Genomic DNA, 115343 nt, shown 5'->3' with positions numbered 1-115343 from the left:
ATGTCCAATTCCTCCACTCGTACGAGTTCTGGTCGTAGCCACGACGCGAGCACCGTCCAGATCGGGCGGTGATATGACCACCACGACACCGCCTGCCAGGCACGATCAGGGGTGTGCGGGTCGGTTTCGGACCAGATCCTGTGCCCCCATCCCTGCGTGACCGACAGGTTCCGGGTCACGACTTGCGTCGGTCGCAGCCCCAGCCGCACCAACTGGGCTGGGTCGTCGAGGTCGAGGACACGCAGGTCATCGGGCAGCTCGAACACCCCGAGTGCACGGCGTGCACCGGGGAGTTGCGGGAATTCGAGCATCGAGGTTTCCCAGCGGACGAGGTTGCCGAATGTCTCTCCACATGCCGCCTCGGCCAGCCGGGAGACGTACCAGACATGGTAGTCCGGGTGGTCGATGCGGCCGCCGCGCTGCGGACGGTGCTCGTATAGGGGGTGTCCGGGTTGGCCGGGGGTAGCGGCAGGTAGGTACGGAAAAACGCGGTAGACCAGCAACTCAGGCTGCCCCACCCCATGTCTCGGCGTCCAAGGCTTCAAGAATCGGTGCCGGCCCGGAGATTTGCAGCACGTCAATCGGGCGGGCCCCGTCGAGGTACACGTTCGGGCTCTCCAACCATGTCCGGGCTGCGGTCTCACCCCAAACCAGACGTGCGCGGGCCAGTACATGTTCGAGGTCGATCAGCAGCGGCGCCGCGCCCGGCCCGGGCCGCTCCTCCCCCGCCGCCCAACGCGACGGTTGTGAACGGTTCACACCCACGATCGACGCCAACTGCGCGCCGCCGAACTCGTCCGTCAAATATCGCACCCGCTGCGCCGACAACGGATCATCCGCGGCCACACGCGCAGACCCCGACCGTCGAGCTGTGGATCGAACAAGCCCGGACGGCACCGACGTGTGAACCCGCTTCGCGGGGGGCTTCTTCTTCGTACTGGCCATGTCCCCACTCTACCCAACATTTGTGTTGGGTAGAAGTAGTGCGGGCTACCCGTCGGCGTATAAGACCGGAAATCACCAGTAATGCCTGCGCTCAGCTAGACGGCGGACTGCAGACCCCAGGATTTAAAACTGAATGTGCGGCGACCTCGCACCAGATCGCTGTTTGGTTTCGACAGCACGATGCGGTCGGTTCGCGGGTCACCGTCCGACCGCCGGATCACGGTCCGGTGATACCGCGCGGGGCGGTGTCGTGGGTGAGGACTACGCCGACACCGTCATCGACAACTCTGATCTGGGGCGGGATAGGGCGCCGGTGCTGCGATAGGCGATCGCCCTCGACGACGGCTGTTTCGTTTTCGCCACCGAGGGTGATCTCGAGCTCGCCTGAACCTTTTCGTCTCACCGAAGAGAATCACGGAATGGTAGTGCGGTACGCGCTGGGCGTCAGGGAAAAACAATTCTGTACAGCTGTGTCAATGTGCGGCGTCGAAAGCATCGATGACGTCGGCTTTGATCCGTCCACGCGGGGAGACGTCGAATCCGTTCTTACCGGCCCACTCCCGAATTGCTTTCAGTTGCTCAGCGGATCGACCAGACGCCGACGCTTTGGCTGCAGTCGACGTTTTCGTGCGGACCTTGCCTGCAGAGGAGATCCTCTCTGCCGCCGCTATATACGGGGCGAAGGCCGCCTCGATCTTGTCGGCATTAGTAGGTCGAGATCAATCCGATAATCGACCTTCTGGTAGGAGAAGAGGACTTCGTGCCCCAATCCCGCGTCGATGGGTTTTCCGTCGAGATCATCGATAAGTTGGCGAATAAATATCTCGGCCACAGTGAATCCTCTTCGTTGTATTGCTGAATGAGTATCGCGTTCATGCTATCTGCAGTATCAGACAGTCATGGCGCCCTTACGGTCCTCGATCATGTCGATACATATTGCTTGCGTCACTCATGTTTCCTATTCGGGTCAGGTTGCCGTCGACGCGCAGGGACATAACGGGTGCGATGCGCATCCGTTCGGGACCGCTCTCGTCGGCTGGCGCATCAGTGGCCGCAGTGATGGGCTCAGCGAGTGCCGGCGAAACGGTGCCGAGGGCGGAGTCATTGAACCCGACTCCTCTGCGACCTGCGCCGGCTCCGGCTCCGATTCACTCCTCACACGCAACGCCGCGTACTTCTCTCCGCGGCGAGAGGTACGCACCACGAACGACTGGCGGGAATGGACTCAGAGGATGACGACACCGAAGGACATGTCGCCGCCGGCCCGACGCAGAAATCCTGTGTTGAAGTGACGGATTTCAGGGCCTGTACTCGTAACAGGTTGCGATCGATCTCCCCGCTGCTCAACGCATTCGGCCGGTGCCCGACATGAAACAAACCCTCGGTGTGCGGGCAGGCGAACACGGCCATCCCTTTAGCACCGTGGTGTCGTTTGCGAACCACCTTCGCATCACCACGTGAGTGATAACCGCGGTGACCGCACTTCCCGCATGAGGTCCAGCGGGCGGCAGGGTTATGGGCCCGGGGCCTCATACGGCACGTCCGATCTGAAGATTGAGCCAATCCGCCAGCCACACGATGGCACTACGTCCGGCATTGTCGACGGCGAGAGCGTTGTAGTTCGTGTGGGCACCGGAGGCGAAAAAATCTGCAGCGCGCAAACCTTCGCCAACCAGAGAGGCGAGGTCCTCGGCCCCTTGAGACTGCGACAGCTTGACCAACGAGTCCGACAGCTGCGGCAAATCCAGGTTCTCCGCCGCCGTGGTGATGCTCGTGGAGATCGTGTTCGTCGGTTTACCCAGTAGTGCGGGCGGGGTTTTGGTGGCCTTACCGGAGAGCATGTTCATCGCCACCGACGCCAGATCCAGGCCGACCGGAACGAGGCCCGTCATGGCTGCGGCTGCGCCGAGCGGGTCGGGCAGCTGCCCGGGCGGAGGTAGAAGCTTTTCGACAGCAGCCCAGGCGATCTCCTGGATCTGCCCGACGATGTTCGCCAACTTGATCACGTCGACATTTGCCAGGATCGAACCGACGAGCGCCGCGATCTGGGTAGCACCGGACGGGTCCGGGATGATCGAGAGCACCTGTGAAACCCATGTCAGATCAACAGCTGCAGCCATCGTGACCAACGGCGAGAACTGATTGTTCAGCTGGCCCGCGATGTCATGGGCACCTCGAGCATCGAGCGCGGCGACCTTCTGCGGCAGCACAGTTAGATTCTCGAGGATGCCGGGTACGTCGAGCGAGATGATACCGGTGGCGACATTGAGAACCTGATTGACCACCACCGTCGGTTTGAGTACCGACAGCACGCTTGTGGCCGAGGTGAGTGCATCGGTGGGGGTCGACGCGAGTGGAGCGACCTGCACGCCGAGGGAATCTGCGGCTTTCGTCAGGGTCTGCACCTCCGGCGAGGTCGACGGAAGGTTCAGCGAGTCACCGCCGGTGAGCGTGAGCGTGGTCGCGGTGTCGACGAGTTTCGTGGCCGTGTCGAGGGCTGCGGTGAGATCGGATTGCCCCGCGTTGGTGAGGACTTCGGACGCCTTGTACTCGGCGGTACCAACGGGCGCGGCCGCGAGTTGACCGTTCGCTTGCGGGTTCGCAGCTCCCGAGTCGAGCAGGTCCGCCAGTGGGGCGAGAGTCTTCGCGATAGATGTTGCGGCTATCGCCACCTGTTTGACGTCGACGACCGGCTCCGAGAGCTGCTGGCCGAGGGCGGCCACATTCGCCGCCAGCGCAGGCAGATCGGAGCCGGAGAAGTCCGACGTCAACGCGGTAGCGAGTTGACTGTTCCCGCCGGCCAACGTGTCGGTGGCGGCGCCGCTGGGGCTTTTGGTCAGGATCGAGCCGAGCGAACCGAGTAAGGGGCTCGAGCCCTTCTCTATCGAGCAGTACAGGTCTCCCGGATCGCAGATCGAGGCGACGCGGCCAGAGAGCGTACCCATCCCCTGTGGGCGCGGGTCGGCGATGCCGTGGCCCGAAGTGCGTGGGCCGACCGTCGCAGAACCTTTAGTGCCGGCGCCAGGGTCGGCAAGCAGGCCGACTGCGAGGACTCGACTAGCGTCGACGGGGCCCTTGCCGTTCCCGATTTCGGACGCGAGGTCGCCGGCAGCGTCCGCACCCTGCGAGTAACCGATAATAGTGAATTTCGTTTTCGGGCAAGCATTCTCGACCTTCGACAAGATCTGCTTCGATTTGGCGAGGGCGTCGGCTTTGCTGTCTGCGTAGGTGTGGCCGTTGTCGAATGCGCGCGCCATGTACGGCAGCGTGTAAATCTCGGCCTCGCTGCCATGCGCGCTCTTGAGAGCATCGGCAACGGGCTTGAGCATGCCCACCGGCTCGTCTGGGTCGGCGCTCTCGCTGGTCTCCCAGGTGCCGGGGATGAACAGGTTGAATGTTGCCCCGCATCCGGATTGAGCGGAGGCGATAGCCGGTGCGGTGAGTGCGACCGAACTTGTGGCGACGGTGGCGGTCACCAACAGGGTGACCGCGCGGCGAGCTTTCGGACGTGGGAGCGCCATGTGCACCTCATCTACCAGGGGACTATGCAAATGCACCTTCCGGTGTGCACCGCTAATGTCCCGCCAGCCGCGCCCACCTTTCAGGTGAGCGCACACAGTGACGTATCTGGGCACGCCGCATCAACCCGCCTGTGGATAACTCTCCATTGAATTGGGCCGTGACGTTAGCTGCGATCCTCGGTCGGCAACTTACACAGAGCCGGCAGAACTTGCTCGACAACTAGACCGGTCTATACATGGAGCCCTCTTTACGCATAGAGTGCGCGCCGGCTGATTACTGCTTCGCATTCGACGTGCAGGTCAAACGAGCGTCGAAGGCACTACCTACAGCAGGGCATCAACCTCCACCTGCAGTGAATCCACCACCGAACGGATCACCACACATGACTGAGCCGAGCGCCCCAACTGATCTGTACCAACAACTCTAAGCAGCCGAGACGGCCGTAAACGCATTCCGCACCAGACCCGGCGAATGATCACGCCAGGCAGTCGGGAGCGATGACCGCATTAGGTACCGTTTGGTATGGGATTCACGACGGACAATGTTCCGGCACGCCGTTTGGCTCAGCTTGCCGGCGTCGGAGGCATCGCCGTCGGTGTCATTGCGCTGACCGCGTTGTACTCCACCAAGCCGATCAACCCGTTGATCGCCGTGGCCTCCTTCGTCCCGATTCTGCTTACAATCACCTTCGCCGCGTCGTTGATATGCCTGGCCTTTCGGCGCTGGATTCTGCTGGCGGTCTCGGTGGCACTCATAGCGATCGGTGCTTCGGTGATCAGTCCCCTGTATGTGGCAAACAGTTCCCAAATCGACGGGCCCACGCTGCGTGTAATGCAGGCGAACCTTCTCTTCGGGCAGGCAGATCCCGAAAGTTTGACTGCGACGGTGCGCGAGAAGGCAGTCGATGTCCTGACGGTTCAGGAACTGACCACGTCGCTCGAAGGCTCTCTCCGAGATCAAGGGCTCGAGCAACTACTGCCGCATCACTACTTGGTACCGGACGAGGCCGGCGGGGGTGGCGCGGGTATTTACAGCCGTTTTCCGCTGACGGATACACGGAAATTGAACGGATTCGGACCTACCAATCTTGTTGCCCAAGTGGGCTTCTCGACCCCGTTCACCCTTATGGCGGTACACCCCGGACCAGCGTACGTGACCCCGCCCGACGTATGGACTACCGAACTGAACACACTACGAAATGCGCTCGACGCCGCTGCCGCGCAGGAAACAGTCATCGTCAGTGGCGATTTCAACACAACCTTCATGCACCAGCAATTCCGTGACCTCCTCGACGTCGGCTACTCCGATGCCGCAGATCAGCTGGGAGTCGGCATCGTTCGCACTTATCCGGCGGACAAGAAGTTTCCCGCGATCGTCGGCATCGACCATGTACTTGTGCGGGGCGCACAGGCGAAGTCGCTCGAGCGGGTCGAGATCGAAGGTTCCGATCACTTCGGTGTGATCGTCGACGTAACGGTCCCTGAGTAGTCGGAGCACCCGACCTGCGCGAACGCGTCTTCACCTTCCTGTGGCGTCGCGGAAAGTACTGGGATCAAACCGATTACGACGACATCGACGACTACGAGGCGTGGCGACGCCGGTCGGTGGGCAACCCGCGACCAGTCGGTGGAGCCAAGTGGGCTCGGGAGCTTGCCGCGTTCAGGTTGCTGTTTGACTGGGCGGTGGTCTCCGGCGCGCCTCGGCCAACGAGCAACGCACCTAAACAAACTCGTCGAGCAGCATGAGCGGACCCGCCCTACCGACCGCGAGGAGTCCGACGATGCCCGATGAGAACGACCGGCGTGCCATCACCGCTGCCATGCAACGATTGTTCGCGGGAACACCGCTGCGTTCGTCGAGCAAGCTCGACATCGTCAGCCTCGCGCAAGAAGCCGGGATCAAGCGAAACAAGCTGACGCACAGACACACCGACCTCCAGGACCTGTTCTACGCGCAGCGAGAGAACCGCAACCGCATCCCCGATAACGAAGTCAAGCTCCGCGAACAGATCGCCGCCCTGGAAAAGTACAACCAGACAACCGGAAGAACCAGAAACCCCGACCTGCACCGGGTCGGTATGCCTGCCCACCGGATCATTCGGCTTCTGACACAACACAACCCATGGATGCCCCGCCGTTATTTGTGGTGCGCTGACCGTCACGGACGACGATCCGACCGTCTGCGTACTGGACTGCACTGATCGCTTCGAGCACTCCGTGCTCACGGATCGACTCTACGAATTCCGGTGTGGCAGTCAGATCGACCTGGTCTCGGACGTTGTCACCGATTTCGAGGTCACCCGGATCGAGTCGGACGAAGATTTCGCCGTCGAGCTCTATTGCTCGGAGGCCGTTGAGAATTGCGGTCATGAATGTCTCTCTCCTAAGATTCGGTTTCAAGACACCGGGCAGATAGTCGCTGCCCGGTGTCTTGCTGTTCCGGGGCGTTTCGGTGGTCAGGCTCGGCCGTGCGGGTTACCCGAGCCACTGGGAGTAGAGCCAGTTCACCCACTCAGCGGTGAAGGTGCCGGGGAAGTTCGCCTCGTATTCCCAGCCGTAGCTCGGTTGTCCGTGCGCGGGGGCCTAGTGAGCTGTGCTGATCCACCCACCGGGACGTTTGTCCGTTGATGCGGCCTCGTCCGATGCGGATGGTCGCGACGTGCGGGTCCGGTGCGTATACCAGGTATCCGTCCTCAAGCTCCCAGAAGCTGCGGGCCTCGTCGGGGTCCATGCCGCACAGGATCGTCTCGTCGTCGGCGTATTCCTGCGCGATGCGGGTCAAGTCCTGTTCGGTGAACGGATCCTGTTCGGTGGTGTTCCAGAAGGGCGAGTTCATGGTGATTTCGAGGGTGCGGTCCGGGCGCCGGATTCCGGGGGTGTGTATGTGGGCCCTGTTCTGTGTCAGGTTCGGATTCACAGCACCGGGCAGATAGTCGCTGCCCGGTGCCATGCGATGCCGGGGTGTCGGGTGATCTAGGGGATCTAGGGGATCTAGTCGCTGTGAGGAGCGTGGAGAGCGTGCCGAACCTTCTCTAGCTCGGACCGATCGTCTCCGAGCCACCCGCTCCAGTCATTGTGTTGGTCGCGCAGTCCTTCGGCTTCTTCCGATTTACCCAGCGCCTCAACCAATTCGGTGGTGGCGTCGATCTCGTTGCAATTCAGCACTCCACCGAGGTGGTAGCGGGAAAGTGTGGAGTCGAACGATTCTGCCCACTTGTCCGCCTTGCACAGGACGGTTTGAAGATCGTGCACTTTGAGAGCCTTTCGTTCAGTAGAGGTTTCGGCTGCCAGCTCGGCTCGTGCCGTGTCGGGACTGCTGGTGATGACTCCGTTGACCATGAAATCGTTTGTGCTGTGCATGTTTTCCTCTTTCTCGGCTAGTACGACGCTGTTCACGGTCGTGACCTTTCGCTCATGTCCGGACCTCTCGGTGGCCCCTGACAATTTTTTTCCGTTCTGACATGGAGCTCCGGATCAGCGACATAAGGGCTCGGCGCAATGCTTGGGCCGCAAATTTTTCAGCGAAGCGTCTTTGAAAAAGTTTTCGGAGCCGTAGGCCGGCGAAGCCGCCAGGGGTTGCACCGGGACCGCCGTCGATCAGGATCGGAAGGACAGAAAGGAATCTCAATAGGTTTTGTCAAGCACGGCCGCAGGCCGTTCCCGTCGGGGCGGAGCCGAAGGCTACGCAGGTCCGAGGGTTGAGCCGGGAAGCTTAGAGCTAAAATCCGTGGCCATGAGCGATCAGTGTGTGTTCTGCGGCATCGTGGCCGGCACCGTCCCAAGCGTGAAAGTGGCCGAGGACGATACGACCTTTGCTTTCATGGATATCAATCCGGGCTCGGATGGTCACATACTGGTCATTCCCAAGCGGCACAGTAAAGATCTGTTCGAGATCCCGGCCGATGACCTGACCGATGTCACTCTGGCAGCGCAGCGGATCGCCAAGGCAGCGGTCAGCGAGTTCGGTGCGGACGGGGTGAACCTGCTCAACTGCTGATGAGACCCTCGCGATAGGGCGCCAATAGGGAGGGGTCGACCGAGAGCAGTCCTTCACCCAGTCGCCCGGCACGTGCTGCGCCTCGGGGGCCGCTGAACCCGAGCCACAGCGGGACTGGATCCTGGTGTGGATCCGGGGTGACCTGCGAGTCGCGCCACATCCTCCGGAGCTCCGATGCCGCGCGAGTTGTCGAGTCAAGCCGCGACGAACGATCTACGCCAAACATCTCGAACTCGGCATGCCGATATCCCGCCCCGATACCGAGTTCAAGTCGGCCTTCGCTGACAAGGTCGACGACGGCCGCTTCCTCGGCGATATGCAGGGGATCCCGGAATGGGGCAATCAGTATCGCCGTTCCAAGCCTGAGCTTGGACGTCCTGGCAGCGACCGCTGCGGCAAACACGAGCGGCTGAGGAAGGTAACCGTCATCGAACCCGTGATGCTCAGTGAACCAGACCGAACTAATGCCCAGCCGCTCGGCCTCCTGACACATTTCGAGCACGAAGCCATATGTGCGTGCCCAGCCACCTGATTTCCCCTGCGGATTACGCAGATCGAAGTACAGTCCAACGTCCATGACGACTCCTGTATACGTGCACGCATCTAGATCAGGTGTCCCATGCTCGTTGTGGTAGCGCCCACGAGGTTGGCCCGAATTCGCCGGTCGCCGAGGTGCTCGATCAGAGCGATGCAAGGCTTCGGCGCGGAGAAGGCCCCGGCTTAGAGTCGGGTCAATGGGTTGCTGAATCAGCCGCGGCCTCTCGGCACTACCGAATGCGTGGCCGCAACTAGCGGCAGGTCTGAGGCGATGACAGTGCCCGGTCGCGCCTCACAGACTGCCGGGATGGAATGAACTGCATTCATCGCGGTGGCAAGGCCGCCGCCGCTCGGATCTCCCTCGGTGTGAAACGACAGACGGACGTTCGGCTCGCCGTCGATCTCCACGGAGTAGCCTTCCACCAGCCAGTCAGGGGACATCGCATATCCCAATCGCCACATCAGTTGCAGATTGATGACGCTTTCGCCTTCGTAGACACCCGAATACGTCATCTGCACGCCACACACCGCGCCCCGGGGTATGTCCATCCAGCCGAGATCCAAATCTTCCGTAGCGGTCGCGAACTCCGCTTCGAAACGGATGTCCTCCAGTTCGACGTGCAGACCCGCGGCGACCATCTCGACCGTGTCGGTGAAGACCAGGCTGCGCTCGTTGACCATTTCAGCCAAGCCGGGCGCGTCCGCGGGGCCCCCGAAGCCAAGAGAGACCCAGGTGTCCTTTGATGCATAACTGGTCGAATCAACCGATTCGCGGATATTAATCTGGTGTATGCGCCCGCAGGCCGCGCTGGCGACCAGACCCAGAATGTCTGCCTGTCCCGGATTGATCCCGGTGCCGTAGAGCGACACGCCGCCCGCCCGCGCCGCGGCATCCAAGCGCGCTTGTTCGTCCTTGCCGTAGGAGCGCCCGGTGATGAAGTTGGCTGTGGAGATCAGGTTAATCCCGGCTTCGAGGACGCGGACCATGTCATCCACACTCCAGATGATCGGCATATACAGGACGATGTCCGGCTTCGCGGCGATAACGTCGTCGATCCGATCCGTGGCGAGCACCCCGATGGGCTCGACCCCGATGATGGCGCCGACGTCCTGTCCAACCTTGGTCTCAGCGTGCGCGAAGCAAGCAACCAGCTCATATTCCGGATGCTCGATAACCTTGCGAGCCGCTTCTGCACCTACCAGTCCTGTCCCCCACTGGGCCACCTTGATCGTCATCTGCATCCGCCCATCCGTCGAGCAGTGTGATCCACACCACTATATAAATGATGAGTATCTTAACATAGATAGCGGACTGAATGTCTTCGTAGGCGACCTGAAGCGGCAGCGCGATCCCGCCCGTCGACCGCCGGTCCCCGCAAGTTTCAGTCATGGATCCAGGAGCACGTGGTGTCTCAGAACATGGTGGACGCCAAGCCCACCGGTATTGGGCTTGGCCGTCGTTCTGTAACCCGAACCTGCTGCCTAATAGCGAATTCGGGTCGATCATGCAGTCACGGACGTCGCCGACAGAATGCTCCAGGGTTGATGTTGCATCCACTGCAACATTGATTCGTCTACTGCGGCGACACTTGAATCCGCCGTTCCTGGGCGGTCGACGTCGTTCTCAAATGCGCGAGTTTGCTGGGCAAATGGCAGCCACAATTTTGGCGCTATGTTGTATCCGCTTCGAATAATGGCACCTTGACTTCATCGGCTGATTTGTCGTTGCGCAGCCCTTTGTAGCTTGGGTGCCTGAGTCCGCCACCGACGTATTCGCGGTACTCGACGTCACAGACATAGATCGCGGCTGACCAGCGGGCCACTCTCCCTATTGCTAGGGCGGCGCGATCGCGAATGGACTGGTGGGCCGCTCGATTTCGATGAGTTTGTCGCGCAGTTCGCGGCGCTGCCTGGAAGAAAGTCCGGTGCCTACATTTCCTATGTAGACGAGTGAGCCTGAATCGTCATGGGCACCGAGGATCAGCGACCCTATACCGCCGGCCGCGCCACCCGAGCCCTCGACGAACCCGCAGATTATGGCCTCCGTGTTGGCTCTGAGCGGGGTTTTGATCCAGCTCGGCGACCGTTTCCCCGGCTGGTACGTCGAGTTGATACTTTTCGCGATGATCCCTTCGAGGTGATGCTTTTTCGCGACCTCGAGCATGGCGGCGCCATCGACATTGAGCCAAAACGGAGGGACTTTGATGCGCGGGTTCTCGATGCTCAGACTGGCGAGTGCCTCACGGCGCTCGAGATACGGCAGTTCGGTCGTCGAGATGCCGTCGATGTCGAGGACGTCGAAAACGTAGTAGGTGGTCAGTGCACTGTTTTGTAGTTGGGTGGTGGGTGCGCGGACGTGCATTCTGCGTTGCAGTTTGGCGAAGGACGGAACGCCCCTGTCGAGGGCGACGATCTCGCCGTCGAGAACGGTTTCGCGGTAACCAAGCACAGAGGCGAGGGCGTCGACGATCTCCGGGAACGACTCGCTGACCCGGTTGCCGTTACGCGACCACAAGGCGGGCACTTTCGCGCCGGTAGTGGCGATCGCGCGCATTCCATCCCACTTGCTCTCCCAGGCCCAGCGCTCGCCTGTGGGGGGATGTCCGAGCGTGGCGAGCATCGGTGGCACCGGCTTTCCCGTCGCAAGGCTCATATATCGAGTGTGGGCAGGTTCTAGCTGGTTTCGCCAGGCTTTCGGCGGTTGAGACAATAGTGAGATGAGCGAGATTGCACCATCGCAGGGATTCGTGTCGCTCCCAACGACCAACTAGGCATTTTCGGCGACAGTGGCGCCGGATTCACCAAGTCGACACTCGAAACCGAGACCATCGACCAGAATCCAGACGGCACCGGTACCTGCACGTACACCGCGCACTTCGACGCTATCCCTGCGAACCAGAGAAGCTACGACCTTTACCTCTACGAAGGCTTTTCTCAGCAGTCCTTCACTTCCGACGAACTCAAGAACGGTGCTACCTACGTCCTGCAAACCTCTACTCCCGATAGGGGTACCGGCAACTGACGTGCAGGACAGTGGGGAACTCGCTGAAGGCTGTCGAAGCAGACAGCCGGGATCGTCGGCGATCTTTTTAAATCGGAACCGAGCTGACTGTGGTCTGCGGGTGTCGCGAGCGGTGCCCCAACCCTCGGGTGAGTTACCTTCCGGGATTCAGTCGAGATCGATGGACTCCCCGGCTCAATGGACTCACTACTCGAAAAATCCAAATTCAGAGAAGAATCCTGAACCCGGCCGCCAGTCGCAACTCATCTGCATAATTATGCGCTTCTTCGGGTCGTCTCTCATTCGACCGATTCTGGGGCATTGATCGGTGAGACAGTCCAAGATTCGGCTGGATCTGGGGCACCGAAAAGTGAGACCACTAATGGACTAGAGATCTCACCGTCCGCCGCCAACACTCGGTATCTGGGCTGTGATCGAACGAGGTGTCAACCGTTTCTGGTCGGAGCCGTCAGGGTTCATGGACGCAATCTCGGTACGATTAGCCGTGGAAATATCGACAACCAAATCCCCCGACAGTGTCGTTGCTCTGTTGTAGAGAATGCGTGAACCGTCCGGAATGAACTTCGGATGCACAGCGTACGTGTCGGTCAGCGGCGTGATCGCTCCACCACCGGTAGGCATCGAGTAGATCTCCGAGCCATTGTTCCCACCGCGATTGCTCGAGAAAACCAGAGTGGAACCGTCGGGCGAGTAGGCGGGGTCCGCGTTCCAAAATTGGTCCCGCAGAACCACCTTCGTTTCTCCACCTGCCACCGGCGTCTCGACTATGTACCCGCCCACTCTGAAGACCACCCGCGAACCGTCCGGCGAGAACGTCGCATCGGAGCCGCCCTCCTCCTCGGCGACGACGCGCACGTCGGAACCGTCGGCGTTCATGATGCTGATACCGCTGCCAGTGCTGAACGCGATGCGGGACCCGTCCGGGGAGAAGACAGGCTGATGGCCACCTTCGCGAACAGTGCGCGATTCACCGGAATCGAGATCCACGAGCTCTATGAACCTCCCTCCTCGGGTGTACGCCAGCTGTGTTCCGTCGGGCGATAGCGCGGCGTAATTGCCGTACCGGCTATCTGTACTGTCGTCACCGACCGTTGGGGAGACCTGTCGCAAACCGCTGCCGTCGACGTTCGCCACGAAGACCTGACCCCACCCGTCGTCGAAAGATATGATCACCGGCGCCGGAGTTGGCGGCGGTTCGTCCGCACACCCTGCAAGAACGATGGATGATGCGACGAAAACGGGCAACAACCGGGAGAAACGCATCGAATGATCATGCACGAATCATGGACAAGTCGTCCAAGGAAGTGTCGATTTATCGATTCGGCCTATCGAAACTTGGTGTCCGTCAATCGACCGGTTCTGAGGCATTGATCGGTGAGACAGTCCCCGAATAAAGTTGCCTCTGCCCCATAGGGGTGGAGGTGACTTTCAGCGGTAAATGACGCGGTTTTGGTGGTTGAAAATGGCATGTCAGCCGAGGTCTGCGCACCGGCGGTGCTTCTTGTGTCTGGTTCGCAGACCCGAACACCGTCCGGGCATTGGGATAGCCGCTACTGCTGGGAACTTGCAGCCAGCCTGCTGCGTCGATTGGTCAGCCAAGCACCCCGAGCGAGCATCAGCACTCCCAGCGCGAGACCCCACCCGATCTCCGAGAGCACCACGCCCACCCCTGCCTGGCCGGTGACATCGGCGCTGGCGTTCACGCTGAACGCGGTTGTGAACCCTGCCGCCGTGCCCGCTGCGGCTGCGAGCCCGCCGGCCATCGCCCAGCGAGAGAGGTGAGCCGCGGCGAGACACACCAGCACCGTCGTTATTCCACAGGCGATCACTTGCCAGGTGGGGAACTGGTTCGGTGCCGGTAGCCCGGGGCCGCGGAACTCTCCGTTGTAGTCGGCGGACCAGCTCAGCCAACCCATACAGGACAGGAATCCGAGGGGAAACGCGATCAGACCGGTTGCCCACAGCCCCAACCTGCCACTGCCGGTATGTGTCTCGGCTGAACTCTCACGGCCCGGGTTGTGTTGCAGTCCGGCCTGCTCGGACCGCAAGGCAGACCAGATGATGCCGGCACCGATCATGGTGGGTACACCCACGAAGATGAATACGCTCCAGAGGAACTGTGCCCAGGAAAAGTCGAAATCAACATCCATGGCTGGAGTATGCGCCTATACGACACCCGTAGATGGCAGGGCCGTGTCCGCGAACAGCGCGTGGCGGCCGGTCATGGAACGGGATCGATCGTCGCGAGCCTCGGGGGATTCACTCACACCTGAGGCAAGAGCGCCGCGAAGTTACAGCCAGGGGAGAACGAAGTGCAGAGCACGAAGCAACCACTTCGGACGTGCCGGACATACATCTTGTTACGGGCGATTCGGTGGAGAGTGCTCGCCGTACAGCCGGTCTCGGAATCGACCGTTACTGACACACCCGACGATGAGACACTCGGAACCTGCGCCGGCCTTGCCGACACGAGACGGCCGAAACGGCTCGGAGAGCGGTCACGTTGGTGCCGGAGCAAAATCGCCACATCTCGTTATCAAATCGTGACCTGTCCCAGAAACCTGTCTCACCTTCTGTGGTGCCCGCTGGAGCATGTCGGGGGATTCTGAGACAGTCATCCCGTGAGCGCGACTTTTGGGTACATATGTGATTTTCGGAATTATTTGGCGGGTTTTTCACGGAGTTATTTGGCAGGGAGGGGTCGACAAATTCGTGCCGTATAGGGGCGACACTGTACTGACACTGAAGATCAATATCGCGCGGCCGAACCGCACCCGGGGACTGGCAGCCATTGACGCGATTGCGCGGTCGGCGGCACACCAGGTCAGACAGCGGCTAGCTTGAATGGATGAGTACCGGTGAACCGCTCGTTAGGCCGACCAGCAGCCACGACAAGCCGAACAAGCCTCCCTGACCGATCCAACTGACCTTCACCGTTCTTCCAGTTCTGATCTTGCTATGCATCTATTACGACTGGTGGCCCTCTCGCTACGGCAACTCGAGTTGGGCCGATCCCTTGCTGTTCGGTGCAGCGGCGTTGCTGATCCTCGCCGTCACAGGGCTGGTGTGGGCAATCCGCACCTTGTATGTCCTCGGCCAGGATCGGCGGTGGTCGTGGTGGATTGCGCCCGCACCGGCGGTCGTACTTCTCGCCGTCGCCACGATGTTGCTGGTTCCACGACCGTCGTTCGACGACACACGTCCAGAGTTCGAGCAGGTTGCGCACGAATTGTTGGCCGACCCAGAGCCAGTCCACAGCGACCTCGAGATCGGCCGCTTCGACATCACAACCGCCCTAGTGGGTGAGGATGGCATCGTCTACTTCATCGAAGACGGTGGACTCGGACTGACCGACAGTAGCGGGTGGGCGTACTCCCCGAACGGTATACCTTCTGGTTTCGACGATTTCACCGCTACTCACATCGGCGGGCCGTGGTACGAGTTCGTATCGGTATGGCGAACGTGACCGCCCACTCTTTCCATAGAGGGATAGCTCCCAAGCGCCATCGGTGATTGCGCGGACCAGTCAATCGTAGACGTGACAGAAGGACTGACCTGTCTAGTTCAGAGTGCCGGGAGTCTTTCAGCGTCCCGCTCGGTGCGGGCCAACTCGATGTTTGCGTACAGTGCCGATCGTTTCAAACCTGTGTTCCTGCAGAGTGTTTCGATCTTGAATTGCCCGGTCTCGTACGTTTGCAACAGGTATGCACGCTCTTCCGGGGTGAGCTTGTGCTGACGGCCCTTCATCTTGCCCGCCGCCGCGGCCGCCGCCACAGCGTCCCTGGTTCGACTCCGGATCAGGTCTGATTCGAATTCGGCCATCAGCCCGAGGACGCCGATGAACATCTTGCCCATCGGATCGGTCGGGTCGTAAATCTTCCCGTCGATCGACAAGGCCACTCCTTTGGCGGCGAGTCGCTTCACCGTTTCGTGAAGATCGCCCGCTGACCGAGAGAGTCGATCGAGTTTCGTCACGCAGAAGACGTCGCCTTCGCGGGCGGCGTTGATCGCATTGTCGAGTCCGGGCCGCCGAGTCTGCCGGCCACTGATCCCGTGATCGACATACACCCGGTCGCGATCGACACCCTCCTTGGCAAGAAGCCCGACCTGAATCGACGAATCCTGAGCCGCCGTACTCACACGTGCGTAGCCGATCTTCATTCCACTCCCGATTTTCGCCGTTCACGACGTCCCGGACAGAAACTGTCCGCTAGAAACTATGCCATACCGGACGAATCCAACGGACACATAAACCGGACGAAATCGCGAGAATTTCCCCACGTCAATTTCACACAGAAGCCCGTTTGCGATCGTCCGGTATGACGATGGTCAAAACGCACACCCAAACCCGCAGGAACGATCTGAGAGCGATTCGGTTACCAGGCTCTCGCGAGCAAACAGAAACCAGTCGGTGGGGTGCGTGTCGTCGTGCTTGCAGCTGAACGAATGACGCGTTGCAGCCGAGAATGAGGGAATGAGCCTGAGCGTGTGTACCGACATATCGGCGGCCGATTGGTTGGTCGGGCAGGATCTGCCGTGGTACCAACTCACCGCGAGTGGCCCGATCGGGTTCCCGGCATATGCGCGGCTGCGTTTCATCCCGGATCCGACATACGAGGGTCAAAGAGAAAACGACGCGGAAAGTCCGGCCGACGCTCTTACCCCTACGGACGACGGCTATCTCACCGAGAATGACCAGTTCAAGATCGTCGCAGAAATATTGGCCCCCTACACGTCCACTCCCGACGACTGCTACTTCTGCTTGTGGGACGGTTGGGGCTGGGACGTCAACGGTGACGACCTTCCGATGGTGAAGATCCCCAACCGTGACTACTGGTTGTTCCGTGGTGCACTCACAGACCTGGGTAACTGGGGGAGCGCCGTCAAGACGGAACGGTATGAGACGGTGCAGAATCCTGCCTTCATGTGGCCAGCGGATCATGCTTGGTGTGTCACGGGCGATGTCGATCCGCACTTCGCGGTGATCGCGGGGCCTGCCGAAGCGATCGACCTCATCATTGCGGATCCTCGACTCGACGCGGTAGCCGATGACCCGAATGATCCCCCACCCCGCTACTACTGAACGTTGGCGAGTGACGTGGAGGGGAAATCATCCGGCTTGTCGATGGTCAAAACGCACACCCAAACCCGCAGAATTGCTCTCACTTCGTTTCGGTTGCTGGGTTAGGCGACGCCTGTCGATTTGATTGCATCTCCCAATGAACGACGTCTTGATTGCATCTCCCAATGAACGACGTCGGATCGGTGAGACTGACACGATGACGCTCGAAGAAAAACGAGACAACCGATCGCCCACGACGTGGCTCACTGCGGCTCTCTGGGCCCTGACGTTCTCGTTCGTGTACCTGATGATTGGGCTTCTCCTCTGGTGGACCGCGCTGGTGTTCGTAGTTGCTGGAGTTACGCTCACCTACTTCTGGTGGAAGAATCGTCAGCGCAGTCCGGCGTCGGTGCTTTTCGGTTTCACCTGCGCGTGCTTTGCCGCCCTGGCTCTGGTCACGAGCGGAGCATCAATGTTCGTACCCATATCGGCCGCGGTAGACAGCGTCGGTCCGCGCAGGGTGGTCTGCGGTTCCGTGATCAATCCGGTGCAGGCAGACGAGCTGACAGTGACAACTGTAGGATCGAGCGAACCGATGATGCAGTCCTGGCCGGAGATACCGCAGGCTTCAATGGAGAGGGTGTGCTCGAATCGGCTCAGTGCCCGAGGTGGTCGAGCAGTGGGCCTGACCTTGGTCGGCCTTCTACTCGCAGCGCGTGCGACCGGTCACCTCATTACTCCGGCTAGCTCCGGAGCGGTCGGTGCGCGGACTCGCCAAGTTTGATGTTCAGAACACAGCATCAAGTACGGCCATGCCGTGGCGTGATCGAATCGTTCTGCCGTGAATACCCGCCGAAAGCGTGCGTTTTGTCGATGGTCAAAACGCACACCCAAACCCGCAGGAACGATCTGAGAACGTTTCGGAGCCGAGGCGCTGCTATTTATTTTCCGGATGCGGCGCGGTTTTGTCAGCGCGTATACGCTTGAGGTCGGCAAGTATGACTCACGGCAACGTTGTGTCATCGTGAGACCTAAGGTCGCTTGGCGCACTAATTGAATAAAATGAGACGCATCAACGAAAAGACATAGCAACGGAGGAAATGGAAAATGGGTTCTGCAGATTATAAGTCAAATGACGAGACAAATTTTATAGAACGAGAATATTCGACTTTCTTTAACCCATGGAACCTTAGATGTGCAAATAACTTACTTTCAGGGTTGATCAATGCTCAACTCCGTGGGGGAATTCGAGTTGTCACGTTTGAGATTCGAGATATCGAGAACTTGCTCGTAATTATTGTTGATCACTATGCAAATTCCATCCAGCCGCTCGCCAGGATTGGACACAAAATTTCTCTTCTTCGACTTTTTGATATGGTAGGCGAGGATAGTCCTGAATCAGCAGGATCTTTATACCTAGATGAGATAATTCTTCGTCCGGCAGAATTAGACAATACAATTGAAGGCATACATTGGTTTTCGAGACCGTAGGTGCAGGATGGAGAATAACATTCCAGAATGCGAAGTTTTTCGAGAAAGTTAATTAGCAGAGCGCCTTAGTGGGTCATTTGACATGGGAGTCAAATGACCCACTAAGGTTGGTTAGTTACCTGGCTTCGGATTCAGGAGTGCAATATCAACCCATGAATCGCATATCGGCGTTCCAGCAAGTGGGCTGGTGCCGCCACCGCAGTAGGCGGTAACAACCCCGATAGGTGATCCTCCAGGCGAAACTTTGTATGTTGTCCAGGGGGTTGGGTCGTAGATTGCGTGCACTACTCTGCGCTGAACTTCTTCGCAGTCGTAACCGGTAAATTCGAGATGACAAAATTCATCGATCGCAGTTGAATAGAAGTCTGAACCTGGATCTGTGGAATCAGTTCTGTTTTTACGGTCTCCGTACTTGAGAGCAAACTCGATTGAATCAATAAGCTTCAGTTGATGTTTGTGTTCGGCCTTGTCTGACCCCCATCCGTCCTGCCAGACTTTGCTGTAGTAGCCCTGCCGGATGACCATATTCCCATGTCGGTTTGGATCTTTTATGTTGATAGCGTCACCAACGATTTCAGATGTATCGTATTCAGGGGCAATTCCGGGGGCTGGCCAGACTGCGCCGGGTGGGATTGCTCGACTCTGAAGATTTTCTGAATCACCTATCAATTCTGGACCCGTTAACGCAGGCTCGGGAAAGAGGTCGTCCTCGCCGTCGCCAATTCCAACTAGCGAACGTGTTGGGCCAATTTTGTTGATGATGCCCCCGGAGAACTCTTGGTGGAGAGTCACCTGCTCCGTCGTAGGCGTGCCTGGTGCGGGGATCGGTGTTATCGGATTTGATACCGGATATCCCAGTACTCCAGCTCCCGCTGCATAATTGTTCCACGAAGCTAGAACCTCTATGGGTACTTCATGTGCCCCGGTTAAAAGTGTCCACCATATTGGTGAGCCATTCTCGAATTCTGCATGGTGGGCGATTCCATCGGGAGTTACCTGTTCATCGGCGAGGGGATACCCGAGAGGTCCGTCTTCCCTGCCGAGCTGTGTCCACCGATCGCGTATCGGACCGTATAGAAGTCGCGCACCAGTCGGTACGGACCATGTGATTGTGCCGTTGACGAAGTTGTTATATCGGCCGTTGTTCTTGGTGACTGAAAATTCATCGGAGCTTGGGTAGCCCAAGGGGCCGGCATGCGCTCCGAGTGCGTTGTATTTGTCGCGGATTGGCCCGTTCTTGATCGCGGAGCCGATTGCGTTGGTGAAGGCGACGTAGATTGCGCCGTTCTGGAATTCCTGACGGCGACCTACGCCGTCCGCATGGACGATCTCGTCGGTGGTGGGGTAACCGAGCCAACCCATCTCGTAACCGTGGACGCCCCAGCGGTTGAGGATGCTGTTGACCACCGGGTGTGCACCGCCGGCTGCGGACCAGTAGATCGGCCCGTTCATGAATGTCGTGAACTTGCCCTGGCCATCGGGGCTGGTGAGTTCACCGGAAGTGGGAAAGAGCAGAAAGCTGAATTGTGCTCCGAGTGAGTTGTACTTGTCCCTGATCGCTCCACAGACATCATGTGGTGCCGGCCAGTATCTTTGGCAGGAAGTAACCTGCCGAGACATCAGGGCGCGAGCTTCCAGCATCTCAGTTTCGTCGGCTTGTTCCTTGGTGAATCCTTCCGGAATTTCTTCGCGATCGGATCGCATCTTGCCGGGCACGATCGTTGCGTTCGGGTTCTCAGTGGGCAGGCCCGTGTACGGGATCGTCGCTCCGGCTGGCGCCGCCACCTGAGACGACGGTGCCGTCGATGCCGGTGAAGAAGAAGGTGCCACAGAATTGGTAGTCGGCGCCGTCTGCTCGGTGGTGGTTGTCGCGGACGGTGTCGTTGCTCGAGTGGGCTCCGACTCCTCCGGGGCACATGGCACCGATGTAGCGGTAGTCGTCGTACTCGATGGGGTCTTTGTCGACGTCGTCGTGGTGGTTGTGGTGGCGGATGCGACCGGATCACACACTTCAGCGGACTGGGCGTCGTTGTTCGTTGACTCCGTCGGCTGCGCCATAGCCGCAGTGACCGGTGTTGTCACCAGAAACAGTGCTGTCGCCGATACCGCGAGCGCCCGAGTGATGTTTCGTCTTCGCATGAAATGTGGAGCAGATATCAAGGTCATTCTTCCCCTCGCCTACCTAGCAGCCGGCGCAGCACTGACTGCCGCGCCCGGACTGTCGAAACCGAATTGTCAGGCGCGGCACAGGACTCGAACGGATCCTGTGAAGATGCTGTGAGAGGCAATTCCTTGCTCACAGTAAAGGGTTGTCCACGGGTTTCCTAGAAACCTCATGTCTCACTTCTGTAACAAAACAGTTGGGTCGGTTTAAATCCCAGGTCAGTGCGCTGCGGCCACCGAGAACTAGTACTTCAGTTGGAGCCCAACCGTTTAGGGAATTTGGTCCCGTAACGGATTCTGGTTGATTTCCGATTGAAAGTCCTCTGGACGCATCGTTTGCTGTGAATTGCTGTCACTGACATACGGGTGGGCGATGAAGCGAGGAGCACCGAAACTGTCCGGTATATCGAAGGTCAAAACGCGCACCTAAACCCGTAGAAAGTCCTGACGCGCCTTAGATCGAAATGCCCTGCTACCAATCGCTGGCATGGCTGAAGATTCTGACACCGAACCCGAAGGTATCCCCGCAGGCTTGTTGGGTAGCGTGCGTATATATGAGTCTGGAAGAGAACTGTTGAGTGCGCCTCGCCGATTGGCGACTGTGACGGTACTGGTCTTCGCTGGACTCGGCCTACTGTGCGGACTCCTAGGTGCCGCTGTGTTGTGGTGGTACGCCTCGCGGCCGTTCACGATCTACACCGCCAGCTACGAGCCGTCCGGCCCGAGCTCAATCCGGATCGACGGTGTCTCCGTCTACCGGTATATAGCTGGGTTGATTGTCGGCGGCCCCATCCTGGGAACCGTATTCGGCGCACTCGTTTACGGGGTGGGCTGGAATCTCATGCGGAGGGAACGCACCAAAAATCGCGCCTAAATCCTGTTCTGCTCTGCACACCACCGCCTCGACTAGCTTCGATCGTCGAAGCGCTCAATCTCAGTCGATCGACGTCTTACGTGCACCCCACCTCGTCTGGCGACTCCCTCCATGCCAAATAATTCCGGGAAAAACGTGCCAAATAATTCCGAGAGTTACACGCCCGAACTCGCCGATGTGAGTCCGGCAGTGTCCGAGCACGGTTCATTGACACCACCAACCTTAGGGAATACCCGATCTCAGGACTCGACTGACTCAGCTACCGAGTGTGTGGAAGTCAATTGCGTAACGACCCGCACAGTTCGTGTGGCCGTAGCGGGTGTGAGTGTGCTGGAGTTCGGGGATGGGAAAGTCGAGGAGTGAGAAAAACAAGGCACGAAAAGCACGACTGGCGGATGCCGAGCGTAGACGCGAGGCCCACGCCCGCCTGATCGTCGAGCGGTCCGGCGATCCGCAGTTCGTGCACCAGCAGATCGATCCGCTGACCGGCGACCGCACGTTGTCGATGTCGGCGGGACACCCTGCCGCTCAGGACATGCGCGAGAGTATGCAGGAGTTACGCCGCGACTTCACCGTGCGGTTCGGACGAGAACCCGGGCCCGAAGATCCACTGTTCTTCGACCCCGCCAACGATGTCCCCACGGCGATGTCGCCCGAGGCCGCTGTGACGGAGTTCGACACGATGCTCGAAAACATGGCATCACAGATCGACGATCCGATGCTCCGGGCACAACTACGAGCCGCCAAGGATGTCGGCTTCATCCTCACCGAATCGAACATGCACCTGTTCTCCGCCCACGACATCGATGCGTGGGAGGACGCCCTCGACCGACACCTCAACTAATGATCGACGCGGCATTGTGCCCGCGAGCGAAGAGTCGGGGCTGGGAACATGTCACGTCCTCGGCCCGCATGTAGCGAGACGGGGCGAGTGGTCATTGACCGGCGATACACAAGCTCGGGGGGTGATGCCTCTACCGAGAGTGCAGTCGTCTTCTGAAACTGACAGTGACACCCGAACTCGACGGCACAATCGGTTGGACGCCGTCATCGAATCTCTTGTGGCGGTAAGTCGTTCGTGGTGCGTTGTCGCCGAGGTTGACTTCGATTCCACGCTCGCGAGCTGTAGCCGCGGCGCCGTCGCCGTCAGGGGTGCGCTGTTTGGCGCCTATTCTGTTCGTGAGATCGGCCGCGGGCATCGGTGGAACTGTGCGATAGTGCGGGGATGATCAGCAGGGGGTCGGCGTGACGAATTTCGAGCAGGATCGGGATCTCCTGATCCGACTGTGGCGGATGTGGGCCAAGCGCGCCGCGGAACTGTCGGACGAGCAGTGGACTGCCGATACCCGCTTGCCGGGCTGGACTGTTCGAGACGTGTACGTGCATGTGACCCCTGACGTCATGATCGCGATGCTCGCCGAGCCTGCTGCAGACGGCGACGCGAAGATCACCAGTGCGGCGGAGATGCTCCGCGTCTTCAATGTCGACCCGACAGCGACAGAGCCGATGCACGAACAGCTCGCTGAAATAGTCCGACAGATGGCGGCCGACGTCGATCGAGAATCGATAGTTAAACGCTTTGATATCGACCTGCCCGAGTCGTTCGAACGACTCACCGGGCTCAGTCGCGCCACCGTGATTGCGCACCCGATGTTGGAGTCGGTCTCACTCGGTGCCTTTCTGGATATGGCGATCCTCGAATCGACGGTCCATTGGCTCGATGTCGTCGCTGCGGTGGGTGGGCCCGAGCCCGAGCCGATGGCTCTCGAGCGTGCCCGGGAGGTCCTGGCTGCGGTGCCCGACCCACTGGCGTTCGTCGAGGCGGCCACGGGACGTTCGCATGTGGCCGTTCTGCCGGTGATGCGGTAACTTTGCTCCGCCCGGCCAGGATGACAGTGGTGTCCACGGTTCGCAACTGACGCCATCACCCTGTGGCGCAACCACTTTGCCCGAGGAACCAAGCCTGATCACACGTTCGTTGCGCCCGCGGATGTTCAGGCCTTGAATGTGGAGTCCGCGATCGCATCGACAACGGACCGGATTTCGGCAATCAAGGCGTTGCGTGAACAGCATCGAGATCACGGATTGAAGGCCGCTGCTGATCTCGTCGACGCAGCCCTCAACAAACGAAGCGAATGAGCGCGGCAGATTCCCGACCGACGTTGCGAATGTGAAAAATAGGGACCTGGTCAGAGTCCGGTCGACATGCCACTTTCAACCATCAGAACCGCGCCACTCACTGCCGAAAGTCACAAACGAAAGGTCACCAGAACTCCCTGATATGAGTCCGGCAGTGTCCGAGAAACGAACTTGGCCTCAACGGGTCAGTGCCGAGATGATGTGACACCCCGTTGTAGTGCCGAGGCGATTTCTGCTTTCATTCGCGGCATGAATTGGTTTGCGGTTCTTGTAGTTGTTGCCGGTGTCGCAATTGCGGCGGTGAGTGTTGTCGTAGAGAGGAGCGAAGGCGCGGGGGAACCGGGGAATGTTCTGTTGGCGGGCGGTTCGATCGCTGCGGTCGGACTCGTCTGGGCGTTCTGGTGACTGCGTAGCCCTCAGTCGAGGCCGTAGTCACGTTCGGTCGAGCGTTCAGTGCTGGCATCCTGGGCAGGTTCTGGCTTGTCTTGGGCACCTGAGGTATTGGTGTTGAGGTGTTCGCGAATTGTGCGCGGGTGTGCGCGGGACACCGTCGACAACGCTCGGGCGATGTTGCTGTAGTCGTCGGCGGCTGGTGGGGGTTGGGACTGGAGCCAGCTCCGCGCCCGGGCGACGGCAAGATCGCGGTTGTCGGGATAGCCGCTCGACCAGTCGATACCGGCTTTGTCGATCCGATCGAGAACCTCGGCTGGGTCGATGATGTTGTCGCGGATCAACGCTCCGACGAACTCGTGGTCTTTCTCTCGGCCGGCAATCAGTTTGGAGACGCACAGGTCGATCGGGTGCAGGCACAGTCCGGTGCGCCCGTAGTTTTGGTCGTCGCCGGTTCCGGTGGCAGTGAAGGTGACGAGCCGGTTTTCCCAGCCGCGGGGAAGTACAACGGTTTCGCGGTGGATCCCCTCGACGTAAATGCCGTGGAGAGCGTGAAACGGCGAGTCCTCCCCTACCCAGAAGGTGAGCGCGCTCACCTTCTCCGTGACATCGGCGCCGGTCGTGAATGCACTGGCCGGAGTCATGTCGACTTCCATCGAACGCGTAGCTTCTTCCGGCAGCGAGTCTTCGTCGTAGCTTCCGAGTACCGATTGAGACCCGAAGATCACTACCTGCGATTCCTTCACCCACCCGCACGCAGCGATAACGGCTTTCTCGAGGTCGCTTCGGTTCACTCGCGAGTTCTCTTGAGAAGGTCGAGTACGCGCAGTCGTTCGCTCTCGCTCAACAAGACCGACAGGGGCGACATGTTTCGCATCTCGCGGTCGGTCTCGGTATCGGAGACGCTGATCTTGCGAACGGTGTCGATGTCGTTGTCCGCGATGATGCGTTCCCACCGCTCCAGGCACTTGCGGAGTGCGTTGCCGTGCACGTGCTCACGGTTGGTCTGCAATCTGGCGCGCACCTTGTCGGTGTTGATCGAGAGGTGTTCGCGGTCGATCTTGTCCAGGACCGCTTCGTGTACGAGTTTCTTTCGGACGACTTTCGACAGGACTGCGGACATCTGCGGCTCCCTTCATCTTCGGTGCACCAGTGTTGACCAGGCCGTTGGTCGATCAGTGTATCTGTTTCGTCGCATCGATCACGGTCATCGGGATATCGCCAGGCTTTGGTCCAGCTCCTCTGTATTCCTCGAGACTGCTGATACTGCGCGATGGGTCGATGCTGGCTGCCTGGATTTGGTGAGAGGATGGCGCCAGGGCAATATTTTCGATCACCGCACATGAAAAGCGATTGCGGGGCGAACTGTGACCACAATCGACGCTGGCCATATATGTCCATACATGGCTATTAAATACGAGTGGCCCCTAATGGCCATCGAAAACTGTCGCGTACGTGTAAAAATGACCGTATTGTCCAAGTGGGCAATATCTTCTCGCACCCGAAAATCGCCCCGATCGAGAGACGCCGATCGTAGTTTTTGTTTTTGATGGACAAAACAATCACGTGCGATCACTTCGTACGCGATCGCCCCTAGCCCACTATTCAAAACTTTTTATCGAAGTAGAACCCACACGCTCACCTTAGCGCCCTTTTAGCAGTGATCTCCATTCCGCTAAGAGTCGAACTTCAACCGGAGGCCGGATAATGAGTATTGATACGGGCAGTGAATCAGACGCGACCAGTGCGACCACCTTGTCTGACGTGGCGTCAACATCAATCCAAATACATGTCCCTGGTGAAGATATTCCTGGAGACCCCCCGACACGAACGCTTTTCCCGCGTTCCTGTCCGGCGTATCAGGGGGTGCCGCCGACCTGTCAACTCTCCATAACGGGCTCTCCAGGAGGGTCAACGCTGGAAACGTGGAACCTGTCGCTAGCACCCGACGGAACCGGGTTCGTCATTTTCTCAACTGCTGGCCAATACATTACGGCTCAGACGATTTTCCCGCCCAATAGAGGCGGCCCTACCCTCGTCACCTCCTCGGACGTCGCCCAAGCTGCGCACTTCGTGCCATCGTACCCAGACGCAGATCACGTGTGCTTGTCGTTGGAAGACAATCCATCCTTCTTCTTGACTTTCCGAACTGACGGCATGCGCATTGAGTTGAACCCACTTGGAAATAGCAATACCCCACCCACCTACCAGTATTTTGAAACTGCGGCGTTCATGCCGGCCGCGGCGACGACGTTCGAGAACATGGTCAAGTTGCCTGCCGAATTCTTCGCAGGCGATCAGGCACACTTCGGCGATTTCGAGTCCTACTTCGCGCTGCGCCCGGATGGGTCGATCGCGGCAGACCAGTCAAGCCCAGATTCCGCGACAGACTTTCTGATCGAGGCGGCCGGCGCGGGTGACGATTTGCTGCTCCTGCATGTCGGGACGACGTATCTCGTCGCTGACGCCGTAACCGGGCTAGTGACCGTCTCGGGCACAAGAGACCAGGCCACGCAGTTCGTCATCTACGCGACAGACGCGGAGGGAATTGTCCTCGCAACGTCGGAGCAAACGCCACGCTACTGGGTCATCAACCCCACTGGACTTCTCACGGTCGCAGCTCGAGAGAGTTGGAGTGCCGATCTCGAACACTGGATGGAGATGGAACCGGCCAGCTCCGAGGTGGAACTCCTAGCTCGGATGGGAGTGACTGTGTCTGATGATTGGCCAACCCCTTGCCAGCAGTCGACAGCACTTTTCGTCTGGCAGTGCACCGGCGGATTGTTCCTCGCAGCCGGACTTGGACCCGGCATCATTTCGGGTCAACCGACCCCAGGCTTTACCGCATTCGTCAGCTCGCTCAGTCCACGAGTAATGGCCGCTATCAACGCGGCCTCCAACGCATTGAGCTCAACGGATATCAGAATCGTCGCTGGTGCCGGCGTAGTCTGCAATTTATTTGGCGTGCTGGTCGATGAGGGCGTCTGGTGGAAGCTGGTGAAGATGCTGTTCTCAGCGGGCGTCAGCTGGTGGGTTATCCCTAAGGTGATGAGTCTCGCCGTGACTTACTTCTTCGCGCCGGCAGTGGAGGGGATCCTGCTCCTTACCTCCCTATTGACCTGGTTCGTCGGCGTAATGCAGGGCGCGGTGAGCGTCGGCCAGAACTGTGGGCCCGGACCGTCCAGCAACATCCAGCCCACGCATCAGAACAAAGCGATTACACCTGTAGCCACGGCGTGAGGATGGCTCCGACAGGCACGGAGCGCTACCCTTCTACTCTTTCTGCACTCCTCGAGACTTCTGATACTGCTCAGCAGGTCGATGCTGGATGCCTGGGCTTCTCCTGAATGTAGAGTTTCTTGGGTTAGTCGAACGAAGGGTTACAGAGAATATGGCGCAGCGCAGTGCGGCTGAGCGGATTGAAGGCCCTACGTTCATACCTCCAGCCGAACGATCCGGAAACCATTACGCTGATCTGCATCGAAACCATGATCGAAACGTGGCCGCGAAGCGGCATCTCCGAAGAATTGAACGAAGGCCTCGCCCTGATTGTTCGGGTTCCTCCCCGTAATCCTTGACGCACGCATCCGCCGAGAGATCCCCCCACTGCGTATCGCCGGTAAACCTGGGGCCCTACAAATCATCCGGTATAGCGATGGTCAAATCGCACACCGAAACCCGCAGAAGCGACCTGAGAGCCTTTGGGTGGCTAGGTGCCAGTTTCAGAAAACAACTGCATTCTCGAGCCGTTCCGGATTGACCGCGGAGGAAAAGAAGCCGCCACAGAAGTCACACACGAAACTTCTCCGGACAATGTCATGCGAAGCTGGGGGCATGTTCATGCCTGAGGAAAGCTACCTGAAAGTCTGGGAGTTTCCGATCACCGGACCGGATACATCAGGTGAGGCGCCCGAGCACGTTGTCGCCGCCTGCCATGCCATGGGGCGCGATCTGCAATGCCGCTGGCACGGACCCGATACTTACACGCAGAACTGCATATGGACCATCTCGATAGTCAGCACCGGCCTCGGGCACATCGCGCTCAAAGCCGGTCCCCGGCCACCGCACAAGACTGAAGGAACCTCAACACTGCGGGGTTTCGGGTTCGGAGAGACAGACCTCGACCAATCGGTAAGCTAACAGTGCTGATCGCCGGTGAAGTGCACGATCAGCTGGCCGGTGGCATGCCCTATGTGCAGTGGCCCATCGAGAAGCAACAACTGTTGATGCCGTCGTTGCAAGACGGACACGCTGTATGGGTAGCTCGGACCTCTGATCGCGTGGTCGCTGAGATCGGCACGCTTTGCTCGCCCTTAGCGAACCGGGTCGAGCCCCGTGCCAAATAATTCCGTGAAAAACCTGCCAAATAATCCCGAGAGTCACAACCTAATCCGTGAATGGACTCAGGTCGGTCGCGCCGCTGCCCGAGCCCACGGCCGGACAGGCGGCCGTCCCCCGAAGATGACGTCGACGAAACTCGCACAGGCACAAAGGATGCGGGAAAACGGCATGCACTTGACCGACGTCGCCGAAATCATCGGCGTCGGCAGAACAACGCTTTACCGACACCTGAAATAGCACCAGGATTCACTTCGCGGGTCCAATTGAGTCGAGGTCTCCGACGACCGAAATCGTGTATTCGCCTATTTTCGGTCAGTACGGCTTCGGTCAGGAGTTTCGGTCGACGGTTCACTGTGGTCGGACGTTGGTCGCGAAATCGGTCGATTCGTCGACCGGATACGACCGTTTCGTTTCCGGCCCGGTCTCTTGGACACTGAGTGAAAGCGCCATCGCTGAAGCTGTTCCGAACCTGCCACGAACCGTGTACTCCTTCAATCGGATGACCCAAACGACGGTTTTTATGTTCGATTGCGCGATGAATTGCTGCAGCTCTGCAAAGAGATCAACTTCGTGCTGCTGTCGTCGACGATGTAATGGGGTAGCTCGACATACGCGAGGACGGCGACGTTCATCCCTGAGCCGCCACGGCCGTCAGTGCCGCTAGGGCGAGCGAAGCAACCAGTAAGCCCGATGGCTGCGGCCGCGACAGCGATTGATCGTCGGGTTCGCTTGGCTGAGTGGTTTATTGGGTTCTTCGTCTCTCTCGAAAAAATGTCGTCACAGTTGTGGATCAGCTGATGCTGTCGACGAACCAGCGGCCGTCGATGTCTTTGGTGGTGATCGTCTGTGGGTACTGAGCCGGGGCAATGCCGGGACGCATTTCCGCAAGAACGACGGAGTAGACACCGGCCGTGATCGGAGTGATGCGCACGCAATGCGTGGTTCCTACAGCGACAGAGTCGATTCCGGCTTGAATCTTGTCTGCCAGAGGTAGCGAGGTGTCGGGGGTGGCCAGTGCTCGGACGCCGGCTCCGGAGCGGGTGACGTAGTAGGCGTGTTCGAAGGCTGCGATGACGCCCGCGCCGGTTTCCTGATCGCCCTGGTCGGTGCGGCATGCGCTGGGGTCGGCGACTGGTTCGGTGGTGATCGCCGGCGGAGTGATCGCCAGCGCCGGCATCGATGTGGGCTCGGCCTCGGTGCCCTGGGTGGCCACCGGGGCGGCGGTGCCGGATCTGGAGTAAACGCGCAGCAGGAACCAGCCGAGTAGTGCCGCGACCAGCAGTAATGCTGCCGCATATCGCAGTAGGTAGGGGCGGCGGGGTTGCTCGCCCTTCGGCGAGCGTGATGCTTTCGGCGCTCTCGGGGGCTTCGGCGCTGTGCTGGCTTTCGGTGCCTTGGATGTCTTGGGTGAGGTGGTTGCGGTTCGGGCGGCTTGCGGCGCCCAGGTGGGTGCGCCGCCGAGCGTATCGATCACTGCTGGATGCCTCGTCGTCTTGGTGCTCAGTAGCGACTTCATGTCGGCGCACCACCTTTCGTCGTTGTCATTGCCATTGGCAGGTCGGGGCGGACGGCAGGTGCGCCGCCCGCCCCGACCGAGCTATCTGATGCTGTGGGTTATGCCTGTGCGCCGCCGCCGATTGCTTGGCTGATCAACGTGGATGCCAGACCAGGTGAGGCGTTCTGGAAATAGTCTGTCAGGGCTGCGTCGACCTGCTCGATGACCGCCTCGCCGCCGGGCTGCGCACCGACGAAGTCGCGGACCTGCGCATCGACCGCGGGTGCGGAAGTGACTGTGTCGCGGACCGTGTTGGCTGCGAACTGCCCGACCGGTCCGGCGTTCTCCCACTCGGTGAGGGCGTTCTGGGTCTGCGCTGTCACTGCGGGCTGGTCGACGTCCGGGATCTCGATGTCGACGGGTTCTCCGAGTTCGCCGGCACCGTATGCGGTTGCCGCGACGAAGCCGGCTACTCCGCCGCCTACTGCTCCCGTGATGAAAGCCGGAACACCTAGTACCAGTGCGCCGATCCCCGCGCCTGCGCCTGTACCGGTCAATCCGCCTGCCACCCAGCCGATACCGGGGACGAAGACGTTACCCAATCCCATTCCGATATTGCCGCCGATGGTGCCGCCGATCAACGCGCCGCCTGTGGCGAACGGTGTTGCGAGTGCTAGTCCACCGCTCAATGCTCCGCCGGCAGCGCCGGCGACCTGTGCTGCGGACTCGCGGCTTGCCTTGTCCACGGGAACACCGGTCGAATGCCAGAACGAGGAAGAACGGCAGCTGATTCGAATCACGGAACGACTGCATGCGAAGTTCCCTCACACCACCGGCGAAACAAACAACAAGTCTGTGGCACAAGCATACGCAGGTTTCGACGACGCACCGATCAGTGACTACGTACCCGTGCTTGTCGAACGTCGTCACACTCACCGGCACCGTGCGCTTATGGGCGGAAAACACCAGGCCGAATTGGTGGCTTGGTGATCACCGCACGTGAGCGAGGTCGACAACCAGATCACCATCCGCCTCTGACACCTCCACTCGCCACCCGCCTCTGATGCTCAGGGCGAGGAGCGGAAACCGCTCGACTGGTTCATCAAAATGATCCGAATATGCTGGCACATAAGTCTTTCGACCCTACCTTCGGTCAAGACCATCGAGCACCCTTGCAAGGGAAGACCACTCGCCCGACACGACAACGTCGGCGGCGGCGCAACGCACGGTGAAGAATCCAGACAAGGACGCACCCCGATGAGTATCACTCACACACCACGTGATCGTGCGAACGCCCACGACATGGACCCCGATCCGTATACCCAGACAGTAGCCCGGTTGGCACGGGAGTTCGCCGGGTCGTTTTCCGAACCCGGCATCGAGATGGTCCTCGACGGATGTATCGAGGACTTGTCCGGAGTCCCGTCCGCAGCGATGCCGGAGATGAGCGAACGCCTCGCACAGGAACGGATCACCAGCTACTGCCGCAGCAGGGACCGCGATTTCACCGGATCGTGGCGAAGCTGACACACTTTGGCCCCCTTCACTTCTAACTTCCCCGACACACCAACCGCGAGACCCGTTCAGTGGGCGATCCGGAGACTACGCAACCGCGCGTCGACGGCGGGATCGCCGCCGTCAGGGCACCGTCGACGCATCAGCGACACACCAGGAACAGAGAGAAACGAGGACGACATGGACCCGACCCCAAGTACCCCCATTCCCCGCCGGATCGGAGTCAACGAGCCCATCATCTGGAACGAAGACCTCCAGCGGCAGAGATGGTGGAACCGCATTCTGTTCGGCCCGACCGGCCAGAAAGCGGACACAGACCCACGCACCGATCCCTCTCACGGGATTGACTACTACCAACCCTGACGACCTCAAATCACGATGCGCACAGCGAACACCGCTCACCGCCATCGTCTTTCACGTCGGTGCAGCCACATATCTGCCGCCGGTTCCTCGTCGAGAGTTCCTGCACTTCGGCGAACACGTCCACATAGCCGACCGCACGACTGCACTCGCGCCGGGGCAACCCCCTCGCAGTTCGCGGTATCGGAGCAAGACCTGCTTTGGGTAATCCTGGTGAGCGTCGTTTTCGCTCTGCGGTTTGCTACGGCAGAGGAACCATCCATACCCACGAGGTCCCACCGGTGGAAATCTTGTCGACAGTCAGGAAACCACCCAATCGAGGGCGCGGCTGCGTAGGTCGTCGAGTCCGCTCGATGCGTGCTGTGCCATCAATGCGACTTCGCCGACTGCACCAACCCCAACCACATGCTGCTGGGAACCAATCGCACCAAACCGCAGCGAATACGACCTACGGCGCCGCAACATTCCCAGCCCCCTCGCCGACGTCCGCGGACCGGCTGGGCGCACCCGCGCCATCGCCGACGCCATCCGAACCGGCATCGACCAGTTTGAAGACCTCGACACCATCGAGGAGAGAATTCGCGACGCCGAACATACCGGGCTGCCGTTCACACTATGGTGATGGCGGTATTGTGCCGGCGGAATTTGTGGCACGAACTCCAACGCATCACCATCGGGCAGCCAGATAATCCCCCACACCAGGATCTGCTCCTGACTACCCCGATCATCACGATCGGGTTGTCGGTCGTCGCCCAAGGAGTCAGTACCGAACCGCTCGTCCCGACGACGCAGGGATCGGCACCGCTGAACCACCCGCATCTTCCCCTGAGTTCCGCAGCGGTCGCAGGAACAGCGACCGCCGCTTCGAACCGAGTGCCCCGAGGTCACAGCCGGCGAGGGACGGCTCAGGAACAAGACTCGGATAGCAGAAACGACCAGAAGCACCCGATCCGGTTGTGCACCGCCAGCCGAGCCGGTCTTGATCGAACGCTACGATCAAATCAGGTCCGGCTTCTCGCCACAGTCGCAGTCGTGATCGCTTCAGTCGTTCATGAACCAACCACGCACCTGCGCCTCGTGATCGACGTATCGCTCGCCCGATACATCGACGACGACCTTGTCGATCGTGCCGCCGGTAAACGTGAACGGCGACGTGTAGTCCGGCGTCACCGGAGACGCACTGTCACGCCCGACGCAGATGCCGTCGCCGACGAGGCAGAACACTCCGGGCTGAGTAACGATCTCCCCGGCGGCCACCTCCTGATCGTCGAGGAAGAGAGTCAAGGTCCCGGCGAAGCCCGGCATGGACGGATCCGAGTTCTTACCGTGCACGGCGAACTCCGCAGTACAGACGTGGGATCCGGGGATGATGTCGCAGTCTGCGACCAAATGCTGCAGGTGGGTGCCCAACCAGTTGAAGGCGTAGTGGAGTCGGCGGTCCTTGACATAGAGGCTATGCCCGCCGGCGACGCCGCCGTGGGCATAGATGACACCCTCGGCGTCGACTGTGTCCACGCGGACTCCGGCCGCGATCGTGTACGAGCGTCCGATGATCGAGACACCAGCAGACTCGGGAACATCCGCGGAATTCGGGTAATACTCGTAGTGGTCTCGAGTCTTGCCTGGATGCGGGCGATCCGCAAGGACCTGCTCTAGGGCACTGCGATCATCGAGCGGCAACCCCTGATAGAGGCCAGCGTAGTAGAACCACAGTTCCTTCAGCTTCTGCAGACGTTCGGGTTCGGCGGCCGCGAGATCGTGAACTTGCGCGCGATCATCGGCGAGGTCGAACAGCTCCCACGCGTCCTGGTCGAAGTGGCCCCACCCAGACAGCGGAGGATGCACGGAGCAAGCCAGCCACCCCTCGTGATAGATCGACCGTTGCCCCAGCATGGTGTAGAACTGCGTGTCCTTACCAGGAACCTCGGGGTCGGTCAGCGATGCCGCAAAGCTCTGCCCCTCGATCGGGCTCTGCGTATATCCCTTCAGCACCTCGGGCGGTTCGATTCCGATGAGCTCGTAGAGCGTCGGGACGACGTCGACAGCGTGGATGTACTGGGCCAGTGGCTCGCTGCGGGGTTCGAACTTTCGCGGCCACGCAAGCAGACACATGTCGGCGATGCCGCCCTCGTAGCCTGCCCACCGCTTCCAGTACGGGAATGGGGTGTCGAGTGCCCACGCCCACCCCGTGTTGTAGTGGTTGTACGAGGCCGGACCGCCCAACTCGTCGATGTGCGCCAGTGTGCCTTCGGTGGTGTCAGGGACCCCGTTGAAAAAGCGCCATTCGTTGAAAGATCCGTTCGGGCCGCCTTCCCCGCTGGCGCCGTTGTCGGAAATCACGATGACGATCGTGTTGTCGAGCTCCCCGGAGCCCTCCAGGAAGTCGATCACCCGACCGAGCTGATCGTCAGTGTAGGAAATGTAGCCGGCGAACACCTCCGCCATCCGTACGAACAGTCGCTGCTCCTCGGCGGTCAGGGAGTCCCACGGCCTGACCGTGTCGAGTAGCGGCCACGGCTGCCCGTCGGGCCCGGTGGTGGCGGGCTCCCCGTGCGGGTTGATCGGCGACAGCTCGGTATTCTCAGGGAGGAGCCCCAGGTCCTTCTGCCGCTGCAGGATCTCGGCACGAATGGCCTCATAGCCCTGATCGAAGGTGCCCTTGTACCGGTCCGCCCACTCGGTGAAGACGTGGTGCGGCGCGTGCCCCGCCTGCGGAGCGAGATACATGAAGAACGGTTTGTCGGGATCGATCGATTTGGCATCGCGAATGAACTCGATCGACTTGTCCGCCAAGTCCTTCGACAAGTGGTAGCCGTCCTCCGGCGTCCCCGGAGCGTCGATCGGATGGTTGTCGTACACCAGATCAGGAAACCAGCTGCTCGACTCCCCGCCGAGGAAACCGTAGAAACGTTCGAACCCCCGGCCGAGCGGCCACCGGGTCTTGACCGCCGACAGGTTCATTTCCTCACCCGGGGTCAGATGCCATTTCCCGACGCAGTAGGTGTTCCACCCGCGTTCGGCCAGCACTTCGGAGATAAACCCGTTCTCGAAGGGAATGTGAGTGGAGATTCCCGGGAACCCTGAACTCAGTTCCGCAACTGTGGCCATGCCGTTGGTGGTGGCATTGCGACCGGTCAAGAGGGAGGCTCGCGTGGGAGAACATAACGCTGTGGTGTGGAAGTTCGAGTAGCGCGCACCCATCTCCCCGATCCGGCGCATGGTCGGCGTTTCAACCGGACCGCCGAAAACATCCATGGTGCCGTACCCCACGTCGTCCCACGCGATAAGCAGAATGTTCGGCGCACCTTCGGGCGCTCGATCCGGCAGATACGGATCCCAATCCGGAACGGAGTCACGAATATCGACCGAAATCTTCCCCTTGTGCGCTCTCACCATGGCTTCGCTCCTGATCTCGGGCCGCTCCCCGCACCCACCCGCGAGGAGTCCTCACGTCTCCTCAGCGTGCCGTACCCACTCTCGGCGTGCGGTACCCATCGAGACCTCGCCTTGTGGTCGGCCGAGTCGGCAACTGCGTCGATCTGGAACGCCAGTCCGGCCCCTGCCCGGCCCCAGACGATAGATCGCTGAGGGCGACAGCGGACCGGAGCCCCCACCCGGTGTCTGCATTCACGCGCACTCTGCCACGTTCGATGAACTCGCCTGTCCCCTCCTGCATCGTCTTCCGGACGCGCTGGCCAGCAATTTCTCCCCTCGAGCGGGTCACTCAGGGGCGGGAAGTACTGCGTGATCAATCTTGGCCAAGCGTTGAGAATGGTCCATGAGATTTCGAAGACGGGAGCGTTTTCGCGGGTCATCCACGAATCGAGCCGAAAATTCGTCGTCGTCGACACCGCCCCGACCGGGCACACGCTGTTGCTGCTCGACGCCACCGGCTCCTATCACCGGGAAATCGCCCGTCAAATGGGCGAGAACACGAACTTCACCACCCCGTTGATGCGACTGCAGGACCCGGGCGCCACGAAGGTCCTGCTCGTGACTCTCGCCGAAACCACGCCCGTCCTCGAAGCCGCTGGCTTGCAAGCTGATCTGCAACGCGCCGGAATTCAGCCATGGGGGTGGGTGGTCAACAACTCCCTAGCAGCAGCCGAACCGACGTCGCCGCTCCTGCAGGGGCGCGCAGCCGGAGAAATTACCGAGATCGACACCATCACACGCCAATATAGTCAGCGAACGGCGATCGTCCCGATGCTCGCCGAGGAACCCATCGGCACAAGCGCATTGGCGGCATTGAGCAAGACCTAGCGCAGCTGCCGGAAACATCAAGTTTCGTATGAGGACATCGTCGGGTTTGTGCACCTTCGCGATCTGCTTCTCGCTGACGAGCACACAGTGGGCAGGGTTGCCGATGTGTGTCGGCCCGTTCTGCACTTGCCGGGCTGTAAACCTGCGTTGGCGGCCCTGACGGAGATGCGCCGAGAGAATCTTCAGATCGCTATTGTCGTCGACGAGCCGTGCCTTTCGGTGGGTGGGGGTGGTGCATTCTCGATGTCCGGCTGCGAAACCGGTCTCGGGAACCTGGATTTGGTCATGTGAGGCGCCCCCGGTCATGTGTCGTCGGGGTTGAGCACAAGGAAGGCGGCAGCGGCGACGGCACCGGCGACGAACTGGGCCACGAAATACACCCACAACGTCGACCAGGCGAACATCCCCATCACCGCCGCACCGAAGGCAACCGCCGGGTTGAACGCACCACCGGAGATGTCGCCGACCGCGAAAGCCCCTGCCATCACTGTGAATCCGATTGCCAGGCCGTAAAACGAATTGTCCGGGTGACTCTTGCTGGTGGCGACGTTGAGCATCACGAAGCACAGGGCGAACGTGAACAACAGCTCGACCACGAACGCTGCCACCAGGGTGCGACCGGCCAGCGTGAGGGTCGCCACGGTCTCGGACCGCGCCGGATCCACTATCGCGCGTACCAACGCCGCGGCAAGCAACCCGGCAACGAGCTGAGCGATCGCGTATCCGGCCGCGTCACGCCACCCGATCCGGCGGCGCACCAGCACGGCGAGGGTCACCGCCGGGTTGAAGTGTCCACCGGAGACGTGGCCGCCGGCGTAGATCATCACCATCAGGCTCGCCCCGATCGCCAGCGGCGCGAACGGACTGCCGCTGCCTGCGGCACCCCCAACGGTGAACACCAGAAAGAATGTCCCGATCGCCTCGACGGCATACTTCACGCTCGGCCGTGGCGCGGTGACCACTTCGGCGGCTTCTTCGCCGGCTACCACATGACTGGGGTCTTCGGATTTGACCATGTCAAGACTCCTCGAATTGCCCTTGTACTTCCAGGATCGTCTTTCCCTGCGAGCTGCGTCGTCGACGCTGCCCTCCATGAGCGCTTCCCGCCGGCCTCACTCCGCGGAGGTACCCAGTAGCTGCAATTCGCCCCCCTATGCGACCGGCGGGGTTCGATGACGTAAACGCCCCGTGCGAGCACGGATTCACTCTGCAAGTCCCCTCAGAAGGACTAGGCTTTTACCGAGAACTCTCCAAGAATGTGTCGATACGTTCACTCGGGGCCGTGTGCCACGCGGCTGACTTCTGCATCGTTGCACGAGATCGGGAGATCGAATATGGGATTGACCACGATCGGCGGTCTACCCGCGCACCCACTTCTTGTTCACCTCGTCGTTGTCCTCGTACCTATCTCGGCATTACTGCTCGTTCTCGCGGTGTGTTTACCCGCTGCGAGAATTCGATTGGGATTGGTTCCAGCAGCGATCGCGTTGATCACGCTCATCGCGGTGCCGATCACCACCGATGCCGGTGAATGGCTCGAGAAACAAATACCCGAAAATCCTTTGGTCCAGGTACATGCCGATTTGGGTGATCAGATGCTGTTTTGGTCTATCGGGGTGTTCGTCCTCGCCGCTGTATGGTGGGTCCTTCATTCGACACGATTAACCCGGTGGCGAGCAGATCGCCCCGATGCATCGACCTCGCCGAAACTCTGGCGGATTGTCGTCATCACAATCGCCGTTGTGTCCGTTCTCGTCGCTGCCGGCTCGATTGTGCAGGTATACCGGATAGGCGAGAGCGGAGCGAAAGCCGTGTGGAACGACCAACTCGGATAAGACCAGCCGAGAACAAACAACGAAAGAGCTCTGCCCGTGACAACCTCGGCATCACACACGTCAACGAACCGCGGAGGGTCGCAGTCCGATCCGCTCGCACCACGCCCTTCCGAAGGTGCAGTCTTCAGTAACTCGTGGCCCGTCCGTACCGGAGACATCCACCCGGACCGAAGCCTGCGACTCGACGCAGTAGCCCGCTACCTGCAAGATTTGGGTTTCGACAACCTCGAAGCCAATGGCGCAGCACAGACCCACCCACTGTGGGTAGTACGTCGAACGCTCATCGACGTCATCAGACCGATCACCTGGCCCGCCACCGTGCAATTGCACAGATGGTGTTCCGCCCTCTCGAGTCGCTGGTGCACCATGCGAGTGCGCATCGAATCAGACGGCGGCGGTTTGATCGAAACGGAAGGATTCTGGATCAACATCAACCCCCGGAACGGAATGCCCTCTCGAATCAGCGAGGACTTCATGGCACCGCTCGCCACGACAACCGACGAGCATCGCCTCACGTGGCGACGATGGATCACCGACATAACTCCGAACACTGCGGGCACCGAATTCTGTTTGCGGCCCAGTGATATCGATCCATTCGATCACGTCAACAACGCCGCGTACTGGCAGCCCGCCGAAGCGTCGCTGAGAACGCATCCGACCCTACCGGCGGCGCCGTACCGAGCTGTTCTCGAATACACGAAACCGATCACCATCGACGAGACCGTCGAGATCCGGACCACCCACTGCTCAGAAACGAGCACCGTGTGGTTCGTGTGCGGCAACGAAACCCGTGCCACAGCACAGTTCACGAAACCCGCCCGATCATGACAGATTCGCCTCGATCACCGAGCCCGTCAGGAGGGGCCGACAACGACGGCCAAAACCGTCGACCGACTCACGACGAACCACACACCGGCCGTATGTCCTCACGGCTGAACTGGCTACGTGCAGGCGTGCTCGGAGCCAACGACGGCATCGTCTCCGTCGCCGGCCTCGTCGTCGGTGTCGCTGCCCTCTCACCCGACCGCGGACCGATCCTGACCGCGGGCGTTGCAGGTCTCGTCGCCGGAGCTGTCTCGATGGCACTCGGCGAATACGTATCCGTGAGCACGCAACGCGACACCGAACGCGCCCTGTTGAACAAGGAACGCCTCGAACTCGAGCAGACACCCGGTGCAGAACTCGACGAATTGACCTCCATGTACCAGGCCAGAGGATTGAGCGAAGGAACCGCCCACAAAGTCGCAGAGGAGTTGACCGCACACGACGCATTCTCCGCACACGCCGACATCGAACTCGGTATCGACCCAGACGCGTTGACCAACCCGATCTCGGCAGCACTCTCATCAGCAATATCGTTCACCGTCGGAGCGATGCTTCCCCTCATCGCGATCCTCGCCCCACCGACTGGGGCTCGAATCCCTGTCACATTTGTCGCGGTCCTGCTCGCGTTGGCACTGACCGGCGCGGTGAGCGCCAACCTGGGCGGCGCTGACCGTCGACGTGCGGTAGTTCGAGTGGTCCTGGGCGGCGCCATCGCAATGATCATCACCTATGCCGTGGGACAACTCCTCGGAGTCGCGGGGATCTGACAGGGAGGGTGCGACTGGTCCGGGATGGCGCATCTGCGCAGTCCATGGCGAAGATGCATTTCGTCCCGGCGAGCGAGCTGGTGTTCGAGCGGACGCGCCGGGCCGATCAATGTGCTTCTTTCTGTGTCACATCGGCATGTTCATCGGTGGCATCATGCCCATGTGATGAAGACACATCATCATCATGTGCAACATTCCCATCGGGTTCATTCCCATTGATCTCACCTCCTCGTGCGATCGAGATCCGACCCGAAGTTCAGGACGGGTTGCAGTTGGTGCGAGTTGCCGACTGGGCGGCGTCACGGCACATTCAGTTGGTGTAGTCCAGACGTGTCATCATCCCAGATTCTTGGTGATATCCGTTGTGGCAGTGCAACATCCAGCTTCCCGGATTGTCCGCAACAAGATCGACGGAAACGGAGTCCATCGGCTTGACGATGGCAGTGTCTTTTCGCGGCCCCGGGGTGCCGTCGGCTTTGACGATTTGGAAAGTGTGTCCGTGAAGGTGCATGGGATGCCACATCATGGTCATGTTCGTAAAGGTAAGGCGGGCGCGTTGTCCCTGCTCGATCATCAGGGGCCGAGTGTCGTCGTAGCTTCGTCCGTTGATGGTCCAGTTGTAGCTCATCATGTCTCCGCCGAGATCAGCCGAGAGTGCCACCGCCGAACCAGCGAACGGTAGTTGGACGCTGTCAGCGGCGGTGAAAGCGCCCGCGACCCCTATCCGCCCATCCAACTCGCGAGGCCGAAACGCCGAATCCGGCGCAGACCCCGCGCCAGTGCGCAGCAGCGCCTGCGCCTGCCCGCTCTTGCCTTCCGCCAGAGCGGTCAGTGCGAAGACCCCGTCTTTGGCGTTGACGATCACGTCGTAGCGTTCGCCCATGCCGAGCAGAAGCCCTTCGACCTCGGCCGGGACGATCGGGTATCCGTCGGTGTCGGTGACAGTCATGGTGTGATCGGTCAACGCGATCCGGAAGGCAGTATCCGCGCCGGCGTTGATGATCCTGATCCGTATCCGTTGACCGGCAGCGGCGGTGAATGTTGTCGGCGCGGCCGGAATTCGGCCGTTGATCAGGTAGTACGGATAGCTGATATCGCCGGAGTCGCCGCCCAGAAGTGCGCTGGAACCAGGGGACGCCGGTGCCGTACTGCTGCCGGTGGGCCCACCGCCCATCCCGCCCATGCCCGGCATGTTTCCCATTCCGGATCCTCCCATCGATCCCATCCCACCGCTGTGCAGGTCGGAGAAGATCTGTTGCGGTCTGGTTCCGATACCATCGGTCCAGTCGTCGAGGACGACGATCCATTCGGTGTCGTAGTCCCCTTTCTCGGTCGGATCGTCGACGATAACCGGGAGATACAGCCCGTAGTCGGTGTCGAGTCCGACATGCGGATGCGCCCAATACGTTCCCGAATGAGGCGCCGAGAATCGGTAGGTGAAGCTCTGATCCGAGCTGATATTCGGGCTGGCCGGCGCGGCGCCGTCCATGTCGTTGCGCAGCGCAATGCCGTGCCAGTGCACCGAGGTGTCGTGGTCGAGCCCGTTGGTCACGGTGACCGCGAGATCATCGCCGACATCGGCGCGGATCACCTCGCCGGGAAGGGTGTCTCCGTAGGCGAGGGTGCGCACTCGAATCCCACCGAGATCGATGTCGGCGGGCTGTGGGTTCAGCGCGTACTCCACCGTGCGTCCGGTGTGCGGCCTGTCCGCTTCCGCGGCGGCTATCGCATCGTTGTCGACGGACGGTGCGCGTGGGGTATCCGAGGTGGCGCATCCGGTCAGCGCGACGGCACCCACTCCTGCCGCTGCGGCCAGGAAGCTGCGTCTGCTGATATGAAATCCGTTGCCGTAGAAGCTAGTCACGAAGATCGTACTCCCCTCTCACCGCGAGCGAAACGCTCCTCTAACATCTACCGCGCGCCGTCTTCAGTCGGTTACCGGCCGGTAGGTGAGACTGCCGAAACAAGCCAAGCCCATCCCGTACCCAATTCCGTCGTTCCACCACATCATCACCATTTACTCACCTCCGTCACCTACTCTCCTCCGTCACCGAGCATGAGCGGTGAACCCGGCGGGATCGGTATGAGTTCTGTGAAGTTTCAGGTACTGAGCCTCCAGCTTTGCTCGTCCGGGAGATATTTGATGAGGCAGTTCGAGCAGGTCTTGCTCGATGAAAGCGAACCTCGATCAACGGACAGCCGAGAAGTCCTACGACATGCCAGATACCAAGCTGAACGACGAGATGACCGAACCCCTCGGCCATAAGGTCGCCTTCGCCGAGTCCGCCTTCGATGCTCCAGAGCGGGAATTCGTCGACCAGATACTCGTACCGACTGATCATGTCCGCACTGGTGATGCGTTGCCCTGCCACTTCGTAGGCGCCATGGGTGTGGAACTCGCTGGCGGCAGGATCTAGGGCAATGGCGACACTACCCATACCGGAGGTGTAGCCGGCAAGGTGATCGCATGTACGAGCGGGGTCAGCGCTTCTTCCGGCCATGCCTCCCCCGGCGCGAATCCTCCTTCGTCGCCGAGGCCGGTGGCAGATTGCGTTGCTCGAGTGAGCTTCTCAGTGCCGCATAGATTTCCGTTCCCGCCCGCGCTGCTTCGGCCAGAGACGGCACCCCGACCGGGGCGATCATGAAACCCCTGAAAGTCAGCAGTGACCGGTACTCGACGTCAACTGATTCGCCGCCGACTCGCACGCCGGACAGGCGATCGGCGGTACCGCGGACCTGAACGCTCGGAACCTGGCCGCCTTCCCAACTCGTACACCCGGGTCTAACGGCCCTAGCTCGGGTCACGACTTCGAGAGCAGCCTGGACACAGCGGGGGTACGAGCGCCTTGCCGGAGGAAGGAGTGAGCGCATGACGGCAGTGACCGGAAGCACCGATACCTCAGCAGAATCAGCCCCCACCTCACCACTGCTCGAACGGGTCCGGCAGGGAGTCATCGGTGAGGGCGAAATCTTGGACGGACCCTACGGTCGGCGACGGATCACCTATGCCGACTACACCGCCTCGGGACGGTCACTGGATTTCCTCGAAGACTTCATCCGCCAACAAGTGCTCCCACGCTACGCCAACACTCACACCGAAAGCTCCGGCACCGGACTGCAGACCTCACTGCTGCGGCAGGACGCACGCCAACTCATCCACGACGCCGTCGGCGGCACAGAGAACGACCTGGTGATCTTCTGCGGGTCCGGCGCGACAGCGGCGGTGAACAAGCTGGTCGGAATCCTCGAACTCCGTGTCCCGTCCGGGCTCGCCGCACGCTACGGCTGGGACGAACAGATCGCAGACTCACAACGACCCGTGGTGCTCGTCGGCCCCTACGAGCACCATTCCAACGAGTTACCGTGGCGCGAGTCGATCGCCGACCTGGTAGTGATCGACGAAGACGCTGACGGTCACATCGATGTGGAGCAACTCGAGCAACGACTGATCGAGTACTCGGACCGGCCACTGCGCATCGGTAGCTTCTCGGCCGCCTCCAACGTGACCGGCGTCTTGTCGGACACCGACCGCATCGCCACCCTGCTCCACGAGCACGGCGCATTGTCCTTCTGGGACTATGCCGCTGCCGGACCCTACGTCCCGATCCGGATGCGGGCGAGCGCTCCCGGACGCGGTGACTACAAGGATGCGATCTTCCTCTCGCCGCACAAGTTCATCGGCGGACCCCAAACCCCCGGGGTCCTGGCGATCCGCCGCGAGCTGGTCCGCAACACCGTACCCACCGTGCCGGGTGGGGGCACGGTGGCGTTCGTGGATCCGACCGGCCACCGCTACCTCGATGATCCCGTGGCCCGGGAAGAGGGAGGCACCCCCGCGATCATCGAGTCGATCCGCGCCGGCCTGGTCTTCGCACTCAAAGATGCCGTGGGGACCGACCTCATAGAACAACGAGAACGACATCTGTGGTGCCATGCCTTGGACCGCTGGCACCACCACCCGAATATCGAGATTCTCGGCCACCCGGATGCTCAACGGCTGTCCATCGTGTCCTTCCGTCTCAGATCAGGCGCAGATCGCTACCTGCACCACAACTACGTCGTGGCCCTGCTCAACGATTTGTTCGGGGTCCAGGCCCGCGGTGGCTGTTCCTGTGCCGGTCCCTACGGGCATCGGCTCCTGGGTATCGACCCGCAACATTCGCGTGCCTTCCGAGACGAGATCGCGTTGGGTTGCGAAGGAATCAAGCCCGGCTGGACCCGCATCAACTTCAACTACTTCATTTCCGACGCTGTGCGGGACTACCTGATCGAGGCCGTGGAATTGCTGGCCCGATACGGCCACCGTCTCCTCACTGACTACACCTTCAGTCCGGATACCGGCCTGTGGCACCACCGTGGAGAAACCCGCCAGCCCCCCTTACGCCTGACCGACCTCTACTACGACACCGCGGGCACCCTGCACTACCCGACCGAACGCGAGACCCTCGACGAGGCCGCGCTGGCCGGCCACCTGTTCGAGGCCCGCGCGCTACTCGAGGCCCGTCCCGAGAACGTCCCCGACGGCCCTACCCGCCTCCCCACACACTTCGAAGCGCTGCGCTGGTTCCCCCTTCCCCCGCAATGCGTGACCTCCAGTCACGAGAACCCCGGCGCCGCCGGAACCCCGCGTTGACCAACACCAGGCCACTACAACAAACAGCTGGAGGCACAGCATGGGCTACGGCAAGGACGTTCAACAGGAACTTCGCGCACCCGCCCGCGCGTTGCGCCACGCGATCCCGCAGGTCTACGAGAGCTTCGGACAGCTCTACGCGGCGTCCCTCGCTCCCGGAGCGCTCGATGCCAAGACCAAAGAACTGATCGGATTGGCGATCGCGGTGAGCACGCAATGTGATGGCTGCATTGCCACGCATGCGCGCGGCGCTGCTGAGCAGGGCAGCACACCACAGGAAGCGGCCGAGGCAATCGGTGTCGCGATCATGATGGCCGGTGGGCCGGCCACCGTGTACGGGCCCCGCGCTTTCGCCGCGTTCAACGAATTCCACGCCGAACGGGCCTCCAACGACGAAAACGACCCAGCCGCACCGTAGCGGTCGATGCCGTGGAACGCGTTCCTGCGATCTCCTACCCCACGAGAGGACCAGATGGCCGAATACCGTAAGTCGACTGCCGAACATCTGGGCGCCGACGTCACCGCCGAGGCGGGCGCTGTGCCTAGCGGGGATGCATCGGTACTCGATACTGTCGCCGGCCGCGGGCCGGCGTTGGCGGTGCTAGCCCATCCCGATGACGAAAGCTTCGGGTTGGGCGCCGTACTCGCCGCGCTAACCACAGCGGGGGCCGACGTGCGGGTGGTGTGCCTGACCTACGGTGAGGCGAGCACCCTCGGTGCCGTCGCAGACCTTGCGACCGTGCGCCGTGCCGAGCTGACCGCCGCCGCCGAACGCCTGGGCATCAGCGCCATCGTGCTCCACGCCTTTCCCGACGGCCATCTGGGCGAGATCGCCCCTGCCGCCGTCGACGAAGTCGTGCAAAACGACCTTGGTGATGCGGCAACGCTCGTCGTGTTCGAACCGGGCGGTGTCACCGGCCACCCCGATCACCAGGCCGCAACCGCCGCAGCACATCGCGTCGCCGACCGTTATCAGTTAGCGGTGCTCGAATGGGGCGTCGCCCCCACCGTCGCCGCGCAACTCAACGCCGAGTACGGCACAACCTTCGTTGCGCTCGACGGCGACGGGACCGCCGACATTGCCGTCGACCGCGCCGTACAGCGGGCCGCAATCAACTGTCACGAAAGCCAAGCCCGCGACAACCCGGTCCTCGCCCGTCGACTTGAACTCCAAGGCACCGTAGAACGGATCCGCCTACACCCTCCCCCGCGTTCGACACACACGATGCCGTGAGGGACAACCGCGCGCAGACACCCGCCCGGTGACGCGCACAGACGGGCGAGCGTCCTGCGGTGAAGAGCGCAGTTCGGTGTTTCTACGATGCTCTCGATAACGAGTTGATCGCCTGTTCTGCCTGAATATAGCGTCTGGGCGGTATCGGTGACCTTTGCTCCGATCCATGGTTTCGTACCTACGACGTGCCGGAATTCGGCGAACAGTCATCACCCTGATGTAGGCAGCCAAATCCGGGCCCCGGTGCAGGAGAGCGGGTCGCGAAATACAACCGGTGGGTGGAAATCGCCGCAAGTTCCACTGCACCCCTGTATACGGGCTTGTTCGGCAATCACTCAAGCGGTAATAGCAGGGGCCGCCGCAGCGCTACCCATCTCGGCCGCAGTGTGCTCTGCACGTGAACTCCACCGATGATGTCCGAGATCGGGGAGGTTGACGACCACCAGATTGTTGTCGATGGGATCGTTGTTCTTCCCGAGACCATCGACCACCGTCCGATACCCGGCACCTTCGAGCAGCGCTTGGTGGCGCTGATGGAAATGCCCGTGCCACAACCGCGCCGGGCGCACCTGATCGACGACGCAGCGGAGTCGATCCCGATTTGCCTGCGAGGCAGCCACTTCCGAAGGCGGGAACCCGTAACGCTCACGCGGCCTGCCCGGCACGACGACCCCAGCAGGACAGTCATGACAGAACATCACATCCGCTATGCCCCCGGCGACCGCCGTTTCCGCTTCCTCGACGGTGATCACCTCCTGCGGCCACCACGACGTTCCCTCGACCCGCAGGATCCGATCGATCGAATATGCGCCGCCTAGCGCCAAACACTGCGTCGACCCCCACGACCACCTCCATCCACGGGGAAGGTGGACGATCCGCTCGCGCAGGTACCGCAAACCGCTATCAGCGAGCGGGTACGCCAGGAGACGGTCGAAATCTTCGTGATTACCATCGACGAACCCGAGAACGAGACCACACCGGCGCGGGGCATCTTCGAGGGCATCGAGATACATGTCGGTGAAGCGGTAACCGAAGTCCCCGAGATGAATGAGCACAGTCGCGTTACGTCTGGCCGCGTGCTCGATCGCGGCGACACCATATCGAGTGTCAGCGTGCCAGTCTCCGGCAAGAGCGATCCGAGGATGAACCCGGTTTGGCTGAAGGTCACTTCCCCGCACGAGTTCGAAGTCTTGCCAAACACTTCAGACGGTTAGTTTACCGCGGTAAACGTTCCGATCAAGAAGTTGAACTGGAATCGGCAGGCCAATCCTGCAGCGCCGAGCATCGAGTCGTCGTCGAAAGTTTCTGGGTGACAACGAAATCCGATACTGGGTGGGTGCAGGCGCCAGCGAGAGCACGAGTGCGCGCGAGTGCAACGGAGGCACCTCGGGTGCTGATGACACCAGACATGAGGTCCAATACCAGTCCGACATCCACCGGATAGGTGCGTCCACAGGGTGTCAGTTTCAGAAGACGACTGCATTTTTCAGAAGACGACTGCGCGCTCGGTAGAGTCACCACCCCTCGAGCGTGTGTATCGCCGGTCAATGACCACTCGCCCCATCTCGCTTCATGAGGGCCGAGGACGTGACATGTTCTCCGCCCCGACTCTTCGCTCGCGGGCACAATGCCGCATCGATCATTAGTTGAGGTGTCGGTCGAGGGCGTCCTCCCACGCATCGATGTCGTGGGCGGAGAACAGTGGATCTTCGGTCCCGGGTTCTCGCCCGAACCGCTCGGTGAAATCGCGGCGTAACTTCTGCATGCTCTCGTGCATGTCGCGGGCGGCAGGGTGTCCCGCCGACAGCGACAATGTGCGGTCCGCGGATCGATCTGCTGGTGCACGAACTGCGGATCGCCGACACCGCTGACCTGGTCAAACGGATCGCCCGCAAACTCCTCGTCCTCGACCGGGAGATCAAGGACACCGACCAGGTCATCACCGCCCGGTTCCGGAACCACCCCTGGTCGAAGATCATCGAATCGCTGCCCGGCATGGGGCCATCGCTCGGCGCCGAATTCGTCGTCGCGACCGGCGGCGATCTGACATCCTTCGCTTCCGCCGGCCGATTGGCGTCCTACGCCGGTCTGGTGCCGGTACCTCACGATTCCGGAAGAATCAGCAGCAACCTGCACCGGCCCAAACGCTACAACCGCCGCCTGCGCAGAGTCTTCTTCATGAGCGCGATGTGCAGTCTGCGTGTCAAAGAAGGGCCCTCACGAAGGTTCTACGACCGCAAACGCGGTGAACGGCTCGTTCACACCCAAGCTCTCCTCGCACTCGCCCGACGCCTCGTCGATGTCCTCTGGGCACTGCTGCGAGACGGCCGCGAATTCACCCTCCACGCACCCTCACCCACCCTCACCGCAGCTTGACACCATCATTGAGAGTCCTAGCGAAGCCACCGTGTCCATCAATCGTTCGGTTCTAAGGCATTGATCGGTGAGACAAGTCCACGAATCGAGGTTGCCTCTCGTGGGAGTTGGTCGCGGTGGATACTTGGAACCGGTCGATGCTGAGGCACCGAAAGCTGAGACAGTCCTGGAATCGGCGTTGTCCTCCACGCCTAGGAGACGGAGGACACCGTTGGTCAGGGCCCGTTGTGGGCAGCGGCTTCAGGTGATCGCCATCAGAAATTGTGGGTCAGTGTTTCGGGAGTCGTGTCCGCCAGAGAATCAGACCAATCACGAGCGCGATGGCTCCGCCAACACCGGTAATCACCCACCACAGCGACTTGCCGGCGTCGTCGATACCGACGCTCATCTGCGGATCGGGTGTTCGTGGCATTCCATAGACGGATACGGCGGGTTCGCTCGTTGGACGATTGGGTTGTTCCCGAGCAACTGTTCACCGACCACGGTGCACCCTGAGTTTCGCTTGTGGAGGTGAAAACGATGTATTCGGTGCCGATCTCGAAGCTGCGCCCGCAGGAAGCACTCAGCAAGTGCGACGATACGACCGCCTTCGCACCGACGTCGCCTTCGAACACCTCACGGACGTCGAACTCGTAGAACCCGACTTAGCCCTCAATGCGTTTCGCCGTCACGGTTCCGGTGAAGGCCGAAGCTGCATACGAAATCTGCTCGGCGATCTGAGGTCCGTCAGCCTCGTAGACGCAAGAGCATGCGTGGGCGGGGGCGGAGGTAGACAGCGGCATCGCTCCCGCGAGTCCCACGACCACGAGCACCGATAGCAGCCACCGCATAACTCCCCTATTTCATCGATCGATTCTTGTGAGACAGTCCACGAATCGCCGTTGCCCGCCGCCCCTTGAGGGCTGCGGGCAACGGCGTCAATTTGGCCAAAATGTCGGTACGGCCGTAACCCTTCGCTACCGAGTCCGAAGAGCTGGTCAAGGGATTCGGTTATGGGTGGGTCACAGTCTTCGATTGGTGCAGTTGACAGAGGTCTAACCGGTTCAGCTCTTCCAAACACCGTCGAAGAGCATGATCCCGTCGATGCTTTGCTTGAGTCCGTGGACGTTCGTGTTCCAGACGTCGAACGTGGGGACGTTGCCCCAGACGAGCCACGGCACAGTTTCGGTGGCGCGTTCCTGGATCTTGGCGAGAGCGGTCTTTTTGTCGTCGTCGTTGGTGGCGACACCGAGCTGATCGAGCAGGGTATCCATTCCGGCATCTGCGTAGCCGGTGGCGTTGTTGCGGCCGCCGGTCTTGAGGCCAGTGTAGAGACGCTCGAATGGATCGGCTTCGGAAAGGCTGAATGCACCGGTGCTGATATCGAAGTTGTGGTCGATGTATACCCGCTTGGTGATGTCGCCTGCGCCGGTGACGTATTCGATCTCCGTGTCGAATCCGACTGCGTTGAGCATTGCCTGCACGCCGAGAGCGGTTGCCTGTGCGGTCGGCTCCTGAACGGCCAGGTAGGTGATCTTGCCGTCGTAGCCGTCTGCCTTGGCCTGATCGAGCAGTTCCTTGGCCTTGGCCGCATCGACACCGGTCGGAGCGACGTCGTTGTGCCAGCGGGAGGTGTCCTGGAAGATCACCTGTCCGGGTAGGCCCTTGCCGTTGTTGACGCGGGTGTTGAGGGTTTCGGGGTCGATCGCTAATGCCATTGCCTGGCGCACACGAAGATCCGAGCCGGGGCGACCTTCGGCCATGTTGACGTTCGCGATGTAGCCGAGCGACGGGATGTCGATGAAGCCAGGGTTGCCGTTCTCGATCAGATCGAGGATCGGGGTGAGCGTGCGCATGTACGCCGCGTCGATGCCACCGGTCTTGAGAGCCTCGGCAGTGGGCTGAGCGCCGACGATGCTGATCAGCTTGAGCTTGTCGACGTTCGGTGCGCCGCCGAAGTAATCGGGACGGGCAGCCAGAACCAGTTCCTCGTTGGGAGCGAACTTCTCAAGCGTGAAGGCGCCGGCGCCGATCGGGGTGAACTGGTCACCCTTCTGCGCGGTCGGGGCGACGATCATGCCCGGACCCGTCGCGAGCATCGACTGAATGCCGGTCCACGGATCAACGAGGTTGAAGACAACCGTCGACGCGTCCGGTGTATCGATCGAGGCAACCTTGGCTGCCCAGAGGCTGGACTGCGGGCCCTTGTTGGTGACGTAACGGGTGATGCTGTCGACAACTGCCTTGGAATCGAGAACTGTTCCGTCGCTGAATGTCACACCGTCACGAAGCTTCAACGTCCAGGTCTTGCTGTCGCTGCTCGGCTCGAGCGACTTCGCCAACTGCGGCACGAACTTCTGCTCGATGGGGTCGTAGCGCATCAGTACGTCGTAGATCGCGCCGAGTTCACTGCCGCCCGCAGCTCCGGCGACTTGGGACTTGGCGGGGTCGAGCGTCGTGACAGAGGAGTAGCCGCTGAAAGTCAGCGTGCCGCCCTTGGCGGGTGCGCCAGGCTCGGCCTGTTCGTTGACCATACCGATCTCAAGGGTCGAACCCGACTCGGCGGATTCGCCGCTGGCGTTCGACCCGTTGTCGGCGCATGACGCCAGGAACATGCTTGCCGTGATCGCCAAGGTAACCGCAGCTAGCCTGCGGCTACTCCGTTGTGGATTGTTAATCATTGAAAACCTCCATGTGGAAAGAGAAAAGAGAAAGGTGCGATCTCCAGGGACGTCGGCGCGGTCACCACAAGCCCGAGGTCAACAAGTTGTGCTGGTCAGTCACGCGAGGTTGGACCTGCATGGCGATGAATGACCTCAGCTCCCGTCCCACTTCGGCATCCGCGGTCGTGTTGCCTCCGAACCTTCGGGGCGGTATGCCGTCCCAAACATGTAGCTCCGCTCCGATGTACGAGAACGAAGGGTCCGGTGTACTAGGACCGCATTGGCGTTCCCGGGTACCGGACTGAACCCAGGTGGGACTGGATTTGGGAGAGGTCCGCGAACAGCCGCGAGAGTAGCGCTGCGCCATCGACTTTCCTCGCCGTCCGCCTGGCGCGGTAGCGAAGCTGGCTATGTGCGCGATGTACGACAACGGTCGTACGCGCTGAATTATGCTGTGCTGCAACACCTTCACTGGAGCAGGCAGGGAAGGATCGTGCAGCGATCTCAGATCAAGTTTCGGGTCAGGTAGGCAAGACGTGTCTGGTTCGCAGTCTGCGAAACAGCGGCGTGGGGTACGAGGCTGTTGAAACCGTGGAATCCGCCCGGCCATACGTGCAGCTCGACTGGCACGCCTGCGTGGGACAGTCGGGACGCGTAGTCGACCGCCTCGTCCAGAAAGATCTCGCTGCCGCCGACGTCGATATAGGCAGGCGGCAGACCGGAAAGATCGTCCGCCCGCGCCGGGGCGGCGTATAAGGAGACCTCCGGGCCGCCTGCGGCGTCTCCCAACAACGCAGTCCAGCCTGTCTCGATCCCCATCCTGAAGTTGGTGCTCTCGACATCGGGCATGCAACTCGAAGGCGTCAGCATCCGGTCGTCGAGCATGGGGCAACCAAGCATCTGGTACCTCAGTGCCGGACCTTTTCGATCGCGTGCGAGTAGTGCCACCCCGGCGGCGAGGCCGCCCCCGGCACTGCTCCCGAACACCACGATCCGGTCAGGATCGACTCGGAGCTCGTCGGCATTCTGTGCTATCCATTCCAGACCTGCGTAGCAGTCCTCGATCGGGGCAGGATGGGGGTGCTCAGGGGCCAGTCGGTATTCCACGGACACGGCAACGATGCCGAGGGTTTCGACCCACTCCGCCAGAGCGATCGCCCCCAGGTATCGATCTCCTGCAACCATTGCGCCACCATGTGTGTGGTAAACGGCGGGCCACGGTCCTGCGCCGCGAGCGGGTGACATGATCAACACAGTGATGTCGGGAGCGCCTGCAGGGCCGGGAATCAGCCTCTCCTCGACGATGACTGCTCCGTCGCGTGTGAGTTGGTTCGGGCTCGGTCGATGGTTGGTAAATCTGCGCATCTCTGCGATGTCCATCGGTTCGATTCCGGCTCCGGGGAGACTGGCTCGCCCAACTTCGAGTTCGGGGTCGTAGGGCGGTCGGATCGATGTCACTGCGGTACTTCTCACGCTTGTTGCTCGTTCCTCGGGAAGCGTCGATGTGGTCGTCACAATCGTCTGTGTTCGGCATCTGGAAGTCGACATCCAACTGTCGGCAATCTCTGCCGTCTGGCCGACATTTGGCGAATATTTATCCCGCCGTAGCGATTTCATCCCACATCAGTGCGATCCAAGGCTGTGATCCGGCTCCTCCATCGGGCTGTGAACAAAATGGAGTGCTTGCAGCGCGATACTTGCGCGGAGTACTCCGCCCGAGGATCCCAAGTCCCATCCGACCTTCTGCTCAGTTCGCGCGATACGGGTGGCGATCGTGCTGTGATGCATGTGCAACAACACCGCAGCCTGTCGCAGAGAACCGGTTTTACACAGGGCAGCCAGAGCGGCAAGATCTTGTCTGCCGTGTTCTGTGGTGGCGAATTCGGCGAGCGCTGCGACGTCTGCGTTTGCTAGCAGTCGCTGCGACGGGATGTCTGCCAAAAGCGCGAGGGCACCGAGATCGTCGTGGTCGATGACAGCGGACTCGGTGCGAGCAACGCTGAACTTGAGCGCGAGCCTTCCTTGCATCCAGGACTGCGGTGCCTGGTGCGGCAGAACGGCGCTCCCCACTCCGGCAACTATGCCTGACACCGCTCCCATACCTGCTTTCCAGCCAAGAGGTGACACATGCAGATTGCCGCGAAGATTCGAGGGGATGGCAGAAATGTTCGACCGGGGCTGCAAAACGACTGCCGCGACTGTTCCGATCGTGGCAACCCGCACCAATTTGGCTGCCGGCAGCCCGCAGCCGACCAGTGTTTTTGCTGCTTCCCCGGGATTTTGCTGATCCACCGTGGATACTGCAACCATCCGCAGCGGTCGTGACGGGTCGAGTCCGAGCAGACTGATCGCGCGAGCTCGGTCTTCCGGGGAAGGTGACTTGGAGATCAAGAGTTCGATCAATGCCGGATCCGCCAAGTCTGTCGGTGCTAACCGGTTGGGGGGTGTGAGGAGGATTCGAGCGGCCATTGCACACCGTTCGAGAACGAGCCCGTCCAAAGGATGGGGCGGTCCCGAGCGCTCAAGCCACACTGAATGTCCGTCGAACCAGCTGGCAGTGAGTGAGGACGTTGCGTGAACTCCTTCGAGCTGTCGACCTTCGGAAGTGAAACGAATTACGGAATGATCGGGACGGTGGATTCCTGCAGTGCACTGAGCCAGCGCAGCAGTGGCCCGTGTCAGTGCTCCTGCCGGCACTCGCGCTTCGATGAGGGTATCGAATGCAGCGATGATGCGTACAGCTGCTTCCGCGCTCGTATCCAACCCTGACAGCTGCGTGATCAGTTCAAGCATGCCTCCCACACTAGAGGGCGTCCCAAGTTACATGCCAGGCCAAAACAAGAATGTATTTCAGTGGCACGCGGACTATGTCGCTCATCTCGGCCGCTCACCACATGACGTGCAGGTGCTGCGCGAATGGCACCATCACTACCTCAAATGTGTTCGATCACTACGCCAGATTCGCGGTGAGTAACCGCATTCTCCGCAGTGACGCAGCGACCAGCAAAATCACGAAGCATTCGGTATCAGCCGATCACCGTTTGCCGGCACCCACCTCGTAACCCCGTGCCAAATAAGTCCTTGAAAAACCTGCCAAATAATTCCGGGAATCACATTGCAAAATCGGCCGATTCGTTGACCGGATACGACCGTTTCCGGCCCGGTCTCTTCGGCACTGGGTGAAAGCGTCATCACTGAAGCTGTTCCGAACCTGCCGCGAATTTGGGCTTCCATCGTTCATGCGCGGTTCGGCGGGTCAGCCCACGGCCTCACCGATATCAGCCCACGCAGATCCGGGCCGTCCCACTGACCTTCGCCGGAGAATGGATGCGATATTTCTTCGCCGGGAAATGCCCGTCCACGACCTCGAATCGACGGAAAACTACTCCTTGCTATTTCACTACAATTGTCGCTCGCGCGCTCCGAGGGCTGCTGAATGAGGAACAGGTCGCCACTGCTGCCGATCTGAGGGGTTTCCTACAGATCAGGACCGTCGAGTGATCTTCGGTCTGGCAGGTGTGGCGACCTGGTGCTCGTCGCGCTGTCGAGGTTAGTTGGGGGTCTGACAGACTCAGTCCGAGCGACAGCCCCACGATGACCGGCAGGCTCGGGTGGGTCTTGCGGGCAGCCCCCGGCCGGGCCGACGCTCATCCGGATTGGTGCTCGATTCCATGGCCCGGGTCGGGAGGCTCGTCGTGAGACCTGACGAGGGTGGTGATGTATTGCATGATCGGACCGATCTGCAAGTGTGTCTGCGGCTGCAGCTCACCCGGTTCGGGCGGCACGTACGGGTCCGGAGTACCCGGCCGGATAGGTGGTTCGAGCATGAGCGACCTGAGGAATGCACCGGCCCCGGCCGCGACCGGGTGCAGGACCCAGCCATGGGGGAAGTCGACCTGATGCTCCTCACGCGGATCCCACTCCAGGTTGTAGAGGATCGGCACGTTCGTCGGGGCCCAAGTGGAGTAGAAGTCGTCCTGCTGGAACAGGTGAACCTTCCACTGATGCCACTTCGCCGCCTGCAGGCGGTTGCCCTGCAGGCACAGGACCATGTCGCGGCCCGAGTCCTCGTTAGCGCCCAGCAGGAACCCAGACATGTCCACACCGTCGATCTGCCGGTCCCCCGGGACCGTGCCACCCCCGGCCGTCACCAAGGTGGTGAAGAAGTCGACCTCGTGGACCAGTTCGTTGCTGACCCGGCCAGCCGGCACCTTCCCGGGCCAACGCACCAGGCACGGTGTCCGATTGGAGCCCTCCAGGGAGGTAAACAATCCACCCCGCCAAGGTCCGGAGAATCCGTTCCACTGGCCGCCGACCGGATCCGGATCGCTCGCCGGAAGATGGTAAGTGGTGTCGGCGCCGTTGTCCGACGCCCAGACGACGATGGTGTTCTCGGCGACGCCGAGCTCCTCGAGTTTGTCGAGGATCGTGCCGGTGAAAGCATCTATCTGGGTGAGAATATCTGCCCAGTTCCCTCGCTTCGTCGTGCCTGCGAACTGCCGATCCGGGGTCGGCGGTACGTGAACTTGCGTGTAGGGCAGATAGACATAGAAGGGCTGGTCCGCCTCCGCGGAGCAGGCCATGAAGTCGCAGGCCCAGGCGGTGATCTTCCGATCGAATCCGGCCCGGAACTCCACGTCGTAAGTCGCGATCGTCTCGGGCTTCTCGCCCTTGCTTCGTGCATAGATCGGCTGTGGTTCCAGCGGGATCTGTGTCGCCCCCGAATAGGGGGCAGCGGTCACCGCGCCGTCCGGAAAGTACGACTGCATGGTCCACAGAACCTCATCAGCGGTGCGCGGACACCACACTGCCTCGTCGAACCCGAAGTCGACCGGACTGCGCTGATCGGGATCACTGCCCAGATGCCACTTGCCCCACATCCCGGTGGCGTACCCAACATCCGAGAGTGCCTGCGCGATCGTAGTCTCCCAACGAGTCATCCCATCCGGTCCGCCGGTGAGAGGAACCGTCTGGGTGCCCGACCGGATCGCATGCCGCCCAGTCAGCAACGCCGAACGGCTCGGCGTGCACTGCGCCTCGACGTTGAAGTTCAACAGCTTGAGGCCTTCCCCGGCCAGGGCATCGATCCGCGGAGTAGGCGCACCACGCAGCACCCCGCCGCCGTAGCACCCCAGCTCTCCCCACCCGAAGTTGTCCCAGAAAAAGAACACGATGTTCGGCTGCTCGCTCATGCCTCACCCCGCCTGCGGTTGTAACACTTCTAGGTCCGGTCCGAGCACCCGCCCTGCACCGGGAACGACCACACCCGAGCAATCGGGACCTGCCGGGCGGTCAGAAGGCTGACACCTAAACGGTAATCCGTCGGACAGAGCCGTGTCAGCGATTCGTAGATCGATTGCGAATCGTTTTCACTTTGTCTGAGGTGTTTACAGCCAGAGCTTTTCGAGCGCTCTGATCCGATCGGCGGGTGGTACGAAACGGCGGTGTCGTTTCAGAAGGTACTTCTGCGGCACGAGTTGGACCGCGTCTTTGCCGGCTGGGTGGATCAGCCTTGTTTTCGGTGACTGCGTTGTCATGCGCGTGGCAGAACGCCTCGATTGCCGTGCGTTGTTCGCCAGTGTGCGCACTGACGCTGACCCCGATCCACAGTTGTTTCGCTGGCGGAATCAGAGCGTAAGCCGCTTCCCCTGTCGCGTCGTCGATGTACTAAATAGTTCTCGATTCCTTCGAGGAAGGATTCAAGACGTTCAACAATTTCCGGGCCGAAGGGCACTGGCTTGTCCGGCGAGAATGACGGGGATTGTGCTGAGTTCCGCGGTTAGGCCAATCATCGTCTCGATCGCTTCGGCGTTCAGGTAGATCGGGAGTCCGGAGGTTGGTTCGGTGAGGTGTACGCGCGTACCGGTCAAGGAGTGCCTTTCGGTGAGGTTGGGGTGGGTCAGTCTTTGAAGTAGAGACGGGCGGCGTCGTCGAGAACGCGTCGGTGGGCGGTGTCGGTTGCTTTGAGTGCGGCGTCGACGTGGTTGAGTTCGCGGAGTATGGCTTCGTAGATTTCTGGTCCGGTGGTGGCGTTGCCGAGTGAGTCTGCTTCGAGGGTTTCGGGGTCGTATTGCTTGTATTCGGCGGCGGTTGCGGTGACTTGTTGGAGTAGATCGTTGACCATTCCGAGTTGGTCGTGCAGTCGGAGATAGAGGTCACTGGGCGCGGTGGGATCTGACATAGGTGTCCTGTCGTTGGCAGCGTTCGGTGTCAGTGGGCGGTGGTCAGGTCCCTTGCAGCGATCACACGAGCAATTCTCACGAACACGTCCATAAGCATTCAAGAACCGCGCCGCCCACTGCTAGCGATCGAATCGAAGATGACGGTCCGAGGTCCTATCTGCCCGCTTGCCCCAGCTCATCACGGGGCGCCCCTCCAACGAGGCTGGACACTGCCCTGAGGTTCGATCTGCTCCTCAGGTGGTCAGGTACGTCAACGGCCACATCTGGCACCTCACGGTGCTGCTCGCGCACCAACCGCATCGTCGATCGCATTCTCGGTGTTCGGCACAGCGCCCTGTGCTGTGGACCCGTCCCGTACGTCGGTGACGACGACTCGTTGGGGATCGAGAACCGCACCAGCAGTCCGGGCCTGCATCCCATCGCGAGAGCGACGCAAGTCGGCCACATCCTGCGAGCGGTCGCGTGTGCCGCCCGAGTAGCCGAGCCCGATGCCAGCTGCAATGAAGCCGCCGCAGCACAGTCCATAAAGTCGACGCGCTACCCCGTGCTGCGCGATGTCCTCGCGCGCTACCCGGGTACCCCGGCGGGGAAGAACAGGCTTAACCCAGGGAGCTCATTAAGCACTCTCGACACTTCCTACACCGCGAAACCCAGGTTTACTTCACCGATCAACCCACACAAGATCGAGCAGACGCATCGCCTCGGCAAGAGCAGGATCACGGGCGTCGACGGGTGCGTTGTCGAGCGGTGTGATGGACGGGGAAATCACCGGGTCACCCGGATGTTCGTACAGCGCCCACAACCTCAACCCGTCACCGTGGCGGGAGTCGAAACTCGATACCGGCAATCGGATTACCGTCTGGCCCGTTGAGAGTGTTGATCCATTGCGAAATCACCTGTGTCAATTCGCGCGGCTTGCCGTCGCGGATAGCCGCACCGTCGAGATCGGCGAGGCCGAGCCGAAACGCTGTGCCGCGAAACCCCTTCCGTAAGGCCGCCAAACTCTCGACATCACCCGGCACGACAAACCACCCGGTCAGCGCCGCATCCGCCGTCATCCGCGGCGCACACCAGGAGAGTGGGAGTTCGCCGGGAGCAATCGTCGGAAACTCGAACTGGTCCTCATCGTCGACTTCGATGTCGTCGAGGTCCGCGACCATGTCCGGGCTCGGACGAGCGTAGGCCAACACTTCGAGGTAGCAAGCAAGTCTCGTCGAACCGACATACAACGTCCGCCACACCCCTCCTGGGTCGTCCCAACGGCCGGTGAAGCGACCGCCGGTGGCGTACTCCCAAGGAGTCCACTCCCACGGCGCAGGACGGAAACCGACGCGATGAGCTCTCACACCGTCGACAGACGAGCATGACAGCGCACCGAGCGACGTGAAAGTTTGACCAGCCGAGGTCATCCGACCGCAGCGAACTGACGTGCAGCAGCAAGTACCTGAGGCCCGACATCGGCCAGATCGCCATCACGCAGAAGAAGCGCGGGTGCACGATCATCCAAAATCGGGTTCAGACCTTGGAACCACGCCTGCGCGACCGCAGCCGTGTCACGGGCAGTGATTAGTTTCGCGGCGCGGTACGCGATGCGGAGACGTTCGACATCGGTGTCGTTGCCGATGGTTCGTGTGCCCTCCGCCCACTGCCGAACCGCCCGTGTTTCCTTCACCTTCCCGAGATATGCGACAAGACGAGCGCCGAGCATCTCGCGCAGTGCGGTCACCAGTTCCGCCTGCGTCATGCGGGCAGCAAGATTGTAGGCAGCGAGATCAGGCCTCGGATGCGCCGTAGTCATGTAAATACACCTCCTAATCACATGGTAGATCACACCCGAGAAACCCGCCATCAACACAAGCTCGTCTGGTACCGATCATCACTGGAACGGGGCGACAACCTGCTGCGTCCACACCATCTCAACCCACATAAGGCTCACACAACGGGCCGGAGATGTAGCCTTGCTCGCAGCCGTACTGAGTTTGGATGTCGCCGCTAGTGGGCGCTTTGCCACACTGAACACCACAGCGCTCGTATCCGTTTACGACGCCGTCACCATTGCGATCTTCCTCCGGGTCATATGGATAGCCACCGCCAGGATTCGGGTTCTGGCCGACGCTCGACTCGGCGCGCATCTCCGCACACGCGGGGTCCGTCGCGGAGTACGTACCGTCGGTGTAGACGGCGGTTCCTGGGTAGTCGCAGTACTGCAGGACCCTTGTCGGCGCTTGCGTGACCACAGGGGGCACGTAGGTATCGCAGGACGCCTCGTATCCGGTGGTTCCGTCGGAGTACAACGCCGTGCCGGACTGGTAAAGCGACAGATCTCCGCACTCGAAGGTTATCGGCACGACCGCGGGTGCACTGCTCGGCGGCAGCACCGGCGCCGTGGGCGTAATTGACGAGACTGCGATCGGTGATGCGCTCGGCGTCGTCGTCGACGAGGGGTCGGGCGAGTCGCCGCCGCACGCAGTCAGGCCGAACGAAACCACTAGCGCCGCAGCAGCAATGACGAGCGTGTTTCTCACGTCGGTCTCCTAGGGCACCTGCGCGCGTCGGTCACGTGACCATCCGCATGAGGCGCATTACCGGATGGTTGAATCAGCTCGTGAAGATGGCGTCTCGATAATCGAAGCCAGGACTGACCTGCAGGACAAGGTCCTCTGGGTCGGTCACTGCGAAAGCCAACCGAAACTCGGACTCCCGGCCAGGAAGAACCACGGTGGTGGGGGCACCGATACCGTTAGCAGAATCGTAAACTTTGTCCGCTTCTCGATTCCCGCTCTGCAGATCCGCAGTGAACATTGCCGGGTCATAATTTTCTGTCGAGCCGTTGACAACCGTGACCGTGAAAACCACGAACTGGTCAGCAGATTCGCCGCCCGCAGCGGAGCTACTAGGCGTGTACGGTTCCGGCAGGCTCACCGAAACTGCCAGGTTGTTCCTGAAGGTAAACGCTTCACCGAACTTCGAGTTTGCCGACGCTTCTGCAGAGGCGGGTTCGCCGTTTCCCGGGCGATTACTACCGGTACCCGCATCACTAGTAGGTTGACCCTCGGTTTGACCGCAACTGGTCAGCGCGATCAGTGCAATCCCGGCGACCATAGCCATGAGCATTTTCCGCATCGCACTACCCCATTTTACGAAGTGACTTATATCACTTTGCTAATCGTCGCGCAGGCGGACTCGTTACATCCCGTACCGAAGGTGCCGGTCCATCACGACAACAACTCAACACTAGATACATGTCGAGCCTCAAGGTCTTCACTATCAGAGGCGTGCCACTCTCGACGAAGTGCGATCCCACAACTTTCTCGCAAGCACAGTCGAAAATCGATGTCACGCACACAGTTGGGTCCCGCGGCGATCGAGATATCGAGGGGAGGATTGCTGCCCACCGGAGTGTGTATCGTCAGCATCAGCGGAACCACAACGCCAGTCCCAGGCTCGAGGACGGCGTCGCCCCGCCGGAATTGAATGGACTCAGTGCGCGTGGCACAGACGATGCATCTCGCACCCACCCTCGGTCAAGCAAAACGTTCACCCACGCCTGATCGACCAGAATGACTCAATCACCACATAGATAGAGCTTTCGAACTGATACCCCCGAAGGAACGGTTCGGGGGCCAGTCGCTAAACGTCACGCTTACCCATGAATTTTCGTAACCACTTGTCGCCTAGAAAGATTGGCACTCCACTCACGACAGAAACCTTGAAACCATGATCGAATCGATCGGAGACCGAATCGTCGCCGGCCCCTAATCCGTGCCGTCACCCACCAGGGGCGCAACTACCCACCCAAGAGCCTCACCAAGGAATCAGACTTCGGCGACAAATCACACGATTCTTCCCCGCCCAATGAACTCTGGCAGGTCCGGTCGGACTCTCATCCCTTCGCACACCGTTGGAGGCGGTACCGTTCGGCAATGCGGAAGCTCGTACTCACAACGGTATCGATTGTCTTACTTGGTGGGCTTTTTGGGTGCGCCAACGACCGTGACCAGCCAACGTCATCAAAGCCAGCAGACCCCACTGATATCGCCGACACCGTCCGTCTGCATTTCGATGCATACAACGCCGGCGACGTCGCCGGCCTCAACACGACGTCATGTTCCGCCGCGCAGCGTGAGAGCGCAACGGTTCCTCCGTCGAAGACGATTCTGACGGCCGCCGAAGACCCAATCGTGGAGGGCGCTTCGGCGCTAGTGCCGGTCGAGGTCACGGTCCAATCCGACGGTGCCGCCTCCACTCCGAGTCAGACACAGATTTCACTGGTCGCCGAAGACGGACGCTGGGGCGTGTGCATGTTCGAACGCCCCAGCGAGTGACCGTCCGGGTTCAGCGTGGCCGACTTGGTTTGCCGCGCGACGCCAGCGAGCCATGGTCTGATTACTCAGTCGGGCATATCGCCGCTGCGGACGCGATCCCCCGCACTAGTGCAGCACGGCAACGCGCTCGACGTGCTGGTCCAGTCACGCCGAAATCCTTTGGCGGCCAAGAAGTTCCTCCGCCGGTTCGCGGTCTGGCCGGAAGTCACCGCGAGCGGGGTTGCATCCTGCAAGCGTGAACAATCCCAACTGGGTGCATCGCTGTATGCTCCAAACCGATTGCGCCACTACTTCTTTGAATCACCATGACAGTGCCTTATGGTGTGCACCCGATTCTGCAGCCGAACTCTCCGCCTGGGGGCTTCCCACCAGCACGCCTACCGTGTGCTGGTTTGCGGTTCCGGACGAAGACGGCGGCGGAATTCTCGCGGACAAAATAGGCCTCGGAGAGACACTGCAAGCGATTACGATGATGGCCATCCAATCAGACGACAGACCACACCTCGTTGTCCGCCCCACCTCCGCCATCGGCAACTGGCGCCGCGAAATCGAACGGTTCGCCCCGCGCCTTCCCTTGCACATCCATCACGGACCTAGCCGCGAATGGCCCGAACACCTGGCCTCTGACGCCATCGTGGTGACCAGCTCCAATTGTTCTACGTTCCGACGTAGAACAATTGGAGCCGACCTCCTGGAATTCGGTGATCTTCGACGAAGCGCAACAGATCAAATGCCCCACTTCGCTCGCCGCGAAGACTGCAGCGCGTGTCACTGCCGACATCACCGTCGCCCTGACGGGCACCCCCGTCGAAAACCGACTGGACGAACTGTGGTCGCTGTTCCGCGTGGCCAACCCGAGCGCTCTGGGCAGTCGCGCACGGTTCCGTGAGCGTTTCGGCAACCCGATCGAATTCGGCCGTTCCACCACCGCCGCAGCAACGTTGGCCACCATCATCGAACCCGACATCCTGCGCCGAACCAAAGACGCTGTCGCCAAGGATCTTCCGCCGAAACAGTTCGCGACCGTCTCGTGCACTCTGACGTCGGAGCAGGCCCGCATCTACCGCTCCGCCGTGGCGGACGCATGGCCAGGTTTACTACCACCGGGACTGGCCTCGTTCGCGGCCGGGTTCCCGCACCAAGGGACTCCGGCACATCAGTGGAAATCTGTACCATCCGAACAGACCGCGGCCTACCTCCAGTTGCCCTCGATCATCTTGACAAACTCCGACATCCCAACCAATTACACGACGGAGCGCGCAATGACCTCGCGATGCACCTCAGAGTTGCCGAACAGTTGTGCGTCACTCATAGCGCGCCGAAAGTACCGGTGCAGGGGGTGCTCCCACGTGAATCCGAGACCACCGTGGATCTGTATGGATTCCTCCGCGGCATACGTGAAAGCATCCGACGCCATCACCCGTGCGATGCTTGCCGCGATGGTCAGTTCATCAGTAGATCTTTCGTCAGCGTTCGCGGCATCCAAGACTGCCGCCTTCGCCAGTTCGAGCGACACCAACATGTCTGCGAGGCGGTGTTTGATCGACTGAAAAGACCCGATCGGGCGGCCGAACTGCTCACGAACCTTCGCATACTCCACTGACATGTCGAGACACGCCTCGGCGGCGCCGACCTGCTCAGATGCCAATGCTATGAGCGCTAATGCCTGTGCACGTGGCAATGTCATGTGCAAGTCCGCGCCGCCCACCGCGTGTCCGCGCGCATTATCGAACGTAACTCGGGCCAGCGGACGACTGGGATCGAGAGACTCCAACGGCGTGCAGATGACTCCTGGCACATCTGCCTTGATCACGGCTAGTTCCAAGCCGTTCACCCCACGCGCGACTACAACAAATAGGTCGGCTGCTGTTCCATCTACCACAAAGTCTTGTGTGCCAATGAGATTCAACTGACCGTCGTCGGTTTTAGTGGCTGTGACCGCAGTATCGGTGAACGGGAATCCGGTTATCAGCGCGGCCGTACATTCACCTGACGCAATGGTGGGCAGATAGGCGGCGCGCCCCGTGTCCGTACCGCATTCCGATAGTGCAAATCCGGCAAGGCACACGGATGAGAAGTACGGAACATCCGCGATCGTGCGTCCTAGCTCGTGCATCACCACTGCAGTGTCTTTAAGCGTGAACCCAGCGCCACCAAAGCGCTCGGGAAATGGAATCTCTGTGAGACCAAGGTCAGTGAGGCCAAGCCACTGCGCCTTGTCGGCTTCCACATTCTTTGCAAGAAATGCGCGCACACTGTCGCGCAGTTGTTCTTGTTCCTGAGTCAGTTCGAGGACCATCCTGTGCTCCTATCGGGAGTCTCTTGGCAGGCCGAGGCCACGTTCGCCGATAATGTTTCGCTGAATCTCATCGGATCCACCTGCGATTCGGTAGCCCGGGGCGCCCAACACATGCTCGGTCCAGGCATAGGTATTCGGAGCGCCCGTATCGGCAAGGATGCGAGGTCCCAAGAACTTCGCCGCCGCGTCGCCGATCTGCTTGAGATTCTGCGTCCACACGAGTTTCGCGATAGAACCCTCAACACCGGGAACATGGCCTGCCAGTTCACGTTCGGCGTATCGGGCATTGAATGTCGCCGTGGCCCGTTCGTGTATGACGACATCCGCGAGAGTTTGTCGCACCAGAGGGTCGTCGGCAATTTCGAGTTGCTTTGCGAGCGCGATCAGGTCGGCGGCATTTCCGCCGGCAGATACGATTCCTCCACTGGAACTTCGTTCGAAACCCAGAGTCGTCAACGTGACATTCCAACCGTCACCGACCTCACCAAGACGCAACGAATCCGGTAATTCAACGTCGGAGAGGAATACTTCGTTGAATGTGGAACCGCCGGACATCTGACGGATCGGTCGAACTTCTACTCCGGGAGCATCCATGGGAACCAGAAATGCCGTCATGCCACGGTGTTTCGGGGCTTCGGTGTCACTGCGAGCAATCAGCAGTCCCCATTCCGAGAATTGCGCGCCCGAAGTCCACACCTTCTGGCCGGTGATTCGCCATCCGGTGTCGGTACGCACTGCGCGGGTCGAGAGTGAGGCCAAGTCGGAACCGGCTCCGGGTTCCGAAAACAGTTGGCAGCACAGTTCATCCGTGCGCAGAAACGTCGGCACAAATCGTTTCTTCTGCTCCTCGGTACCGAGGAGATGGATGGTCGGTGCTATCAGTTCCACCGTTACCAGAATGTTTTCGTGTCGATCCGGTGCCCGGAACTGACCTTCAAGTTCCACGTAGATGCGTTCATGAGAGGCTGTCAGTCCTGGTCCGCCCCATTCCGGGGCCCAGGTAATCGCGCCGACACCTGCGTCGACGCGCTCAGCCTGCCACGCGCGACCACGGTCAAGCAGCTCGCGCTCCTCATCTTCGGTGCGGTTGTGAAAAATTGCGTAGGAGCGTTCCTCGTCCGAGTGGTTATGTGTCCCATCTGCCGGCAAGTGCCGGTCCAGACGCTCCGCGAGCCAGGCCCTGACGTGGTCACCGAATGCATCCAAGTCGTGATGCGCAGCGAGTTCACTTGTTGCCATACTCATGGTTTCTTCCCATTCGTCAGCGCAGCCATCCGCGCCTCGACTGCACCTTTGGAATCCGGATGCTCGGATAGCTGGACGGTGAAATTCTGTTCCAGCTCATAGCCACGTTTGAGATCCATACCCTCGCAACCGTTCAATGATTTCTTTGCCAGAGTCAGTGCGTAACGACTCTTCGACGCGATAGACCGTGCACGGTCCATCGCGGTTTCCATCAGCGCCTCGTGTTCCACCGCCTCGATCGGTGCTCCCCACCGTTCCAAGGTGCGGGCGTCGACGGCTTCCGCGGTGAAGAACATCCGACGCATCGCCTGTTCCGGCAGCATGCGGGCTGTGAATCGCCCACCACCGAGCACCCCGACATTCATCTCCGGAAGCCCGAATGTCGCTTTCACCGAAGCGACTACCAGGTCGCAAGATGCAGTCAGACCGAAACCGCTGCCGAGCGCGGGGCCGTTGACGGCAGCAATGACCGGAACCGAGCAGTCGATGAGGTTGAACATCGCTCGTCGAACATTGCGCATCTGCACTTCGCCACTCGTCGAGTCCATGCTCCGAAAGTCATTCAGGTCGTTGCCGGCACAGAACACGTGACCTCGCCCTGTCAGGACAACAGCTTTCACTGTCGAGTCGTCCGACAGTCCGTCGAAGATATCTGCAATCTCTCCATACATCCGATGATCGATCGCGTTCACCTTGCCTCGCGCCAACTCGACCAATGCAATGCCCGACTCCGGCTGGGAGACAACGATATTCTCTGTCATGAAGCCCTCACTTCTCATACGCCGAACGGACAATCACGTCGACCATCTGCGGCGGAACTACACTTCGATCGCGAGTCCAGTCGCGTAGCGCGAATTTCTGAATTTTGCCGCTTGCTGTTTTCGGCAGCACCTCAACGACAAATACGCTCTCGGGGATCTTCTGTTTGGCTACCTCGCGATTGGACAAGAACTCGTAAACCTCACCAAGAGTCAGATCCTTGCCGTCATGGGTGACGATAAATGCACAACCACGTTCTCCGGTTGTCGCATCCGGCCCAGCTACCACAGCAACTTCCCTGACGGAGGGATGCTCACTGAGTAGGTTCTCCACCTCGTGAGTGCTGATCTTCTCTCCGGATCGATTGATGATGTCCTTGATCCGACCCTCGATGTGGATTGCACCGGTTTCGTCGAATCGCGCCAAGTCACCGGTTCGGAAGAAGCCGTCAGCGGTGAACGCTGCAGCGTTGAGTGAAGAATCGAGGTACCCCAGGAACGTGTCGGGGCCTCGCCACAACACCTCCCCGACCGAACCTGCCGCCGCGGGAAGTTCGGAGCCGTCGACGATCAGAACTTCTGTAGGCGCGAGAACACGACCGTCGGTACGGGTCCGCAATTGTTGTGTATCCCAGCGATTTCCGGACGTCACGGATGGACCTTCCGTGGCACCGTACATACGAACGACAGTACCGAGACGATTCGTCGCACTACGCGTCAACTCGTCCGGGATGTCAGCACCACCGCACACGATGTATCTGATCGACGGAGTGGGAAGCTCCGCCGCAACGGAGGCTTCGACCAACCCCTGAAGGAACGGAGTCGAGAAGATCATGAAACTGGCGCCGTAGCGAGTGATCTTTGACAGCGCCTCTTCGGGATCCCATTGATCCTGCAGCACTACGGGCGCCCCCAACAGAAAGGGCAGTGTCAGCGCACAATTCACGCCTGTCACATGGGTGACCGGCGACGGATTGAAGATGACATCCTTCTCATTGAGATCGAACAACTCAATCATCGAATGGTTTTCGAATACGATTGTGTTGTGGCTGTGCAGAGCACCTTTCGGATCCGCAGTCGTCCCAGAGGTGTAAAGCAGGACGCCGACCTGATCAGGATCCGGCTCGGGGAGTGCGGCAATCACTTTCGCAGCCTCCGCCGGGGCGCCGAGCAAGAAGTCCGTCCAGGTCGTCATCCGCTCGTCGGCATTGCTCACCTCAGGCTCACCGAGGACAACGACTTTCTTCAGATGCGGCAAGTCACCGAGCAACCGCGTGTACATCGCGGCATAGTCGAATCCTCGGTAGGACGCGGGTATGAAAACAACGGACACTCGCGCCTGCCCGAGAATGAACCGCAGCTCACGCCCTCGATAGATAGGAACGATGGGGTTGGCGACAGCGCCGAGTTTCATGATCGCTTGATAGATAACTACGGCTTCTGCCCTGTTCGGGAGTTGGAACGAAACCACATCGTCAGCACCAATCCCCGCATCGTGCAACGCTGCCGCAAGGATGGTTGCGTCACGGTCGACGTCGGCGAAGGTCAACTGCACATCGTCATCGATTACCGCCACAGAATCCGGGTAGAGCGAGGCCGCGCGAGTCAAGTAATGGCCGACCGTCCGGCCCCGCCAGTGTCCCGACTCGCGGTAGCACTGGGCCAGTTCGGGCGTCGGTGGGCGGGTCGGCCACATCTTTACCTCCATGAAGCACTGCGTCGATACAAGGAACGTTGCCCAAAGTAGCTGATTTCGCTAAATATGTACAGATTTAGCTCAACTCACTTTCGAGCCTAGGTAGGGTTTGTACGCATGACGGCTACACATCGAACAGTCGACGAGAACACCGGGGAAACAATGACGCAGGACATCGCCCGCAGAGCACCGAGTCGAGCACCGAAAATATCGGAGCGCATTGCCAACCAAATCGCCGACAAGATCCTCGGCGGGGACATCGAGGTCGGGGACAGGCTCCCTACCGAGAAGGAGATGGTTACCGAATACGGTGTTGCACGCACGTCCGTACGTGAAGCACTCCGCCTCCTCGAAAGTCGAGGCCTGGTCACTATCCGCGCCGGCGTCGGGGGAGGCCCCGTCGCATGTCGGCCGCAGTTCGAAGCACTGGGAAACACCATGAAGCTGTTCCTACAGCTAGAGGGAGCGAATCTCAGCGACGTCATCGATACGCGCCTGACCCTGGAACCAGTGGTCGCACAGCTTGCCACGCCTCGAATTACAGAAGAGCAACTCGACGATCTGCAGTCAGCGCTCGACACCATGCGCACGCATCCCGATGACTACGACAATTTCGTCGAGAAGAACGCACTGTTTCACACCATCATCTACACAGCGTCAGGGAACCCGGTACTCCGCATACTCATGGAGACATTGCTTCTCCTCGTACGCGACGCCGAGCCGTCGCGACATCCGGAAGTCACCCGCATCGCCGCCGTCGAGGCACAGCAACTCGTACTCAATGCCATGCGTTCCCGAAACGCATCTGCTGCCGGAGATGCAATGGAAGCCTTCGTTCACGACACCGCGAAGTACTACCGCAAGCGCCTCGCACACATCATTTCCGAGCCGGTGCACTGGCAGCTGTGACAATTCCGCAGGATATTTCACCCAACTCGACTAAACATGTACAGATTTAGAGCCTCAGCGGTTATGGTGTGAAAAGCGCCCCGAGATGTGACCACTCCCACTTCATGGGGAGCGCACGATCTCCTTCACACTTCCGCACAGAAATGAGACGTTCGTGGAAAGTCACACGAATTCCCAGACCGACACCCGAGCCCTCGACCAGACGAGGCGCCGCGGAGTTCTCGCCGCCGCAGTCGGAACCATCGTCGAGTACTACGACCTCACCGTCTACGCCTACCTGGCAGTAGTCGTGAGCCCCCTGTTCTTCCCCGGCGGAGATCCAACCGCCTCGCTACTCGCCAGCCTCGCAGTATTCGCGTCCGCATACCTCATGCGACCCATCGGCGGAATCTTCTTCGGCCGCCTTGGCGACAGACACGGACGGAAACGTGCGCTCCTGCTGTCAGTCCTGCTGATGGGCGCCGGCAGCCTACTCATGGCATTTCTGCCGGTCTACGAGTCGGTAGGCATTCTGGCACCGATACTCCTGGTCGTGGCGCGACTGGTGCAAGGATTCTCAGCAGGCGGAGAGCTAGGCGGCGCACTGACATACGTGTACGAGACGGTCGGCCCGAAGCGCAAGGGCCTCGGGGCTTCGTTCGTTGCACTCGGCAGCAACTCCGGATTCGCACTCGCCGCGATCGCCGTCGGCACAGTCTCAGCGCTCACCACTGATGCCCAAATGTCCAGCTGGGGATGGCGAATCCCATTCCTGCTGGGTGTACCGCTTCTACTGTTCTGCCTGTGGACCCGTACCCGAATCGAAGACACCCCCCAATTCGCTGACTCCACAACAACAGTCGATGTCGCAAAGGCGCCTCTCACAGAACTGCTCCGCACTCAGTCCAGGCAAGTCCTGCAGGTTTTCGGGCTGGGAATAGCGCAGAATGCCACGGGATACATGGTGCTGACCTACGTCGCCATCTATCTTGTTCGCGAAGGTGGTTACGACAGAACGCAAGTCACTTGGATGACGGCACTCATCATCGTCCTCATCGCTCTACTCATGCCCGTCGCCGGACTCCTCGTCGACAAGTTCGGTAGCGTCCCCGTCGCGGCAGCAGGCTTGATCGGATCCGGCCTACTTGCCTACCCTGCCATGTCACTGATGAACGGCCACGGACTCGCGGTTGCCGGTCTGGCGTTCTTCGTCTTCGCACTCGGCACTCCCCTCATCCAGGTCGCCACAGCACCGCTCTTCCCGTCGCTCTTCAAGTCCCGAGTCAGGCTCACCGGCGTCGCTCTCGGCTTCAATCTCGCAACCATCGCGACCGGCGGAACCGCCGCGTATATCGCTACGTGGCTGATCGATCGCACCGGAAACTCCCTTTCTCCCGCATACTTCCTCCTCGGCTCGTGCCTGGTCGGCATTCTCACCTTGCTCAGCATCCGGACCGCGACGTACGGCGGATCGCGCACCTTATCCGCATCGAATGCGGAAACCGTTGCACCACTTTCTATTCGATAGAACAATTGAACTTCGGAAGCGATCCGAGAAGGAAGACCGCACGATGCACGCACGTCCGCTCCACGCCCCCGCGACAGCCGAACAACTCACTCCAGGGTCGTTCCTACGGCGTTCTGCCACGTTCTTCCCCGACCGGATCGCTGTCGTCGACGGAGACATCCGAATCACCTACCGTCAGTGGTTGACACGCTGCCGGCGCCTCGCCGGTCTCCTGGCTTCACTCGATGTGAAGCCAGGAGACCACGTCGCAGTACTCGCCCCGAACAGTCGCATGCTGCTGGATGCCCACTACGGAGCCGCGATGGCGGGAGCTGTACTGGTAGCACTGAATACACGACTGACGGCCCCCGAACTCCAGCACATCATCGAGCACTCCGGTGCGACCGTCCTCCTGTACGACACATCGCTCGACCAAATCGCCGAACAGTTGGCAGTGGAGTACTCACTCGACTCGGAAACGTACGAGGAACGCCTGAGCGACGCGGAAGAACTGGAAATTCCGGTTACGGACGAACACTCAATGATCACGCTGAACTACACCTCAGGGACGACCGGGCGCCCCAAAGGCGTGATGTACCACCATCGAGGTGCCTACCTCCAGGCAATGGCAATGGCCTTCCACAGCAAACTCGATACCGACACCGCTCACCTCTGGATACTACCGATGTTCCACTGCAACGGGTGGGCGTTCACCTGGGCCGTCACCGCTGCCGGAGGCACACACGTGTGCCTCCCCAGGGTCGACGCCGGACGCATCTGGGAACTCATCGACACCGAGGGCATTACCAGTTTCAATGCTGCGCCAACCGTATTGATCGACCTTGCCTCGCACCCCGCTGCGCACTCTGTCGACAAACTTCTACGTGTCGGCACCGGTGGTGCACCGCCGTCGCCGACACTGCTCGCACAACTCGGCAATCTCGGCTTCGACGTCACCCATCTGTACGGGCTGACCGAAACATTCGGACCGTCTGCGATCTGCGAGTTCCCCTCCGAATATTCGTCATTGGCTATGCAGGAACAGGCACGATTCAAGGCCAGACAAGGAAACTGCAACATCGCGGGTACGCCCCTGCGTGTTCTAGACGAAAACGGCTCCGACGTTCCCGCGGATGGAACGACGACAGGCGAAATCGCTGTACACGGAAACACAGTGGCCTTGGGCTACTACCGCGATGCCCAAGCGACGCGTCGGTCGTTCGGATCCGGCTGGTTTCGGACCGGCGATCTAGGAGTTCAACACCCGGACAACTACATCGAACTGCGCGATCGCTCCAAAGACGTGATCATCTCGGGTGGCGAGAACATTGCCTCAGTGGAAGTGGAGCAGGTGCTCGAACGACACGCCGATGTACTCGAATGTGCCGTCGTCGCAGAGTCACACGAACGCTGGGGCGAGGTACCCGTCGCCTACGCGTCCGTCGTCGACGGATCTCGCCTCACCGAGCAGGAGTTGATCATGTTCGCCCGAAAACAATTACCTGGCTTCAAAACACCGAAGCGGGTGATCTTCGGGCCGCTACCGAAGACGGGGACCGGGAAGATTCAAAAGTACATTCTGCGCAACCGCCTGGGACACAATCAGTCAACCTGATCCGATACCGTCCAGTCGCGGTGTATCGGTGGTGTCGCCGACGCACAGGGCTACCGGCTCCCTCGGGAGATTATCTTCCACTGCGTGTGGCTGTACCACCGGTTCACCCCCTCATCCGGGGAGACCGAGTTGTTCATGGCCGAGCATGAGGTCGAGGTGACATATGCGACGATCCGCGCCTGGTGAGGGGCTCGAGGCCGTGTCGGTGCGTCGCCTCGCCACTCAGAGTGTGTCCGGGAACTCGCGACGGTGATGGGCCGTGAGCTCCTGATTGGGTCAGTGATGAGTAGTCGATGCCCGTACCCCGGAGTCCATGAATGCCATCATCGCTGATCGCGTTCTACCGACATCCGCTATACCGGCGACACCACGCGCTTCAAGTTCAGCGAGTCGCAGATCTGGAGCCGCCAATCAGGTTTCGTCACAACGATCGATCTGCCGCGCTGAAGACCCTCATCCGCGGCGCCGCGTGTTTCCATTTCTCGCTCGCACGAATTCGGCTAGATGACATGGTCCGCTCGAAGCTGATCGATCTCGTAAGGACCGATATTGAGCCACATACGAAGTACCCCTTCCGTGTACTCCCCGTGCAGCGGTTCCGGAGTCACCTGTGCCACTTCCGAATCCGACCTCGGCGGCAGGCTACCAAGTACTGTGCACGCACGATCGTTCTCGCCGATTTCCGCGAGCATCCCTCAATCGCGGAGGGCTGGATCGCATAAGACCGCGGGAACTGATCTAACCAGCGCAGCGGGGATATCCGCCGAACGAAGTAGCGCGAACGCTTCGTCCTTGTCCAACATGGTGGTCTACGTTGCGATCGCGGCATCGACATCATCCATCTTCAGCATCCCGACCAGCCGGTATAGCCCAGTACGGGATCTCCAGCAAGACCGGGCCGGACTACGAATCCATGCACCGCACGACACCCAGGGCACGGAGCGACGATCTCTCGCGTCGAAACCAAGCCCGGCGGCGATCCCAACGTTTCCGTCGGAATGCCTGCAGCGGTAGGTAATTTGCTGAAATCGAAGTAGGTGACAAAGTCGAACTGTTCTTCACCCCGTACACTGCCTCGGCGTTCGATCAGGGAAAAACCGACAGCGACAGCAAAGCAACGGCCATCGACAAAGTAAGCGCCGTCGCCGCGAAATGCCCCCAAACAACATTCATCTTCTCCGGCTATTCCCAAGGCGCCGACGCCACCGGTCGCGATGACATAGCGTTCACCGGAAACGACTCGCTGGCCGCAGCCAGCCGGAAGTCTTGGTGCAGAACAGTTCCGCGGCTGCGGCGGGTGCCAGAAGGTCTCTTGTCGGACTCCGACTGCGAGCGATCTCATGGACCGAAAGTCCACCCGCGAGGGGCCGAACATTCTGTAGGTCACGGACATTTCCCCAAAGAACCCCGTACACGGAGGTACCCCCAGAACATCCCACACGTGAAGACAAGGTCTACTGCGCCGACGCCATAGCCGTCGGTCCACACACCCGTCACTCCAGTCGGCCGGATCGGAGTTCCGTTACGGCCATCCGCGCTACTGTGCCGATCACGGCGTCGACAGTCGGCAGGATTGGGTCCACCCGAGCAGCACGAGTGAAAACTGCCACGGCGACGGGAACTTCACCTGGGTACTCGATGACTGCGATCTCGTTACGGATGATGCCGATTGTGCCGGTCTTACCTGCGACTGTGACACCGCGATGAGGGAATCCCGCACGAATTCTGTTCGGCCAGATTTGCTTCGACATCGACTCGCGGATGAAGTGGCCCCATGGCGAGGGCACAGCCTCTCCGATCCAGATCGAGTTCAGCAGCGACGTCATGTCCCGCGCAGTGGTCGCACTGGTCAGGGCTGGGTCGTAAGAAGCTATATCGATATCGGTGTCGGGTGACGACAGTGCTTCGAATGCTTCCCGAGTGGTGTGGACGTCCATGTCGATACGCAATCGACTGTGTATCTCATTGGTGCCACCCATGATTCGGGTTCGATCCAAACTCAGATCGTCGAGGAGCTCTGTTACGGCGTCGAGACCGACTGCGTCCAGCAGAATGTCGGCAGCCGCATTGTCGGATGCGGTCAGCATCGAGACCATCATGTCACGCAGGCTCGTCACGAGCGGGTCGCACAGTAGCGACAACCCGGTCGGACCAGGAGTCAAATCTCCCGGAATGACCTCGACACGCGTCGAAGGATCGAGACTGCCGGCAGCGAATGCCCGACCCAGAGCAACTGCAAGAGCCACTTTGTATACCGATGCCATCACCACGTGATCGTCTGCAGCGATATCGATATCGATGTCGGCAGTTCCCGCCGCGGTGATACGGCGCGCGTGCAACCACCCCACGCACCCGGCGTCGGCGAAGGCGCTCTTGATCCGTTTATCTACATCACGGGGTGTCATCGCCCAGCCTCGAGCAGCACACGATCGAGAGCCGACATGTGGAGTGGCAAGTCCCGCTCCGCATTCCAGATCACCCGCACGCGCATCACGGTCTCCTCCCGCAGACTGGGAACCCAACACACTCCCGGCAGGTCGCTCGGTCGCGTGGTAGTCACCCCGAACGCGCCACCCGACGCCACCTGCGCCAGCAGACTGCGCTCGTCGTCAGCAGTGACCACATCGGGATCGAGCCCACGCTCGCGCCACAGGTCCACCAGGAGATCGTGTGCCGGAGGATTGTCGGCGCGCGGCATCGTCGCGAACGAAAGTCCACGCAACATGCGCACTCGGGGTTGCGCCGCAACGGTGACCGGATGTCCTTCCGGGACAACCAACCATCTCGGTATCCTCAGTACCGGTCCGTGGCGCACACCGTCCAAGAGCGCTGGATGTTCCACCACTGCAACATCCATGATGCGCTGACGGACCGCCTCGACCAGTGCGGTTGCACCCGCCGTTGTGGTCGTCACGTTCGCCTGCATCTGCTCCCGCGTCGGCTCCGCGTTGCCGAGAGCACGAACACACGCGAGCACGATCGAGTCGGATAGACCCCCGACAACTCCCCATCGCACCGACCCATCCCTCGAGCCGGACAGTCTGGCACCTTCCTCCTCGAATCGGTCCGCATCAGAGACCAGCATCCGCGCGCGTGGCAAAAGTTCACGCCCGGCGGACGTGAGCGTTCCTCCTCGCGGCGTTCGATCGACCAGCGCGACGCCGAGGCGTTCCTCGAGACGACGCAGGCCCTGCGACAGCGGTGGCTGGGTCATGTGCAGGCGCGATGCTGCACGGCCAAAGTGCCCTTCCTCTGCAATCGTGACGAAGAACCGGAGGTGTCGAACGAGATCCATGGTGCTCATTGAATCAAAACAATTTCAATTTGGACTTTTCGGACTCATTCGCCCCGGCTGAACACCGACGATACTGTTTGCGACTCGGCGTGAGCCGGTTGCGACTTGGCCGAACCAGGTCAAGTAACGGGACATTGTCCTCATGAATACTCGCTTCTCCAGCGCACGAACACGCATCGCCGTGGTAGCACTGACACTTCCGCTGGCACTGTGTGCGTGCTCCGAACCGTCGCCAGCTCAATCTCAGCTCTCCAGCGCGGTCGTTGCACCCACAATCGACGCCACACTCACCGACTTGGACAACCGACTCGGCGAACTGGAGCACTCACACGCTGTTCGACTCGGAGTTGTTGCCATCGATCCGGAAACCGGCCGCACATACGGTCATCGCGCCGACGAAGCGTTCGCCCTGTGCTCGACCTTCAAGACATACGCCGCCGCAGCAGTTTTGCAGCGAAGCACGGCCGGCGTCTCCGATCTCAATTCCCCGGCCTTCGTCGACCCAGCCGACATTGTCGAGAATTCTCCGGTGACCGAAGCGTTCGCAGGTGGATCCATGACGCTCGCCGAACTCGCCGAAGCTGCCCTGACGAAGAGCGATAACACTGCCGGAAACTATCTGCTTCGCGAAATCGGCGGACCCTCCGCACTGACCTCGTTCGCCCGCACCATCGGCGACGAAGTCACCCGACTGGATCGGTGGGAACCAGGTCTCAACGAGGCGACTCCCGAGGACCTTCGAGACACGTCGACGCCACGCGCACTGGCAGGTGGATACCAAACACTGTTGCTGGACAACGGACTACAAGATTCCGAACGAGACCGTCTGGCAACCTGGATGCGCGCCAGCACGACCTCCGAGACCCGAATTCGCGCCGGGCTGCCGGAAGGCTGGACGAGCGCGGACAAGACCGGTGCCGGAGCATACGGAACGGTGAACGACGTAGGTGTCGTGTGGGATCCACAGGGCAAGCCGTTGGTCCTGGCAATCCTCAGCGATTCCACAACCGGACTCCAGGACGCAAAGGGAAACAACGACGCCATTGCCGCTGCCACCAGGTCGGTTGTGGGCGCCTTTACCCAGTGATGCATCCCATTGTCACCGATTCAAGATCAGCGAACCAAGTTTCACCTCGACGGTCCAGACACCGCGATTGCCGCGCGCAGAGGCTCCACCGGCTCTCCGCCGGGACACACAAGAACTGTGAACGACGGCCGAAAACTAGTCCATTCCCAGCGAGGTGGTCTCAATAGATCGTTGCAACAGACCTGAGATTCTGGGGTTGTGAATCACAGCAATGAGAACGACTATCGTGGCACGCTGATCCAGGCGAAGGCGAGTTTCGCGGAACCGCGAAACTGGTCGAAGTCATCAATGAAGGCAACCAAACGCCAGCCGAACGATTTTCTTCCTAATAAGATCCCGGCCATGACCCTTCTCATGTATTGCCTGGCAGAGGACCGAATTGCGGTAGTCACGGACACGCTTGCTTCCTCACTCAACGGCCATGCCTCGCATGAGCGGAAGTTTCGGATCCACGAGCAAGGCAAATTCATCGTGGCCGGAATGGGCGCAGCGGATGTGATTCGCCCCTGGATGCAAGAGGTAGTCACAGCGCCCTGTTCATCATTGGAGGAGATTGCGAGACACTGCGAGAAATCGCTGCCGAAGCAATGGGATCTCTTTCTTATGAAGTACGGTCTCGAAGCTGCGGGATACGTGACGGCGTACGCCTTCGGATTCCACGAGGGTGTAGCAACTCGCCTGCAGTTGTCTGTTCATGCGCGGGACTATATGTGTCGCCGCCGCAACAGGTCTCGCTATTCACCCAAAATCGGGCAGTGAGCAATTCTGGGCGGGTCAGGAGTGTAATCGGCTGCCATCTGTTCCGGTCGTCCTGTTCGAAACCTGGCACGAACCTGGGCGCAGGCCTACGGTGGAGATGCGAGGCCAGACATGAGGGGTCAGCCCCAGCACGGATAGAGGGTCCCCACGTTGTGTGCTCAACGCGGATGACGACAAAGGCCCCCACTCTCAGTGATGAGAGTGGGGGCATCGTTCATTGAAGCGAAATCCCCCGACGTGGAAGAAGTCCCGAACGACATCGGTTCCGTGGGCTGTGTGCTCAACTGGCAAGAACCTGAACCACACGGTTGCGAGGCGGCACGCTCACCTCGGCCGTCGCGGCCTGTGAATCATGTACCCAGTCGGCCGTGATCGAAACGAGACCTTGGCTTCCCTGCCCAATGATCGCCACGCGTGAGCGATTCTGCGCGGGTTTCGGATTCGATCCGATCGGCTACAGGACAGTCGTGGCGGCAACACTCAGGCGCGAGGAACCGTCATGCATGGCCCGCCTACCGGCAGTCACTCGCCGGAGGTGGGCCCTCTGAACTGCGCACCGCTCACCGGCTCGGTGCGCAGTTCACCGGCGGACCGCGTCCACCGCATGCGCCGGTGAGCTCTTCCCGACCGCTGGTGTGAGCAAATCTAGGCGGGTTTCGATTTCGATCCCATCGGCTACATAAGTGTCGTGGCGATATCGGACGCGAGGTTTCGCCACACAGATAGTGGGTCGCCGTGCTGTGTGCTCAGCTCGGATGACAACGAAACCCCCAACCTCGCGATGAGGTTGGGGGTTTCGTGACTACTGGTATGTAAGTGGCGAGGCAAAGTTGCTGCCGGTACCTTTATCGCGCCCCTAATTCGAGAATTGAAAAGACAGTTCCGCTGAAGGGTGCCAGGCCCCGCCGGCAGCGACTCCCATCCCAGTCGGCGGGGCTTGCCTAACTTCTATCCTGTTTCTAACCCGCCTGCAAGCCGCCAGCGTCACGATGAGATTGGGCGATTTTGAGCAATTCTGGGCGGGTCAGTCGGCGATCAGGAAATCCACTCCCAGCCAGCGTCGCTCAATTCGTGGTCGTCGCACAGCCATATCTCTACCGAGGCTTCCGGCAGTTCGACTTGTCCAAGCAGGCGGACGCCCTTTGCGTCGCCTCCGAGCCTCCTCGTCGCAAGTGCAGTGCAGTTCTTAGCGGCGCATTCATTGTGTTGACTCATTGTGCACACGTTCGTCCCAGGTTTCGATGAATGCAAATCTCACATTCCGGGCGGGTCGGCACGGCATCAATCGCCCATACAACTGAACCCACAGGTAACTGTTACCTATCGAAGACTGGCATTAGGCACTCAGTGCCGGATATGTTTCTTCGGCTCTCACGGACTGCTGGGCCAGTTGCGTGGTCGAGTGGCCCCGCCGATGATGTTCCCCAGATTGTCGGCGGGGCGCCCCGAATCGGCGCACAGATTGAGACGAAAGATCCGGCCATGTCGAAACACCACATTCCGCGAGTTGAGCGCGAGGTTAGACGTGCTGATCCCGCAGACAGGCTGAAAACGTGGCTAGTTATTGCGCTGTGCATTTTCACCGTTTTTGCAGTTATCTGCGGCCTGCTCTACGACAAGAGCCGACTGTCCTGAGCAATTCTGGGCGGATCAGGCAGGCGTTTCCGTTCCGCACCAATAGCACTCAGCAGCCCGGAAATCGTGCCCATTGCGGGCACACTCCTCCGCCCTACACTCGTCGCAACTGACCCATTGACGGCGCAACGACGCACTGGCCGCCACCAGTTGCGGCCAGTACACCTTCGGCCACCAGTGATGACACCGCTCCATGTCGCATCCCGGAACATGCAATGAACCGGGTGCCACCTCACACTCGCGACACTGCCGTATTTCGTTCGGAATGCGATCGGGGACAGACATATCGACCATGAGTAGATTGTCCATTCTGGACGTATTTCCGGCCAAGGTTTCGAAACTGAACCGATCGGATATAAGACTGACGTGGCGGTAATACTCATGCGCGAGGTCCCGCCACAGGGGTCTTCCTATCGGTTGCCATTCGCCGGGGGTGAGCCTCGTTGAACTACGCACCGTCCTCCGATTCGCCGTTGTGCGGCCTGGTGCGTATGGCTCACCGGCGTACCGTATGCGCCGGTGAGCGCTTCCCCTTCACGAGGGCCGTAAAGTCCCCGAATTCGTTGGCGCAGTCCACTAGTGTTGCGTTTTGTATCAATACGCCCCCGAGGTGTTGATACGTACGGCCCGCTGCAGTCGACACTCACCTGTTCTGCAGCGGGCACTTTGATTGCATGCCGTACCTGTGGGAGGCGCGAGTGGCCCAGGCATATCGGGGTTGAGCAACAGCGCTGCAGCTTCAAAAATGAGCAAGAGTGGGCGGGTTACGGCAGGGTGCTCACGGCTGTGTGCGTGTCACCGTTGTAGCGACCACCCACGCCGACCTTGGCGTTGAACAGCGCGAGATCCTGCGCCGCACACTGTGCGTACGTACGACCCGAGACCGTGAGGTTCTCGAGCCACAAGGAGTACAGAATCCACGATGCGTCCTTGTTTACGATCGCAGCATCAGTGTTGTAGTGACCCGCGAATACGTAGGCCGGATTTGTACCCGGCGCAACGATCGCAGTGTGCGCACCATTGATACTGATCGGGGAATCCACCACAGCAGGCGTTGCGGATTCCTTGACGCCCGAACGGTTCGCAGACGGCGCGACTGTGAACTTGTTTCCCGTCGCCAAACGCACAGCCTGACTGTCACCACTTGCTGCGGTGACAAACCCGACCGCCCGCTGCAACGTGCTCGGGGGTTGCCTCAGCAGACAGCCGTGTTGGGGTCGCCCACAGAGATACAAAGAAGTCATCCGACGTGTGCGCGGCCATCCATGCCCGCAGCGCCTCGTTGTTCAAAACGAACCTACGCCCGCCAACGCCCGTGGACTGCGAGACCAGCATGTGCAGACCACCCTTGGTGGTGCGCTCCACCAAACCGTCAGTAGCTGTCAGCGTGTTCGAGACGGTGAAGTCCCAATCCGATGCAACACCGGAACCGGCAATCGCCAACGCATGATTGCGGGCCAGGTTCGGCACCGTGGCTGTAGGCACGCCAGCAGGCCATGCCTCGAACTCATTGGTCGGATCGATGAGAACCATCGACCCGATGTTGAGTCGCGGATCTTGCGACGGCCCGACAGGGGTTGCAGCAGGGAATACGCCATAGTTGGACTCGTTGCCCGAGGTATCCACGGCCTTGATGCGGAACGTGTATTCCGTCCCGTTGCCGAGTGCCGTCACGGTCTTTGATGTACCGGTCAGGGTGTCGATCAGCGAGAAGCCTTGATAGACCTTGTAGTTCGCGATCGCCACGTTATCGGCCGCAGCAGACCAGGACAAGGCAACTTGTCCGTCGCCTGCAACTGCGGTCAACCCGCCGGGAGCCGAGGGCGGCGTGGTGTCCGGGACAGGCGGGAGCGCTGTGGTCGGGAACAGTTTCTGGTCACCGTAGTACCCCAGGAAGGTGTTCGTCGGGTAGTAGAAATACTCGACAGCAGCCAGGAATTTCTTGCCTTCAGCACCCCACGGCACCTCGGGCCGTCCGAGTTTCGTTCCATCGGTACGGGTCTCGATGACTTCAGCGATAGACCACGTTGAACCAGACTTAACCCACCGCTCCAACGTCCACGTACCCGCCGCCTCGCGGGCCAGATAGACCTCGTTGTCAGTGGACCCGAAGTACATGCCACCCACGTAAGAGGACTGGTAGTAGCCGACCGGCAGCCCGGAGGCGATGATCGGCTCGAACACCCATCCTCGCTGCGGATCATCCGGAGACTGCGAGGAGCTTGGCGTAGCGCCAGTAGTGGCGAATCGGTACACGCCGTAGATGCCGCCCAGCTCGGGCTGATTCTTATCGAACTGCATTGCCGCAATCGAGCCTGACGGGCCGATGTCGAAGATACGGTCGGTGTTGTGGCCAGCATCCGTGTCGTAAGACTGGCGGGCCAGGGTCATACTCGCCGCTGGGATAGCAACGGTATCCGTGAAGACGTTGCCGATGACCGTTCCCGCCGCATTGGTGCAGACGCCCGTATCCAGGTCGATACGGAAGTACCGCGTCGAGGCGTTCGGAGTCGTGATCGGATGGGCATATGTCGTGTAGTGCACATAGTGCCCTACCTGCCGGAACGTGGCGTACGCGCTCATGTGGAACGGGTATGCGGTTCCGACGGTTGCGTCCCAGTCTGTCGTGATCTTCTTATGCCAGCCCGTGCTACCGACAAGCATCGTGTTCGTTGCGGTCTTACGCATCAGGTGCGCATACGTGCACACATCATGGAACGTGACCTGCTGCTCGGATGCTGTTGCGAGACTCTCGTAGTCATGGGGGGGCTGCGCCCAGGCGTAGACGAACGAACGGCTCCACGGCGTGCTGGACGATCGCAGCTACCGGAACCTTGTCATCCTCGAATAGGAAGGCCGGACAGTTGTGGTCGTCAACGCCATACTTGCCGAGGTTCACTTTCGATGCCGTGCCCCGGCGTCGATCGTGGACGGATATGCCGATGGTTCCGTTCTCGGAGACCACGCCCTGATACGCCCGGTCACGGAGTGCGCTGTAGAGCGAACGGGGATTGGTGTGCCATGAATTCACAGCATCCGAGGCGGCATCATCAGTCTTAGCTCCTGCCGACCCAATGGGGGCGTAAGTGCCGTCTCCGACCTCCCTGATGCGAGGCGCCACCACTGCAGCCGTTTCAGTCTCCGAAGTCACCAACTCTGCCACCGCAGCATCATCAGCGATAGCCGGAGGGAGCTCCCACGACACAGTCAAACCGTCCGTCAAATGCACTGTGCCGTCAGGATCGATCGACGCGATACCCGGCCCAGGATCACCCGGCTTGCCCTTCGTGATCAACACACCCGACACGTACGCACGGGATACCGCAGTCGACAAGTTCAGGGGCGGCATCTTCCCGGTCTCGGGATCGATGTCGACCATCGGCACCGGCACGTCACTGTCGGCGAACCGGTCCAATCCCCACGGGACGAATACGTCCAACTGTTGTGCGGCTCAATGTCAGGATCATCCGTACACTCCAAGTAGGCGCGCATCAAACCATCCGCATCCAAATGCACTGCATCAGAACGCGTAGACAGAGTGAATGCAGGATCCACACTGTTCACCACCACCTGACCCGCAGCAGGAGTGGTCGTCACCTTCCCCACCTGAGGAACAGACGTCGCCGTCCCATCCTCAGACGTGAGAATCAGTTTCTCGTTGGGCCAGATGACTTCTCGCCGGTCAACACCGGCCGGAATACTTGCAGTAATAGGAACTCCTAAGAACGAATAAAAGCACTAGATAGGCGCGATAGCGATAGACGCTGTGCCCCGACTTGCGACCGCCGTGGAAGCCGTCACCGAGAAGTCAGCGCCAGGGCCCGCGACGGCACGTGATTCCGTGCCCACGCCGAGTGTCAGGAAAAAGATAGCCGACAAGTGCCCACGGCTCGCATGGCGGCGTTTTGGCCACACGAGGCCTAAGCGTGCATCCAGGAGGTCGCTACGAAACGAAAGACGGAATTCCACTACCAGTTGACTTCATTCGCCGAGTGAAGTTCATTGGCCAGAACGCGTCGTTTGCTAACCTGCTGTTAGAAAACGATCGTGCCAACATGCGCTACTAAATACCGCCGCGAATGCCCCACACGCATATTTGTGCGGTACTGGTGCCATCTCTCATTCGATCCATTCTCGGACATGATCGGTGAGAGAATCCCCGAACGACAGTCCTCCACCCCTACCAAAGGAATTGGAGGACAATGTTATTGAGGGACACCTGCACTGATAACGCGCGCACTGCCGGGAAGGTCAGCTGACGAGAATCGAGTTCAGTGAGCCAAGGGATCCGGTGACGGGTGGTTCGGTCCATACCGGTCCGGGGATGACGTAGACGGCGAAGTAACCATTGCTGTCCCCGGGATCGCTGGGATAGGAAGTGACGACGTCGCATGTCACGGTGGTGAGGCCGACGCGAAACAGTGCCCCGGAGGGATAGTCGCAGGCGCCGAATTGCACTCCGGTGGGCATACTGAGAATGGGCCATCCCCGTGAAACTCAGAGCACACCAACCGACCCCGCCCTGCCTCATGCGGAGTCGGATAGCTCTCATCAGAGGAGCTAGAGACAGACCCTCGTTCACAGATTCCGGCGGTTTGGAGGGCAGGAGTGAACCGGCGCGCAATCGCGACGTTGACGATGGTTCGGGTCAGCCCCGTATGAGCAGTCGGGCTAGTACAAAAGCTGCGGCAATTGCCGAACCGGTGGAGATTCCCTCCCATATGCTGTCGGTCGTGGCACCCACAACCACACCAGAGAGGACTCCAGCTAACAACGCAAGTGCGCCGTCGAAACGCGCCGCACGATTTTGGTGCATGTCGCCAATCCTCCTACCCCGGAAGTATTGAACACCTCGCGACGGTGTCGTGTGAAGATCCTGAGCGCTGATCGACTTTCCCTCCCGAACTGTGCCCCGTCGATTTATGGCGTACCCATCCCTCGCAGGGCGATCGATTGTTGAACGGTGAGTTCTCCTTGCCGGTTTGGCTTCGACCGCAGAATAATTGGTTACTTCGAGTTGTTCGGGCGTCAGGTACTTTTTCTGAGATCGAGGTGGGCGTGGTTGTTGCGTCATGCCTGTTCGGATGTCTACCCGTTCAGGGGCGGTCTATTCACGACGAGGCCCAAGGGGTTGATTCGCCGATGTCGGTATCTGTCATCCGCACGGGATTCGTCACCGAAATCGGTTGAGATCGGATACGGGCCCAAAGTAGGTCTCAGTCAACTCCCCGGTCGTGCCGCTTCCGTGTTAACAGCGGCGAGATCGCGCTGAACACCGACAGGATCCGTTGCGCTGCACCCATTGCGTGGAAGAACTCCATGGCGGGTTCTCGCTGCCTGGCGGGCTGGTGCGAGTTCTCGACCCCGCTGTAGAGATACTTCGAGCGCTGATCTTCGACCGATGGCATCAACTCCCGATGCGCCACAACGTAATCCGGCGGGAGCTAGGTGGCGGGCGTTTCCGTCGCCTCCGGGATCTCGGATTCGTCGTCTGCCCGGTTGATCCAGACACGTTCCGGCAGATCGAGGTTCTTTGGTGCGGCCGCCGCGCCGAAGAGGTAAGGGTGTTTCGCCCGAGCGGCAGCGAGAACACTTCGGCGGTCTGTCGCTTTGCCGGCCGCCAAACCGACGCGAGTATGCAGACTGATCACAGGGAAGCATTGATACCGCAATCCACCCCCACCGTATGACCACTAGAAATAATTGGCGTTCACCCGAAACGGATGAAGCAGAAACTCCACAACACAGCAAAACTCACCATGCAGGCGGCACTTCGACAAGTCAGGGGCCAGTAATTTGAATTCTCCGATTCGCTACCAGTTCCTCATCGACGGAGACGTGTCTGATCACATGGACGCCGCTTTCCCCAATATGAAGGTGGCGTCAACCGCGGGCGGATACACAAGCCTGCACGGCCCGGCAGCCGACTACATCGCCATGAGGAGCATCATGGCTCGGCTCGACTCACTAGGACTGACCATCGCCGAATTACGCAAACTCCCAGACTAATCGGGGCCTGCAAATAGTTCTCCCGCCTGAACCGGCTGAGCCCGCTCAACGCCTGGCGGGAACACGTGGTCCACAACCCTCCTGCCCACCTTGCCTGACAGTGCACTCACGAGGAGAACAGGGTCTAGTGGGACATCCCGACATTCCTCGGGCTGTCCCATCCCCGGGTCAGTAACCTCCAACCATTCGAACACCACGGTCACAGCCATGCCAGCGCAGCGACAAGCAGTACCTCCGTACCCGTATCGAGGGTGGGTTGAATCACCGGAGCAAAAACAGCCGAGCAATTGACCGGAACATCCCGTGGCACCCGACCCGCCAACTCGGCCTGCCGATAGACATCAAGATCGATGCCGCCAAACCCCAATACATGTACGGCACACCCAGAGCGGCCGGAGTGTCACTGAAGTCCTCACTCGCGGCCTGCATCGGCAACACCGTGATGCGCTCAACGAAATGCGCGCGAAGGCAGCTGCAACTCGCTCGGTCGCATCAGAGTCGTTGTCCGTCAACGGGAACCGATCGAACAATACGAACTCGGGGTCCTTCGGCGACCGCGACGCCTGACATTCAGCCGTCACAATCCGGTCGATGGCATCGAGAATCGCCGTACGAGTCGACTCGCTGTACGTCCTGACATTGAGCTCGAGTACCGCATGATCGGCAATGACATTGCTTTTGGCCCCGGCCACGATACGACCAACAGTCAGGACCCCAGGTTCACCCGGCACGGTTTCCCGCGAGATCACCGTCTGAAACCGGGCCACGGTCATCGCCGCCAACACCACTGGATCGACCGTCGCCTGCGGCATCGACCTATGACCACTGCGCCCGTGAACAATGATCCGCTTACTGTCAGGCGCGGACAGGACCGGACCGCTGCGCGTACCGACTACCCAGTCGGAGCGGGCAACATATGCTGGGTGAGAGCGACATCGACCGTTGGCAACTGTTCGCTCAATCGATTGTCGACCATCGCCGACTTGCTCCGCCGGTTGAAACAATGCGATCACGGTGCCGTTCCAGTGCTCGCTCCCGTCGGCGAGCAACTGAGCAGCCCCGAGCAGACACGCCACGTGGACATCGTGACCACAAGCGTGCATGATCGGCACCTCGTCCCCCATCCCCACCCGACGCAATAGCGATACTTGCGTATGGCAGACCAGTCGCCTCCAGGACGGGATGGGGGTCCATGTCCGCCCGCAGCAGCACCGCCGAGCCGTTCCCGCCTCGCAGCACACCGACCACCCCGGTGTCGACACCCGCATCTACCGAAAAACCCACCGCACGTGACTTTTTCACGAAGATTCCTGCCGTGCAGTGCTCCTGATGCGAGAGTTTCGGATGCCGATGCAGATCTCGGTAGAGCTCTTCCTGCCAGCCTCGGAGATCAGCCAGACCGGACAACGCCGCCGGACTACGCGGGTCCGTGGACATCATTATTTTTCCTTCCGTGAGCGGGCAACTGACGTCATCGCAGCACGCCCCGCCGAGGGCATGCCCGGATATCTTGGACGAATGCCGTTGCTGCCCATCGTTCTTCACGCTCCGCGGCGCGCCTGCTCGTCGTCCTGGAAGAAGCCCGCAACCTCAGTCGATCATCACAAAGGGGCGGCACAGAACCGTCGCGCTCGTCTTCGAATCCATCACCGTTCGCCCGCTCGAACTGTGAGAGTAGGAACAGGGGCACAATGACGAACCATGAAACAAGGAAACAAGAATCGGTGGCATCTGCATCCCGCAGTCCGTACGGGTTCGGAGCTGACCCGCGGGGAACGTGCGGCCGATGTGGTCCGCAACGGTATGGGGTCGTGGCCGTTCGTCCTCGTGTTCGTCGCGATTATGGGAATCTGGGCGGGGTTCAACGGCAACACCGGTTTCGATCCCTACCCTTTCATTCTGCTGAATCTATTTTTGTCGATGCTTGCAGGCATGCAAGGGGCAATCTTGTTGATCTCGGCGAAACGGGCGGACGCGATCAGTAGTGAAGTTGCGGTTCACACTCTCGACAACACCAATCAACTCCGGCAGTTGATCGAGGCGAACACGGCCCTGACCGAGACCGTCGCTGAACTCTCGCGGGAAATCCACAAGCATGTCTGCACGTCGGAACACACCGTACGCTGACCGTCACGGTCTCGTGTCCAGCGCGAGCAGCGCCGCATCCGGACTCGCCACGAGAGCATCCGCGGTCGCGGACAGGGTCTTGACGAAGAGGGTGGCAGTAGCTGCATCGAAGAGATCGGACGAATAGACGAGTGCCGCATCGATCCCGGCAGGTTTACCCGTCTCGTCGAATGCTTCGGCGAAGTGAAAATGAAGGTCACACTTGGCGATGTCGAGTGGCCGCGGCGTGACCTCGAAGGTCAGCCCGTCGGATTCGAGCAATGCGGCAGGGAAGTTCTCGAATGACATTGCCACTTGGAAGTACGGGTGCAGCGACGCGTGACGAGGAGGATCGAGGTAGTCGACCAGTCGCTCGAACTGCACATCACTGTGATCGTGCGCCAACAGCTCTACTCGGCGGCACTCGGCTACGAGAGCGTCGAAGTTCGCCGTCACATCGACGTGGGTGCGAAGCACGAGTGTGTTCACGAACATGCCGACGAGGTCGTCGAGCTTCGGATGGCCGCGGCCTGCAACCGGGCTACCGATGATGATGTCGTGGTCACCGGACAGAGCGTTCAGTGTCGCCTTCACGACGGCGTGGACGACAGTGAACATCCCGGTCTCGGCTCGCTTTGCAGACGTCGTCAACCCCCGATGAGTCTCCGGATCGAGCAAGAATCCGACTCGCCCGGCCCCGAATGTCCACATCGAGGGTCGAGCATGGTCGAGTGGCAGAGAAATCTCGCTCGGTGCCCCGTCGAGAATCCTCGCCCAGTGTTCGAGTTGACCGACAGTGAGGTTGGTCGGCGTCTGCTGCGCTCCCAGAATTGCCGTGCGCCACTTGGCGTAGTCCGAGTATCGCACCGCGGTCTCCGGCCATGTCGGGTGTGTGTTCCGCGCGCGAGCCTCGTACGCGGTGGACAAGTCGCGCGCGAGAATGGCAAGGGACCAGCCGTCCGCCGCGATGTGATGGACAACCGCCGCCAATAGATGATCGTCGCGACTGTATGTACATACGATCAAGCGAATGGGGATCTCGGAACGCACATCGAAACCCCGAGAGAGCGTCTGGTGAACGATCGATTCTGCATCGCTGGAATTCCTTTCGACCACCAGCAGTTCCCGCGGAATCTGGTCCGGATTCACTACTAGCGGGCGGGTCGAACCTTCGACATCCGGGTACACGGTTCGGAGTGTTTCGTGCCTGGCCATTACGTCGTGCACCGCCGACGTCAACGCGTCGTGGTCGAGTCTGCCGCGCACGCGAATTGTGAAGGGCAAGTTGTACAGAGCAGGTGACGTGAGTTCTCGACAGATGTTTTCTTGTGCAGGTGAAAGGGCCGGCGGCGAGGTGTCGATGGCTCGTTCCAACGGTGGCACCCGTCCGACGTGTGGGCCGCAGGAACTCGCGAGCGCGGCGGCGCTCGGCGAGTCGAACAGATCGCGAACACCGAGGTTGATGCCGAATTCAGCGTTGAGGCGGCCGATCACTCGCGTTGCAGACAATGAGTCTCCCCCGAGATCGAAGAACGAATCACTGTGGCCGATCTCGGTGGCCGTGAGCACTTCCTCGAAGGCACGGATGATGCGGGCCTCGATCGGTGTTGCGGCCCGCAACGCTTCCCTTCGCTCGAATGTGGGTGCGGGGAGCGCGCTCCGATCGACTTTCTTGTTCGTGGTGAGCGGAACCGCATCGATTCGAATCACCACAACCGGGATCATGTATTCAGGCAACTTCTGTGTCAGAAGACGTTCGATACCTGCATCCGAGTCCCCCATTCCCGGGTGCAGTTTCACGTAACTCACCAGCGCTGGCGAACCGTTGGCAAGATCGTGGACCAGCGTCGTGGCGAACTCGACCGACGGGTGGCCGTACAGGACGGAATCGATCTCACCGAGTTCGATTCGGCGCCCACGCACCTTCACCTGATCGTCTGTGCGGCCGAGGAATTCGAGTTGGGCATCGTCTGTCCATCGGACCCGATCACCGCTTCGGAACATACGCTGCCCAGCTGAAAGAGTGGACGCAACGAAACGCGCAGACGTCTCCCCCGCCCTACCCTCGTAGCCTCGGGCCAAACTAGGTCCCGACAGGTAGAGCTCCCCCGCGGCCCCGGTGGACAGCGGATTGAGCGACGAGTCGAGAACTACCGCCTGGACTCCGTGCATGAGCCGCCCGAGTGTCACACGATCGTCGACGTTCACTACGTCGGTGATGGTGACACTGCATGTCGCCTCGGTAGGACCGTACGCGCTTCGAACATGCACGAACGGCGCCCACCGGCGCATCAGTTCGTACGGTAATTTCTCGCCACCGACTATCAGGAACTTCAAACAGGGCACCCGTTCCGGAGCCAATGTTGCGAGCGCCGAGGGTGTTACGAGTAGATGTGTCACGTCATGGCGGCAGATGAGGTTTTCCAGCTCGAATCCACCAACAGTCTCGGGTGGACAGATCACCGACGAAGCGCCGAACAGAGCGGGCGCGAGCATCTCTACCACAGAAGTATCGAAACTGGTTGAAGCACAATGTAATACAATAGATCGTGAATCGAGATCGTATTTCTCGCGGATATCGGTGGCCAAATTGGCCAGGCCGCGGTGAGTGACCGACACCGCTTTGGGCCGGCCGGTGGAGCCGGAGGTGAAGATCATGTAGGCCCGATGATCGGCATGTGCGGGCTCGGCTCCGATCGACGGCGCGAGAGCACCGGGGTCACGGTCCAAAAACAGCCACTTGATGTTGTACGGTAACGTATTTCGTAATCCGGAAACCGTGAGCCCGATCTTCGGTTTGCACACCCCGAGCATGTCTACGAGCCGTTCGGCGGGGTGGGCCGGATCGATCGGTACATATGTGGCTCCCACACGCGCCGCAGCCCACATTGCCAGGACCGATTCGATGGATCGCGGGATCGCCACGACGACAACATCATCGGGGCCCACATCGGCGGCCTTCAAGTGTCGACTCCAGATGTCCGCCATCCGATCGAGGTGCCCGTAGGTCCATGACCGATCACCGTCGGAGATCGCAACCGAATCGGCCGCGTGGTGCACTGCGGAACGCAGAAGAGAATCAAGACTTCTGGGCTCGACCGAAAGCTCGCCACGCGCCGGCGTCGTGGCTCCCATCTCGACATCCGTCCACAGAGGCGGAGCAGGATGATCCGGCGGCGTGTCGACGAATGCCTCGAGGAACCGAACGAATCGATCATGATGCGCAGAAAGTTCGGCAGAGCTGTACAACGCACCGTTGGCCTCGAGATCGACGCGAACGTTCCCTGTGTAACCGGGGTAGACGTTGAGCGCAATATCATCGACCGGTCCGGTCGTGAGTATCTCGACGTGACCTCGTACCTCACCCAAGGTCAGGGTCCTGTCGAACAACATGACGTTCACGACCGGACCGAACGACTGCACTCTTGACTGCCGTCTGCCGTCAGTCAGAGCGGCAATGTCCTCCCGGCGGTAACGTTGGTGCCGAAGTGCCTCGCTCAGTGCGCTTTCGACAACGGACACCGCCGAGGAGGGTGTCAACGCACCCACTCCGTGAAGTACTAGAGGAACCACGTTCGACATCGCGCCTGGTAACGATCTCGACGCAGCAGTCACTCGTCCGGATACCGGCAGGGACAAACACAGGTCGTCGACACCACACATCAGTGCGACGTATGACGCGAACGCCGATATCACGGTTGCTGCCGAGAGATCGGACAGTGGCACTGTGCCACTCGCCCGCAGCGTTCTTCGCCGAGAAGTATCGGTCGCACTCGTTCCCAAGGACGGAGATGAAGGAACCGACCGAAGTTTCTCGTGCCAGAATTCTCGATCGCGGACACAGCGCTGCGATTCTTGGTATCGGCTTTCCTGGCGGGCAACCTCAGCCAGGCGATCCGACACAATCGAGTCGACCTGATCCGGCCTCACCGGCCCAGCAGACAGATAGATCTCGGCGGTGCGGCGCATCAGAAGTGCAGCGGAGTAACCGTCGAGTGCGATGTGATGCGCACGGTAGTACCAGAACCAGCGATGAGGGCCGACCTGCAACAGATTTGCGACGGTGAGGGCCGTGTCCGGATCGAGAGTTGCTGTGCTCCACTCTCGATTCATCCACGTCATCGCTGCCTCGACGGGATCGTCGTATCGACGAAAATCCAACCTGCCGCCGACCAGTGCCACATCAGGGTCGTCGTCCAATTCCGGCACTCCGTCCGTCACACGTAGACGAAGGCCCGAAACACCGAACTCTCGGTGCGCGGCGACTGTCGCTGATTCCAGCCGAGATGCGTCCAGTTCACCGTTCAGATCAACGAACTGAGCTATGACAAACGGCGTCGTCGGATCGAGGGACTGAGCGAACCACAACGAGCGTTGTGCAGCTGTCAACGGCGTCATCGTTTCGCTCGGATCATGATGATCTCTTCGGTGACCTGATCGGGATCGATGACACCGATCGACTCCGGGTATCGCCTGCGCGACAGCAACACCGGCCCGAAAGGAATCGAGGTCCTCGATACCACCGATGCCTCGGGTTCGTGGTCGGCGAACAGTTCGACGGTGAGATCGATGCCGCTGAGTGCGGACTGGACCAGCAGTATCGTGCCCTCATTCCGCAGGACACCCGGTGCCGTCGCACATATGCGATCGATCAATAGGCGTCCGTCGTTGCCTCCGTCCCAACTGCGGGCACGGCCGGTGCGTGGAGCACGATCGCCCGCAGAAGGAACATAGGGTGGGTTCGAGGCGACGAGGTCGAATCGACGACCGTGAAACGGGGCTAGGAGATCTCGGTGACGGACGCAGATTCTGTGACCGCGGAGTCGCCCGTTCATCCAGGTGCAAACCGCGGCACGTCGTGAGATATCCACGGCGAAAACCGTTCCCGCCCCGGTGTTGGTCGCGCACACGCTCAGCGCACCACTGCCGGAGCACAGATCGAGCACCTGAGAAGACGCATCCGACTTCTCGGCGAGTACGGCGTCGGAGATGAGGCGAGTATTGCTCTGAGGCGCATAGGTTCCGGGAAATCGAATCATCACACTGCGCTCCTGCCGTGGACTTGTTCGGTGGGGATGACTACGACTTCTCCTGCCAGACTGCCTTCGCTCCGCTCTCACCGATGCGATAGACCTGAACCATCGAGCCCACGGCCGCCACGACTGCCATCGCTGCTATCGCGATGGTCACGACTCGGAGCAGCGTCGAACTGTCGGACAGTGAAGTTCGTGTGTTTCGCCACTCGGTGAATCTATTGGTATGCAGGACCCACGACGTCGCCGCGAACACGAACACCGCGATGGACCAGATCAGAAGTTGATCACCGAGTTCTGCGTGAATCTCGATCAACTCGCTGTGGGGCGAATTGTGTTCGAGCCATTCACCTGCATCGGTCGTGATCGGTACGAGTATCAACGTGACGAGGGCAATGGCCGGTGGGAAGATCCCGAGCCTGCGCCGGGCGCCCGGCCACAGAACGGAGCAGAGAACCAAACCCGCCGAGAGCGGAACCAACACGACAACGAAGTGAACGAGGAGTGGGTGAGCGGGTAGTCCGCCGATCGTGGTCAGGCCCATGTCGATCAACGTAGGCAGGATTTCTTGGAGAGTTCTGGGGATCCTGCTCAAACGTGTTCGGTGTCATCGAGCTACCGGCAGCACAATCTCGAAGGCCGAGCCGACGTCCGGTGTCGATTCGACGAAGACTTTCCCTCGGTGCGCGTGCGCGATCTCGCGAACCAGGGACAATCCGATGCCATATCGCCGGCTACCGGCGGGTTGAGTCGGGCCGTGTGAGAATCGGTCGAACAGAATCGGAACCGCTTCAGGTTCGATACCGATTCCGGTGTCGCTCACGCGGATTCTGACGTGGTCGCGATCTCGCTCGACGCGGAGAAGGACGTGCCCTCCTGGACGCTCGTGAGCAAGTGCGTTGTCGACGAGCGCGAGAACCGCTCGGCGCAATGCAGATTCGATCCCCAGGACCACTGGCTCTCCTGTTCCGGCCTTGCTCACGTCGACGGAAACGCCGGATTTCTGAGCATGATCGGCCACACTGTCGCGGACTTTTTCACACACTGCTGCCATGTCCACTCGATTCCGGGGTTGTCCGCTGTCGTCCATTGATGCGGCCATCAACAGGTCCTCGATGACTTCGCCGAGGGCCCGAGTGTCGTCCACCAACCCGTTGAGCTGCGAAACAAGCTCAGACGATTCGAGCGAGTCTCCGCGTCGAGCCAAAAGTTGTGCACGAGTGTGCAGTACGGTCAACGGCGCACGAAGTTCGTGCGATGCATCGGCGACAAAACGGCGTTGCAGCTCGAGTGCCTGCGTCAGTGGCTGAATTGCACGTCGGGACAACAACACCACGACGCCCACAGATGCGGCAATTCCTGTGAGTTCGGCAAATCCGAGTGCAAGAAGTAATCGCTGCCTTCCTGATTCGTAGGGCTCGAGTGCTGCGACCACGACGACGCGACCTTCCGCGCCGTCGGATACGAGAGCTCTGAAGTTACTGTCTTCATCGGTGAAATCCGAGTACCCAGCGGGCGCATCCAGGAGTTCCGCGGTCCCGTTGGGGGCATGCGCGCTCACGGTCACCACGCCATCACTGGAACGAAAGGCCAGCGACATACCGGGCGGTGGATCGTCAGCATCGTCTGCTGTGGCTGCGACCTCTGTCAGTGCAGAACGAATCTGGCGATCCTGTGCGCGCGTATAACCGACATAGGACACTGCTCCGACGATCAGCAACACGGCGCCGAGAGCGATGGCCGCCTGAACCGCAGCCGAACGTCCGGCTCGCCGCAGTCGCACCTCGTCACCGAATCCGATGCCAGACGACTGACCGTCCGCGGTTTTGCTGCGAACAATCATGAGCCGAGCCGGTATCCGAGGCCGTGGACAGTGGCTACGACGTCCCTGCCCAGTTTGCGCCTGAGATAGTGGACATAAGTGTCGACGGTGCCCGGAGTATCTGCGCTCCCGAATACACGCCCCAGAAGCTGAGTCCGAGAAAAGACCTGCCCTGGCGATGCGCACAGAAACCCGAGCAGTTCACTCTCGCGTTCGGACAACGAGGTCACCGATCCGGACTCGGTGTCGGTAGCCGTTCGGTTCGCTCGATCGATTTCCCACCTTCCGACCACGATCGGCACTACGGAGGTTCGGCGACGCAACAGTGCACGCATTCGTGCCAACAATTCGGGAATCTCGAAGGGTTTGACCAGGTAGTCCTCGGCACCGGCATCGAGTCCCTCCACACGATCGGCAACGGAACCGCGAGCAGTGAGGATCAACGACGGTACTGAGCAATCCCTCGTCCGAAGGGTTCTGAGCAATTCCACCCCGTCGATGACCGGTACTCCACGATCGAAGACGAAAGCATCGTAGGTGCGAGTCAACGCCAGATGCAGACCGACTTGTCCGTCGTGAGCTACGTCCACCTCGTGCCCTTCCTCCTCGAAGAGGTCCGCGAGCATGCCCGCCAATTGCCGGTCGTCCTCGACAAGAAGAATTCGTGGTTTCGCGCCCATGCCTGCGAGCCTGCCACGTCCGTTCTGAGAACTCTCCAAGATTGCAGCGCGATCGTGGAACTCGGAGCTCTCCGACGGCACTACCGATTCCCAGCAGCTTCACAGCAGACATGCAGTCCCGGACAAGCACCTCGGCCGATTGTTGAGTTCTCAATCGAACCTTCGAGAGCAGGCATCAGATGGATACACCGGAAGACGGATTTCGACGCACCCGAATCGTCACCGGAGCCCTCGTGGCATTCGGAGTCGTGGGCGTTGTCGGCGGAACAGTACTTGCCTATTCGGATACGCAGGCCACGGCGACCACAGCGACCACAGACGAAACCAAGCAATCGAGCAGTCCACCTGGCGGTAGTTCGACTCCGAACTCGCAATCGACAACTACCTCAACCGCGGCGGCACCGAAGGTGTCGAGCGGAAGTACCACCCCCCACGCTCGATCGGCCGGATCGTGACCACCTCCCTGAGCGTCGCGGGTTCCATGTGGAGGGTGTGGGGCCTCGAAGCCTCGGTCGTGGTGTCAAGACCGGAAGCGATTCAATCGGCCAGGTCGATCATCGACGAGCGTCTTCGCGAAATAGAGTTGGCATGCAGCCGATTTCGTGACGATTCTGAGATTCGAGCTCTCGAAAATGCAGGAGGCATGCCGGTCGAAGTGAGCAGCACCCTTGCCCGGCTGATCCGAACAGCACTCGATGGCGCCGAGCGCACGGACGGCGCGATCGACCCGACAATCGGTGCAGCGCTCGTCGCGCTCGGATATGACCGCGATTTCGCGCTGATCGAAGGCAGGGACGTGCCGATCAAGACGTCGTTCGTCTCTACTCCGCAGTGGACCTCGGTCAGGCTCGACGGACAAACGGTCACCGTTCCCTCGGGGGTCCAACTCGACCTCGGGGCAACGGCAAAGGCACTTGCAGCAGACGAATGTGCGCAAGCCGTCAGCATGTCACTCGACTGCGGTGTGCTGGTGTGCCTCGGCGGAGACATCGCTACCGCCGGACCGACTCCGGACGGTGGGTGGATCGTTCTCGTCCAAGACGGCGACGATGCCACAGCCGATACGGTCGCCATTCCGAGCGGGGTAGCCATCGCTACATCGAGCACCAGGAAGCGTCGATGGTCGCAGAACGGCAGACAGGTGCACCACATCGTCGATCCGCGGAGCGGCACCAGCGTTGATGCCGCATGGCAGACGGTCACTGTCGGCGCCGACAGTTGTGTGTCGGCGAACCTCGCGAGCACCGCGTGCATCGTCAGAGGTTTCGAAGGTGCATGGGATCTCGTAAACACGGGCCTACCGGCGCGGTTGGTGGATCGTGCAGGTGAGATCCGACTACTGAATGGATGGCCGACGAAAGATGCGGTCGCCACTGGCAGAAGGGAACTCTAGTCGTGGACGAAGCACTGTGGGCATTGGGTCGAGGGACAGGTATCACCGCTCTCGTGTTCTTGGCAGTGTCGATGGTTCTCGGAATCGTCACACGGTCCGGTAGGGCTCTACCGGGACTACCTCGATTCGGCGTGCAGAACGTGCACAGGGCCACCTCCTTGATCGGGGTGATCCTCGTAGTCGTACACATGCTGGCACTGTTGGCCGATCCGTACGCACAGCTGAAACTCGTCGACTTCGTCTTCCCCTTCCTGGGCGGCTATCGCGCCTTCTGGCTCGGACTGGGCACCCTTGCGTTCGACATTCTCTTCGCCGTGTCCTTGACAGGAATACTGCGAAATCGCATAGGAAACAAAACTTTTCGACTCGTTCACTGGAGCACGTACGCCCTGTGGCCGATCGCGTTCGCGCACGGGCTGGGAAACGGAACGGACTCAGGACACACGTGGTTTCTCACCATTGCCGTCGGATCAGCCGTCGCGGTGACCGGAGCAGTTCTCTGGCGTCTCCGGACAGACTTCGTCGAATACTCGACCCTGCGCCTCGCAGAAAGGACATGACGTGACAACCGAACCCACCCATGTCGGCCTTCTCGCCGCATGCTCACCCGATCTGGCCACCCACACGGCCCTCCACGGCTACAACCCACGCTTGTCCCGACCGGGTACCTTGGGCCGCCTACTCACCGATGCCGGTCTCGACGGGAAAGGCGGGGCGGCATTTCCCACTGCCCGAAAACTCGATTCCGTCACTGGACGACGTGTAGCGGTGATCGCAAACGGCAGCGAAGGCGAACCACTCAGTGACAAGGATGCAGTACTTCTCGAACGCGCACCGCACCTCGTCCTCGACGGCTTACAACTCGTCGCACACGAGTGCGGGAGCCGAGAAACATATCTGTATGCAGGATCGCAACAACTTCAATTCGTACGGAATGCATTGAAAGAAAGAAGGACTGCCGGGCTGACCGAACCCTTGGTCACACTCGTGGCTTCGCCGAAGACATTCATCAGCGGCGAGACGTCCGCGGTAGTCGGAACGATCGAAGGCCGAGGATCCATTCCTCGAGACCGCTCGGTACACAGCACCGCGGCCGGGCTGAACGGACGCCCCACCGTGGTTCACAATGTCGAGACACTGGCGCACATCGCGCTCATCGCCCGATACGGACCCGAGTGGTTTCGCACGCGAGGACTAGGCGACGCGTCGGGGACGACCTTGATCACCCTGTCAGGCGATGTGACCGTGAGTGGTGTCGTCGAGATCCCCATGGGAATTCCATTGGATCAGTTGGTGACCCAGTATTCGCGTACGGATACTCGATCGATCAGAGCAGTCCTCGTCGGCGGGTACCACGGCGGCTGGATCGATGCGCAAGACTTGCCGACTACCAACATGACAACAACGGCTTTGGCGACGGTCGGTGCTTCCCCCGGCGCCGGAGTCATTCACGTACTGGGTCACGCAAGGTGTGGCCTGAAGGCTTCAGCCGACATAGTTGAGTATCTCGCCGATCAAAGCGCTCGTCAGTGTGGACCGTGCATCAACGGAATGCCTCGGCTGGCCCGCGCGCTATCCGATATTGCCTATCGCTCAGGGCCGGCCCAAACCCAGGAGTCGATCCGATATCTGGCAGATCTGGTCGAGGGGCGTGGCGCATGCAAACACCCGGACGGGACAGCGAAATTGGTGAGGAGTTCGCTTCGCGTTTTCCAGCACGATCTCCGAATGCACGCAGCGGGAACCTGCGAGGTCGGCATACGAATGGGAACAGCATCATGAGCACAAAATCGCCCAAAGTCCTACACATCGATTGGACTACATGCGAAGGTCGAGGACTCTGCACAGAACTACTACCGACCCTGCTCACGCGCGACGAATGGGGATATCCACTCGCATACGATCGCCGACGAGAGCCACACATTCCCACCGAACTCGAAACGGACGTCCAACGCGCCGTCAAACTCTGTCCCAAAGCATCATTACGGATGGTCTCGCAGCCGGATCGCTAAATCCCAAGTCCTCACATAGGCTCCACCTGTCAACCGCACCCTTGCCGACGCCTCGATCGGCGACCGGCCCAGCTGTCTGGTATTGCGAGCCGCCGGCTCCTCTGCTCAACCACAGAATGCCCACAACGGCCCCCTGCCGAGCAGATTGACTAGTTGACCAGCACCCATGCCCGATGACCCCGTTGTTGCGCAAACTTTTCGAGCCTATCGCCTCTCGCGCTGACGGGTCGCTCCGGTTCACGGTTGACGTCCTGGGAGTCCGTATCGGCCGTTCCACACCCACATTGGTGCGGCTGGTCCGAACGTCGCCGGAATTCCAGACGACCTGAACGAAGTCGCCAGGATGGTCGCGCCGTTCACCCCGCGCACAGGCCGCCGCACCTTAGTCCCCCGTCACGGTCTGGCCATACGACAGAGCTGGGACCGATGAGTTTTCAAGCGACGTCAGGTCTGCCTGAGACCCACCGATCGCCCTGTGCACTGAGGAGGCAGTCCCGACCAGCGACCACAGCCGGAGCACAATACCGGCAGATCGAGGGATTCGACACCCCTTGTCTCAAGGACCACACATGAGAGCCACAACAGAGAATCTGCGCCCATTCGAGACCATCATCGGACGATGGCGAACATCTGGCACTGTGCTCGACGAACGTGGAAACCCTGAAGCGGCAATCGACGGCTCCGGCACGTATGGAACGATGACCGAGCACCACAGCGCGGATGAATCATGGACATTCTCGGGGGACACGATGAGCAGCACCCTCCGATCCTCCATGACAGCATCCTGGGAACGGCGAAACACCTCCGGAAACTGGATCCCGTGAATGGACATGCACTTGACCGCAATGCCATAACGTTCAAAATCAATATGGCGGGCCCGGCCAGTCGGAAGGCTTGGTGCGGAACAGTTCCGCGGCTATGGCAGCTCCAGCCGATGAGCCCGGACGTGGTGTCTGACGGAGGTCGTGCCCACCTGCTCATCCATTGAGTGCACAGTCATCGTTTCCTGAACCCCACAAGAATTACACCGATAACAGCGGCCAACAGAATGCACACCAGGATCGCAGATCCGACCCTAGTTTCGAAAACACTGTAATATGGCATATGCGCCGAAACGGTCGACACAAAAGCCAAACCCGCCGACGCCAGCAAAACCATAGCAAACACCAACCATAAGTTGCCCCTGCAGCGCAATGCTACGCGTCTGAACTGCCAACGAAGCAGACCGAGCGCCTGCAGGACCGCGGCGGCGCACCTTGAAGCTGCACGCGCTGATGCCGACGACGGAGCGATCCTAGCCTCAACTCGTCAATGACCGCCAAAGACGCAACCTACGTTCGACATCTGCTACGTCGCAACAGAATTCATGTACGTAACGCTGACCAACGCTCCCGACTTCGACGCCCCAACGACAAGCGCTGGCGCACCCTCGGCTCAGCAACCACATAATCGCGCCATCGGAGAGCAGTCAAGATAATTAATCCGTCCCTGCGGACTTCGACGGAGGCAACCGCCGAACCTACGACGTAATGTCGGTGCATCAAGGGGAAGGAAGATTCGCCATGCGTGACGATGAATTACAGGTCGCTCTACGCCGCCACTGGGAGGCCTCCGATACCAACAACTTCACGGAAGAACATCACATCTACCGAGCTGACGCAGTTCTCGAATATCCCCAGTCAGGCGAGCGTATCCGTGGCCGGGACAATATTCAGGCATCGCGTGCCGCCCAGCCGAACGCGAAACGCTTCACCGTGCAACGCATCCTCGGCGGCGGAGATCTCTGGATCAGTGAACTCGTACTCGCATACGACGACCAACCGTCCTACGTCGTGAGCATCATGGAATTTGAGGGTGAGAAAGTTGTCCGAGAAACACAGTACTTCGGCGAGCCCTTCGCCCCAGGGCCATCTCGCACTCAGTGGGTCGAATAAAATGAAATCTGAACTTTTCGGAGGCCGATCACGAATCCGAAGTCAGCTGGTTCGAATTGCCAACGGTAGTTGAAACCAAATCTGGCCTATTCTCCGTAATGATCCCTGAGAGTGCCAGTAGCTGAACAGCATTCACCTGCTCGGGTAGTCCCAGTCCGGCGCGTGGCACACATGCAACGTTGAGCATCTTGATCCGGTTGACGGGGATCTGGTGTTGCACTGGTTCCCCGACGATGCACACGACAGATTTCCCATTCATCGGCACTGTCGTGAGACTAGCCCGCCGGCTGGATGGCGACAGGAACGATCCGCACTCGATTGCCATACTTGATAATTACAGACCGAGCGGTCGAAATGATTCGCCAACTCAAAGTCGCACATGACACTGCCGTCAAGGCGCGTGCCACGGCAATGGTGACGCAGAGGGCGATGCTGGTGCATGCACCAGCAGCATTACGCGCCGCGATGGCTGGGAAAACACAGATCACCTTCGCTCGTCACTGCGCAGCATTAACCACCGAGCACCCGGACAGTCCTGACGACTCGATACGGATCACACTGACAACCCTCGCCCGCCGGTGCCTCATGCTCGATCATGAGGCACCTGAGTTGAACGAACACATCGACGGGCTTGTGAAAACTACTGCACCACAACTCATTCAACCATAAGAAATCGGGACTGACACTGCAGCCAAGATTTTGATCGTGTTCGGTAACAACCCGCAGCGCGTCAAGTTCGAAGCTGCATTAGCCAAGCTGGCCGGGATCAGTACGATCCCCGCATCAACCTCGGCGGTCATCGGCAGCCCAACGCCGCCAACTACCGAACAGTCATCGTACGCATGCGGTTTCACGAACCCACCAAAGATCTACATCGCACGCCGCACCACCGAAGAAAGGCCAAAAGAACATCATTCGCTGCCTGAAACGCTATGTCATCTGCGAGGTCTATCACCTCGTCAACAATCCCGTGACCAGTGCCGACGCGAGTTGACAACTATAGGAGCAACAGCTATCGAGTCGGTAGAGCCGTGATCGACCGGGCAGGCGACGTATACGACGACGCTGTCCTCTACGCCCGGAGTCGGTCGAGGACACCGTAATATTCGGCGGTTCCGATGCGGATGCCACCTCGGTTGAGGGTCGCGTCGGAACGTCCCGGAATGATCGCCGTTCCTCGACTAGTAATGGTGATCCAACCTCCCGCACACGGTACGTCGTCGGTAAATCCAGTTCATCGACCCGGGCACGAGCCAGAACAGACCGAGCCGACCTGCGCTCGGAAGCTAGAAGATGAAGAATAGTCATCACGAACCTTCCCCAAGGGGCCTGCTACCGCGCCGGCGGTAGCGCATTATTCTGGATCACCCCGGCGTCCCTCCGCTCAACGATGACTCGAAACCAATGTGACCCTGCCACCCGTCCCCCGCGCGGCTACCACCCCACGAATACACCGCCCGTCGCCGACCTGCGACTCGACAACTCCCACGGCACCTGCCGCTGGTAATCGATCACGACTCCATTCGGACAGCGGTACACGCGAAACTCAGACGAAAACCATCCTCCTCCTTCAACTACTTTCATGTTGACCAGAACCAGTTTTCAACCGTCGGCAAGAAAAGCCCCGCCTGTAAGCAAACCTCAAAGCAATTGCAGACAGAGCCTTCTCGCGGACGATGCCCTGAATAGTCAGTCTTCTGCACTCGACGGCGGGGAAGCCGTCGCCAGACCCTCCAGAAGGATTGCCAGACCGCGCTCGGGTTTCATCCTGCCCGCCGTAGTGAGCCATGATCGTAGCCCTCAACCGCAGTCCCGGAAACTCGGCAAGCGGAAGCCGATGCAGGCCAAGTCGCAGGAGGTCGTCGGTCTCCTCTGGATTTTCGCCTATTTCCTGAAGCTCGTTGCTAATACGACTATTGAGGAAACCGAACACCGCCCGGAGGATATGCAATGCGTCTTCGGAGGTGAACCCGACGCATATCGAAGGGCAATGAAACCGCCTGTCAGCCTTGTCGTTTTCCTCGCTCCGAGGAACCCCAGGCGCGGCGCTCATGACATGAGACAAAGGTGAAAGATCCCCACTACAAATTTCAGGCCAAACAGACATCAGATACGAATGCGATGTAGTTGCGGCACTAATTTTCGTATCCGTAACGACGAACATCCGCGACAGGGCGCGCCAACCCTCACGAACCTGCGACTGACTACCGGGCGGTGTAGCCGCCGTCGAGAGCAAGGTTGACGCCTGTGACCCATGCGGATTCGTCAGATGCCAAGTACAGGACCGCGTAGGCCACATCGTTTGGCCGACCGAGTCGCCGGATCGATTGGTTTGCCGTCATCTTCTTCTCGTAGGCGGCCAGCCCACCCTCGTACTCGGCGGCAATACCTTCCACCAGTGGGGTGAGCACAGTACTCGGGTGCACTGAGTTCACTCGAATCCCGTACTTGCCGTAGCTCGCGGCATCCTGCTTTGTCTGCATGGTCACGGCACCTTTGGCCACGTGATATGGCGTGAACTCGTCGTTCCCGATCAACCCGTAGATCGACGAGAAGTTGATGATGGAGCCTGACCCGTTTGTGATCATTTGTGGCACAGCATGTTTGGTGGAGAAGAAAACACCCTTGACATCGATGGCAAAGAGCGCATCCCACTCGCCTTCGGTAACTTCGTGCGTCGGCTTGTCGACACCGATGACACCCGCACTGTTCACCAACACGTCCAGTTTCCCGAAGTGTTCGATCACCTCGGCGTAGACCTTCGAGACCTCGGCTTCGACGCTTACATCGAGCTGCCAAAACCTCGCTTGGCCACCAGCTTCGGTGATCTCACAAGCAGTGCGTTCGCCTGCTTTGACGTCGATGTCGAGGATCGCGACCGACGCGCCTTCTTGCGCAAGGAGAAGCGAAGTCGCGTGACCCATACCCGAGGCCGCACCGGTGACGATCACGACCTTGTTGTCCATCCGACCCATGTTCGAGACCTATCTGTTCGAGGAACTTTATTGACAGCGCGAGAGGCAAGCAATGTCAGGCGTTGACACCGAGCTTTTCGTGGAGATACCCGCGACAGGCTGCCTCTGCCACTGCGTTCCAGCGCTTGAGGTACGCATCGACATCGCCCAAGTCGGCGCTGATGTTCATCCACGAATTTAGTTGTGCTAGATGACTGCCGGGCTGTGGCGCATACTTTCCACAATGGATCTCAATCGGGGCGTAGTGGGCCGTCGTCTCAAGATGAGTCAGCCCAGTCTCAAAGTGTTTCAGGTCATACCCGCCTCTGCCTTGAACACTTGTAATCCATGCCACACCCACCTGTGGACCACATTCATCGAGAGGCTCTACCTCCATGACTTCAAAAACTCAGACTTCAAAAATTCAGTCCGCAGCTAGGACGAGCGCAATACTCATGGCGGCCGGGGTTGCACTCACCGGATGTTCGACCGGCTCACTCAAGAGCGCGGATTCTGCGCCCCCCGCTTCGGCCGGTGTCGTTGGCACCGTGGGTACCCAAGACCAGATTCAGGACATCTCCGCCTTCTGCGGCACCAAACCGCTAACCGTTGCCTACGCCGACGGTTTCGGCAGCAACTCGTGGCGCAAGATCACCCGCACCCTCTTCGAAGCCGAGGCCGCAAAGTGCTCGAATATCGAGAAGGTCCTTTACACCGATGCGCAGGGCGACACGCAGAAGGCTATCTCTGACATCAATTCCCTTGTCGCACAGAATGTTGACATCATCGTCACCTTTGCCGACGCTGGTGAGGCACTACTCCCGACGATCAAGAAGGCCACGGACGCCGGCGTCAAGGTGGTGCCGATGGTCGGCTCGCCCGGAGGCACGCCTGGCACCGACTATGTCGACTTCATTTCCGAGGACATCACCACCTACGGACGGAATCTGGCCGAATGGACCATCAAATCGATGGGCGGCAAAGGCAACCTGGTGATGCTCGGTGGCATCGCAGGCAGCAGCTACTCACAGGGTGTGTTCGACGGCGTCACCGAGGCTGTGAAGCAACATCCGGACGTTACCTTGCTCAACGCTGACGGACCAGTATCAACTGATTGGGAACCGGGAAAGACCCAGCAAGTGATGGCTGGGCTGATCACGAAATACAGCGAAATCGACGGCATCGTCGCCGACTACGGCGGAGGTTCCATCGGTGGCATTCGTGCATTCATCGCAGCGGGGAAACCCGTTCCGGTATGGTCGGCCAACGATTCAAACGAGTTCGCATGCCTGTGGTACCAGTACAAGGACACGCAGCCGAAGTACCAGATTGCCACCGAATCCTCGCGCAACTGGGTAGTTACCGCGGCGCTGCACAAGGGCCTCGCAGCAGCCAGTGGCATACCCAACAACGAACCCTCTACTTACAACCTCAACATCATCGAGGACTCGACCGATCCGGCCTTGGCACCCGAGTGCGAGCCCGATCTGCCGCCGGACGCAATTCTCTCCTCCGGACTTTCCGTTGACCAACTGAAGAAGCTCTTCAACTGAGCGCTGTCATATATGCCCTCTACCACCGCATTATTCACAGACTTACTACCCGGAGAATGACATGAACGAATCAGCGAACCGAAGACTGATGGGCAAAGTCGCGCTCGTGACCGGTGCCGGACGAGGAATCGGACGGGCGATTGCAGAGATGTTCGAACGCGAGGGCGCAACGGTTATCGCAACCGCGCGTGGCGCGGCACACAATCTTGGTCCCGCAGTGAACTATCAACAGCTCGATGTGGCGAGCGAGGCTGGATGGCAGTCTGTCGTCGCCGGAGTTGTAGCCAGCCACGGAAGACTTGACGTTCTGGTCAACAACGCCGGAATCATCGGATACGAGGCCCCTCACGAGCTGACCCTTGACTCGTGGAATGACGTCGTCGCGACCAACCAAACCGGCGTCTGGTTGGGGATGCGCGAGGTCATCCCCAGCATGCAGAGTGGAGGCGGCGGTTCGATCATCAACGTCTCGTCCATCTGGGGCTCGGTCGCCGTCGCTGGCGCGCATGCATATCACGCCTCCAAGGGCGCTGTGCTGAACATGTCGAAGAATGCTGCGATCACTTACGCACAAAACAACATTCGCGTGAACTCGCTGGTTCCCGGCTTTATCGAGACACCACTCACCGACGGCCAGGCAGACGAGATCAACAAGGCTGTCATCGCCAACACACCCCTCGGTCGTGCCGGAGCCACCGATGAAATCGCCTACGGCGCACTGTTCCTGGCCAGCGACGAATCAAGTTTTGTCACCGGCGCAGAACTCGTCATCGACGGCGGATACCTGGCGCAATGAACAACACAACCGAAGTGTCACAGGGAAACCTACTCGCGAGCACCCCCACACCGGTTCCGGGTTTCACCACCGCGCTGGAACTTCGCGGTATCAATAAGTCCTTTGGCGTCGTGCGCGCATTGACCGACGTGCAACTGACAGTCAACGCCGGAGAAATCCACGCTCTCGTCGGCGAGAATGGCGCCGGAAAGTCGACGCTGATGGCAATTGCCTCGGGTGCCTTGGCCGCTGACGCCGGAACGGTCATCATTTCCGGCGCAACATTGACGCACGCGGCACCGGAGCAAGCGCGAGAATTCGGACTCGGCATCGTGCGGCAACACCCCGCTCTCCTACCCGATCTGACGGTCGCAGAGAACATGGCAATCGGAGTCGGGTATCGACGGGTGGGCGGTCTCCGGAAAGCACCCGCGTGGGCACAAGAACATCTAGATCCTTGGCAGATGAACATCGCTGCCGAAAGTCGAGTCGCAGATCTGACGATGAAGCAGCGCTTCATCGTCGAGATCGCCAAGGCGCTCGCCCTGAATCCTCGCGTACTCATTCTGGATGAGCCGACGGAACACCTGAGCGCCGAAGAGGTCCAACGACTATTCCGCAAGATCAGGGAAATCGTCCGCGCAGGTGCGGCCGTCGTCTATATCTCACATCGAATCCCTGAGGTGAAGGAGATTTCGGATCGACTCACGGTGCTCCGTGACGGACAGGTGCGCGGAAGCTTCGCCACGGCAGAAGTCTCGGAGCAAGAGATCGTCGAAAAGGTGGTCGGTCGAGCACTCGAGACGGTATTTCCGCCCAAATGCGCTGCGGCCGGTCAGGACCGGTTGGCGGTCGAAGGACTAACCGGTGCGCACTTCGACGACATTTCCTTCACTGCCAGGGCCGGCGAGATTGTCGGGCTGGCAGGTGTGCAGGGCAATGGCCAGGGTGAATTGATTCGCGCACTCGCAGGTTTACATGGTGCGTCAGGTCGAATCATGGTGTCGGGCAGGTCGGTGCGAGCCGGTAACACCGTGGCCGCACAGCAATCGGGGATCGCCTATGTCCCGGCAGATCGGTTAGGCGAGGGAATTTTCGGTCCGTTACCGGTCGGTTCCAACATCGTCATGACCACGCTGCGTAAGGTCGCGACAGCTGGACTGGTATCGCACCGGCGAGTCGAAAGTGTCGCCGACCGGCAAATTGAAAATCTGTCCATCAAAACGCCCACATCGGCAACGCCGATAAGTTCGCTCTCGGGCGGTAATCAGCAGAAGGTGGTGCTGGCCCGCACTCTCTTATCGGCGCCGACGGTCCTATTGGCAGAGGAACCGACGCAAGGTGTCGACGCTGGCGCTCGGGTCGACATCTATCGGATCATTCGTGAGATCGCCGATTCTGGTGCGACAGTTGTACTACTGAGCTCGGATGGTGTGGAACTGGAAGGGATGTGCGATCGAGTTCTCATTCTCTCCAGAGGTTCGATAGTTGCCGAACTTGCCGGCGAGGAGGTGTCCGAGGCCGCAATCACCCACGCGGCGCTGACATCCACCACGGTTCGGCGGCGCGCTGATGCAGAAAAACCCGACCGTTTCGCCCACATTCGCAGTTGGATGCGCGGTGATCATTCCCCAGCCGCAGTGCTTGCATTGATCTTCGTGGCGCTGGGCGTGGCGGTGAGCGCAAGCAACGCTGCATACCTGTCGGCATTCAATATCAACAATCTGCTATTGATGGCGGCACCGCTCATTTTGGTTGGGGCTGCTCAACATGTGGTGGTACTCGGCGCCGGAATTGACTTGTCGGTCGGGCCACTTATGGGGCTACTAGTTGTGCTGTCATCATTCTGGATAGTGGACGGTGGCAACTTAGTCATCGGTTTGGGGGTGATGTTGGCAGCTGCAATCGCCGTCGGGTTGGTCAATGGGTTCCTGATCTCTCGGCTGCATATGAATCCGGTTGTGGTTACCCTTGCGATGTTCATGGCCTTGCAAGGCATATTCCTGAGTTTGCGCAAAACTCCAGGAGGCACGATCTCTTCGATAGTCGCGGAACAAGTTTCGGCTCGGGTCGGGATCCTTCCGGTTGCCATCCTCGTCGCGATCTCTATCGCGGTCGGTCTCGAAATTCTGCTGCGCACCACTCGGTGGGGCGTCGAACTGCGGGCTACCGGCTCGCATCAAGAGGCCGCCGCCAGCCTCGGCATCAAGACGACGCGAGTACAGATGCTCTCGTATCTCTTGTGCTCCGTGCTGGTTCTTCCTGCCGCGGTCATCATGATGGCTCAGATCGGAATCGGCGACGGACGACCGGGGCTGTCGTACACGCTCTCTTCGGTCACCGTCGTGGTTCTTGCCGGCGCCAGCGTCTTCGGCGGTCGTGGCTCATTTGTCGGCGTCCTCGCCGCTGCACTGCTGATACAACAACTGCTCAACGCTTCGCCCTTCCTCGGACTGTCACAAGCGTGGTCTTACTGGCTGCCAGGGCTCGTCACGATCGGCGCGGCGGCCCTATACGCACGTCTGAGAATGTCGAGGACACGATGACCACACCGAGCGCTCTCGTCAAGGCGAGCACCGTCAATGCGGCAAGCGCAACCAAGAAGCTGCTGTCCGGCAAGGGAAAGGCCATACTGTTCGCCACCGTTATCCTCTTTGCGGTGAGCCCGGTGATCGCACCGGGAAGTTTGCAATCGGCACCGGTGCTGAGCATGCTGCCGTTCGCCGCGGTGCTCGCCATCGCCGCGATCGGTCAAACCTTGGTGATCCAGCAACGAGGGCTGGATCTTTCGGTACCGGGGATGATCGCGCTGGCCGCAGTGCTGGTGACGGGGTTACCACAGAATAACGGCTGGCCCTTGTGGGCAGGAATCGTTGCCGCAGTCATTGTTCCGGGGATGGTCGGCGGTCTCAACGGGTACCTGGTAGCGCGATTCCAGATCATGCCGCTCGTGGTGACGCTGGGGACGAACACGGTGTTGCTGGGAACCGTGTTTTCCATTGCCAACGGGACTCCCGCCGGAGCGTCAGCAGCGCTCAATCAGTGGACGCTCGAACGTACACTCGGAGTTCCGAATACCGCCGCGGTTGCGCTCGTCGTGGTGCTCTTGGCCGCACTCGTCACGCAACGGTCCACTGTGGGTTGGCGTTTGACCGCAGTGGGGGTCAGTGAACGAACCGCATCGGCAATTGGGATCCGAGTTCCGAAGTACCAGATCTTCGCTTACGGATTTGCGGGACTCTGTTACGGCGCGGCGGGCACTCTGCTGGCTGGCTACATCAAGACTCCGGCGTTGTTCCTCGGCGATTCTTACCTACTGCCGACGGTGGCGGCAGTAGTCCTGGGCGGAACCGCATTGACCGGCGGGCTCATCAGCGTCATTTCCACCGGAATCGCGGCCCTTTTCCTCACTCAACTCAGTCAGATCCTGCGCGCGGTGGGTTGGCCTGACTCCTCGCAACTCATCGCTCAGTCAGTGGTGTTGATCACGGTGGTGCTGGCCCGAGAATTCGTCCCCGTCGCCATCAGAGCGGTAAAAGCGTCACAGCGTCGTAGCAGAAGTCGCGAACCTGCAGGTGCCGCTGCCTGATCGGCAACGGCAGGCGTACCGGTTGGCCATTACGTGTCCAGTCCAGTCGGTACGCCTTCATCCGATACACCGTTATCCATGACAGCGCGAGAATCTCTGCGGCCATTGCTTTGTTACCATTTACTTCGGCGAGCGCTTTGTGAATGGCAAACCTCGACCCGTTCGATCATGTTCCACGCCGTGTCTGCGCGAATAGCCTCAGAAAGGTCGAGCGTGCGACAAATAACCTTGTCACCCATAGGAAGCCAGTCGTGGGACAATCCTGCGCAGTTCTTTGAGGTTGCCCTGCCACTGATATGCCTCCAGGAGTCCGATGGCGCCTGGCCGAGGTACCAAGTCGATTCCGGGAAACCGAGTCGGCGAAAAATCGCCAGTGCGCCAACGTCACCGGTTCGCTCCCGAAGCGACTGCAACCATACGGTATTCGCTTCATATTTGAGCCTGAACGCCTCGAGATCCTCGCACGACGCGGAGGTCATGGTGAGCAGCACCGAACTCTTTCGATTGCCGCGCTCGACGAGCAGGGCATGCAGTCCGTCGATTTTCGGTGCGTCCAGGCTCTCGATTCCGCGAATCACCAGCGGTCGTTCCAGTTCGAGTCGCGAAGACAAACTGTCCCAACTACTTTCGGTCCCTCTTATCGCTTGTCTTCGCCTCGCTGGACTCCCTGATCCCGGGCGGGGCATTTCAACGCTCCCAGGTCGTAGCGGAGGGCCTTAACCGAGTCGAACGCTTCGCATATAGTTCAGAGCCGTCCACGCAACGCTCGGCTGGGTACCCCGCTAAATATTTGCATCATCTAAAACAGTCAGCGAAATAATTCACTGGTGTTGCAGCGCCCCCCTCGGATTCGCCCTGCCGGCGGGCCCGTCTACCGCTCCGTCGATAGACACGAATCATGTTGCGTAATAGCAGTTTATCGGTCCATTTGACATGCGTAATCTGGGCATGCAATGTGACGATACCGCCGCCACAACAACGACGAGTGGGCCCATCTCATCGCAGATGGGGGCGGGCGGGCCCAATCCAAACTGTTCACCAAGACGGAGACCGACTGCAAGATGTAGTGTTCGCGATTGCGAAAATCCAGCGCAATACCCCGTAGGTACTCGACGTGAACCGTGCCGGGTTTGATGCCGCATCCGTTTCTGTGAAGGATGCAGATCATGCCCAAGCGTTACCAACTCGAGCAACGTGAGCGAGCCGTCAGGATGGTCCCCGACCACCTCGACGAATATCGGTCGTTTACTCCGCATGTCAGGTGATAGGCCCGAAACTCGGTACCGGCGCCGAATCGCTCCGGAACTTCGGCCAAGCAAGCCCAGATTGATGCCAACCAAGTTCCCGGTGCTACTTCTGTGGAACAGCAACGCATCAAAGATCTCGAGCGTGAGAACCGAGAACTTAAGGAAGCCAACGATATTGAAGAAGTCGGCATAGATTTCCTCGCGAGGGAACTCGACCCTCGCCGCCGCTGATAGTCCAGTTCATCGACGACATGCGTGCACAAAATTCCAGGGTCGAGTCGATCTAATGAGATCGGTAAGCGTGTCGGCACCGGACTTCTCGAGTCGATCCGAGTTCGAACTCGGTCTTGGCAGACCGTAGCCGGCGTCGGCGCGGGTACCCCCATCCTGCCCCTGCCGAAAGCGGGGTCAAGTGTCGAGCCGCTGACAGGTGATCACTTCGTCGAGCGGAACGTTCAGTCCTGACGGCAGTGCGTGACACCGATCCGCTGGTGGGAGATCGCGCTACAGCCGATGCGATGGCGGCCCCTGAGGCCTGCTCATTGGGGCGCTGGCCGACCTTCTGCCGATGTTGAACTCGGTTAGGTCCGTGGCCCACTCGGTGTGCCGGAATTCGGTCGCGAATTGGCGGTTCAACACGTTATCGGCTGCCTCGCCGACTTCTCCTCGGAAGGAGTTGTACCGTTTGCGACGACGCACCAGGCACTGCAGTCCGAGGGTGCACATCAGTGTGAGAACGGTTTTCTTCGACACCCTCCGTCCCTGCCGTCGCAGGATTGCGAGGATACGTCGGTGCCCGTAGGCGCCCTTCGCATCTTCGAAGGTCTCACGAATGGCTTCTTTGAGCTCAGCATGCCGGTCCACGCAACGGCGTCGATTCCGATGGTCGTAGAACGCCGATCTGGGGAGGTGCGCGATCTTCCGGCAAGAGTGCCAGCGGAAATTGCGCCTTGAGATCATCGACAGCTCGAACTTTCGCCCGTCGTTCCTGCGACCTCAAGGCCCGCAACTTCCCAGATACGCGAACTCGGCGCGAAGTCGTTCGTTCTCCGTGCGCAGTGTCTCGAGCTCGCTTTTCGTCAGGGCAATCCCCGCGATCGACAGGTGGCCTGCCTCGCTTCTTCGGGCGCAACCCGTCCTCGCTGTCGCGTCGATAGATGACCGCCCAGTTCGCTACCGTCGTGGGCGAGGGTAGTTCGCACTCTTCGGCCAGAGCCCTTCCGGACTCTCCGTTGACGTGGCGACGCACGATCTCGAGTTTGGTCTCGAAATCGTACTGTCTTCAGTCTCTCGTCACCAGCGCACCTGCTCCCCGCAGTTTGGCCCGTTTTTCACGGGTGGTATCGTCCCACATCCGATCTTGCGCGGCATGTGCAGCAGCACCGTGAATCTGCTGGTCCGCTCGACCACCGTGCCGATCGCCGAACGACAATCCAATCATCAAGTCCCCCTTCCAATGTCCCGCAATGTCGCGACTGTCGACTTCCTCGGGCCGCGCGGCGATGGTGACTTCGTCGGTGATGAACCCGGCCGGTCGCTGCCGTGCCCGGGCGCGAGGCCTACGCAACACTCGCCCTGTCCGCAAACAGGTCACCAGCTCCCGCTCCAGCCCGCCACGTCCTTCGATATAGAACGATTGGTAGATCGCCTCGTGCGAGATACGCATCGACGTATCGTCAGGAAAGTCGATACGCAACCGATTCGAGATCTGCTGCGGACTCCAGGCAGTCGTCCACCGACGATCACGACGCCAAAGCTTATTGCGACCTTTCCATCCCGCGACATCCGGTCCGGCGACCACTGTTCCGTCTTCGGCATAGACGTCTCCGGAAAGCTTGTCTTGCACGTACTCTCGCAACCGTTCGCGCTCTGCGAGCTTCGCCGGCTTCGGGCGCCTCACGGCGAGGTCGGCCTTCCATTGCGCGGTAGAGGCGCGGTACTCGATCGGCCCGCTTCGGGTGGCGGCGTTGCGCCGCAACTCTCGCGAGATCGTCGACGGCGACCGCCCGATGTGGCGCGCAATTTCCGGTACGCCGATCTTCTGGGCTCGCAACATCGCGATATCCTCACGCGCGGTGAAGGAGAGGTATCTCCGCGAGACCGGGTCAACTCAATGGGCGGCATACCCCCAGCGTGCCGGAACCACCGTGTGCCGACCCGTGCCGACACGCCGCACGCGATAGCGGCATCCTCGCTGGTGAGACCCTTTACGATCTGCGACCAGAATGCTCGTTCGAGGTCCCTGCGTACCGGAGGTCGCCCCGGTGACCTCATCACCGCTCGCCCGGTCAACGCTGCCACCCATCCTGGCGGTCGTCCCCTCTAACACCTCCATTGCCGAGATGTTGCCTCCACCGGTTGAACCTGGCCAGTATACGTCAATTGTGTTCACCGACAGAATAATTGAGGCCAAAATCGATGCCTACGACAAGGCCCTCGCGGAGTCGAGGATCGGACTGTTCAAGACAGAAGCAGTTTCCAAGAGCGGTCCGTTTCTGCAGGGTCCGATCAAGACGATCTACGACATCGAATTCGCGACAATGGAGTGGGCGGATTGGTTCAACACTCGCCGCCTGCACAGCACTTTGAACTACGTCCCTCCCGACGAGTTCGAGGCAATCTATTACTCTCAACTACCGATTCTCCAGCCGGAGATGTCGCCAGCATAGGAACGGCAAGAAACCCGGCACGGTTCAACGAGCCGACCGTTGATCGCCTCGACCAGACCATTCGATGCTCCGGCATCGAAGGACTCCAGGATTATCTTTCCTGCGTCTCCAGAGACTGCGACCGAGCTGAGCTAACTCCGCAAGCTCTTTCGGGGCACCAGATTTGATGCGTTTGAGGCGATCGACCAGATAGACCAGATAGACCACCAAGCGTCCCAACGAACGACATAGTGCAGACTCCCTTGGTGCACCAGTTCGAAGGTTGCGCCAGCCAAAGTTGGGTTGCCCGCGACACCCCTGGTGGCACGGTGCCATGTCTACGAAGGCCATGGACCGCACCACGAGCGGTGGTGGCATCAACCTCGTACCCCGACAAAAGCGAGCCTTGGCGTCGTAATCAGATTACGTTGACAACAGCCACAAGACACCGCTTCTCCCCTCGCGTCCGGTATCTCGTTCGTGCGTCATTCAAGGGGAGAGAGCGCCGCGCGGTCGAAACTCCAGGATGATCGGACAGATTGGTGTTCAGCGGGTGAGCATGGCCGAGTCCGCGAGGAATGAGGTGTAGCCGTCTGCTTCGGCCTGGCGGCAGTACTGCTGGTATACGTGCCCGCCACCCATGTAGACCTGGAATTCCTCCGGCTTGCCAGGGACGTTGTCGCCCAGGAACCAGGCCTTGGCTTTCTTTCCCTCGCTGTACATCACGGTTGCCTTGCCCGTTCGCTCGGTCTCTTCGACCCACCAGCTTTCCGACTCAGGTGTGGCCTCGAAACGTTCGACGCCATTCTCCGCGGCCCAGACCAAGGCGCGCTGCAACCATTGCGCACCGAGTTGGATCGGGACGACGAGGTTCGAGTAGGGTGTCTGCGGCCCAAGGGACATGAAGAAGTTGGGGAACCCGTGCGCGCTGATCCCCAGATTGGATCGAAGGCCTTCGTCAACCCACTTGTCGCGCAGGGTGACTCCGTTCCTGCCGACAATGTCGATGTTGGTCAGCGTTCCGGTCATGGCGTCAAACCCGGTCGCGAAGATAAGCACGTCGATCTCGTACTCGGTGTCGCCGACGATTACGCCCTTTTCGGTAATCGCGGAGATCGGAGTGCCCGCCACGTCGATCAGATGAACGTGATCGAGATTGAACGCCGCATAGTAGCCGTGGCCGGTCGGAACCCGCTTACCGTTGAACGAGTAGTTCTTCGGCGACAACAGGTCGGCGGTCTCAGGATCCTTGACGATCTCGCGGATTTTCGAGCGGATGAACTCGGATGCCAGTTCGCTCGATTCATGGTTGCTGGCAAGATCGTTGAAACATTCGTTGGCGAAGTGGAAACCGCCCTGGTTCCACTTGCTCTCGAAGATCTCGCGGCGGGTCTCGTCGTCGACCTCCAGCGCACTGTATTGCGCCGGTTCCATAGCCACCCCGAACGGATGGTTTGCAGCCTTCTCGTAGATCTCGTCGTAGTGTTCCCGGAGGTACGCCATGTCGTCCGCGGTCACGGCCTCGTTCGAGGTTTCGACGACGTAGTTCGGCGTCCGCTGGAACACGAAGAACTCCGCCACCTCGGGCGCGATCCTCGGAACGATCTGGATGCCCGACGCACCGAGGCCGATCAACCCGACGCGCTTGCCCTTCAAGTCAACACCGTCCTTCGGCCAGTGCGATGAGTGGCACTTCTCGCCGGCGAAGGTATCCAGTCCCGCGATGTCCGGATAGATGGCCTGCGACAACACGCCCATCCCACTGACCAGATATTTGGTCGTGATTTCGCGGCCGTCGGCGAACCTCACCGTCCAGGTGTTTGCGGTGTCGTCGTATGCGGCCGACTCCACCCAGGTGTTCAGTTGAATGTCCTTGCGCAGGTCGAGCCGATCCGCGACGAAGTTGAGGTAGTCGAGAACCTCGCCGCCGGAGGGGTAGCGCTCGGTCCACGTCCATTCCTCGCGCACCTCTTTCGAGAACGAGAACGAGTAGTAGCTGTACTCGCTGTCGGTACGCACTCCGGGGTAACGGTTGACCCACCATGTTCCGCCGATACCGGCTTCACCGTCGACGACCAGTGTGCGGAGACCGATGTCGCGCAGGTGGTGCAGCAGTGCGAGACCGGAGAATCCAGCACCGATCACGACGGCATCGTAATCGCGGGAAGGGGTAAAAGAATTGCTCATGTCGAACGTGGTCCTTTCGGGTTTCTGCTCAGGCAATGGTGTGTGTCGTGCTCTCGGCTGCGCCCACTGCACGGCCGGTGCGGTACCAGGTCGCGATGGCGGCGACGGCATCGTCGGCCGCCTCGTGAAGACCCGCCTGAAGTGGGAAGACGTGCTGTTCGCCCGACGCGCTATGAAAGGTGACATCCGCTCCGGCCGCTACGGCACGTTCGTGCAGCCGCGTCGCGTCGGCGTACAGGGATTCGGAATCAGACGCGGTGATATACAGCCGCGGGAACCCCGTGAAGTCGGCGTACAGCGGATTGACCAGCGGATCAGTCGGTCTGGCGCCACCCGCGAGGTACCGGTCGATGTTGCCCTGCAAACCATCTCGGGTGATCAGGAAATCGGTATCGTCGTTCGTCGCGAGAGTGGTGCCCGAGTTCTCCATATCTAGCCACGGAGAGATCGTCACCACCTGGCCGGGGTGAGGCCGGTCCTGGGCCAGCAAGCGGAGCGTCGTCGCGACGCTCAGGCTGGCTCCCGCACTATCGCCGACAAATGTGATGTCGCGCGGCGAGATCCCTTCGGCGAGCAACGCCTCGAAGACGGCAGTCACGTCGTCGAGCTGCGCCGGGTACGGGTGTTCCGGCGCCCGTCGGAAATCCGCAACGAAAGCGCGTGTACCGCAGGCTTTGGCCAGGTGACCGGCCAACTTGCGGTGGCTGGCCGATGATCCGAGTGCGAAGCCGCCGCCGTGCAGCACGAGCAGCACTTCCCGCGGGTCGGCGGCGAGCGGCTCGACGGAGATCCCGGGAACCCCACCGAAGGTGGTGGAGCGGTAAGTCACGCCCTCCGGTTCCGCGGTCACACGCTGCCAGTCCTCGAAGACCCACCGCATCATCTGCAGTGACATCAGAGGATTGGCTTCGAACTCCGTTGTCCATTCGGCGTAGATGCGACCCAGTGGGTCTGTTGGTCGAGTTATCGGCATTGCGAGCTCCTGTGCGGTCATCGATAGACGCGTCGCGAGCCGGATTTCTCTCCGGTGACGTCCATCACGACCACGAGAATGCCGCTCATCCCATCATGTTTTTCGGGAGTGTCGCATTATGAGTCACCGCGATCTCAACACGACCCATGCCGCACAAGACCCGGCTCGCGCCCGAGCCGCCGAGACCCGGCCCACCGAGGTGTCGACGGCAGGTGAAAACTGATCAAGATACGGCACCTTGGGTTCTAGTCAACGTCGCAACACCGACGGATCTTGTGACTCTAGTAGAGCCGTGAACAACTCTGTCGGACAACGGTCTTGGAGGACGACCCTGGGACGGCTGTTGAGTTCGTTCTCAACGGCCAGCAGATGCTCCGGCGAGTGGATGGCGAGGTCCGTTCCCTTCGGGAAATAGTCACGCAACAGTGGAATGGACCCCAAAAGTTGGACACCGAATCTAGGTATCCTTCTTCAGGGAGTAGTCAGATGCACTCGAAAAGCACGTTAAGCCACACCGACGCCGTATCGGCGCTCGAACTGTTCGAGCAGGGCTACACGGCCAAGTCCGTGGCCATTTCGCTTGAACTCGCCCAGAACCCTGTCCAAATGTTGTATCAACGATGGCAACTACGGGAGCAGGTGCGCTGGTGACGAGAGACCGAAGACAGTACGACTTCGAGACCAAACTCGAGATCGTGCGTCGCCACGTC

The 115343-nt window shown here is 60.3% G+C and carries 106 protein-coding genes and 11 pseudogenes (1 of these 117 running past the window's edge); 52 read left to right on the top strand and 65 right to left on the bottom strand.

From position 1 onward, the window contains the following. The 3 genes from R4P64_RS30505 to R4P64_RS30495 form a co-directional block, all read right to left on the bottom strand. Positions 1-518, bottom strand: partial view of an RES domain-containing protein gene (locus R4P64_RS30505; protein ID WP_317823938.1) — the 5' portion only. Its footprint begins 55 nt before the window's first position; the window shows 518 of its 573 coding nt (coding positions 1-518); the start codon lies at positions 516-518; its stop codon lies off the left edge, out of view. Further along, positions 505-945 carry an antitoxin Xre/MbcA/ParS toxin-binding domain-containing protein gene (locus tag R4P64_RS30500; RefSeq protein WP_317823937.1) on the bottom strand — a complete coding sequence of 147 codons (441 nt, stop codon included), beginning with the start codon at positions 943-945 and terminating at the stop codon, positions 505-507. The genes R4P64_RS30505 and R4P64_RS30500 overlap by 14 nt, the downstream gene beginning before the upstream one ends. Positions 946-1418: 473 nt before the next feature. Next, positions 1419-1598 carry a histone-like nucleoid-structuring protein Lsr2 gene (locus R4P64_RS30495; RefSeq protein ID WP_317823944.1) on the bottom strand — a complete coding sequence of 60 codons (180 nt, stop codon included), beginning with the start codon at positions 1596-1598 and terminating at the stop codon, positions 1419-1421. 270 nt (positions 1599-1868) lie between these two features. Here R4P64_RS30495 and R4P64_RS30490 point away from each other — a divergent pair, with 270 nt between their 5' ends. Then, positions 1869-2237, top strand: coding sequence for a hypothetical protein (locus tag R4P64_RS30490; RefSeq protein WP_317823936.1), 369 nt, complete (start codon positions 1869-1871; stop codon positions 2235-2237). Between the two features lie 237 nt (positions 2238-2474). On the opposite strand, the gene R4P64_RS30485 is transcribed toward R4P64_RS30490, so the two are convergent. After that, on the bottom strand, positions 2475-4466 hold the full coding sequence (locus R4P64_RS30485; protein ID WP_317823935.1) for a cutinase family protein: 1992 nt from the start codon (positions 4464-4466) through the stop codon (positions 2475-2477). Between the two features lie 523 nt (positions 4467-4989). Between R4P64_RS30485 and R4P64_RS30480 the strand changes: the two genes are divergently transcribed. After that, complete coding sequence (locus tag R4P64_RS30480; protein ID WP_317823934.1) at positions 4990-5955, top strand: endonuclease/exonuclease/phosphatase family protein; 966 nt, start codon at positions 4990-4992, stop codon at positions 5953-5955. Positions 5956-6186: 231 nt separating this feature from the next. Here R4P64_RS30480 and R4P64_RS30475 read toward each other — a convergent pair whose 3' ends face one another. The 4 genes from R4P64_RS30475 to R4P64_RS30460 form a co-directional block, all read right to left on the bottom strand. Then, the gene (locus tag R4P64_RS30475) at positions 6187-6339 is read right to left on the bottom strand and encodes a hypothetical protein (RefSeq protein WP_317823933.1); all 153 of its coding nucleotides are present in this window, start codon (positions 6337-6339) and stop codon (positions 6187-6189) included. A 221-nt stretch (positions 6340-6560) separates the two neighbouring features. Next, positions 6561-6836 carry a ParB/Srx family N-terminal domain-containing protein gene (locus tag R4P64_RS30470; RefSeq protein WP_317823932.1) on the bottom strand — a complete coding sequence of 92 codons (276 nt, stop codon included), beginning with the start codon at positions 6834-6836 and terminating at the stop codon, positions 6561-6563. Between the two features lie 142 nt (positions 6837-6978). Beyond that, a complete protein-coding gene (locus tag R4P64_RS30465; RefSeq protein ID WP_317823930.1) occupies positions 6979-7416 on the bottom strand; it encodes a hypothetical protein in 438 nt (145 codons plus the stop codon). Positions 7417-7457: 41 nt separating this feature from the next. Beyond that, on the bottom strand, positions 7458-7826 hold the full coding sequence (locus R4P64_RS30460; RefSeq protein WP_317823929.1) for a hypothetical protein: 369 nt from the start codon (positions 7824-7826) through the stop codon (positions 7458-7460). Between the two features lie 373 nt (positions 7827-8199). On the opposite strand from R4P64_RS30460, the pseudogene R4P64_RS30455 reads away from it, so the two are divergent. Further along, positions 8200-8460: pseudogene (locus R4P64_RS30455) on the top strand (HIT domain-containing protein); the annotation flags it as partial. Here R4P64_RS30455 and R4P64_RS30450 read toward each other — a convergent pair. From R4P64_RS30450 to R4P64_RS30430, 5 genes and pseudogenes are all read right to left on the bottom strand, one after another. Then, positions 8453-9040 (bottom strand): LLM class flavin-dependent oxidoreductase, encoded by a 588-nt coding sequence (locus tag R4P64_RS30450; protein ID WP_317823928.1) that lies wholly within the window; start codon positions 9038-9040, stop codon positions 8453-8455. The pseudogene R4P64_RS30455 and the gene R4P64_RS30450 overlap by 8 nt on opposite strands. Positions 9041-9210: 170 nt before the next feature. Beyond that, positions 9211-10242, bottom strand: coding sequence for a dihydrodipicolinate reductase (locus R4P64_RS30445; RefSeq protein WP_317823927.1), 1032 nt, complete (start codon positions 10240-10242; stop codon positions 9211-9213). Positions 10243-10670: 428 nt separating this feature from the next. Next, positions 10671-11554 (bottom strand): annotated as a pseudogene (locus tag R4P64_RS30440) (ATP-dependent DNA ligase). Between the two features lie 843 nt (positions 11555-12397). Continuing rightward, positions 12398-13285, bottom strand: coding sequence for a hypothetical protein (locus R4P64_RS30435; RefSeq protein WP_317823925.1), 888 nt, complete (start codon positions 13283-13285; stop codon positions 12398-12400). Between the two features lie 287 nt (positions 13286-13572). Beyond that, complete coding sequence (locus R4P64_RS30430; protein WP_317823923.1) at positions 13573-14172, bottom strand: hypothetical protein; 600 nt, start codon at positions 14170-14172, stop codon at positions 13573-13575. Between the two features lie 803 nt (positions 14173-14975). On the opposite strand from R4P64_RS30430, the gene R4P64_RS30425 reads away from it, so the two are divergent. After that, entirely contained in the window at positions 14976-15488 is a 513-nt protein-coding gene (locus R4P64_RS30425) for a DUF1109 domain-containing protein (RefSeq protein WP_317823922.1), read from the top strand. A gap of 98 nt (positions 15489-15586) precedes the next feature. On the opposite strand, the gene R4P64_RS30420 is transcribed toward R4P64_RS30425, so the two are convergent. Then, a complete protein-coding gene (locus R4P64_RS30420) occupies positions 15587-16183 on the bottom strand; it encodes a recombinase family protein (RefSeq protein WP_317823921.1) in 597 nt (198 codons plus the stop codon). Positions 16184-16496: 313 nt separating this feature from the next. Between R4P64_RS30420 and R4P64_RS30415 the strand changes: the two genes are divergently transcribed. Continuing rightward, complete coding sequence (locus R4P64_RS30415; RefSeq protein WP_317823920.1) at positions 16497-17105, top strand: hypothetical protein; 609 nt, start codon at positions 16497-16499, stop codon at positions 17103-17105. A gap of 196 nt (positions 17106-17301) precedes the next feature. Further along, on the top strand, positions 17302-17868 hold the full coding sequence (locus R4P64_RS30410; RefSeq protein WP_317823919.1) for a hypothetical protein: 567 nt from the start codon (positions 17302-17304) through the stop codon (positions 17866-17868). An 818-nt stretch (positions 17869-18686) separates the two neighbouring features. Here R4P64_RS30410 and R4P64_RS30405 read toward each other — a convergent pair. Next, positions 18687-20291 carry a hypothetical protein gene (locus R4P64_RS30405; protein WP_317823918.1) on the bottom strand — a complete coding sequence of 535 codons (1605 nt, stop codon included), beginning with the start codon at positions 20289-20291 and terminating at the stop codon, positions 18687-18689. A gap of 118 nt (positions 20292-20409) precedes the next feature. On the opposite strand from R4P64_RS30405, the gene R4P64_RS30400 reads away from it, so the two are divergent. From R4P64_RS30400 to R4P64_RS30375, 6 genes are all read left to right on the top strand, one after another. Then, positions 20410-20856 carry a hypothetical protein gene (locus tag R4P64_RS30400; RefSeq protein WP_317823917.1) on the top strand — a complete coding sequence of 149 codons (447 nt, stop codon included), beginning with the start codon at positions 20410-20412 and terminating at the stop codon, positions 20854-20856. Positions 20857-21225: 369 nt separating this feature from the next. Beyond that, on the top strand, positions 21226-21612 hold the full coding sequence (locus R4P64_RS30395) for a hypothetical protein (protein WP_317823915.1): 387 nt from the start codon (positions 21226-21228) through the stop codon (positions 21610-21612). Positions 21613-21955: 343 nt separating this feature from the next. Then, positions 21956-22456: a hypothetical protein gene (locus R4P64_RS30390; RefSeq protein WP_317823914.1), complete on the top strand. Its 501-nt coding sequence runs from the start codon at positions 21956-21958 to the stop codon at positions 22454-22456. 401 nt (positions 22457-22857) lie between these two features. After that, positions 22858-23481 (top strand): maleylpyruvate isomerase N-terminal domain-containing protein, encoded by a 624-nt coding sequence (locus R4P64_RS30385; protein ID WP_317823913.1) that lies wholly within the window; start codon positions 22858-22860, stop codon positions 23479-23481. A gap of 138 nt (positions 23482-23619) precedes the next feature. Then, a complete protein-coding gene (locus R4P64_RS30380) occupies positions 23620-23751 on the top strand; it encodes a hypothetical protein (protein ID WP_317823912.1) in 132 nt (43 codons plus the stop codon). A 249-nt stretch (positions 23752-24000) separates the two neighbouring features. Beyond that, the gene (locus tag R4P64_RS30375; RefSeq protein WP_317823911.1) at positions 24001-24156 is read left to right on the top strand and encodes a hypothetical protein; all 156 of its coding nucleotides are present in this window, start codon (positions 24001-24003) and stop codon (positions 24154-24156) included. A gap of 11 nt (positions 24157-24167) precedes the next feature. Here R4P64_RS30375 and R4P64_RS30370 read toward each other — a convergent pair whose 3' ends face one another. Both R4P64_RS30370 and R4P64_RS30365 read right to left on the bottom strand, forming a co-directional pair. After that, positions 24168-24935: a DUF6036 family nucleotidyltransferase gene (locus R4P64_RS30370; RefSeq protein WP_317823910.1), complete on the bottom strand. Its 768-nt coding sequence runs from the start codon at positions 24933-24935 to the stop codon at positions 24168-24170. Then, the gene (locus tag R4P64_RS30365; RefSeq protein WP_317823909.1) at positions 24932-25264 is read right to left on the bottom strand and encodes a hypothetical protein; all 333 of its coding nucleotides are present in this window, start codon (positions 25262-25264) and stop codon (positions 24932-24934) included. Before R4P64_RS30365 ends, R4P64_RS30370 begins: the two co-directional genes overlap by 4 nt. Before the next feature lie 1034 nt (positions 25265-26298). Here R4P64_RS30365 and R4P64_RS30360 point away from each other — a divergent pair. From R4P64_RS30360 to R4P64_RS30350, 3 genes are all read left to right on the top strand, one after another. Further along, positions 26299-27381: a hypothetical protein gene (locus R4P64_RS30360; RefSeq protein WP_317823908.1), complete on the top strand. Its 1083-nt coding sequence runs from the start codon at positions 26299-26301 to the stop codon at positions 27379-27381. Positions 27382-27975: 594 nt separating this feature from the next. Continuing rightward, entirely contained in the window at positions 27976-28281 is a 306-nt protein-coding gene (locus R4P64_RS30355) for a hypothetical protein (protein WP_317823907.1), read from the top strand. A gap of 195 nt (positions 28282-28476) precedes the next feature. Then, on the top strand, positions 28477-28719 hold the full coding sequence (locus R4P64_RS30350; protein WP_317823905.1) for a helix-turn-helix domain-containing protein: 243 nt from the start codon (positions 28477-28479) through the stop codon (positions 28717-28719). Positions 28720-29272: 553 nt separating this feature from the next. Here the strand turns inward: R4P64_RS30350 and R4P64_RS30345 are convergent. Both R4P64_RS30345 and R4P64_RS30340 read right to left on the bottom strand, forming a co-directional pair. Further along, a complete protein-coding gene (locus R4P64_RS30345; protein ID WP_317823904.1) occupies positions 29273-29998 on the bottom strand; it encodes a hypothetical protein in 726 nt (241 codons plus the stop codon). Between the two features lie 98 nt (positions 29999-30096). Beyond that, the gene (locus R4P64_RS30340) at positions 30097-30723 is read right to left on the bottom strand and encodes a hypothetical protein (protein WP_317823903.1); all 627 of its coding nucleotides are present in this window, start codon (positions 30721-30723) and stop codon (positions 30097-30099) included. Here R4P64_RS30340 and R4P64_RS34120 point away from each other — a divergent pair. The 4 genes and pseudogenes from R4P64_RS34120 to R4P64_RS30320 all read left to right on the top strand — a co-directional run. After that, a complete protein-coding gene (locus R4P64_RS34120; RefSeq protein WP_411742736.1) occupies positions 30605-30967 on the top strand; it encodes a three-helix bundle dimerization domain-containing protein in 363 nt (120 codons plus the stop codon). The genes R4P64_RS30340 and R4P64_RS34120 overlap by 119 nt on opposite strands. Before the next feature lie 267 nt (positions 30968-31234). Next, positions 31235-31504, top strand: coding sequence for a hypothetical protein (locus R4P64_RS30330; RefSeq protein WP_317823901.1), 270 nt, complete (start codon positions 31235-31237; stop codon positions 31502-31504). Positions 31505-31672: 168 nt separating this feature from the next. After that, positions 31673-31855, top strand: coding sequence for a hypothetical protein (locus R4P64_RS30325; RefSeq protein WP_317823900.1), 183 nt, complete (start codon positions 31673-31675; stop codon positions 31853-31855). 354 nt (positions 31856-32209) lie between these two features. Continuing rightward, positions 32210-32474, top strand: a pseudogene (locus R4P64_RS30320) (hypothetical protein); the annotation flags it as partial. 419 nt (positions 32475-32893) lie between these two features. Here R4P64_RS30320 and R4P64_RS30315 read toward each other — a convergent pair. Continuing rightward, complete coding sequence (locus R4P64_RS30315; RefSeq protein ID WP_317823898.1) at positions 32894-35248, bottom strand: arylsulfatase; 2355 nt, start codon at positions 35246-35248, stop codon at positions 32894-32896. 399 nt (positions 35249-35647) lie between these two features. On the opposite strand from R4P64_RS30315, the pseudogene R4P64_RS30310 reads away from it, so the two are divergent. Beyond that, positions 35648-36115, top strand: a pseudogene (locus R4P64_RS30310) (ArsA-related P-loop ATPase); the annotation flags it as partial. Positions 36116-36139: 24 nt separating this feature from the next. Next, positions 36140-36322: pseudogene (locus R4P64_RS30305) on the top strand (hypothetical protein); the annotation flags it as partial. Positions 36323-36417: 95 nt separating this feature from the next. Here the strand turns inward: R4P64_RS30305 and R4P64_RS30300 are convergent. Further along, positions 36418-37131 (bottom strand): MIP/aquaporin family protein, encoded by a 714-nt coding sequence (locus tag R4P64_RS30300; RefSeq protein ID WP_317823895.1) that lies wholly within the window; start codon positions 37129-37131, stop codon positions 36418-36420. 318 nt (positions 37132-37449) lie between these two features. Between R4P64_RS30300 and R4P64_RS30295 the strand changes: the two genes are divergently transcribed. The 3 genes from R4P64_RS30295 (at position 37450) to R4P64_RS30285 (ending at position 39542) form a co-directional block, all read left to right on the top strand. After that, a complete protein-coding gene (locus tag R4P64_RS30295; protein WP_317823894.1) occupies positions 37450-37950 on the top strand; it encodes a DUF2231 domain-containing protein in 501 nt (166 codons plus the stop codon). A gap of 36 nt (positions 37951-37986) precedes the next feature. Continuing rightward, on the top strand, positions 37987-38778 hold the full coding sequence (locus tag R4P64_RS30290) for an acyl-[acyl-carrier-protein] thioesterase (RefSeq protein ID WP_317823892.1): 792 nt from the start codon (positions 37987-37989) through the stop codon (positions 38776-38778). Between the two features lie 92 nt (positions 38779-38870). Beyond that, positions 38871-39542, top strand: coding sequence for a VIT family protein (locus R4P64_RS30285; RefSeq protein WP_317823891.1), 672 nt, complete (start codon positions 38871-38873; stop codon positions 39540-39542). 310 nt (positions 39543-39852) lie between these two features. Here R4P64_RS30285 and R4P64_RS30280 read toward each other — a convergent pair whose 3' ends face one another. From R4P64_RS30280 to R4P64_RS34110, 3 genes are all read right to left on the bottom strand, one after another. Continuing rightward, positions 39853-41406: a multicopper oxidase family protein gene (locus tag R4P64_RS30280; protein ID WP_411742731.1), complete on the bottom strand. Its 1554-nt coding sequence runs from the start codon at positions 41404-41406 to the stop codon at positions 39853-39855. 166 nt (positions 41407-41572) lie between these two features. Next, on the bottom strand, positions 41573-41980 hold the full coding sequence (locus tag R4P64_RS34115; protein WP_411742735.1) for a hypothetical protein: 408 nt from the start codon (positions 41978-41980) through the stop codon (positions 41573-41575). A 43-nt stretch (positions 41981-42023) separates the two neighbouring features. Then, the gene (locus R4P64_RS34110) at positions 42024-42413 is read right to left on the bottom strand and encodes a hypothetical protein (RefSeq protein ID WP_411742730.1); all 390 of its coding nucleotides are present in this window, start codon (positions 42411-42413) and stop codon (positions 42024-42026) included. Between R4P64_RS34110 and R4P64_RS30270 the strand changes: the two genes are divergently transcribed. The 3 genes from R4P64_RS30270 to R4P64_RS30260 are packed head-to-tail and all read left to right on the top strand — an operon-like array spanning position 42412 to position 45409. Beyond that, positions 42412-44175 carry an aminotransferase class V-fold PLP-dependent enzyme gene (locus R4P64_RS30270; protein WP_317823889.1) on the top strand — a complete coding sequence of 588 codons (1764 nt, stop codon included), beginning with the start codon at positions 42412-42414 and terminating at the stop codon, positions 44173-44175. The two genes, R4P64_RS34110 and R4P64_RS30270, sit on opposite strands and share 2 nt — an antisense overlap. 40 nt (positions 44176-44215) lie before the next feature. After that, positions 44216-44593, top strand: coding sequence for a carboxymuconolactone decarboxylase family protein (locus tag R4P64_RS30265; protein WP_317823888.1), 378 nt, complete (start codon positions 44216-44218; stop codon positions 44591-44593). 54 nt (positions 44594-44647) lie between these two features. Beyond that, positions 44648-45409 carry a PIG-L deacetylase family protein gene (locus tag R4P64_RS30260; RefSeq protein WP_317823887.1) on the top strand — a complete coding sequence of 254 codons (762 nt, stop codon included), beginning with the start codon at positions 44648-44650 and terminating at the stop codon, positions 45407-45409. Positions 45410-45744: 335 nt separating this feature from the next. Here the strand turns inward: R4P64_RS30260 and R4P64_RS30255 are convergent, their stop codons facing one another. After that, positions 45745-46587: a metallophosphatase gene (locus tag R4P64_RS30255; RefSeq protein ID WP_317823885.1), complete on the bottom strand. Its 843-nt coding sequence runs from the start codon at positions 46585-46587 to the stop codon at positions 45745-45747. A gap of 464 nt (positions 46588-47051) precedes the next feature. Further along, on the bottom strand, positions 47052-47174 hold the full coding sequence (locus tag R4P64_RS30250) for a hypothetical protein (protein ID WP_317823884.1): 123 nt from the start codon (positions 47172-47174) through the stop codon (positions 47052-47054). A 92-nt stretch (positions 47175-47266) separates the two neighbouring features. Between R4P64_RS30250 and R4P64_RS30245 the strand changes: the two are divergent. Next, positions 47267-47785: pseudogene (locus R4P64_RS30245) on the top strand (transposase); the annotation flags it as partial. A gap of 268 nt (positions 47786-48053) precedes the next feature. Here R4P64_RS30245 and R4P64_RS30240 read toward each other — a convergent pair. The 12 genes from R4P64_RS30240 to R4P64_RS30185 all read right to left on the bottom strand — a co-directional run bounded on the left by R4P64_RS30240 (position 48054) and on the right by R4P64_RS30185 (position 59717). Next, entirely contained in the window at positions 48054-48197 is a 144-nt protein-coding gene (locus R4P64_RS30240) for a hypothetical protein (protein ID WP_317823883.1), read from the bottom strand. Positions 48198-48828: 631 nt separating this feature from the next. After that, the gene (locus tag R4P64_RS30235) at positions 48829-50445 is read right to left on the bottom strand and encodes an ABC transporter substrate-binding protein (protein ID WP_317823882.1); all 1617 of its coding nucleotides are present in this window, start codon (positions 50443-50445) and stop codon (positions 48829-48831) included. A 486-nt stretch (positions 50446-50931) separates the two neighbouring features. After that, positions 50932-51900, bottom strand: a complete 969-nt coding sequence (locus R4P64_RS30230; protein WP_317823881.1) for an alpha/beta hydrolase — start codon at positions 51898-51900, stop codon at positions 50932-50934. Positions 51901-52050: 150 nt separating this feature from the next. Beyond that, complete coding sequence (locus R4P64_RS30225; protein ID WP_317823880.1) at positions 52051-53220, bottom strand: helix-turn-helix domain-containing protein; 1170 nt, start codon at positions 53218-53220, stop codon at positions 52051-52053. An 854-nt stretch (positions 53221-54074) separates the two neighbouring features. Beyond that, a complete protein-coding gene (locus tag R4P64_RS30220) occupies positions 54075-55619 on the bottom strand; it encodes a sulfatase-like hydrolase/transferase (protein WP_317823879.1) in 1545 nt (514 codons plus the stop codon). A gap of 707 nt (positions 55620-56326) precedes the next feature. Continuing rightward, positions 56327-56608 carry a hypothetical protein gene (locus tag R4P64_RS30215; RefSeq protein WP_317823878.1) on the bottom strand — a complete coding sequence of 94 codons (282 nt, stop codon included), beginning with the start codon at positions 56606-56608 and terminating at the stop codon, positions 56327-56329. Positions 56609-56880: 272 nt separating this feature from the next. Continuing rightward, positions 56881-57045, bottom strand: a complete 165-nt coding sequence (locus R4P64_RS30210) for a hypothetical protein (protein ID WP_317823877.1) — start codon at positions 57043-57045, stop codon at positions 56881-56883. A 225-nt stretch (positions 57046-57270) separates the two neighbouring features. After that, positions 57271-57417 carry a hypothetical protein gene (locus R4P64_RS30205; protein WP_317823876.1) on the bottom strand — a complete coding sequence of 49 codons (147 nt, stop codon included), beginning with the start codon at positions 57415-57417 and terminating at the stop codon, positions 57271-57273. A gap of 4 nt (positions 57418-57421) precedes the next feature. After that, positions 57422-58018, bottom strand: coding sequence for an RES domain-containing protein (locus tag R4P64_RS30200; RefSeq protein ID WP_317823875.1), 597 nt, complete (start codon positions 58016-58018; stop codon positions 57422-57424). Then, positions 58015-58407 carry a hypothetical protein gene (locus R4P64_RS30195; RefSeq protein ID WP_317823873.1) on the bottom strand — a complete coding sequence of 131 codons (393 nt, stop codon included), beginning with the start codon at positions 58405-58407 and terminating at the stop codon, positions 58015-58017. The genes R4P64_RS30200 and R4P64_RS30195 overlap by 4 nt, the downstream gene beginning before the upstream one ends. Before the next feature lie 118 nt (positions 58408-58525). Further along, a complete protein-coding gene (locus R4P64_RS30190; RefSeq protein WP_317823872.1) occupies positions 58526-59134 on the bottom strand; it encodes a hypothetical protein in 609 nt (202 codons plus the stop codon). A gap of 73 nt (positions 59135-59207) precedes the next feature. Beyond that, entirely contained in the window at positions 59208-59717 is a 510-nt protein-coding gene (locus tag R4P64_RS30185) for a hypothetical protein (protein ID WP_317823871.1), read from the bottom strand. 815 nt (positions 59718-60532) lie between these two features. On the opposite strand from R4P64_RS30185, the gene R4P64_RS30180 reads away from it, so the two are divergent. From R4P64_RS30180 to R4P64_RS30170, 3 genes and pseudogenes are all read left to right on the top strand, one after another. Continuing rightward, the gene (locus tag R4P64_RS30180; protein ID WP_317823870.1) at positions 60533-60934 is read left to right on the top strand and encodes a hypothetical protein; all 402 of its coding nucleotides are present in this window, start codon (positions 60533-60535) and stop codon (positions 60932-60934) included. A 265-nt stretch (positions 60935-61199) separates the two neighbouring features. Then, positions 61200-61520, top strand: a pseudogene (locus R4P64_RS30175) (SNF2-related protein); the annotation flags it as partial. Positions 61521-61635: 115 nt separating this feature from the next. Further along, positions 61636-61944 (top strand): annotated as a pseudogene (locus R4P64_RS30170) (SNF2-related protein); the annotation flags it as partial. Between the two features lie 233 nt (positions 61945-62177). Here R4P64_RS30170 and R4P64_RS30165 read toward each other — a convergent pair. From R4P64_RS30165 to R4P64_RS30150, 4 genes are read right to left on the bottom strand one after another with little or no spacing between them, the layout of a single operon-like run. Then, complete coding sequence (locus tag R4P64_RS30165) at positions 62178-63233, bottom strand: acyl-CoA dehydrogenase family protein (RefSeq protein WP_317823869.1); 1056 nt, start codon at positions 63231-63233, stop codon at positions 62178-62180. Between the two features lie 9 nt (positions 63234-63242). Then, positions 63243-64478 carry an acyl-CoA dehydrogenase family protein gene (locus R4P64_RS30160; protein WP_317823868.1) on the bottom strand — a complete coding sequence of 412 codons (1236 nt, stop codon included), beginning with the start codon at positions 64476-64478 and terminating at the stop codon, positions 63243-63245. Continuing rightward, positions 64475-65239, bottom strand: a complete 765-nt coding sequence (locus R4P64_RS30155) for an enoyl-CoA hydratase-related protein (RefSeq protein ID WP_317823866.1) — start codon at positions 65237-65239, stop codon at positions 64475-64477. Before R4P64_RS30155 ends, R4P64_RS30160 begins: the two co-directional genes overlap by 4 nt. 7 nt (positions 65240-65246) lie before the next feature. Beyond that, positions 65247-66932, bottom strand: a complete 1686-nt coding sequence (locus R4P64_RS30150) for an AMP-binding protein (RefSeq protein WP_317823865.1) — start codon at positions 66930-66932, stop codon at positions 65247-65249. Positions 66933-67049: 117 nt separating this feature from the next. Between R4P64_RS30150 and R4P64_RS30145 the strand changes: the two genes are divergently transcribed. The 4 genes from R4P64_RS30145 (at position 67050) to R4P64_RS34105 (ending at position 72416) form a co-directional block, all read left to right on the top strand. After that, complete coding sequence (locus R4P64_RS30145) at positions 67050-67841, top strand: FadR/GntR family transcriptional regulator (protein ID WP_172936521.1); 792 nt, start codon at positions 67050-67052, stop codon at positions 67839-67841. A gap of 154 nt (positions 67842-67995) precedes the next feature. Next, entirely contained in the window at positions 67996-69348 is a 1353-nt protein-coding gene (locus R4P64_RS30140; protein ID WP_317823862.1) for an MFS transporter, read from the top strand. 43 nt (positions 69349-69391) lie between these two features. Beyond that, positions 69392-70942, top strand: a complete 1551-nt coding sequence (locus tag R4P64_RS30135; RefSeq protein ID WP_317823860.1) for an AMP-binding protein — start codon at positions 69392-69394, stop codon at positions 70940-70942. 1027 nt (positions 70943-71969) lie between these two features. Continuing rightward, positions 71970-72416: a cutinase family protein gene (locus R4P64_RS34105; RefSeq protein ID WP_411742734.1), complete on the top strand. Its 447-nt coding sequence runs from the start codon at positions 71970-71972 to the stop codon at positions 72414-72416. 19 nt (positions 72417-72435) lie between these two features. On the opposite strand, the gene R4P64_RS30130 is transcribed toward R4P64_RS34105, so the two are convergent. Continuing rightward, positions 72436-73347, bottom strand: a complete 912-nt coding sequence (locus R4P64_RS30130; protein ID WP_317823858.1) for a serine hydrolase — start codon at positions 73345-73347, stop codon at positions 72436-72438. After that, a complete protein-coding gene (locus R4P64_RS30125; protein ID WP_317823856.1) occupies positions 73344-74246 on the bottom strand; it encodes a LysR family transcriptional regulator in 903 nt (300 codons plus the stop codon). The genes R4P64_RS30130 and R4P64_RS30125 overlap by 4 nt, the downstream gene beginning before the upstream one ends. A gap of 133 nt (positions 74247-74379) precedes the next feature. Here R4P64_RS30125 and bla point away from each other — a divergent pair, with 133 nt between their 5' ends. Beyond that, complete coding sequence (bla, locus tag R4P64_RS30120) at positions 74380-75324, top strand: class A beta-lactamase (RefSeq protein WP_317823854.1); 945 nt, start codon at positions 74380-74382, stop codon at positions 75322-75324. A gap of 198 nt (positions 75325-75522) precedes the next feature. After that, positions 75523-76083 carry a hypothetical protein gene (locus R4P64_RS30115; protein ID WP_317823852.1) on the top strand — a complete coding sequence of 187 codons (561 nt, stop codon included), beginning with the start codon at positions 75523-75525 and terminating at the stop codon, positions 76081-76083. 2399 nt (positions 76084-78482) lie between these two features. Here R4P64_RS30115 and R4P64_RS30110 read toward each other — a convergent pair. The 6 genes from R4P64_RS30110 to R4P64_RS30085 all read right to left on the bottom strand — a co-directional run bounded on the left by R4P64_RS30110 (position 78483) and on the right by R4P64_RS30085 (position 83369). Continuing rightward, positions 78483-78845, bottom strand: coding sequence for a hypothetical protein (locus R4P64_RS30110; RefSeq protein WP_317823850.1), 363 nt, complete (start codon positions 78843-78845; stop codon positions 78483-78485). Between the two features lie 10 nt (positions 78846-78855). Next, positions 78856-80406, bottom strand: coding sequence for a fibronectin type III domain-containing protein (locus R4P64_RS30105; RefSeq protein ID WP_317823848.1), 1551 nt, complete (start codon positions 80404-80406; stop codon positions 78856-78858). A 70-nt stretch (positions 80407-80476) separates the two neighbouring features. Continuing rightward, the gene (locus tag R4P64_RS30100; protein ID WP_317823847.1) at positions 80477-81157 is read right to left on the bottom strand and encodes a hypothetical protein; all 681 of its coding nucleotides are present in this window, start codon (positions 81155-81157) and stop codon (positions 80477-80479) included. Between the two features lie 812 nt (positions 81158-81969). Beyond that, entirely contained in the window at positions 81970-82188 is a 219-nt protein-coding gene (locus R4P64_RS30095; protein ID WP_317823846.1) for a hypothetical protein, read from the bottom strand. A gap of 178 nt (positions 82189-82366) precedes the next feature. After that, positions 82367-82534, bottom strand: coding sequence for a hypothetical protein (locus R4P64_RS30090; RefSeq protein WP_317823845.1), 168 nt, complete (start codon positions 82532-82534; stop codon positions 82367-82369). A 628-nt stretch (positions 82535-83162) separates the two neighbouring features. Next, positions 83163-83369, bottom strand: coding sequence for a hypothetical protein (locus tag R4P64_RS30085; protein WP_317823844.1), 207 nt, complete (start codon positions 83367-83369; stop codon positions 83163-83165). Positions 83370-83514: 145 nt separating this feature from the next. On the opposite strand from R4P64_RS30085, the gene R4P64_RS30080 reads away from it, so the two are divergent. After that, entirely contained in the window at positions 83515-83727 is a 213-nt protein-coding gene (locus R4P64_RS30080; protein ID WP_317823843.1) for a hypothetical protein, read from the top strand. Between the two features lie 341 nt (positions 83728-84068). Here R4P64_RS30080 and R4P64_RS34100 read toward each other — a convergent pair whose 3' ends face one another. Further along, positions 84069-84803 carry a peptidase dimerization domain-containing protein gene (locus tag R4P64_RS34100; RefSeq protein ID WP_411742733.1) on the bottom strand — a complete coding sequence of 245 codons (735 nt, stop codon included), beginning with the start codon at positions 84801-84803 and terminating at the stop codon, positions 84069-84071. Further along, positions 84685-85164, bottom strand: a complete 480-nt coding sequence (locus R4P64_RS34095) for a hypothetical protein (RefSeq protein ID WP_411742737.1) — start codon at positions 85162-85164, stop codon at positions 84685-84687. Before R4P64_RS34095 ends, R4P64_RS34100 begins: the two co-directional genes overlap by 119 nt. A gap of 264 nt (positions 85165-85428) precedes the next feature. Here R4P64_RS34095 and R4P64_RS30070 point away from each other — a divergent pair, with 264 nt between their 5' ends. Beyond that, complete coding sequence (locus R4P64_RS30070) at positions 85429-85854, top strand: DUF1003 domain-containing protein (protein WP_317823842.1); 426 nt, start codon at positions 85429-85431, stop codon at positions 85852-85854. A gap of 3 nt (positions 85855-85857) precedes the next feature. On the opposite strand, the gene R4P64_RS30065 is transcribed toward R4P64_RS30070, so the two are convergent. The 5 genes from R4P64_RS30065 to R4P64_RS30045 are packed head-to-tail and all read right to left on the bottom strand — an operon-like array spanning position 85858 to position 93368. After that, positions 85858-90231, bottom strand: a complete 4374-nt coding sequence (locus tag R4P64_RS30065; protein WP_317823840.1) for an amino acid adenylation domain-containing protein — start codon at positions 90229-90231, stop codon at positions 85858-85860. Next, complete coding sequence (locus tag R4P64_RS30060) at positions 90228-90872, bottom strand: HemK2/MTQ2 family protein methyltransferase (RefSeq protein ID WP_317823942.1); 645 nt, start codon at positions 90870-90872, stop codon at positions 90228-90230. Before R4P64_RS30060 ends, R4P64_RS30065 begins: the two co-directional genes overlap by 4 nt. 40 nt (positions 90873-90912) lie before the next feature. After that, a complete protein-coding gene (locus R4P64_RS30055; RefSeq protein ID WP_317823839.1) occupies positions 90913-91461 on the bottom strand; it encodes a DUF2231 domain-containing protein in 549 nt (182 codons plus the stop codon). A gap of 12 nt (positions 91462-91473) precedes the next feature. Beyond that, positions 91474-92709 carry a HAMP domain-containing sensor histidine kinase gene (locus R4P64_RS30050; RefSeq protein ID WP_317823838.1) on the bottom strand — a complete coding sequence of 412 codons (1236 nt, stop codon included), beginning with the start codon at positions 92707-92709 and terminating at the stop codon, positions 91474-91476. Continuing rightward, complete coding sequence (locus R4P64_RS30045; RefSeq protein WP_317823837.1) at positions 92706-93368, bottom strand: response regulator transcription factor; 663 nt, start codon at positions 93366-93368, stop codon at positions 92706-92708. The genes R4P64_RS30050 and R4P64_RS30045 overlap by 4 nt, the downstream gene beginning before the upstream one ends. 179 nt (positions 93369-93547) lie before the next feature. On the opposite strand from R4P64_RS30045, the gene R4P64_RS30040 reads away from it, so the two are divergent. The 7 genes from R4P64_RS30040 (at position 93548) to R4P64_RS30010 (ending at position 98707) form a co-directional block, all read left to right on the top strand. Continuing rightward, positions 93548-93823 (top strand): hypothetical protein, encoded by a 276-nt coding sequence (locus R4P64_RS30040; protein WP_317823836.1) that lies wholly within the window; start codon positions 93548-93550, stop codon positions 93821-93823. 26 nt (positions 93824-93849) lie between these two features. Further along, positions 93850-94761, top strand: coding sequence for an FAD:protein FMN transferase (locus R4P64_RS30035; protein WP_317823941.1), 912 nt, complete (start codon positions 93850-93852; stop codon positions 94759-94761). 2 nt (positions 94762-94763) lie between these two features. Then, complete coding sequence (locus tag R4P64_RS30030; protein ID WP_317823835.1) at positions 94764-95321, top strand: ferric reductase-like transmembrane domain-containing protein; 558 nt, start codon at positions 94764-94766, stop codon at positions 95319-95321. 1 nt (position 95322) lies between these two features. Beyond that, positions 95323-96543 (top strand): NADH-ubiquinone oxidoreductase-F iron-sulfur binding region domain-containing protein, encoded by a 1221-nt coding sequence (locus tag R4P64_RS30025; RefSeq protein ID WP_317823833.1) that lies wholly within the window; start codon positions 95323-95325, stop codon positions 96541-96543. Beyond that, the gene (locus tag R4P64_RS30020) at positions 96540-96773 is read left to right on the top strand and encodes a ferredoxin (protein ID WP_317823832.1); all 234 of its coding nucleotides are present in this window, start codon (positions 96540-96542) and stop codon (positions 96771-96773) included. The genes R4P64_RS30025 and R4P64_RS30020 overlap by 4 nt, the downstream gene beginning before the upstream one ends. A 569-nt stretch (positions 96774-97342) precedes the next feature. Next, positions 97343-97597 carry a hypothetical protein gene (locus R4P64_RS30015; RefSeq protein WP_317823831.1) on the top strand — a complete coding sequence of 85 codons (255 nt, stop codon included), beginning with the start codon at positions 97343-97345 and terminating at the stop codon, positions 97595-97597. A 738-nt stretch (positions 97598-98335) separates the two neighbouring features. After that, complete coding sequence (locus R4P64_RS30010; protein ID WP_317823830.1) at positions 98336-98707, top strand: nuclear transport factor 2 family protein; 372 nt, start codon at positions 98336-98338, stop codon at positions 98705-98707. A gap of 1689 nt (positions 98708-100396) precedes the next feature. Here R4P64_RS30010 and R4P64_RS30005 read toward each other — a convergent pair. Together R4P64_RS30005 and R4P64_RS30000 are read right to left on the bottom strand one after the other, a co-directional pair. Next, positions 100397-100688 (bottom strand): annotated as a pseudogene (locus tag R4P64_RS30005) (TetR/AcrR family transcriptional regulator); the annotation flags it as partial. Between the two features lie 223 nt (positions 100689-100911). After that, positions 100912-101673: an SDR family oxidoreductase gene (locus tag R4P64_RS30000; protein ID WP_317823829.1), complete on the bottom strand. Its 762-nt coding sequence runs from the start codon at positions 101671-101673 to the stop codon at positions 100912-100914. A gap of 536 nt (positions 101674-102209) precedes the next feature. On the opposite strand from R4P64_RS30000, the gene R4P64_RS29995 reads away from it, so the two are divergent. The 4 genes from R4P64_RS29995 to R4P64_RS29980 all read left to right on the top strand — a co-directional run bounded on the left by R4P64_RS29995 (position 102210) and on the right by R4P64_RS29980 (position 107578). Next, positions 102210-103214 carry a substrate-binding domain-containing protein gene (locus tag R4P64_RS29995; protein WP_317823828.1) on the top strand — a complete coding sequence of 335 codons (1005 nt, stop codon included), beginning with the start codon at positions 102210-102212 and terminating at the stop codon, positions 103212-103214. A 61-nt stretch (positions 103215-103275) separates the two neighbouring features. Further along, positions 103276-104010, top strand: coding sequence for an SDR family NAD(P)-dependent oxidoreductase (locus R4P64_RS29990; RefSeq protein ID WP_317823826.1), 735 nt, complete (start codon positions 103276-103278; stop codon positions 104008-104010). After that, the gene (locus R4P64_RS29985) at positions 104007-106535 is read left to right on the top strand and encodes an ATP-binding cassette domain-containing protein (protein ID WP_317823824.1); all 2529 of its coding nucleotides are present in this window, start codon (positions 104007-104009) and stop codon (positions 106533-106535) included. Before R4P64_RS29990 ends, R4P64_RS29985 begins: the two co-directional genes overlap by 4 nt. Then, positions 106532-107578 carry an ABC transporter permease gene (locus R4P64_RS29980; RefSeq protein WP_317823822.1) on the top strand — a complete coding sequence of 349 codons (1047 nt, stop codon included), beginning with the start codon at positions 106532-106534 and terminating at the stop codon, positions 107576-107578. The genes R4P64_RS29985 and R4P64_RS29980 overlap by 4 nt, the downstream gene beginning before the upstream one ends. Before the next feature lie 1751 nt (positions 107579-109329). Here the strand turns inward: R4P64_RS29980 and R4P64_RS34090 are convergent. The 3 genes and pseudogenes from R4P64_RS34090 to R4P64_RS29975 all read right to left on the bottom strand — a co-directional run. Further along, complete coding sequence (locus R4P64_RS34090) at positions 109330-109785, bottom strand: IS3 family transposase (RefSeq protein WP_411742729.1); 456 nt, start codon at positions 109783-109785, stop codon at positions 109330-109332. Continuing rightward, on the bottom strand, positions 109673-110074 hold the full coding sequence (locus tag R4P64_RS34085) for a helix-turn-helix domain-containing protein (protein WP_411742728.1): 402 nt from the start codon (positions 110072-110074) through the stop codon (positions 109673-109675). Before R4P64_RS34085 ends, R4P64_RS34090 begins: the two co-directional genes overlap by 113 nt. Positions 110075-110145: 71 nt before the next feature. Then, a pseudogene (locus R4P64_RS29975) lies at positions 110146-111099 on the bottom strand (IS30 family transposase); the annotation flags it as partial. Here R4P64_RS29975 and R4P64_RS29970 point away from each other — a divergent pair. Next, positions 111090-111494 carry an integrase core domain-containing protein gene (locus tag R4P64_RS29970; protein ID WP_317823820.1) on the top strand — a complete coding sequence of 135 codons (405 nt, stop codon included), beginning with the start codon at positions 111090-111092 and terminating at the stop codon, positions 111492-111494. The pseudogene R4P64_RS29975 and the gene R4P64_RS29970 overlap by 10 nt on opposite strands. A gap of 29 nt (positions 111495-111523) precedes the next feature. Here the strand turns inward: R4P64_RS29970 and R4P64_RS29965 are convergent. From R4P64_RS29965 to R4P64_RS29955, 3 genes and pseudogenes are all read right to left on the bottom strand, one after another. Next, a pseudogene (locus R4P64_RS29965) lies at positions 111524-111671 on the bottom strand (transposase); the annotation flags it as partial. A 348-nt stretch (positions 111672-112019) separates the two neighbouring features. Further along, positions 112020-113660 carry an NAD(P)/FAD-dependent oxidoreductase gene (locus tag R4P64_RS29960; protein WP_317823818.1) on the bottom strand — a complete coding sequence of 547 codons (1641 nt, stop codon included), beginning with the start codon at positions 113658-113660 and terminating at the stop codon, positions 112020-112022. Between the two features lie 28 nt (positions 113661-113688). After that, entirely contained in the window at positions 113689-114633 is a 945-nt protein-coding gene (locus tag R4P64_RS29955) for an alpha/beta hydrolase (RefSeq protein ID WP_317823816.1), read from the bottom strand. Positions 114634-115119: 486 nt separating this feature from the next. Between R4P64_RS29955 and R4P64_RS29945 the strand changes: the two genes are divergently transcribed. Beyond that, the gene (locus tag R4P64_RS29945; RefSeq protein WP_317823814.1) at positions 115120-115284 is read left to right on the top strand and encodes a hypothetical protein; all 165 of its coding nucleotides are present in this window, start codon (positions 115120-115122) and stop codon (positions 115282-115284) included. Positions 115285-115343 lie beyond the last annotated feature (59 nt).

The sequence above is a fragment of the Rhodococcus sp. IEGM 1366 genome (assembly GCF_033142425.1).
Lineage (GTDB): Bacteria > Actinomycetota > Actinomycetes > Mycobacteriales > Mycobacteriaceae > Rhodococcus_F > Rhodococcus_F globerula.
The sequence above is the reverse complement of the archived record's forward strand: the minus strand, read 5'-3'. Positions and strand labels throughout refer to the sequence as shown.

Bases quoted from the DNA above. Each gene is read 5' to 3' on its own strand.
- R4P64_RS34090 (WP_411742729.1), bottom strand. From the start codon at position 109,785: ATGATCTCAAGGCGCAATTTCCGCTGGCACTCTTGCCGGAAGATCGCG.
- R4P64_RS30150 (WP_317823865.1), bottom strand. From the start codon at position 66,932: ATGTGGCCGACCCGCCCACCGACGCCCGAACTGGCCCAGTGCTACCGC.
- R4P64_RS30020 (WP_317823832.1), top strand. From the start codon at position 96,540: ATGAGCACAAAATCGCCCAAAGTCCTACACATCGATTGGACTACATGC.
- R4P64_RS30435 (WP_317823925.1), bottom strand. From the start codon at position 13,285: ATGCGTTTCTCCCGGTTGTTGCCCGTTTTCGTCGCATCATCCATCGTT.
- R4P64_RS30070 (WP_317823842.1), top strand. From the start codon at position 85,429: ATGAAACAAGGAAACAAGAATCGGTGGCATCTGCATCCCGCAGTCCGT.
- R4P64_RS30450 (WP_317823928.1), bottom strand. From the start codon at position 9,040: ATGGACGTTGGACTGTACTTCGATCTGCGTAATCCGCAGGGGAAATCA.
- R4P64_RS30395 (WP_317823915.1), top strand. From the start codon at position 21,226: ATGGCTGAAGATTCTGACACCGAACCCGAAGGTATCCCCGCAGGCTTG.
- R4P64_RS34115 (WP_411742735.1), bottom strand. From the start codon at position 41,980: ATGGGTAGTGTCGCCATTGCCCTAGATCCTGCCGCCAGCGAGTTCCAC.
- R4P64_RS30420 (WP_317823921.1), bottom strand. From the start codon at position 16,183: ATGAAGATCGGCTACGCACGTGTGAGTACGGCGGCTCAGGATTCGTCG.
- R4P64_RS30065 (WP_317823840.1), bottom strand. From the start codon at position 90,231: ATGACGCCGTTGACAGCTGCACAACGCTCGTTGTGGTTCGCTCAGTCC.
- R4P64_RS30040 (WP_317823836.1), top strand. From the start codon at position 93,548: ATGGATACACCGGAAGACGGATTTCGACGCACCCGAATCGTCACCGGA.
- R4P64_RS30390 (WP_317823914.1), top strand. From the start codon at position 21,956: ATGGGAAAGTCGAGGAGTGAGAAAAACAAGGCACGAAAAGCACGACTG.
- bla (WP_317823854.1), top strand. From the start codon at position 74,380: ATGAATACTCGCTTCTCCAGCGCACGAACACGCATCGCCGTGGTAGCA.
- R4P64_RS30465 (WP_317823930.1), bottom strand. From the start codon at position 7,416: ATGGCACCGGGCAGCGACTATCTGCCCGGTGCTGTGAATCCGAACCTG.
- R4P64_RS30160 (WP_317823868.1), bottom strand. From the start codon at position 64,478: ATGAGTATGGCAACAAGTGAACTCGCTGCGCATCACGACTTGGATGCA.
- R4P64_RS30345 (WP_317823904.1), bottom strand. From the start codon at position 29,998: ATGAAGTCGCTACTGAGCACCAAGACGACGAGGCATCCAGCAGTGATC.
- R4P64_RS34095 (WP_411742737.1), bottom strand. From the start codon at position 85,164: ATGTCCACGGACCCGCGTAGTCCGGCGGCGTTGTCCGGTCTGGCTGAT.
- R4P64_RS30045 (WP_317823837.1), bottom strand. From the start codon at position 93,368: ATGGGCGCGAAACCACGAATTCTTCTTGTCGAGGACGACCGGCAATTG.
- R4P64_RS30060 (WP_317823942.1), bottom strand. From the start codon at position 90,872: ATGATTCGATTTCCCGGAACCTATGCGCCTCAGAGCAATACTCGCCTC.
- R4P64_RS30325 (WP_317823900.1), top strand. From the start codon at position 31,673: ATGGACCCGACCCCAAGTACCCCCATTCCCCGCCGGATCGGAGTCAAC.
- R4P64_RS29980 (WP_317823822.1), top strand. From the start codon at position 106,532: ATGACCACACCGAGCGCTCTCGTCAAGGCGAGCACCGTCAATGCGGCA.
- R4P64_RS30300 (WP_317823895.1), bottom strand. From the start codon at position 37,131: ATGGTCAAATCCGAAGACCCCAGTCATGTGGTAGCCGGCGAAGAAGCC.
- R4P64_RS30430 (WP_317823923.1), bottom strand. From the start codon at position 14,172: ATGGATGTTGATTTCGACTTTTCCTGGGCACAGTTCCTCTGGAGCGTA.
- R4P64_RS30155 (WP_317823866.1), bottom strand. From the start codon at position 65,239: ATGACAGAGAATATCGTTGTCTCCCAGCCGGAGTCGGGCATTGCATTG.
- R4P64_RS29985 (WP_317823824.1), top strand. From the start codon at position 104,007: ATGAACAACACAACCGAAGTGTCACAGGGAAACCTACTCGCGAGCACC.
- R4P64_RS29955 (WP_317823816.1), bottom strand. From the start codon at position 114,633: ATGCCGATAACTCGACCAACAGACCCACTGGGTCGCATCTACGCCGAA.
- R4P64_RS30000 (WP_317823829.1), bottom strand. From the start codon at position 101,673: ATGGACAACAAGGTCGTGATCGTCACCGGTGCGGCCTCGGGTATGGGT.
- R4P64_RS30410 (WP_317823919.1), top strand. From the start codon at position 17,302: ATGACGCTCGAAGAAAAACGAGACAACCGATCGCCCACGACGTGGCTC.
- R4P64_RS30105 (WP_317823848.1), bottom strand. From the start codon at position 80,406: ATGCGTAAGACCGCAACGAACACGATGCTTGTCGGTAGCACGGGCTGG.
- R4P64_RS30215 (WP_317823878.1), bottom strand. From the start codon at position 56,608: ATGTCAGATCCCACCGCGCCCAGTGACCTCTATCTCCGACTGCACGAC.
- R4P64_RS30295 (WP_317823894.1), top strand. From the start codon at position 37,450: ATGGGATTGACCACGATCGGCGGTCTACCCGCGCACCCACTTCTTGTT.
- R4P64_RS30220 (WP_317823879.1), bottom strand. From the start codon at position 55,619: ATGAGCGAGCAGCCGAACATCGTGTTCTTTTTCTGGGACAACTTCGGG.
- R4P64_RS30365 (WP_317823909.1), bottom strand. From the start codon at position 25,264: ATGTCCGCAGTCCTGTCGAAAGTCGTCCGAAAGAAACTCGTACACGAA.
- R4P64_RS30330 (WP_317823901.1), top strand. From the start codon at position 31,235: ATGAGTATCACTCACACACCACGTGATCGTGCGAACGCCCACGACATG.
- R4P64_RS30015 (WP_317823831.1), top strand. From the start codon at position 97,343: ATGAGAGCCACAACAGAGAATCTGCGCCCATTCGAGACCATCATCGGA.
- R4P64_RS30130 (WP_317823858.1), bottom strand. From the start codon at position 73,347: ATGACACCCCGTGATGTAGATAAACGGATCAAGAGCGCCTTCGCCGAC.
- R4P64_RS30135 (WP_317823860.1), top strand. From the start codon at position 69,392: ATGCACGCACGTCCGCTCCACGCCCCCGCGACAGCCGAACAACTCACT.
- R4P64_RS30010 (WP_317823830.1), top strand. From the start codon at position 98,336: ATGCGTGACGATGAATTACAGGTCGCTCTACGCCGCCACTGGGAGGCC.
- R4P64_RS29960 (WP_317823818.1), bottom strand. From the start codon at position 113,660: ATGAGCAATTCTTTTACCCCTTCCCGCGATTACGATGCCGTCGTGATC.
- R4P64_RS29990 (WP_317823826.1), top strand. From the start codon at position 103,276: ATGAACGAATCAGCGAACCGAAGACTGATGGGCAAAGTCGCGCTCGTG.
- R4P64_RS30490 (WP_317823936.1), top strand. From the start codon at position 1,869: ATGTCGATACATATTGCTTGCGTCACTCATGTTTCCTATTCGGGTCAG.
- R4P64_RS30200 (WP_317823875.1), bottom strand. From the start codon at position 58,018: ATGACCTCGGCTGGTCAAACTTTCACGTCGCTCGGTGCGCTGTCATGC.
- R4P64_RS30285 (WP_317823891.1), top strand. From the start codon at position 38,871: ATGTCCTCACGGCTGAACTGGCTACGTGCAGGCGTGCTCGGAGCCAAC.
- R4P64_RS30225 (WP_317823880.1), bottom strand. From the start codon at position 53,220: ATGCTTGAACTGATCACGCAGCTGTCAGGGTTGGATACGAGCGCGGAA.
- R4P64_RS30250 (WP_317823884.1), bottom strand. From the start codon at position 47,174: ATGCAGAAGTTACGCCGCGATTTCACCGAGCGGTTCGGGCGAGAACCC.
- R4P64_RS30185 (WP_317823871.1), bottom strand. From the start codon at position 59,717: ATGGCTATGGTCGCCGGGATTGCACTGATCGCGCTGACCAGTTGCGGT.
- R4P64_RS30265 (WP_317823888.1), top strand. From the start codon at position 44,216: ATGGGCTACGGCAAGGACGTTCAACAGGAACTTCGCGCACCCGCCCGC.
- R4P64_RS30095 (WP_317823846.1), bottom strand. From the start codon at position 82,188: ATGCCCACCGGAGTGCAATTCGGCGCCTGCGACTATCCCTCCGGGGCA.
- R4P64_RS30090 (WP_317823845.1), bottom strand. From the start codon at position 82,534: ATGCACCAAAATCGTGCGGCGCGTTTCGACGGCGCACTTGCGTTGTTA.
- R4P64_RS30360 (WP_317823908.1), top strand. From the start codon at position 26,299: ATGCGCATTGAGTTGAACCCACTTGGAAATAGCAATACCCCACCCACC.
- R4P64_RS30125 (WP_317823856.1), bottom strand. From the start codon at position 74,246: ATGAGCACCATGGATCTCGTTCGACACCTCCGGTTCTTCGTCACGATT.
- R4P64_RS30355 (WP_317823907.1), top strand. From the start codon at position 27,976: ATGTTCATGCCTGAGGAAAGCTACCTGAAAGTCTGGGAGTTTCCGATC.
- R4P64_RS30470 (WP_317823932.1), bottom strand. From the start codon at position 6,836: ATGACCGCAATTCTCAACGGCCTCCGAGCAATAGAGCTCGACGGCGAA.
- R4P64_RS30415 (WP_317823920.1), top strand. From the start codon at position 16,497: ATGAGCCTGAGCGTGTGTACCGACATATCGGCGGCCGATTGGTTGGTC.
- R4P64_RS30035 (WP_317823941.1), top strand. From the start codon at position 93,850: ATGTGGAGGGTGTGGGGCCTCGAAGCCTCGGTCGTGGTGTCAAGACCG.
- R4P64_RS34110 (WP_411742730.1), bottom strand. From the start codon at position 42,413: ATGCGCTCACTCCTTCCTCCGGCAAGGCGCTCGTACCCCCGCTGTGTC.
- R4P64_RS30445 (WP_317823927.1), bottom strand. From the start codon at position 10,242: ATGCAGATGACGATCAAGGTGGCCCAGTGGGGGACAGGACTGGTAGGT.
- R4P64_RS30145 (WP_172936521.1), top strand. From the start codon at position 67,050: ATGACGGCTACACATCGAACAGTCGACGAGAACACCGGGGAAACAATG.
- R4P64_RS30460 (WP_317823929.1), bottom strand. From the start codon at position 7,826: ATGCACAGCACAAACGATTTCATGGTCAACGGAGTCATCACCAGCAGT.
- R4P64_RS30050 (WP_317823838.1), bottom strand. From the start codon at position 92,709: ATGATTGTTCGCAGCAAAACCGCGGACGGTCAGTCGTCTGGCATCGGA.
- R4P64_RS30315 (WP_317823898.1), bottom strand. From the start codon at position 35,248: ATGGTGAGAGCGCACAAGGGGAAGATTTCGGTCGATATTCGTGACTCC.
- R4P64_RS30260 (WP_317823887.1), top strand. From the start codon at position 44,648: ATGGCCGAATACCGTAAGTCGACTGCCGAACATCTGGGCGCCGACGTC.
- R4P64_RS30475 (WP_317823933.1), bottom strand. From the start codon at position 6,339: ATGTCGAGCTTGCTCGACGAACGCAGCGGTGTTCCCGCGAACAATCGT.
- R4P64_RS30485 (WP_317823935.1), bottom strand. From the start codon at position 4,466: ATGGCGCTCCCACGTCCGAAAGCTCGCCGCGCGGTCACCCTGTTGGTG.
- R4P64_RS30195 (WP_317823873.1), bottom strand. From the start codon at position 58,407: ATGACTACGGCGCATCCGAGGCCTGATCTCGCTGCCTACAATCTTGCT.
- R4P64_RS30180 (WP_317823870.1), top strand. From the start codon at position 60,533: ATGCGGAAGCTCGTACTCACAACGGTATCGATTGTCTTACTTGGTGGG.
- R4P64_RS30500 (WP_317823937.1), bottom strand. From the start codon at position 945: ATGGCCAGTACGAAGAAGAAGCCCCCCGCGAAGCGGGTTCACACGTCG.
- R4P64_RS30240 (WP_317823883.1), bottom strand. From the start codon at position 48,197: ATGCCACGAACACCCGATCCGCAGATGAGCGTCGGTATCGACGACGCC.
- R4P64_RS30235 (WP_317823882.1), bottom strand. From the start codon at position 50,445: ATGATTAACAATCCACAACGGAGTAGCCGCAGGCTAGCTGCGGTTACC.
- R4P64_RS30270 (WP_317823889.1), top strand. From the start codon at position 42,412: ATGACGGCAGTGACCGGAAGCACCGATACCTCAGCAGAATCAGCCCCC.
- R4P64_RS30480 (WP_317823934.1), top strand. From the start codon at position 4,990: ATGGGATTCACGACGGACAATGTTCCGGCACGCCGTTTGGCTCAGCTT.
- R4P64_RS30375 (WP_317823911.1), top strand. From the start codon at position 24,001: ATGAATTGGTTTGCGGTTCTTGTAGTTGTTGCCGGTGTCGCAATTGCG.
- R4P64_RS29945 (WP_317823814.1), top strand. From the start codon at position 115,120: ATGCACTCGAAAAGCACGTTAAGCCACACCGACGCCGTATCGGCGCTC.
- R4P64_RS30165 (WP_317823869.1), bottom strand. From the start codon at position 63,233: ATGGTCCTCGAACTGACTCAGGAACAAGAACAACTGCGCGACAGTGTG.